Below are 111,646 nucleotides of genomic sequence, written 5' to 3' on the forward strand. Positions count from 1 at the left end.
CTATATGGTCTGGTTAGGACCATCGCTAGAGCGCCGCCGCCTGCGTTTCTCTTTCCAATTCAACGATGTCAAAGACCAAATCCGGCTTCCGCCGAACCCACTGTTTAGCGCCGGTGGCCGGCGGAGGCGGCTATCTAGTGGCCGACCTCTTTCGTGTCAATCGCTCGTTTCGAGCAATTTCGCCGCGCCCCGTTTGACCGGAATTTGGCAAAATCGAAGCCTTGGGCCGCCGAGGGGCTTCCCTCATCAGTCCGTAGCGATTCGATTGAGGAACGGGAACTTAGCGTCGAAGGCGAAAAAATCAAGGAGTTTTTAAATCCTTGTCTCTGCCCCGACGACGCCTCGGCCCCGAACGGAGCGCGCTTATGGTCGGGGCCGTCCGACTCGTCAACCGTCCAAAACCGCAAATCGCCCGCCCCTCGTCCAAGCCTGTGGGCGACTTGTGGAGGAGCCCCCCGCCCCCTAAGGGATGAAGGCGCGAGAAAACAGGAGGATGGCCCCGGCATGTTGTCTCAGAAGGCCCGTTACGGACTGAGAGCCCTGGTCGAACTCGCGCGCGCCGACGGCGTCCAACTCACCTCGGGTGAACTCGCCCTGCGCGCGGACGCCCCGCGCAAGTTCCTGGAAGCGATTCTGCTGGAGCTGGCGCGCAACCGTGTCGTGGTCAGTCGGCGCGGCAAGTTCGGCGGCTACACGCTCGCCCGCCCGGCTCCGGACATCACCTTCGCCGAGATCATCCGCATCATAGATGGGCCGCTGGCGCTGGCGCCCTGCGTGAGTCGCACCGCCTTCCGCAAATGCGACGACTGCCCGGACCTGGCGACCTGCTCCCTGAGAGAGGCGCTCCTTCGCGCCCGCGACGCGACCGCCGAGGTCCTGGAGGGCTACAGCCTCGCCGACGCCGCCGCCGGTGAGGGCGCGGAAGTGTTCAAGAGCGCCTGAGGCGAAGCCGCCGCCGTCAGCCTGTGGCGATATAGGCCTTCAGACCATCGGCCTCGGCCTCGACCTCGGAGATCTTGCTCTTCACCAGGTCGCCGATCGAGACGATGCCGAGCAGCCGCGCACCCTCGACAACCGGCAGGTGGCGAATGCGCCGGTCGGTCATCTTGGTCAGCAGGGAATCGACCGTCTCGCCCGGTTTGGCGAACTGGACCTCGCGGGTCATGAACTTCGATATGGGCTGGGTCAGCGCCTCGGCGCCGCCTTCCGCCACCGCGCGGACGACATCGCGCTCCGAGACGATGCCGGCGACCGCATCGCCGTCCATCACCACCATGGCCCCGACCCTGCGCGCATAGAGCAAGGCGCAGATGGCCCCCACCGTCTCGTTTGGCGTGGCCGTGAAGACCAGGTCGCCCTTGGTCCTCAGGATCTGAGATACAAGCATACGCTACCTCCCTTATCCCCTAGGAGGAGAGCGTCGCTCAGCCGGAACTTTAAATCAATCAGAGATATCCCGCCGCGCCAGCCAGGCGAACGGACCGGCCAGCAGGGCGCCGGCCGCAAAGCCGAACAGGTGCGCCTCCCAGGCCACCGGCGCGTCGCCCATGCCGGGCGCGAATCCGAGCACGGCGACCAGCAGGTTCACCACCAGCCAGGCGATCCCCATGCCGATCACAGGGGGGCTGAGAATCGGGCCGACCCGCCCTCCCCCCGCGATGATCCGCGACGCGGCCGCCATCAGGGCCGACACCGCGCCGGACGCGCCAACCAGCAGGCCGGCCGATCCCGGGTGGACCAGGCCAAATCCCAGGTTCCCCAGCGCCCCGCAGACCAGGCAGAAGAGGAAGAAGGCCGAGGCCCCGGCGAACCGCCCTCCGAACAGCCGGGCGAGCGGAGTCCCGAAGGCCAGGGCGCCGGCGCTGTTGGCGAAGGCGTGCGGCCAGCTCCCGGACAGGAACAGCGCCGTGATCAGGGTCTCATATCTCCCCTGGTCCAGAGCCTGGGCGGAGAAGGCCCAACGCGGCAGGATTTGCTCAGGCGGCAGGAATGACTGCACGCCATAGGCCGCCAGGATCACCACGGCGATCAGCACCGCCGGCCAGGGCGCATTGAAGATGGGCTGTCTCTCGCCGTCCAAGCCGTCGAATCCTCAATCTGGGCGGCGAAACATCAGGCCGCGACGCCCGTCTTAACCAAAAAGCCAGGGTCTTTAACGTTTAGTGCGCCCTGAAGTGATTTGGCACGCCGGTTGCGTGCCGACCCTCGCCTATTCGCCCGCGCGGAGTTTGAGAAGTTCCCATGGCCGCCGTCCCCCCCGCCGCGCCGCGTCTGTTCGTGCTGACCCTCGGCCTTCTCGCCTGCGCCGCGCCGGCAGGCGCCCAGACCATGAACGCCAACTCGGCCTCCTATAATGCCGGCTACGGCCGCACGGCAGGATCGGAGAACCAGCCGGTCAATGTTTCGACCCGCGACGCCAACGGCAACCGGGTCATCGTCGACGGCCTGATCCTCACCGGCGAGGACCAGTCGAGCTTCTCCAGCGCCTCCGGCGCGATCGATTCCTTCGCCGGCGTCGGCGCCTCGTCCGGAGGCTCCACCGCGATCGGCAACAGCCTCGTGGTCGTGACCCAGGGCAACTACAACACCGTCATCATCAACTCGACCCAGACTAACACCGGGGCGGTGACCGCCACCACCAAGGTGAACAGCGGAGGGGTCGGCAATGGGCAATAGACCGCGCCTGATGCGCGCCGCGGCCGTGCTCGCCATCGCCTCCGTGGCTTTGGCCGGCTGCGCGACGCCGGTGGCGGGACCCAGCGGCAACTACGCCCGCTCCATCGGCACCGCGCCGGTGACCGCCAACCCGACCCCCTATTCCGCCGCCCTGGTCTGCATGGCCGGCTACGCCCGCTCGACCCACCTGGTCGCGCCGCGCATCGCCGTGGGCCGGATCGCCGACTATACCGGCAAGTCCGAATCCGACGGCTCGGGGCGGAAGATCACCCAGGGCGCCTCGCTGATGGCCATGTCGGCCTTCGCCAAGGCCGGCATGCCGCTGGTCGAGCGCTTCGACACCTCGGTCTCCGAGCTCGAGCTGAAATACGCCAACAACAAGCTGATCTCCGACGCGCCCAATCCGGCGCCGGACCAGGCGGCGGAGTACCGCAAGATCCTGGCGGGCCAGGTGCCCGGCTCCGACTTCTATGTCGCCGGCGGTATCACCGAGCTCAACTTCAACATCCGCTCCTCCGGCGTCGACGGCGCGGTCGGCGGCCAGAACACCGACGACCTGAAGGGCACCTTCCGCGGCCGCATGTTCATCATGAACATCGGCATGGACCTGCGGCTCATCAACACCCGCACGCTGGAGGTGGTCGACGTCATCTCCTACCAGAAGCAGGTGGTCGGCCGGGAAGTCGGCGCGGGCCTGTTTGACATTCTCGGCGGCAATATCTTCGACGTCTCGGCCGGGGCCGGCGCGCTGGAGCCGATGCAGCTGGCCGTCCGCTCGCTGGTCGAGCGCGCCGTGGTCGAAATGACCGCCAATCTCTACGGCATGCCCGGCCCCCGGGCCTGTCTGGCCACCGACCCCCTGGGCGACGGCACGGTGGGGATCACCGGCGGTTATGTGCCCGCCTACAACAATCTGGGGACCAACAATGGGCAAACGCGGGCTGATCCTTCTCGCTGGAACGCTCGCCGGGATTCTGCCGTGCGGGGCCGCTACTAGCCAGACGGCCCCCAGCTCGGTTCTGAACACCCAGATCCAGCTCGGCGACGTCTTCGCCACCCAGACCCTGAACGTCGAGACCGTCAGCGACCAGACGGCCGCCGCCAGCGGCGCCACGGCCAACAGCTACGAGGCCGCCAGCACCGGCAAACGCGTTGACATGCGCTCGAACCAGACGGCGGGCGGCGGGGTCACGTCCCAGACCCAGGTGAATGTGGGCGCCAATTCCGGCGCCAAGACCGCCGCGACCGCCGTCGCCACCGGCAATTCCGGATATGCGGGCGTCACGGGCGCGACCATGACCGGCGTCTACACCCAGACGACCAACGCCGTGCCCATCGCCGCCATCAACAAGATCGAAGCCCCCAACGCCCAGGCCGGCGACGTCTCGGCCTCCAGCCAGGCGCTCGGGAACACGCAGTCGCTCTCGGTCAGCGGCGGCACGGCGGGGCTCAGGGTCAATCAGGCCAACGCGGCCCAGGTGACCTCGGACGGCGGCGGGGTCTATGGCCTGGTCACCGGCCAGGCGCGCTTCGACGCCGCCACCATTTCCAACAATGTCAGCTACAGCGGCGATTCCGGCTCCGGAACCGCCATGGCGGTCTGGCAGAACAACACGGCCGACCTGACCCAGGCAGCCCAGTTCACCAATTACGGCCAGGTCCAGGACGCCAAGACCACCGCCCAGGCCACAGGCAACAATGTCAGCGCGGTCAACAACGGCTTCGTGCTCGACGCCAATGTCCAGCAGCACAACCAGTCCTATGTCCGCGCCCAGGCCGAAAGCACCGCCGCCTATTTCGGCGCGGTGTCATCGACCGCCTCCGGGGTCGGCAACAACGCCCTTCTGGGCGATGTCGGCGGCGAGGTGCTGATCGACAACAGCCAGCTCAATGACGGCGGCGGCATCGAAGCGGTGGCCTCGACCACGGCCCAGGACGGCTATGACGCCAGCGCGACGGCGTCGGCCACCGGCAACTCGGTCACCGGCTACGCCTGCGGCAGCTGCGACGGGCGGATGACCGTCAATAACAGCCAGACCAACAACAGCGAGGTCGGCGCGACGGGAACGGTGACGACCACCGGCTCAGTGCGCTCGGCCTCCGGGGTCTCGACCGCCACTGGCAACAGCGCCACCTATTATGTGAGCCGCCCCAGCGGCCAATAGGGTTCACCCTCAACTCCGCCATGATCGCGCCTTGCGTCGGTCATCAGCGGCGGCGCATGTTGCCCGCCACGTTCAATCAGATCGGAAATCTGGATGCACCGACCGTTGCGTACGGCGCTCGCCCTGGCCGCGTCCCTCTCGCTCTCCGCCTGCGCCGTTCCGCATCTGTCGCTTCCCAAGCTGCCCCGGTTCGAAGCTGGCCCGCCCAAGCCGCGCCCGGTTACGCCCCGGCCCGCCAAGACCGAGAGCCACGAGGCGCCCAAGCCCGCCAAGTCCGGCTTCGCCTTCAAGCTCCCGAACCTCTTCGCCAAGCTTGAGCCGCATGGCGGCGCGACGGTCGCGCGCAAGGCGGGCGAATGGCCCCAGGTCCGCTCCGACGTCGCGCCCGATCCTGACTTCCGGTTCGGATCCCTGCCCAACGGCATGCGCTATGCGATCCGCAAGCAGTCGATTCCCCCCGGCCAGGCGGCCCTCCGCCTCCGGTTCGACGCCGGCTCCCTGATGGAGACGGACGCCCAGTCGGGTCTCGCCCACTTCCTCGAGCACATGGCGTTTAACGGCTCCAAGTCGGTGCCGGAGGGCGACATGATCAAGATCCTGGAGCGCCTGGGCCTGGCCTTCGGGGCCGACACCAACGCCTCCACCGATTTCAACGAGACGGTCTACAAGCTCGACCTGCCGCGCACCGACGCCGACACGGTCGACACCTCGCTGATGCTGCTCCGGGAGACCGCGGGGAACCTGACCATCGACCCGGCCGCCGTCGACCGCGAGCGCGGGGTCGTGCTGTCGGAGGAACGCGCCCGGGATGCGCCGGCCTATCGGGTCTACAAGGACCGCCTGGCCTTCTGGCTGAAAGGCCAGTTGCCGCCCCGGCGGCTGCCCATCGGCAAGGTCGAGGTGCTGCAGTCGGCGCCGGCGTCGCTGATCGCCGACTTCTATCACACCTGGTACCGCCCCGATCGCGCCACCCTGGTGGCGATCGGCGACTTCGATCCCGCCGAGATGGAGGCCAAGATCAAGGCCCGGTTCGGCGACTGGTCGCCGGCCGCTCCCCCGCCCTCCCCGCCCGACCTCGGCGCGGTCGCCCCTCGGAGCCCTGAAGCCAGGCTGGTGGTGGAAAGCGGCGCGCCCCTGTCCCTGCAGATCGCCTGGATGGCGCCGCCGGACATCGCGCCGGACACCGCGGCGAAACGGCGGGAGGATCTGGTCGAACGGCTGGGCTTCGCGGTGCTCAACCGCCGCCTGTCGAGCATCGCCCGCGCGCCCCAGCCGCCGTTCCTCGGCGCCGGCGCCTTCAAGAGCCAGCAGTATCACGCCGCCCAGGTCACCCTGCTGACCGTCAACGCCGAGCCGGCCCGCTGGCGCGAGGCCCTGACCGCCGCCGCCCAGGAACAGCGCCGCGTGGTGCAATATGGCGTCCGCCAGGACGAACTGGATCGCGAGATTGACGAGATGCGGGCCAGCCTCAAGGCTGACGCCGCCGGAACCGCGACCCGCACGCCGTCAGAAATGGCGGCCGAGGTCATCGATTCCCTCGACGACGACCAGGTGGTCACCAGCCCGGCCCAGGACCTGCAATCCTTCGAATCCGCCGTGAAGGGCCTCAAGGCCGATCAGGTCTCGGCCGCCCTGAAGACCGCCTTCAAGGGCGACGGGCCGCTGGTGTTCATGACCTCGCCCAAGCCGATCGAGGGCGGGGAAAGCGCCCTGATGGCCGCCTACCAGGCCGCGGACAAGACCGCGGTGGCGGCGCCCAGCGCGCCCACCCAGGTCGTCTGGCCCTATGCGAGCTTCGGCGCGCCCGGCAAGGTCGTCGAGACCCGTGACGTCGCCGACCTCGACACCACCTTCGTCCGCTTCGCCAACGGCGTCCGCCTGACCGTCAAGCCGACCCACTTCCAGGATGACGAGGTTCTGGTGCGGGTGAATGTCGGCGGCGGGCGAATCGACCTGCCCAAGGACCGCCCCAGCATGGCCTGGGCGTCCGGCGCCTTCATCGAGGGCGGGCTGAAGCAGATCAGCGCCGAAGACATGGAGCGGGTCCTGGCCAGCCGGGTCTATGGCGCGCGATTCACCATCGCCGACGACGCCTTCGTCCTGACCGGCGAGACCCGCCCCGATCATCTGGACACCCAGCTGCAGGTGCTCACCGCCTATGTCGCCGAGCCGGGCTGGCGTCCGGAGGCCTTCGAACAGCTGAAGGGCCGCGGAAAGACTATCCACGACCAGTTCGAGGCGACCGATTCCGGCGTCCTGTCCCGGGACGTGGCGGCCCTGATGCACGGAGGCGACCCGCGCTGGGCCTTCCCCACGCGCGACCAGATCGCCAGCGCCAAGCTGGCGGACTTCCGCAGCGAGATCGCGCCGGACCTGGCGACCGGGCCGCTGGAAGTGGTCATCGTCGGCGACATCACCGTCGACAAGGCCGTAGACCTGGTGGCCGCCACCTTCGGCGCCCTGCCCCAACGCCCCGAACCCGTCGCGCCGCCGGAGAGCCAGAAGCAGGTCGGGTTCCCGGCCGGCGTCTCCCAGCCGGTCGTCCTGACCCACAAGGGCCGGGCCGACCAGTCCATGGGCTATCTCGCCTGGCCGACCACAGACTTCTATGCCGACCCCCAGGGCGCCCGCGACGCCGCGGTGATGGGCGAGGTCCTGGGCCTGAGGCTGATCGACGATCTGCGCGAGAGCCAGGGGGCCACCTATTCGCCCCAGGTCGCCTACAACCACAGCTTCGTCTGGCCGAGCTGGGGCTATGTCTCCGCCAATGTCGAGATCGCGCCGGACAAGCTGCCGATCTTCTTCAACGATGTCCGCAAGATCGCCGCCGACCTTCGCGAGAAGCCGCCGACCGCTGACGAGCTGGAACGGGCCAAGAAGCCCCGTCTGGACCAGATCGAAAAGGCCCGGGCGACCAACGGCTACTGGCTGGGCGAACTCTCCGGCGCCCAGGCCGATCCGCGCCGGCTCGACGTCATCCGCGCGATCATTCCGGGCACCGAACGGGTCACCGCCCAGGACGTGCAACGGGCGGCGCAGCGCATCCTGAAGGATGACCGCATGTGGATGCTGGAGGTTCTGCCCGAGACGAAGTGAGCCCGCGGCGCGGCGGTCAGGCCGCCGCGCCCGACGCGCTCACGGACGGCGGGATGGCGTCGAGATCGAAGCCTTCCTGGCGAAGGTGCTGCAGCAACTGGCCAAAGTGATGGACCACCAAGGCTCCGCTTTGCAGCACGTTCGGCTTCTGCATGTGCTCCAGCGTGGTGAGATAGCCGCCCGGCGCCGCGACACAGCGGCCGAGGTCGAGCATGCGGCTGATCCGGCGGCGCATCGTCTCTCTCGGAATGAACAGTTTCGCCGCCAGCTCGGCTATGGTCACGGGCCGTCGAAGATTGTCAGGCGGCGGGGTGTCCGCGCCCGCATATCGCCAGGCCATGGTCGGGTCTTGGGTGATGGGCTCGGCGTTCGCGTGCATCAAGGCTGTGAACACCAAGGCGTCGAGCATTGAGCCGTGCGGCGCCACGCCGCTTTCGAGAACCCGCAGGATGAAATCGTCCAAGAGGTTGCGAACGGTCGATTCGCTGGGCGGATCGCCCTTGGCCCCGCGAACCGCGCCTTCGGGCAGCATCAGGCTGACATCGTAACCCAGGGCCTTGAGGTCAGCCACGACAGCCTCAACTGCCTGGCTTGCGCTTCGCCCCTCTGACGGCGCGAGCGGCGACGGCGTCGCCGCGACCCGCTGGGCGCTGACGCGTCGACAAAAGCCCGCGGCCTCTAATTCCAGAACTTTCCGCCGGGTCGTTTCATACGGCAGCGCAAGAGACTGGGAGATGGCTCGGACGCTGATGGAGCGTTCCGCATCATCGGGGCCGACACGACTGGCCTGGGTGATCGCCAGATGGATGACGGCTCGGACGAAGTCGCGATCATGGGCGGCGACAAGTCGGGCGGCGTCATTGATCAGGAATTCGCAGACGCACCGAAAGACCAGCCTCTGCGTGCGTCGCCGAATATCTTCCGCACTCGGCTCCACAGTTCCGCCCCTCGCCATTCGCAGTGGATTTGCGGGAACCGGGGCTTTGAAATCAAGGCCCGCGACGCCGGCGGATTATGGTTTTCTACATTGCCTGGCTTGAACTCTAGTAAACAGTGCCGCCGACGCCGCCATCAAGACTCATGGTTGTAGCGATCGAGGACGATTCCGAGCGTTCTTCGTCCTCACGGTAGGCTGTGTAGGTCTCGGTCAGGGTCATGGTCAGGATCTTGATTCCCGCGCCGAAGCGCCGCAGCAGCGAGCGCTCGTTGCAATCGCGCGCGGGCTTCTGGGGCCGGCATTCCACCTTGCCGCCGGGGGCGTGATAGAGCGCGTCGCCCTTGTGGCAGGTGAGCGTCTGGCCCCCGGAGAAGTCGGTTTCCCCCTTGTATTCGGCGATGGTCGCCTGCAGCCAGGTCCCGGCGATGCAGCGATAGAGTTCGCCGTCATAGGCGTCTTCGATGTCGCGGTCGGGCGTCACCTGCGACGCCGGATGGGGAATGGTGCGGTCGTCGATGCAGACCGACTGGATCACGACGCGCTTGGTGCGGGTCCGGGTCGCCTGATAGGCGGTGCGCTTCAAGCGCTTGCCGGTGTCGACGTTCAGGCCCTGGATCACCCCGCTGGCCATGGGCGGCGCATAGCCGCCCCCGCCGCCGCCGCCGCCGTAATAGACCGTGCTGCCCGAGCCGGAGCCCGAGCCTGCGCCGGCCGACGAGCCTGCGCTGGACGCCGCATTGGCGATCGCGATGCTGACCGTCGAGACGTTCACATTGATATTGCTGCGGAAATTATTGGTCGTGTCGCAGCAGGTGACGGGCGGCGTGGGGGTGGTGCAGCACGGCGGCGTGGGCGTCGTGCAGCAAGGCGGGGTCGGCGTCGTGCAACAGGGCGGCGTAGGCGTGCAGTTGCAGTCGCCCGCGATCGCGGCCACCGGCGCGGCGCCGGAAAAGATCAGAAGGGCCAGTCCCAGCAGGAAACCCAGAAGGCTCGTTCGCGTCGTCATGGGACGGCCCCTCCTTCGCAAGGCCCCGCCGTTAAGCATGCAAGAAGCGCGCCGCCCGAGCGGCTCGCCTCGATCCGTCTCCCCCCGCCTGTCCCGATCCGGGACGTTTGGCGGCTGGCCCGTTTCTGCCTGCAAGCCCCATGCGGCCGCCTTTGGCCGCGTCCGGAGCTTGCTTCGAGATGTCGGTGTTCCATTCAAATACGGAACGGTTGATAGACTATTGGCGTAGCCGCGGCGGCGAAGGCCGTTTGCCCACGCGCATGGCCGTCAACCCCGCGGATTTCTCCGATCTGATCGCGCAAGTCTTCATCGTGGGACGCGTGGCGACCGGCATCTATCCGATCCGCCTGGCCGGCGCCTTCCTGGGTGAGCTGCACCACCGCGACCTGCGCCAGCAGAACGCGCTCAGCCTCTTCCGCGAACGCGACAAGCTGGAGATCAAGGCCGCACTTGAGGCCGCCCGCCGCCGTCCCGAGCCCGTGGTCGTCACCGTCGAGGCGCCGACCGAAGGGGCGTCGATCAATATGGAAGTGCTGTTCGCCCCCCTGGCCACCGCCGAGGGCTCGCCGGAACGCTATCTGGGCCTCTATCAGCCGCTGAACATGGTCTCGCGCCTGCGCGGCCTGCCGGTCCAGGAATTCGCGGTGCGGTCCATCCGCAGCCTGGGCCCGGCCAATGAGGAAACGCCTCGCCTGCGGCTGGCCACCCTGGACGGCCGCCGCATCGCCTGACGCGCGCCGTCGGCGCAGCTAAGCTAGACTTCGATTCCGGCGTTCGCCGGCGCAGGAGGTCCGCTTGGCCGGCAGTCAGGATTTCGCTCTCGATCCCCGCAACGCGACGGCGCTGGTCTGGCTGAACGGCCAGCTCGTGCCGAAGTCCGAGGCCCGCGTCTCGATCTTCGACGCAGGCTTCGTGCTGGGCGACGGGGTCTGGGAGGGCTTGCGCCTTCACAAGGGCCGCCTGCTGTTCCTCGACACCCACCTCGACCGCCTGTTCGAGGGCGCGGCGGCGATCGAGCTCGACATCGGCCTGACCCGGCAGGGCGTGATTGACGCCCTCCACGCGCTGTTCGCCGCCAATGACATGACCGATGGCGTCCATATCCGCCTGATGGTCACCCGCGGCGAGAAGTCGGCCGCCAATCAGGACCCGCGCAATGCGCTCGGCCGGCCGACCGTCGTCATTGTCGCCGAGTGGAAGACGCCCAGCCCCGCCATCGCCACCCGCGGCCTGTCGCTGGCCACCGTCTCGGTGCGCTGCACGCCGCGCGAAATGTTCGACATGCGGCTCAATTCCCATAGCCGGCTGAACCTGATCCTCGCCCTGCAGGAAGGCATTCGGGCCGGCGCAGACGAGGCCCTAATGCTGGACCCGGCGGGCAATATCGCCAGTTGCAACGCCACCAACTTCTTCTGGGTGCGCGACGGCCAGCTGCGCACCTCCCGCGACGACTTCTGCTTCAACGGGGTGACGCGGGCCAATGTGATGGATCTGGCCCGCGCCAACGCCATCCCCTTCGTTCAGGGCGACTTCCCGCCCGAGGACGCCCGCCTGGCCGACGAGGCCTTCGTCACCGGCACCTTCGGGGGCCTGACGCCGGTGCGCGAGATCGACGGCCGCCCGCTGCCCGCCGCCCTGCCCGGTCCGCTCACCACGCGACTGCGCGCGCTCTATGAAGCGCTCAAGGACGCCGAGGCGGCCCGGTGAGCGCGCCTGAGCCCGTCCGGATCGCCATGTGGTCGGGACCGCGCAACATCTCCACGGCCATGATGCGGTCCTTTGAGAACCGAGCCGACACCGCTGTGGTCGACGAGCCCTTCTATGCCGCCTATCTGGCGACCACCGGCCTGGATCATCCGATGCGGGATGAGGTGCTGGCCTCGCAGCCCACCGACTGGCGGGCGGTCGCCCGGGCCATGGCCGGTCCCGCCCCCGGCGGCGCGGCGGTCTTCTACCAGAAGCACATGACCCACCACATGACCCCGGAGGTCGACCTCGGCTGGACGGCCGCCTGCCGCAACGCCTTCCTGATCCGGGCGCCAGAGCCGGTGCTCGCCAGCTACACCGCCAAGCGCGAGCAGGTCACCCTGGCCGACATCGGCTTCGAGCGGCAGAGAGCGCTCTTCGAACGCGAAGCCGACCGGCTGGGCGCCGCGCCGCCGGTGGTCGAGGGCCGCGATGTGCTGGCCGCCCCGCGCGCGACCCTGACCGCCCTGTGCCAGGCTCTGGGGCTCGGGTTCGACGACGCCATGCTGGCCTGGCCCGCCGGCCCCCGGGATACGGACGGGGTCTGGGCGCCGGCCTGGTACGACGCCGTCAATCGCTCGACCGGCTTCGAACCGCCGCCCGCCGTCGCCCCCACCCTGAACCTGAGCGACGATCTGCGCCGGATCGCTGAGGCCGCGCGCCCCCATTACGAGCGCCTGGCCGCCTTCAGGATTCGCCCTGCAACCCAGGCGGATTGACCGCGCCCCCGTCAGGCGGGAGGATCGGCGTGGTCTGGGGCGGGGTTTGGCGATGACATATGCAATCAAGTGGGCCTCGGCCCTCACCGCGCTGGCCCTGCTCGCCGCGCCGGCAGCCCAGGCCGCGCCGAGCGCGATGCTGAGCACCGCGGAGAAGCTGACCCTCAAGGGCAAGAAGGGCGAGAGCCTGTTCCGGCCGGGCTATGTGCTGGGCGAGTACACCGGCGCTTCGGGAGGCGTCGCGTCCTCGACCCGGGCGGCGGGCGTCTACGCCAAGGACAAGCTGAAGGCCGACTTCACGGTCATGCGCCCTGGCTGGTCCGCCCCGGTGACCGTCACCTGCTCAGGCGGCCAGAGCCGGCTCGGTCTCGGTTGGATCACTTTCAAGCGCGACACCCTCGACTATATCTGCGAGTTCGGCGGCACTGCGCCGGCGGGCGCGACCTTTGCGCTCGCCATGACCAAGGGCGGTTTCCTGCAGGAAATGGCTCAGCCCCAGCGGGCCGGCGAGCTGCAGTACGGCGGAGTGACCCTTCGCGCTCAGACCAAGTTCCTGGGCGGGCTGCCGATGGGCGGCGGGGGCGCCACCAGCTATGTCTTCAGCAAGGGCGAGCAGGAGATCGGCGGGCTGCAGCTCAACGCCTTCCCGCCGGCCTTTTATCTGCCGCCGCAAGGCTCGGCGGATCGCGACGCCGCCGCGATCCTGTCCCTGATCCTGTTCTATTTCCGCGACCCGGGTCGCCAGGACCACTAGGCGAGTTCGGTCGAGCTCGCCCAGTCGAGCCGCGCCAGGTCCTGCTCGGTCAGCTTCAGGCGGGCCGAGCCCATCAACTCGGTCAGCTGCTCGACGCTGGTCGCTGAGGCGATCGGGCCGGTCAGGCCCGGCTGGGCCATGACCCAGGCGAGCGCCACCTGAGCCGGGGTGGCGCTGTGGATCGCCGAAACCTCGTCCAGCACCGCCAGGATCCGCAGGCCGCGCTCGTCGAGATAGCGCTTCACGCCGCGACCGCGCGGGCTCTTGGCCAGATCGGTCTCAGAGCGGTACTTGCCGGTCAGGAAGCCGGAGGCCAGGCCGTAATAGGGGATCACCCCGACCTCGTTCTCGATGCAGAGCTGCTGCATCCCGGCCTCGAAGCCCGCGCGGTCGTAGAGATTGTAGAGCGGCTGTTCGCTCTGGTACCGGGCCAGGCCCTTGGCGGCGCTGATGTCCAGGGCCGACTTCAGCCGCGCGGGCTCGAAGTTCGAGGCGCCAATGGCGCGGACCTTCCCGGCCTTGACCAGGCGGTCATAGGCCTCGGCCGTCTCTTCCTGACGGGTCTCGGGATCGTCGCGGTGCGACTGGTAGAGATCGATGACGTCGGTCTGCAGGCGCTTGAGCGAGGCCTCCACGGCCTCGACCATGTACTTGGCCGACAGCCCCTTCATCCCCTCGCCCATCTCCGAGCCGAGCTTGGTCATCAGCACGACCTTGTCGCGCTTGCCGCTGGCCTTGAACCAGTTCCCGATGACCGTCTCCGACGCCCCGCCGCCGCAGGGCGCCCAGCGGGAATAGACGTCGGCGGTGTCGACGGCGTTGAACCCGCCGTCGACAAAGGCGTCGAGGATGGCGAACGAGGTGGGCTCGTCCGCCGTCCAGCCGAAGACATTGCCGCCCAGGACGAGCGGCGCGATCTTCAGGTCCGATTTCCCTAGGCGGCGCAGCTCCATCCCATCTCTCCCTGGCGCGTGGCGGGTCTAGGCCGCCTTCTGACCGTCGTCATACACCGGCGCGTCGTCGGCGGGCAGAGGCGCCTTGCCACGAAGCAGATCGGAGGCCTTCTCGGCGATCATGATGGTCGGTGCATTGGTGTTGCCGCCGACCAGGGTCGGCATGACCGAGGCGTCGATGACCCGCAGGCCCTCGATGCCCTGGACCTTCAGCTCCTCGTCGACCACCGCCATGGGATCGCCCTTGGGGCCCATGCGGCAGGTGCCGACCGGATGATAGATGGTCTCGGCCGCGGTCTTGATCCAGGCGTCCAGCTCCTCGTCGGTCTGGACCGACTTGCCGGGGAACAGCTCCTGGGAGCGATAGGGATCCAAAGCCGACTGCTCGGCGACCTTGCGCATCATCTTGACGCCTTCGCGCAGCGCCCGGCGGTCTTCCTCGGTCGAGAGGTAGTTGGCGAAGATCGCCGGATCGTCGAACGGATCGGCCGAGCGCAGGCCCACCCGGCCGCGGCTCTCGGGGCGCAGCTGACAGACGTGGAAGGTGAAGCCGTCCTTCGGCACGGCGACCTTGCCGTGGTCCTGCATGACCGCCAGCACGACGTGCACCTGCAGGTCGGGACGGTCGAGGTCGGGGCGCGACTTCAGGAAGGCGCCCGACTCCAGGGCGTTCTGGCGGCCAAGGCCCTTCTTGAACAGCAGGTAGTTCAGGCCGACGAACAGGGTCTTGATGCCCTTGCGCATCGAATAGATCGTGATCGGCTTGGGGCATTCCCAGGACAGGCAGCAGTCCAGGTGGTCCTGCAGGTTCTGGCCGACGCCCTTCAGGGCCTTGACCACCGGGATGCCGTGCTTGCCGAGCTCCTCGGGATCGCCGATGCCCGACAGCTGGAGGATCTGCGGCGACTGCACCGCGCCGGCGCAGAGCAGCACCTCACGGCCGGCATGCACGACCTTCTTTTCCTTGGTCTTCTCGTCGGCGTACTCGACGCCCACGGCCTTGCCGTTCTCGATGATGATCCGGGTCGTCCGCGCGCCGGTCAGGCAGGTCAGGTTCGGGCGGTTCAGCACCGGGTGGAGATAGCCCCGGGCCGCGCTCCAGCGCTCGCCGTCCTTGATGGTCAGCTGGTAGGGCCCCCAACCTTCCTGCTGGAAGCCATTGAAATCGTTGGTGACCAGATGGCCGGCCTGCTTGCCGGCGTCGATGGCGGCCTTGTAGATCGGGTTGGGCGTCGAGGCCCGCGAGACCGACAGGGGCCCCTCCCCGCCATGATAGGCGTCGCCGCCGCCCTCGATGCTTTCCGAGCGCTTGAAGTAGGGCAGCACGTCCTTGTAGGACCAGCCGTTCAGGCCCATCTGGCGCCACTGGTCGTAGTCGCGGGCGTGGCCGCGGATGTAGATCATGCCGTTGATCGAGGACGACCCGCCCCAGCCCTTGCCGCGCGGCCACCAGAGCTTGCGGTTGTTCAGCTGCGGCTCCGGCTCGGTCCAGAAGCCCCAGTTGTAGGTGTTCTTGGTCGGCAGCAGCGAGCCCACGCCGGCGGGCATGCGCACCAGCAGGGAATTGTCCTTCACCCCGGCTTCCAGCAGCAGGACCTTGACGTCCGCATCCTCGGTCAGACGGTTGGCCAGAACGCAGCCGGCCGAGCCCGCCCCGATGATGATGTAGTCGTAGCGGTCCATGCGCGGTCCTGCCCTGAACAGTGTTTAGTTGGCCGGAACTTACAAGCCTCGCCGGAGGTGGCAAGACGCGACGCGGGGTCAGGATGGAGAAAGTTGACGCCCGCGTCACGCTTGGCCGAGGGGAAGGCTCGCGCCGGGCGGGGAAATCCCGCTAAACAGGACCCACAGCCAGGAGCCCGCCCATGTCCCGTCGCCCCCTCCTCTCGATCCTCGTCGCCGGCCTGGGCCTGGCCTGCGCCACCTCGGCCGGCGCCTGGGGGACCCGCGGGCATGAGTGGATCACCGGCCTGGCGATCGAGCGTCTGCCGCCCGCCTTGCCCGGCTTCCTGCGCACGCCCCAGGCGGTCGAGGACCTGGCCGTGCTCAGCCGCGAACCGGACCGCTGGCGCAGTTCCGGCCAGACCCACGACGCCGACCGCGACCCGGGCCACTATGTCCACGCCGACGACGCCGGCCTGGTGATGGGGGTCATGCCCTATTCCGCCCTGCCCGGCACGCGGGAGGCCTTCGACACCGCCCTGCGCGCCAAGGGTTCGGACCAGTACCAGTCGGGCTACCTGCCCTATCAGATCATCGACGGCTGGCAGCAGCTGGTGCGCGACTTCGCCATGTGGCGGGTGGAGCGGATCGGCGCCAAAACCGCCAAGAGCCCCGCCGACCGGGCCTGGTTCGTCCAGGATCTGAAGCGTCGCGAGCAGCTGACGCTCCGCGATCTCGGCGTCTGGAGCCACTATGTCGGCGACGCCAGCAATCCCATGCACGCCAGCACCCATATCGCCGTCTGGGGCGCCGGGGGGCCGGCCGGCTATTCCAATGACGGGACCCTGCACTGGCGGTTCGAGGGCTCGTTCGTGAAGGCCAATCTCCAGCGCGACCAGGTCAAGCCGGACCTGAAGCCCTACCGCGACTGCGGCTGCGCCATCGCCGCGCGCACCGCCGCCTATCTGGAGACCTCGCGCAAGCTGATCGTTCCGCTCTACGACCTCGACGCCCAGGGCGGCTTCGCCAAGTCCCCGACCGCGGAAAGCCGCGCCTTCGTCCTGGCCCGCCTCGCCGCCGGCTCTGACGAGCTGCGCGACATGATCACCGACGCCTGGACCGCCAGCGCCACGGCCGAGGCCGCGACGGGCGTGAAGGTGGCCGACGTCGAGTCCGGCAAGCTGATCGTCACCCGGGCGCAGTTCGGGGATGAGTAGAGGCCGGCGTCCGACCCGTTGGGGACAGTCAGCGGGGCCGCTGTAGGGACAGCCTAATCTATCCCCAGAACCCGCGCGGCGTTGCCCGACATCCATTTGGCCCGAACCGAATCGGACAGCGGCAGGCTGTCGGTCTCGCGGACCAGCTGCGCCAGCGGGATCATGCTGGTGCCCCAGCCGCTGCCGAAGATGATCTTGTCCTGCAGGACCCGGGTTCCGTAATAGAGCAGCGCTTCGTAGCCGGAGCCGGGCGCCAGGATCTGCTTCACCCGCCGGCAGGCGATGTCGATGTAGAGGTTGGGGTGGCGCATGGCGATGGCGACCAGGTCGCCGATCCACGGCCAGCCGCCCAGACCCGCGACGATCCGCAAGGTCGGAAACCGGATCGCCAGTTCGTCCAGAAATTTCGGATGCGCATAGTCGTAGGGCCGATCGGACAACAGGTGGACGCCGGCGGTGATCCTCACGGGGATGTCCAGTTCCACGCACTTGGCCAGAAACGGGAAATAGACGGGATCGTTGATGTAGCGCTCCTCGCGATAGCTGGAGATCTCGAAGCCCCGGCAGCCGAGCTCGCGCACGCCGTGGTCCAGTTTGGCGACGCCCGCCTCGCCCTCGTCGCCCCAGATGCGGAACCAGGGGATCAGGCGGTCCGGATACTCAGCTGCGAACCTGGCCACGTCCTCGTTCGCGGCGCGGCGTCCGGCATTGCCGATGCAGGCGTGGGAGACGCCGGCCGTGTCGAGCATCGCGATGATGTCGGCATGGCTCATGGCGTTTTCCATGTCCTTTTCGCAGAGCTTCAGAGCCAGGCCGGTCAGGCCGATCGTGGCCTTCGCCGCGTTGAACTCCTTCAAGCTCATGCCGATCTGGGCGGCCCAGCCCGGCGCCATAAGTTGCGCATAGCCCTCCTTGTCGAAGCCCCGACCGGACTTGATCAGCCGGATGGTGTCCTCGACCGCTTCCTTGGTCGGGGTGTCACATTCGAAGTCGATAACGCTCATGGAAGTCCCTGCGGAGGTTTCAGCTACTGGGGACTCCAACACGATTCAGCGCAACGGGGGGACTTGACTGCAGCCCAGCGTGGCCTCGCTCGAAGCGCCTCGTGGATCCGATTTCTGAGGTCCGGAGGGGCTGTCTTGCACCGCGCTCGGGCCTGTGCAGAGCTTGACATTTGCTCCACGGAGCTCGCCGATCGAGCTGCAGCTTAGGGGCCCGATGTCAGACCGAAATTTCAACGAGAGGCTGCAATCCGCCCTCGGGCTAGGGTGCGGGTTGGCGGCCTCGTCACCGGTTCTCATCGTTACGCGGGGAATGGAGGGCCGAACGGTCAGCGAAGGTTGGATACTGGCGATAGGCGCCGCGGTGGGATTGAGCTTCTGCGTGGCCCTGCGGAAATCTATCCCCAACGGCCTGCGGATTGGAGTCTTCTCCGGCGTCACATTGTTTGGAGCGCTCGGTCTAGGACTCTCCCTTGAGGCGGTGAATCGCCTCACCGAAACACGGCCGGCAAAGGCTTTTCTCGCCAATGTGGTTGACCGGCGAACGGGCCAATCCCGTGACGGCTCGACCTACCACACGGTCAGCTTCGCTCCGGTCGAGTGGTCGCAGGCTCCCCAGTCGATCAACGATGAAGAGCTCCACGAACGGCTCAAAATTGGCGATCCGGTCTGCGGGGAGCTTCACACTGGAATGCTGGGCTGGCGTTGGTGGGTGCTGACGCCATGCCGCGACGAAGTGCCTGCCCCATGATCGAGAAGTGGGCTTGAGCGTAAGATGCCCTCTCTGGCCGGGCCATCGTGTTAATTTGATGGTTCGCGTCCGATCAACTCGCTAAAGGCCTCAAAATCTGGAGCGACCCGCTGCGCCGAGCCTCCACCCGCCACCATGTCGATTGAGACTATGGGCCATGGCGCAGCGCCTCGAATGTCGAACGCCAAATATTCCCCGCCACCGTTTCCCCCGAATATCAGGAACCCCGCTAGGTCGGCCTGTCCGTAATTGCCAGACCGGATTGTCTCGACAACCTGCTCGGCAGCGTCCAGGCACAAATTGAATGGGTTCACGGACAGCGGCCCTTCACCGCCGTTGCTCTCGGCGAGCAGGGCGAAATAGCAGTCCGGCAAATCGACAGGGGCGGCACGGCCTAGCTCTTCCAAGACGCCCAGTTTAGCGCCGGGCAAGGCAAGCCATTCGCGGTGTTCGAGCATGGCGAGATTATACCCTAGTGCGAGACTTCCAGGGGCGACAAACCTCAGCTGAAACTCCAGCGCCGACGCAGCGTCATCGGCGGCCGCCATCCAACCATTCCGCCCTGTTCCACATCGCCCGCCGCGCACCCAGGTTGTCGGCGACGAAGTGCGCCTCATCGGTCTGGACGAGGACGATCAAACGCCGGCCGGCCGCCAGGTGGTTTCGGGCCTGATATTCAATGACGTCCAGGACGCCATGAGCGAATTCGGCGTCTTGCGCCACGAGGCGATGATAGCCTTCGAACGCGAGGGCCAGGCAGAGTGAGGGTGGAAAAGCCACCGTGGCGGCCCCTTCGGCGAGGGCGTTGAGATTGCCCGACCATGGCGAATATCCGAATTGCTGCTCCCACCCGAGGGCGCCGCCGAGGTCCGCCGCGAACTGTTCGACCGAGATGCATTCAATGGAGGCAAGGGCATAGCTCAGCGACGTCAGGCTGGCTTTCGCTTGCTCAAACAGCGACGTCCTCCAGAACAGCGTGACCGCCCCATCTTTCAGAAGGGGCCAGTCGGCACGGCGGTCCGCGTCGTCTTCGATCATCTGGATCTCACTCGATCACGGCAGGACGCTCATCAATCCGGCGTCCGCAATACATCCATGTCGGAGCCTGCCGTGTTCGGCTAGGCTACGCGCGGGGGTAGCAACGATGCCTTACTTCATTATCGTTCCGATATGGCTGCTCGTCTGCCTGGCCGGGCTGATCATGCTCGCATTTCGACCTACGCGGCTGGTCGGCGCGCTGGCCCTGACGACCTCGACGGCCGCCACGATCCTCTCGTTCCTGTTGTCACTCGCCGGTCTGCTGTGCCTCGGGAGTTTGGCCAAGGCCGTCGGCTTCCCGGATCTTGCCGGGCTCGCGGCCATAGCCGGCTACATCGGGGGCATGGTGGTGGGGGCCTTGCCGGCGCGGCTTCAGCCGCCGCCGCGACCGTCGTCTTATGGCATAGATCGCGGATGAGGCGCGCCTCACTGCCCCCGCGCTAGGGTCGACCCTTCCCCATCCCCGCCGCCCCCCCCAAAGCCCGCGAGCGCCAATTAGTTGAAGCCTCGTTTACGGGCGAAAGCCTAAGCCCCATTGCGGACGATCCGCCCACACCGCTACGGTCCCGCTCCGATACCGGTGGGGACGCATGGATATTCACAAGCCTAAGCCGGTGCACAGCTGGCCAGAGTTCTTCTCCGAGATCCTGGTGATCGTGGTCGGCATCAGCATCGCCCTATCGGGCGAACAGACCCTGGAATGGTTCCATTGGCGGCACGAGGTCGCCGAGACGCGCTCGGCCCTGCGCAACGAGATCGCGCGGGATCTCGACAGTCTGGATTTCATCATCGCCGAGGAGCCCTGCATCGACCGTCGTCTGGTCGAGGTCGGGGGCGCCTTGGGCGTGCCGGGCGCGCCGCCGCTGAAACGGCCTCTTGGGCAGCCGCAGTTCCCCAACATGCCCTCCGCGGCCTGGGACGTGGCCCGCGCGACTGGCGTCGTGTCCCACCTGCCGCAGGAGGAGGCGAGCCACTATCGGGCCATCTATACGGAGCTGGAGTGGACCAAGGCCCGCATTGACGAGCAGCGGTCCGACTGGGCCACCCTGTCGGCCCTGGATCTTGGCGCGCCGATCTCACCGATCCTGCAGGCCGAACTCCTCCCGACGCTCGCCCACGCCAAGGTGGTGGCGAACAAGTTCGCGCAGAACTATCCCCTGATCCCCGGCGGCCAGAGCGCGAATTTCGGGTTCATGGGACGGCATGCGGCGCAGGTCGGGGTCGACCACCGGCGAAAGCAGAACCTGAACCTCTCACAGGCCACGATCGCCTCGCGCGGCGTCTTTTGCGAGACGACCTGAAGCCCGGGCGCGGCGAAGGGCGCGCCGCCAGCGTGGTACGCGATCAGCGCGAACCGGAAGGTCTTGCCGCGCTCAGGCTTGAGCCTAATATTTCGCCCAAGCACAGAGGACGGAAGCCATGAGCGACGCGGTCGGGCCTGGTGACTTGGTCATTTGCGTAAATGTGGCGCCGAACCATGCGACGGGCAGGCCTGTGCCGCTCGTCGCTGGGGAGACCTATCGGGTCCTGGGCGTCATGGAGTTCGGGTGCCCCTGCGGGCGGGCCGATTCCCTGATCGACATCGGCATCGACTTCGCCTGGTGCCAGACGCGCTTCCGCCTGCTGCCCAAGCCCAAGGCCCAGACCCGCAAGCGCGAGGTGACGGCGCCGAAGGAGCTGGAGCCGGTCTGAGTTTCGCGCAGGACGGCGCGTTTCGGTGATGCGCGCGCCCCTACCCCGCCTCGTTCAGCACCCGGGCCAGGAAGTCGCCCCCCCAGCGCAGACCGGCCTGGTCGATGCTGTGGCCGAGGCCGCGCGAGGCGTGGGTGGAGATGTCGAAGTCCAGGGCCTTGAGCTCGGCCTCGGCCTGACCCAGGGCGGCGAAGGGCACCACCGGGTCGGCGTCGCCGTGGACTAGCACCATGGGCGGCCGGGTCTTCACCTCGGCCTGCAGGGCCTCGGCGTCGGCCAGCATGCCCGAATAGCCGACGACGCCGGCCAAGACCTCAGGCCGGCGCGGGGCCACGTGCAGGGCCATCATGGTCCCCTGGCTGAACCCGACGATAGCCACCTTGCGGTTCGGCAGGTTGTAGGCGGCCCGGTGCATGTCGATGAAGGCGTTCACCAGCGGCGCGGCCTGGCGCACGCCGGCGGCGCGGCTTTCGCGGCCGAGGTCGGTCAGGGCCCACCACTGATAGCCGCCGGGCGCACCGGGGCAGATCTGCGGCGCATTGGGCGCCAGGAACACCGTGTCAGGCAGGCTGGCGCGCCAATAGGGCGCAAGCCCGATCAGGTCGGCGCCATTGGAGCCATAGCCGTGCAGCAGCACCACCATCGACTGAGGATCTCGGCCGCTGGCCGGGGCGGCCATGGGGCCCTTGAGGCGGGTCGGTTCGGTCATGGCTTTGGGATGCGGCAAACAGATGGATCGGTCAACGACGGGCGGCCGAGGTCGCGCGTCCAACCCCAGATTGGCGCGCCCAGCTGGAATATTCAGGCTGACGCGGCTATATGACCAACGAGATGGTCAGGAGGCCTGCATGGATGCCATCAATCTCGCCGACGCCAAAGCGCATCTGAGCGAACTGGTCGATCGGGTGGAAGCCGGAGACTCCATCGAGATCACCCGGCGCGGCAAGCGCGTGGCGCGGCTCACCGCCGTCGCCGCCCCTCGCAAGGCGATCGATCTGGCGGCATTGCAGGCCCTGACCCAGGCTCTGCCCCATCCTCCACAGACCGCCGCCGATCTTGTCCGATCCATGCGGGACGACGATCGCTACTGATGCAGTATCTCGACACCTCGCTGATCGTCTCGGCCCTGTCGAACGAGGCCGCGACTGCTCGGGCTCAAGCCTGGTTGGCGGCGCAGGATCCCGCCGATCTGCTGATCAGCGACTGGACGATCACCGAGTTCTCCTCGGCCCTGTCGATCAAGATCCGGACCGGGCAGATCACCCTCGAACAACGCGCCGCGACGCTGGCCATGTTCAACAGGCTGTTGGCGGAGACCTTCACGGTCACGCCGATCGGCCCCGCGCACTACCGGGCCGCCGCGCGGTTCGTCGATCAGCATAGTCTGGGGTTGCGCGCCGGCGACGCCCTACATCTCGCGGCGGCGGCCGAGCGTGGCGCCATTCTGCACACGCTGGATCAACGCCTAGCCGACGCCGGACCGGCGCTTGGGGTTCAGACCCGCCTGCTAGCCTAGGCTTTCTTGAGCGCCCAGCCGTCGCGCTGGGCGATGACGCGGGCGACCTCGACCATGTTCTCCGTGCCCCAGACACAGAGCGGCTCGAGCGCCTGGGCCAGGCTCTGGCCCCGGGGCGTCAGGCTGTAGTCCACCGCGGGGGACCTCCTTGTAGTCGGTGCGCTTCACCAGACCATCGGCCTCCAGCTCCTTCAGCTGCTGGATCAGCATCTTGTCGCTGACATCGCGCACGGCGCGGCGCAGCTCGCCATAGCGGGTCGGGCCGCCCTGGACGAGGAAGTAGAGGATCAGCGGCTTCCACTTGCCGGAGATCACCCGCAGCGTGGCGTCCAGGCCGCAGGTGAACCCGGGTGGGGTCTGAGGCGGGGTCGGGGCGGAGGCCGTATTGGTCATCGACATTTTTGGGCACTTACCAAAAGGTGCATACTTGAGAATAGGTATGTGGCCCGCCAGCTGAGTGCAACCTCAAACAAGGAGCACATCATGAGCAGGCTGACAGGCAAGACCGCGGTGGTGACCGGCGGCGGCACGGGCATAGGATTGGGCGCCGCCAAGCGGTTCATCGACGAAGGCGCCTTCGTCTATATTTTCGGCCGGCGGCAGGCGGCGCTGGATGCGGCGGTCGCCCAGCTCGGGCCCTCCAGCCGGGCCGTGGCGGGTTCAGTGACCGATCTCGCCGACCTCGACCGGCTGTATGCGGCGGTGAAGGCCGAACGCGGCGGGATCGACATCCTGTTCGCCAACGCCGGCACGGGGACCCTGGCGCCGCTGGGCGAGATCACGCCCGAGCAATATGCCGAGACCTTCGACGCCAATGTGAAGGGCACGGTGTTCACGGTGCAGAAGGCCCTGCCGCTGATGTCGGCGGGCGGCTCGATCATCCTGACCGGCTCCACCACCGGCGAGATGGGGACGCCCGCCTTCAGCATCTACAGCGCCTCGAAGGCCGCGGTGCGCAACCTGGCCCGCAGCTGGGCCATGGACCTGCGCGGCACGGGCATTCGGGTCAATGTGCTGTCGCCCGGCCCGACCCGGACGGAGCTGGCGCTCGAGGTGGTGGGCGAGGACGCCATGGGCGCCCTGGGCGCCGCCACGCCGCTGGGCCGCATGGGCGATCCGAGCGAGACCGGGGCGGTGGCGGCCTTCCTGGCCTCGTCGGACAGCAGCTTCATGACCGGCGGCGAGGTCTTCGTCGACGGCGGCCTGGCCCAGGTCTGACACCGACCGCGGCGAGCCGAGAGGTTCGTCACGCGCCGCCGCCCCGGAATCGGGCGCGGCGGCGCGGACGGGTCAGTCGGTCAGCGGCCCTTCCATTGCGGGGCGCGCTTCTGGGCGAAGGCCATGGGGCCTTCCTTGAAGTCTTCGGAGCGGAACAGCGCGCCGATGGCCGGGTACTTCATCTGGCCGGTGATCGCGGCTTCCAGGCTGGGTTCGTCCAGGCCCTTGTAGACGGCCTCCTTGGAGGCGCGGATCGACATGGGCGACAGCTCGCAGATCTGGGCGGCCCAGCGCTTGGCGGCGGCCAAGAGGTCGGCGGCCGGAACCACCTCGTTGACGAAGCCCAGGGTCTGGCCCTCGGCGGCGGTGATGCGGCGGCCGGTCAGGATCATGCCCATGGCCTGCTTCTGGCCGATCATGCGCGGCAGGCGGTGCAGACCGCCGGCCAGGGCGGCCAGGCCCACGCGCGGTTCCGGCAGGGCGAAGACCGCGCCCTCGGCGGCGACGATCAGATCGCAGGCCAGAGCGATCTCGAAGCCGCCGCCCATGGCGATGCCGTTCACCGCGGCGATCAGCGGCTTGTTGAGGTCGAAGCGCGAGGTGAGCCCTGCGAACCCCGAAGGCGGGCTGGACATGCCGCCGCCGCCGGCCTGGTGCTTCAGATCGTTGCCGGCCGAGAAGGCGCGATCGCCGGCCCCGGTGACGATGCCCACCCACTGCTCCGGATCGGCGGCGAAGGCGTTGAAGGCCTCATGCAGCTCGAAGTGGGCGGGGGAATGCAGCGCGTTCATCACCTCCGGCCGGTTGAGAGTGAAGATCGTGACCGGTCCCTCGCGGTCGACTTGATGAATTCGTACGCCATCGGCGGAGCTCCCTGGGTTTTTGTGTGTGCGAGCCTCACGGGGCGCCGTTGCGTCCGTCAAGCGCCACGCTTGATCCAGGTCACGGCCGCAGGCCCGGCGAGGGCCGAGGCTGGAAGCCCAGTTCCCGGAGCCCGCCATGGCCGACGCCTCCCGCATCATCGCCCGGATTGTGGGCCCGAGCCTCATTGCCCTGGCGGGCACCGAGGCGATGAATATGCAGATCTACGCCGCCCAGATCGCCCCGGTGGTCTATCTGAACGGCACGCTGACCTTCATCGCCGGGATCGCCATTCTGCAGGCCCACCCCGTCTGGGCCTGGGGCTGGCGGCTGCTCGTCACCCTGTCGGGCCTGATGCTGACGGCTGTGGGACTGTTTCGGATGATCTGGCCTCAGGCCCCCCAGGCGAGCGAGGGGCCCGCCATCAACGGGGTCTTCGCCCTGCTGATCCTGGCGGGCGCGATCCTGACCTTCCAGGGCTATCGGCCAAAGCCCCGCGCCGACTAGGTCAGGTCAGCCGGGCCTCCAGCTCATCCATGGTGGCGAGGAAGCTCGCCTCCAGATCGACCTCGTGCAGGCGGGCGAGCGTCATCAGGCTCCAGAGACAGTCGGCGAGCTCGTGGGCCAGCTTGGCCTTGGCGTCGGGGATCGCCCTCACCTCTTCCGCCGCGAGCGCCAGCTTGGCCAGATCGCCGACATCGCCCACGAAGCCCAGCATGATCTCTTCCCGGGTCCAGGGGCGGCCATAGCGCTCGGTCTCGAGCCGGACATAGAGGTCGCGGACCTGGGCGGCCCGCGCCGAAAGGTCCGCGAACTGCATCAGACCGCCCTCAGGCCCGCGCGATAGCGCTTCCAGTTCTCCACATAGTGATGGGCGCCCACGGCCATCATCCTGGCCTGGTCCTCGGAAAGCTCGCGCACCACCTTGCCCGGGGCGCCCATGACGAGGGAATTGTCGGGGATCTCCTTGCCCTCGGTGATCAGGCAGTTGGCGCCGATCAGGCAGTTCTTCCCGATCTTGGCCCCGTTCAGCACGATGGAGCCGATCCCGACCAGGCTGTTGTCGCCGATCGTGCAGCCATGCAGCATCACCATGTGGCCGATGGTCACATTCGCCCCGATGGTAAGGGGAAATCCGGTGTCGGTGTGAAGTACAGATCCGTCCTGAACATTGGAATTTTCACCAACCGTGATCGGATCATTGTCGCCGCGGAGAGTCGCGCCGAACCAAACGGATGCATTCTTCTTCAGAATCACATTGCCCAGCACGGCCGCGTTCGGGGCGATCCAGTATTCATCCTCACCCGGAAGAATGGGACCCACATCGCCCAAGTTATAGACACCCATCCGAACTCCCCATTTCTTGCCGGAACCGGCTTGCTTAAACCGGCATTAACCTCGTTAGGATGATCTTAGTCGGGCGATTCGAGAGGGCCATCCCCTCCCGATCCGGCCGCGGCCGATTTTCGGCGCGCGGCGTCCCGCAGGACGGAGACGAGGGTGTCGCGTACTTTGCTTCGGCGGGGTCCCCCGCCAGGTTTGCGATCTGCAGGCGAGCCGCCAGGCGCTGCGCGACGCCGCTCCGATTCATCCAACTCTGTCGACCTCGAAGGGCGATCCATTGCGGATACGCCCTTTTTTCATGCCCATGTGGAGGCCCCGATGACCAAGCGAGCCATGAAGCGGCAACTGCGCGAAGGCGCGTTCGACGCGAGCCAGTTCGAGGATGACGGAAAAATCCGGCGTCTGCCGGTCGACCGGGCCTGGTCGCCGATGTCGCACGGCGCGGCCAATTTCAACGACGACCGCGAGCAGGGCTATCTGAAGACCATCAAGGCCAAGTCCCCCGGCCAGGAAGCCCTGATGGCGGCGATCGACCAGAAGAATCTGGTCATGGCGCTGGGCCCGGCCGGGACCGGCAAGACCTATCTGGCCATCGCCAAGGCCGTGGAGGCCCTGGAATCGGGCCGGGTCGGGCGTATCGTCCTGTCGCGACCGGCGGTCGAGGCCGGCGAATCCATCGGCTTCCTGCCCGGCGAGATGGAGGACAAGCTCGCCCCCTATCTGCGCCCGCTCTATGACGCGCTGTCCGACCGGCTGTCGATGAAGCGGGTCCGCGCCCTGATGGCCGAGGGCGCCATCGAGATCGCCCCGGTCGGCTTCATGCGCGGCCGCACGCTCAACAACGCCTTCGTGGTGATCGACGAGGCGCAGAACTGCACCTATGTCCAACTCAAGATGCTGCTGACCCGGCTGGGCTGGCACTCGACCATGGTGGTGACCGGCGACCCCAACCAGTCCGACCTCTTGCCCGAACTGTCGGGCCTGGGGCCAGTGGCCGAGAAGCTGGAGGCGGTGGGCAATATCGCCGTGGTCCGGCTGGCCGACCGCGACATCGTCCGCCATCCGCTGGTCGCGGAGATGCTGGGCGTGCTCTGACTTAGAGGCGAGCCCCCTGCCCTGCCTGGGCGGGTCAGGGGGTGAACCCGATCAGTCGTGGGCGGCGGCCGCGGCCATGGGCGGGGCGCCGCTCTGCAGCGGCGGCAAGGGCGGCGGGGTCTTCAGGAACAGGATCAAGGGCGCCAGGATCAGGGTGCCGAGCGCCAGCCAGGCGAAGACCGTGTCATAGGCGGCCATGCTGCCCTGGCGCGTCACCTCGCCGTTCAGGGCGGCGAGCCCCGCATAGGTGTCGAGGTTCATGCCCGGCGGTAGCGCGGCGCGGACGACGGGATCGGCCGCGGAGATGCGCTCGGCGATATGGGCGTGGCCCACGGCGGCGCGGTTGATCAGGGCGGCCTGGACCAGAGAGATGCCGGCGCTGGAGCCCATGCTGCGCATCATGGTCGCCACGATGGTGCCCTCCACCCGGTGGGTGGGGGCGAGCGTCGCATAGGCAAGCGTGTTCAAGGGCGCGAACAGGAGCCCCGTGCCGACCCCCTGCAGGAAGCCGGACTGCATCACCGGCAGGGCGGTCATGGACAGATCAAAGGTCGACATCTGACCAAGCGCGAGCGCGCTCAAGATGATGCCGACGATCAGCACCGGCTTGGGCCCGAACCGGCGGATCAGGAAGGGCACAGCCAGGAAGGCGATCAGCGAGCCGACGCCCCGCGTCATGCTGGCGGTCCCGGCCTGCAGCGCCGAATAGCCCAGCAGGTTCTGCATGAAGGACGGAATGAGCGCGCTGGTCGAAAACAGCAGTACGCCGACGCCCAGGCTGAAGATGGTGGTCGAGACGAAGTTGCCGTCCTTGGCCAGGTCGCGGTGGAAGAACGGGTGCTCCGCCGTGATGGTCTGCATCAGGAAGACCCACAGGCCCGACAGGGCCAGGCCCGCCTCGATCCAGATCTCCGGAGAATCGAACCAGTCGTGACCGGGTCCTCGGTCGATGGTCAGCTGGAAGGCGGCGATGAACAGCACCAGCCCGCCGAAGCCTATGAAATCGAAGGGTCTTTGCCGCCCCCCCTCATCATGATCCATGAACAGCTGGATGCCGGCGAAGGCCAGGATGCCGATCGGCAGATTGATGAAGAACACCCACCGCCAGGACAGGCTCTCGGTCAGCCAGCCGCCGAGGGTGGGGCCGGCGATGGGACCGAGGATCACGGCTGCGCTCCACAGGCTCATGACCCGGGGCACCATCTGGGGCGGATAGAGATCCAGCATCACCGTCTGGGACAGCGGCATCAGGGAGGCGCCGGCGATGCCCTGCAGCAGGCGGAAGATCACGATCTCCGGCAGGCTGGTGGCCATGCCGCACAGCACGGAGGTCAGGGTGAAGCCGCCGATCGAGAGCAGGAACATCTGCTTGCGGCCGATCTTCTGCGACAGCCAGCCCGAGAGCGGCGTCATGATCGCGGCGGCGATGATGTAGGAGGTCAGGACCCAGGTGATCTGGTCCTGGGCGGCCGAGACGCTGCCCTGAATGTGGGGCAAGGCGACATTGGCGATGGTGGAGTCCAGCGTATTCATCAGGGTGGCCAGCATCAGGGCCCCCGTGATGGGTATGCGGTTCGCGATGTCCTGCTTCGAGGCCATGTCTGCGCCGCCCCCCACGGCCTGTTACAGACCGTCTAGCCTCCAAACCCCGCCTTCGCCAAGCCAGGGATGTGTCTGGAGGGAATTACCGCCGCCGGCGCCGCCCCTGAAGGGAGGCCCCGGCGGTCGCGGGATCAGGGCAGATCTTCGCTGAGAATGGCCATTTCGAACATGAAGGAGCCGTCCTCGTCCTCGTCCTCGAAGACCACGCCGATGAATTCCTCGCCGACATAGACCTCGGCGGAATCCTTCTGCTTGGGGCGAGGCACCAGGGTGATCCGCGCATTGGCGAAGGTCCCGCGCAGGTGACCCTCGATCTTGCGGATGGTTCTCTCGTCCACGTGCACGCTCCTCGGCGATTCAACAGGGCCGGACCCTACATCGCTTCCGGTGCGAACAAAACCTTGCAGCCCCTAAAGCTGGGGACGGCCGGGCCTCAGATCACGTAGTCGTAGACCGCGTCGATCAGGCTGTGGTCCATGCTGCGCGCCGGCTCTTCGCAGGTCGGGCAGTTCATCAGCCGGGCCGGCACGCCCGCCGCGGTGCAACCCGCCGGGACCGGCTTCAGCACCACCGAGCTCGCGGCGATCTTGGCGTAGTCGCCGATGTGGATGTTGCCCAGCACGGTCGCGCCCGCGCTCAGAAGCACGCCCTTGCCGATCTTCGGGTGGCGGTCCCCGCGCTCGGCGCCCGTGCCGCCCAGGGTCACGCCCTGCAGCAGGGAGCAGTCGTCGCCGATCACCGCGGTCTCGCCGATGACGATGCCGGTGCCGTGGTCGATGAACACGCCCTTGCCGATCTTGGTGGCGGGGTGGATGTCGACCTGGAAGACCTCTGACACCCGGCTCTGCAGATAGAAGGCCATGGTCTCGCGGCCCTCGTGCCACAGCCAGTGGGCGACACGTTGGGTCTGGAGGGCCAGGAAGCCCTTGAAGAACAGGAAGGGCTGGACATAGCCCTTGCAGGCGGGGTCGCGCTCGAACACCGCGCGCAAGTCGGCCTCGGCGATCTCCACCAGGTTCGGATCGGCGCGATAGGCCTGGTCGGCGATCTCGCGCAGGCTCATGGCCCGCAGCTCCTGATCGCCCAGCTTGCGGGCCAGCTGATAGGAGAGCGCCGCGCCCAGGTTCTCGTGCGCCAGGATGACGGCGTTCAGCAGCGAGCCGAGGCCCGGCTCGGTCTTGGCGGCGCGCTCGGCCTCGTTGCGCAGGGCCGCCCACACCGGCGGCGGCGCAGCGGGGTCGATGACTTCCAGGCGCTGGCTCACAAGCTCCTCCCGTCCCATGACGTCTCCCCTTATCCTAGCATGGCCTCAGCCAATCCGCGCGGCAAAGACCCTTCCCTGGCCATATGGTAGCCCCGAAGCAGCATCGCCACTGTCAGGGCGTCGAGAATCCATCCCGCCATGGCGGCGTCCAGAGCCTCGCGGAAGGGCACGCGCGCGATGGCGATGTCCTCGGTGCCGTCGCCTTCCGGCGTCAGGTCCGCCTGGCTAAGGCCTGTGGCGAGGTAGCAGACCGCCAGTTCGTTGGTGACGGAATTGGACAGCTGCAGGCGCATGACCTCGCGCCAGTCGGCGGCGACCAGGCCGGTCTCCTCGCGCAGCTCCCGCTGGGCTGCGACCAGCAGATCCTCCTCCAGCGGGCCGCCGCCCTCCGGAATCTCCCAGCTGTAGTCGGCGAAGGCGAAGCGATTCTGGCCGACCAGGGTCACGGTCCCGTCCTCATGAATGGGCAGGATCGCCATCGCATGGTTCTTGAACCCGACCAGCCCATAGAGCGCCGGTCGGCCGGTGGGCGCCGTCGCGTCGAACTCGGTGACCGAGATCCAGGGATTGTCATAGACCGTGCGCCCGGGCCCGCGGACCCAGGGCGCGCCGTGCGGCCTCAACCAGTCAGGTTTCGTCCCCATATCCCGTCCCCGCCTTGCGAAAGCGCCGGGCGAACCCCTACACAAGCCGCCTGACGGCTTTGCTAACGAGGCGCCCGCCCCATGTCCCCTTCCCTACCCGCATCGCCCGCCTTCGGCGCGCCTGTCGAGCAGACGCCGCACCCCGACGTCCTGGCCTTTCTGGCGACCCGCAGGTCGGCCTCCGCCCTGGCGCTCGCCGAGCCCGCGCCGAACGCAGACGAGCTCGCCGACCTGATCCGGCTGGCGGCCCGGGTCCCTGACCATGGCAAGCTTGCGCCCTGGCGGTTCATCATCCTGGAGGGCGAGGACAAGGCGGCGTTCGCAGCCCGGCTCGAGGCCCTGGCCCAGGCGCGCGGCGACGGGCGCGCGGCGGCCAAGCTCGGCAAGCTCAAGGCTCCGCCCCTGGGCGTGGCCGTGGTCTCCAGCCCGGTCGGCGGGGACATTCCGGAGTGGGAGCAATTGCTGTCGGCCGGCGCGGTCTGCACCACCCTGCTCTATGCGGCCCAGGCGGCGGGCTTTGGCGCCAACTGGATCACCGATTGGTACGCCTATGACGCCGAGGCGACCGCGATCCTGGGTCTGACGCCTGGGGAACGGGTCGCAGGCTACGTGTTCCTGGGGACCGTGAAGGACGCCCCTCTTGAGCGGGAACGTCCGGATCCGGCGGCCCTGACCCAACGCTGGCGGCCGTGACCGGGGCCGGAAACACAACGGCCGGACAGCGTTTCCGCCATCCGGCCTGAAGTGTGACACGCCCGAGGAGAGATGGGCGTTACCTTCATACCGCATTTCGATGAAGACGGCTAGTCAAGACAGCTCAAGCCGTCCTTTGGCGGCCGCCCCTTCGGAAATGCGGGTATGGTCCGCCACTGACCGACGGGCGCGGTGCGACTTGTGAATAAAGCTCAGCCCGCATCTGCACCTGAGCGCCCGCAGTCGAATGGCGGATTTATACTTGGTCAGCCGCGTCCGCGATAAGGTGCGACACCCTGATCGGGGACCCACAAACCTTCCGGCGCGGCCCCGGTTTGCCAGAAGACGTCGATGGGAATGCCGCCCCGCGGGAACCAATAGCCCCCGATCCTCAGCCAACGGGGCTGGGCCACCTCGACCATGCGGCGGCCGATGGCCACGGTGCAGTCCTCGTGGAAGGCCCCGTGATTGCGGAAGGCGCCCAGATAGAGCTTGAGCGACTTCGACTCGATCAGCCACTCGCCGGGGGCGTAGTCGATAACCAGGTGCGCGAAATCGGGCTGGCCGGTGACGGGGCACAGGGAGGTGAACTCCGGCGCCGTGAACCGCGCGAGATAGAGCGTGTCCTTCTGCGGATTGGGCACGCGCTCGAGAACCGCTTCCTCGGGGCTCGCGAAGCCGCGGACCTCGCGGCCGAGTTGGGTGAGATGGGTTTCGTCCATGGCGCGCTTTACCGCCAGGGGCGGCGCCGGGCAACCGCGGGGCGCGCGCCGGGGCCTTCCGAAGGCGGCGATATGGGGCTAGGTCGAAGGCGACAATGGATGTCTCAGGGAGGGACCGGTGATGCGCGGCGGAGATTTCGAGGGTTTCGTGGTGCTGGTGACCGGCGCCTCGACGGGACTGGGGCGCGCCATCGCCGTGGAGGTCGCCGACCGCGGGGCTGAGGCCGTCATCATCAACTATGCCCGCAGCGCCGAAGAGGCCCAGGAGACCGCGCGCCTCGTCGAGGCCAAGGGCGCCGCCGCGGTGCTGGTTCAGGGCGACGTGGCGAACGACGCCGACTGCCGGAAGATCGCGGCGGCCGCGGAGCCGTTCGGCCGCATCGACGCCCTCTTCAACAATGCGGGCGTCACCAAGTTCGCCCCCAATCACGGAGACCTCGACGCCGTCTCGGCGGAGGACTTCCAGAACCTGTACGCCGTCAATGTGATCGGCGCCTTCCAGATGATCCGGGCCGCCCGCGCCCTGCTCGAGGCGGGGCCTCGTCCGGGGGCGGTGGTCAACACCTCCTCGATCGCCGGCGTGATGGGGATCGGCTCCTCGGTGCCCTACGCCGCCTCCAAGGGCGCGCTCACCACCATGACCCTGTCGCTCGCCCGCGGCCTCGCCCCCAAGATCCGGGTCAACGCCGTCTGTCCGGGCTTCATCGACACGCCCTGGTTCGGCAAGGGCATGCCCCAGGAGCGCGTGGACCGGATGCGCGAGGCGACCGCGGCCTCGACCCCGCTGAAGGCCGCCTCGACCGCCGAGGACGTCGCGGCGTCGGCCGTGTTCCTGGCTTCGCCCACCTCGCGGCACATCACCGGCGAGACGCTGCTTGTGGATGCCGGGACACACCTGGGCTACGCCCCGCTCGGCATGCGTTAGGTTTTAACGCGCCATTTATCCTCCGCGACACATTTGCGAATGGCGCACGGCGACCATTCTGCAGATGCTGCGCGCCCATTAATCAGGCGCCTTAACCATGCAGCGCCTGTTTTTTGGCCAGCCGAGGGCTGTTGGGACCCATGCGCCGCCCGCGCATTGCTCGACTCCGTCTCGATTGGCGATGGTTTCAGCCGACTGGGCTAAGCTTGGTCGGAGACAAGGGGATAAAACGAAATGAAAACTCTCAAGATCGCACTGCTCGCCGCCGCGGCTACCGTGGCCATGGGCGGCGCCGCTCTGGCTGACGACAGCCCGACCGTCGCCTTCAACATTGGCGCGGCCTCGGACTACGTGTTCCGCGGCATCAGCCAAACCGACGAGGGCGGCCAAGTGTTTGGCGGCGCCGACCTGACCGCCGGCAAGCTCTATGCGGGCACCTGGCTGTCGAACGTCGACTTCAACAACGGCACCACCATGGAGTACGACCTGTACGCCGGCTACAAGCCGACCGTCGGGCCGGTCGCCCTGGACCTGGGCGTCATCTATTACGGCTACGCCAACAAGCCCTCGGGCTCGGGCGACGAAGCCTATACCGAGATCAAGGTCGCCGGCTCGGTGCCGGTCGGCAAGGGCACGATCGGCGCGGCGGTGTATTATTCGCCGGAATTCCCGTTCAAGTCCGGCGCGGCCACCTATGTCGAACTGAACGGCTCCGTGCCGGTTGACGACAAGTGGTCCCTGAGCGGCGCGGTCGGCCACCAGGACGTTGATTACAATGGCGACTACAACACCTGGAACCTGGGCGTCAGCTACGCCCTGACCAGCCATGTCGGCCTGGACCTGCGCTACTGGGACACCGACGAGCACAGCTTCGGCAAGATCTATGACGGCCGCGTCGCCGCCAGCATCAAGGCCACCTTCTAAGATCTTTTAAGTACTCGCTTTTTAGGAGAGCCGCCTTCCAGATCGGAAGGCGGCTTTTCTGTTTTCACGACCGCGTGACTGGACTAGGGTCGCCCGTCATCGGGCTTTTGGCGTGCAGCGCCGGAGCGAACGGACCTCGGCGTGTAACCCAGGGTTCGGAGTTTCATTGGGCGGTCTCGGTGTGGGTCTATGACCGCCGCCGGGTGTCCTGCGGGGAGCGCGTTTCATGGAGCAGATGGCCAACCGCGCGCAGACGGTGCTCGCCGATACTCTGATCGCCGCCGGGGCTTTCCTGCTCGCCTACATGCTGTCGGCCACCCGCGCTCTGGGGCTGGATTCCAGCGGCCTGTCGAGCCTCAGCCTGCTGCAGCTCACCGCCATCTACGCCGGCCTGGCCGCCCTCTTCTCCTCCATGTTCCGCCGCGAGCTCTCGCCGTGGCGCTATGTGTCCATTCCCGACGCCCTGGTCCTGGCCCGCACCGCCATGCTGACCGCCGGCGTCTTCCTGCTGGCGGTGTTCGTGATCGACCGGGCCAGCGGCCTGGCCCGTTCGGTCCTGGCGCTGTCGCCGATTTTCCAGATGGTCGGATCCATGGGCGCGCGCATCACCCGCCGCGCCCTGCATGAGCACGCCCTCGACAGCTTCGCGCCGCTGAAATCGATCCGCGATCGCGCCGCGCAGGCCCCGTCCCTGCTGCTGATCGGGCCGACGGCTTTGGCCGACACCTATCTGCGCGACGTCGCGCGGCGCCATGACCACGCCTGGACCACGGTCGGCATCGTCAGTCCGGACGCGCGGGATCTGGGCCAGCAGGTTCGCGGCGCCTGCGTGATCGAGAGCATCGACAACCTGGACGCCGCCCTGACCGATCTGCGCCGCTGGAACCGCTATCCCCGCGCCATCCTGTTCCTGGACGAGCCCGGTCGCCTGAAGGGTCTCACCGCCGACCAGCTGGGCCGCCTGAAGAATGACGGGATCCGTCTGCTGCGCCTGCCCTCCATTGTTGAGCTTTCGCAGCACGAGAGCGTGTCTCTGCTCCCCATGCGCGACATCAGCGTCGAGGAGCTCCTGGCCCGCGAGCCAATCGAGCTCGACCGCGCCGCGGTCCAGGCCCTGATCCGCGGTCGCCGCGTCCTGATCACCGGCGCGGGCGGCTCCATCGGGGCCGAACTCTGCCGGCAGGTGGCCGCCTTCCAGGCCGCCCACGTGACCATGCTGGATTTCTCCGAGACCTCGCTGTTCGAGATCGATCGCGAGATGGGCGAGACGAGCCCCGGCCTGTCGCGCAAGGCCGCCCTGGTGGATGTCCGCAACGCCGCGCGGGTCACGGCCTGCTTCCAGGCCGAGAAGCCGGACCTCGTATTCCACGCCGCGGCCCTGAAGCATGTCTCGATGGTCGAGCGCCATCCGAGCGAGGGCGTGCTGACCAATGTGATCGGCACCTGGAACGTGGCCGAGGCCGCGCGCGCCTGCGGCGCCGCCCAGATGGTGCTGATCTCGACCGACAAGGCCGTGGATCCGTCCAATGTCATGGGGGCCACCAAGCGGCTGGCGGAATCGGTGATCCAGGCCCAGCAGACCGGCCAGGGCACGCGGTTCTCCGCCGTGCGGTTCGGCAATGTCCTGGGCTCGGCCGGCTCGGTGGTGCCGATCTTCAAGTCGCAGATCGATCGGGGCGGCCCGGTCACCGTGACCCATGAGGACATGGCCCGCTTCTTCATGACCATTCCTGAGGCGACCCAGCTCGTGCTGCACGCCACGGCGACCTGCGCGGAGGGGGCCGACAGCCACCACGCCCGGCTGTTCCTGCTGGAGATGGGAGAACCCGTCCGGATCATGGACCTGGCCCGCCAGATGATCGCCCTGTCCGGTCTCACGCCCGGCAAGGACATCGAGATCGAGATCACCGGCCTGCGTCCGGGCGAGAAGCTCACCGAGGCCCTGCTCGACGAAACCGAGCGCTCGATCCCCTGCGCGCCTAAGGTGATGGAGGTCGTGTCCTCCTCCGCCCTGCGGGTCACCGCCAACCATCTGCTCAATCTGGAAGTCCTCGCCGACAAGGGCGATGTCGAGGAGGTGCGCCGCGCGCTCTTCGACCTGGTCGCCCAGATCCGCGGCGAACGTCCGGGCGCCGCCCCGGCCCTGCGCGTGGTCGCCAACGGCTGAGTCGGCCGTTAGGCTGCAGCCATCATGACCGTCATCCTCGTCACCGGCTCGGCCGGCTTCATCGGTTCGCACCTGTCCCACCGCCTGCTGGCGCGGGGCGACCAGGTCATAGGCCTCGACAACCTCAATCCCTATTACGACCCGAGCCTGAAGCAGGCCCGGCTCGCCCGGCTGGAGGCCCTGCCCGGCTATCGCCACGCCAAGATCAATCTGGAGGACCGCGACGCCGTCGCCGCCCTGTTCGCCGAGGTGAAGCCCGAGCGGGTGGTCAATCTCGCCGCCCAGGCCGGGGTTCGCTACAGCCTTGAGAACCCGGCGGCCTATGTGGACTCAAACCTGGTCGGGTTCGGCAACATCCTGGAAGGGTGCCGGGCCGTGCAGACCGGCCATCTGGTCTATGCCTCGACCAGCTCGGTCTATGGCGCCAACGGCAATATGCCCTTCTCGGCCCACTCGCCGGTGCACCACCCGATCACGCTCTACGCGGCCACCAAGCTCGCCAACGAGTCCATGGCCCATTCCTACGCCCACCTGTTCGGCTTTCCCTGCACGGGCCTGCGCTTCTTCACGGTCTACGGCCCCTGGGCGGCCCGACATGGCGCTGTTCAAGTTCACAGACGCGATCCTCAAGGACCAGCCGATCGACGTCTATGGCCAGGGTAAGATGCAGCGCGACTTCACCTTCGTCGACGACATCGTCGAGGGCGTGATCGCCGCCCTGGATCGCCCGGCCCAGGTCAATCCGGACTGGGACCCGCAGACGCCCGATCCGGCCACCAGCGGTGTCGCCCCCTGGCGGATCTTCAACATCGGCAACAGCCACAAGGTCGAGCTGATGCGCTATATCGAGGTGCTGGAGGCCAAGCTCGGCCGCAAGGCCAAGCTCAACCTCATGCCCATGCAGCCCGGCGACGTCGCCCGCACCGAGGCCGACATCACCGACACCCGCGCCGCCCTCGGCTACGCTCCCAAGGTCCTGGTCGAGGAAGGCGTCAGCCGCTTCATCGACTGGTATCTCGACTACTACAAGGCGGGCTGAGACGATGGCGGCGACCCGACGGGGCGTTCTGGCCGGCGGCCTGATGGCGCCTGGCGCGGCCATGGCGGCAGGGAGGGACACCGTGGACGCGGAGCGCGTGAAGGCCGATCTCGAACATTATGTGGGCCTGGGATCCAAGGTCTCCGGCAGCCCCGGCGACACGGCGGCCGGCGCCTGGATGGAAGCGCGCCTGCAGGCGCTGGGCTTCGCGACCACGCGCCAGACCATCCAGACGCCCTATTTCGACCTGACGCGGGCCGAGCTCGCGGTCGGCGAGACCACCAAGCCGGTCCTGCCCCTGGCCATTGTCACCCCCACGCCGCCAGAGGGCGTGGCCGGCCGGCTGGCGGTCGGCGAGCCCTGGTCCAAGCCCCAGGATCTGACGGGCGCCATCGCCCTGATCCCCCTGACCCACGCCCGCTGGTCCAGCGCCAAGGTCGAGGCGGTGCGCCGCCCGACCGCCGCCGCCCTGGCCGCGGGGGCCGCCGCGGTGATCCTGATCACCACCGGTCCGACCGGCGAGGCGATCCAGCTCAACGCCGATGGCGACAAGCCGATGTTCGATCGCCCGGTGGCGGTGCTGAGCCCCAAGGACGCCGCGGCCTTTCTGGCGGCGGCCGGATCGACCGCCCGCCTGACCGTGACGGGCGCCGGCGGCTTTCGCCCGGCCTTCAACCTGATGGGTCGCCGGGACAAGGGCCATGGCCGATGGCTGGTGGTCTCGACCCCGCGCTCAGGCTGGACGGCCTGCGCGGGCGAGCGTGGACCGGGCGTCGCGGTCTGGATGGGCCTGGCCGACTGGGCCAGCCGCGCCGACCTGCCGGTCGATCTCGCCTTCGTCTGCAACAGTGGCCACGAATACGAAAACTTGGGCGCCGCGCGCATGCTGGAGGAGATCGCGCCCCGCCCGACGGAGACGGCCATGTGGCTGCATCTCGGCGCCAATGTCGCCGCCCGCGACTGGCACGAGCTGGGCGGCCAGCTGGCGCCCTTGCCCAGCCCTGATCCCCAACGGATCCTGATGGCGACGCCGGACCTGCTGGCCCCCTGCCGGGAGGCGTTCGCGGGCCAGCCAGGCCTTGAGGCGCCCTATGCGGCCGGCGCCGGCGCGGCCGGCGAGCTCACCCACATTCTGGCCTCGGGCTATCCCAAGGTGGCGGGCGTGTTCGGCGTGCACCGCTTCCACCACGTGGCCGGCGACGATCTGCGCTGCGTCGATGCGCGTTTCACTGCCGCCGCCCTTGAGGGCTTCAAGCGCCTGATCCGCGCCGCCCTGGCCTGACCGGATGACCGAGCGCCCCGGCACGGCGGTGGTGATCGGGGCGACCGGCGGGATCGGTTCGGCCCTGCTCGCCCGGCTGCGGGCGGAGGACCGGTTCGAGTCCGTGCTGGGCGCCTCGCGGCGCCCGCCCGCGGACGATCCCCTGTCGCTCACGCTCGACCTGGAGAACGAAGCCTCGATCGCGGCGGCCGCGGCGCGCCTGCAGAGCCATCCCCCCCTGGACCTGGTGATCGTCGCAACCGGCGTCTTGCATGGCTCTGGGTTGAGGCCCGAGAAGTCCTACCGCGCCCTCGACCCCACGGCCCTGGCCCGGGTCTTCGCGATCAACACGATCGGCCCGGCCCTGGTCGCCAAACACCTTCTGCCGCTGATGGCCCGGGACGGCCGATCGGTGTTCGCGGCGCTGTCAGCGCGGGTGGGGTCGATCTCCGACAATCGCCTGGGCGGCTGGCACGCCTATCGGGCGTCCAAGGCGGCGCTCAACATGATGATCCGCAACCTGGCGATCGAGCAGGCCCGCACCCGCCCCCACTCGATCTGCGTCGCCCTGCATCCTGGCACGGTCGACACCGGCCTGAGCGACCCCTTCCAAAAGGGGGTGCCGACCGAGCGCCTGTTTACGCCCGACCAGTCGGCGGCCTGTCTGCTGGAGGTGATCGCGGGGCTTGGTCCTCAGGACAGCGGCGGGTTCTTCGCCTGGGACGGTTCGGCGATTCCGTTCTGACGGCGGCGTTGCCTCGCACGCGCCGTCCGGCCATGTTGCCCCTTCCACCTGTCCGGAGTTGTCCCATGGATCTGATCACCTCTTCGAAGTTCTGGGTGGAGGCCGGCGACGACCTTCTGGACGAGATGATCAATCTGCGCCGGGCGATCCACGAGGAGCCCGAGCTGGGGCTGCACCTGCCCAAGACCACCGCCAAGGCCAAGGCGGCGCTGGAGGGGTTGCCGCTCGAGATCTATGAGGGCCCATCGACCTCCGGCTTCGTGGCGGTGCTACGCGGGCCCGCCAATGGCCGCACCGTGCTGCTGCGCGGCGACATGGACGCCCTGCCCCTGCAGGAGGACACCGGCCTCGACTTCGCCTCGCGCACCGACGGGGCGATGCACGCCTGCGGCCACGACACCCACGTCGCCATGCTGGTCGGCGCGGCGCGCGCGCTCTGCGCCCGGCGCGACCAGCTGGCCGGCACGGTGATGTTCATGTTCCAGCCGGGTGAGGAAGGCTTTCACGGCGCCCGCTGGATGCTGGACGACGGCCTGATCGACCCGTTGCCCGACGCCGCCTTCGCCCTACACATCTCGCCCAATATTCCGACCGGCGTGTTCGCAGGCCGCGCAGGTCCCCTGCTGGCGGCGGCCGATGTCTTCCACATCACGGTGAAGGGCCGGGGCGGCCACGCCTCGGCGCCCCACGACGCCCTGGACCCGATCCCGGTGGCCTGCGAGATCGTCACCGCCATCCAGGCCATGGTCACCCGCCGCATCCCCGCCTTCGATCCCGTCGTGATCACGGTGGGCAAGATCCAGGCCGGTACGACCAACAACGTCATCCCGGAATCGGCGGTGATCGAAGGGACCATCCGGTCCTTCTCCGAGCGCTCGCGGGAGCTCGCCCACGAGGGCCTGCGCCGGCTGGCCCCGCACATCGCCCAGGCCCACACCGCCGACGCCAGCGTCGAGATCATTCCGGGCTTCCCGGTCACGGTCTGCACCAGCGAGGCCGCCGCCCTGTTCGAGCGGACCGCCGAAGCGCTGTTCGGCCCCGGCGCCTGGCGCACCATGCCCTCGCCCGCCATGGGCGCTGAGGACTTCGCCTATGTCCTGCAGAAGGTTCCGGGCGCCATGGCCTTCCTGGGCGCGACGCCGGAAGGCGGCGACTGGCGATCCTGCTGCGCCCTGCACTCCAACCGCATGGTGCTGGACGAGCGGGTGATGGCCCGCGGCGTCGCCATGCACTGCGCCATGGCCGAGACCTACCTCTCCAAGGGTTTCGACCTCGAGCCCTGACAGGGGTCCGTACCGATTGCTCGAAAAACTTCTGGCCTCCCCCGCCGGTCCCGCTAGGTTGCGGGCCGGGTCGGGGCGAGGCCGATCCCGCATTTTCAGGAGACGTTATTTTGAAAAATCTGTTCAGCGTCGAGGGCAAGGTGGCCGTGGTCACCGGCGGCAGCCGCGGCATCGGCGAGATGATCGCCCGCGGGTTCGTGGAGAACGGCGCGAAGGTCTATATTTCGTCGCGCAAGGCCTCGGTCTGCGACGGCCTGGCCGAGGAGCTGTCCAAGTACGGGACCTGCATCTCGCTCCCCTTCGACCTGTCGAACATGGCCGGCATCGAGGGTCTGGCTGCGGCGGTGGCCGAGCGCGAGCCCAAGCTCGATATCCTGGTCAATAACGCCGGCGCCACCTGGGGCGCGCCGATCGACGAGTATCCCGAGGACGGCTGGGACAAGACCGTCGACCTGAACGTGAAGTCGATCTTCTTCCTGACCCAAAAGCTCCTGCCCCAGCTTCGCGCCGCCGCCACGCACGAGCATCCGTCGCGGGTGATCAACATCGCCTCGGTGAACGGCATCGAGCCTCCGGGCCTGGAGACCTACGCCTATTCGACCTCCAAGGCCGGCTGCATCATGCTGACCCGCCACCTGGCCAAGCGGCTGGCGAGCGAGAACATCCTGGTCAATGCGATCGCACCGGGCCCCTTCCAGAGCCACATGATGGCCGCGACCCTGGCCCGGGCCGGCGACGCCATCGCCAAGTCGAACCCCCGCGGCCGCATCGGCACGCCAGAGGACATCGCTGGCGTGGCCATCTTCCTGTCCAGCCGCGCTAGCGCCTACACCACAGGCGCTGTCGTGCCCTGCGACGGCGGTTCGGCGGAAGTCTGAGGCCCAAGGGGCGGGCCGCCCGGCCCGTCCCGATCTGCCCCTAGAGCCGGAAGTCGGTCTCGTCCTTCGGGAACATGGCCTTGAGGTCCTGGATGACCACGCCCGGCTTGCCGAGCGCGCGGATCGCCTCCAGGCCCATGGCGTGGAAGGCCCCGTGGGCGACGGCGACGACCACCCCGTCATAGGCGCCGGGCTCGGGATGCTCGACCGGCGTGACGCCGTATTCGTGCTGGGCCTCGGCGGCGTCGACCCAGGGGTCGTGGACGTCGACGGCGACCTCGTAGTCCTGAAGCGCGCTGACGATGTCGATGACCCGGGTGTTACGCAGGTCCGGGCAGTTCTCCTTGAAAGCCAGCCCCATGACCAGGACGCGGGCGCCGCGCACCTTCACGTCACGGCGGATGAGCGCCTTGACCATGGCCTCGGCGACATAGGCGCCCATGCCGTCATTGATCCGCCGTCCGGCCAGGATGACCTGCGGATGGTGCCCCACCGCCTCGGCCTTGAAGGTCAGGTAATAGGGATCGACCCCGATGCAGTGGCCGCCGACCAGGCCGGGCTGGAATTTCAAGAAGTTCCACTTGGTGCCGGCGGCCGCCAGAACCTCCTGAGTATCTATGCCCAGGCGATTGAAAATCATCGAGAATTCATTGATCAGCGCAATGTTGAGATCGCGCTGGGTGTTCTCGATCACCTTGGCGCCTCGGCCACCCGGATCGAACTGGCGAGATGGGTGCCGGCGGTCACCACCGCCCCATAGAGGGCGTCGACGAAGGCGGCCGCTTCCGGCGTTGAGCCGGCCGTGACCTTGATGATGGTGGACAGGCGATGGGCCCGGTCGCCGGGGTTGGCGCGCTCGGGGCTGTAGCCGGCGAAGAAGTCACGGTTGAACTTGAGGCCCGAGACCTGCTCGATCACCGGGACGCAGTCCTCTTCGGTCGCGCCGGGATAGACGGTAGATTCATAGACCACCACCGCGCCCTTGGAGATCACCCGCCCGACCGTGCGGCTGGCCGAGATCAGGGCGCCGAGGTCCGGGCGCTTATGGGCGTCGATGGGGGTCGGCACGGTGACGATGAAGACGTTGCAGGTCGCAAGGTCGGCCTCGTCGCGCGACAGGGTCAACCGGCTGGCGGCCTTCAGCTCGTTCGGATCGACCTCAAGCGTGCGGTCATGGCCGGACTTCAGCTCGGCGATGCGGGCCTCGCTGATGTCGAACCCCACCACGTCGTAGGCTTCCGCCAGGGCCACAGCCAGGGGCAGACCGACATAGCCCAGGCCGATGACGCCAAGCTTGGCGGGGGTCTGGGTGAAGGGGTTCAGAAGCATCGTGATCTCGCGAACCGCGCCAAGGACCGGCGCGCCGGGCCTGACTAGCATCATTTGGGCCATCCGCGTCAGGGGGGGCCGGGATCAGGCGGCCGGGCGGACATCCGGCTGGGCCTCGAAATAGATCTTGGCCTCCTCCAGCAGGGCGGCCGCCAGCCGGTTCATGGGGGCGAGGGCCGAGGTCATGAAGGCGTATTCGTGCAGGATCTGCGGCTGGAACAGCCGGGTCACCAGGCCCGGGCGAATGAAGTCGCGGGCCATCATGGCGTTGACGATGGCGACGCCTACGCCTTGGGCGGCGAAGGCGCAGGCCGAGCCCACGGTGTGGGTCTCCAGCTTCACGTCTGGCAGCACGCCGCGGGACCGGAAGGCGTCGTCGATCTGGCGGCGCGTCCAGGCGCCGGAGCCCAGCTGGACCAGGGGCTCGTTGCGCAACAGCTCCGGCGTGAGGATCTCATGGGCCGCCAAGCGGTGGTCGTGGGGCAGGACGCAGACCGTCTCGCTGGTCGAGAGCACCACGGTGGAGATGTCGCCGCGATTGATCGGCAGCTTCACGAACCCGCAGTCGGCGGTGCGGTTGGCGACCATGGCCCGCGCCGTCTCGGTGCTGCGGGAATCGATACTGACGCGCACCTTGGGAAAGCGCGCCAGGAAGCGGGTGAGGATGATCGACAGGGCGCCTTCCGACAGGCTGGGCGGGGCCACGATCTTCAGAAGGCCCGCATTGAACATGGCGATGTCGCGGACCAGGGCGTCGATCCGGTCCAGGCCGCCGAAGGCCAGGTCGACCTCCTCATAGATCAGCAGCGCCTCGGGTGTCGGATTCAGACGCCCCTTCTCCCGATAGAACAGGCGAAAGCCCGCCTCCTGCTCCAACTGGGCGATCAGCCGGCTGACCGCGGGCTGGGTCAGGCCCATGCGGGCGGCCGCGGCCGTGGCCGAGCCGCTCATCATCGTCTCCCGGAACGCCTCCAGGCTGCGCAGGTTGAGCTTCATGGCCCCCTCCCCGCCCGCGTCGCCCTAGTCCGCCATGACCGGCAGGATCAGGCGCGAGGGCCGTGTCTGATCGACATAGACCCGATTTCGCGCGGTTCGGGGAGTGCGCCCGTAGCCTTCGGGCTCGCCCGAGTTCGGATTGACGTCGAAGTGCGGGAAGTTGCTTGAGGCGACGTCCAGGCGGATGCGGTGGCCCTTGAGGAACCGGTTGGCGGTCGGGAAGGCCTCCACGACGATCCGGTAGACCTCGCCCGGAACCAGCCGGACCTCCTGGTCGAAGCCCTCCCGGTAGCGGGCCCGCAGGATCCCGTGGGTGAGGTTCATGGCGAAGCCCTCGGGATAGTCCGCGGAGGCCGGATGCACATCGACCAGCTTGACCGTGAAATCGGTGTCGACGCAGGACGAGGCGATGAACAGCTCGGCCCGCACCGGCCCGATCACCTCGATATCCGCCTCCAGGGGGGCGGTCTGGAACACCAGCACGTCGTCGCGCGCGGCCAGCGCGCGATAGGGCGGCGCGCAGCCGAAGACCCCGGGCCTCTCGCGCTGGTCGAAGGCGCCCGCCTCCATGACCGGGGCGCCCGAGGCGATGGCCCCGCCGATGGTCGGGACCGGGTTCAGGGGATCGTGCAGATAGTCCTGATAGGCCTCGACCTCGTCCGGCGCGGCCGGGGTGAGGCCGCCGTCGGCGCGCAGGAAGAAGTCGGTCGGCCGCGCGGCCGCCGGCGGCCATTGGGTCTCGTCGCGCCAGCGCCCCCCGTGGTCCAGGCGGCCCTCCGGCGTTCTGCGCCCGGAGCCGCCGCCCATGACGAACAGCTTCACCGGCGGCAGGGGATCGGGGCCCGGCTCCGGCTTCAGCCAGGCGTCGAACCAGGCCAGCCGCAGGGCCACATAGGTCTCGGCCAGGGCGCCGTCGAGGGTCGCCTCCGGCCCGAAGTCGACGTCACCGGCATAGGTCACCGACCTCTGGCCGTGGGTCCAGGGGCCGAGCACCAGCTTGACCGGCGAGGTCTTTCGCCCCGACAGGCCCAGATAGTTCTCGGTGGCGGTGAGCGCATAGGGGTCGAACCAGCTTGACATGTGCACCATGGGCACGTCGGCGTAGGCGTCATAGGCGCCGCGCGCATAGACGCCGTTCTGGCGCCAATAGGGGCCGAACAGACCTTCGCGCCATTGCTCCAGCAGATACTTCTCATAGTCGGGCGCGGCGCTGAGCGGCGAGTCCCCCTCGCTCCAGGGCATGCGTTTGAACCAGGCCTTGAGGTCCTGGGCCTTGAGCGCCGCCAGGCGCTGGGGATCGTTCCGGACCGCCGGGCTCAGCAGGGCGTGCTTGTAGGCCCAGGTCGCCTGCTTCAGCTCAAAGGCGCCGCCCTGGCGGATGCCCGAGTGATAGGCGCTGGAGAAGCCGCCGGAATCCAGGAACATGGCGGCGAGCGCCGGCGGATTGAGGCAGGCCAGCGCGCTCTGCACGTGAGCGCCATAGGACAGGCCCAGCGTCGCCACCCGTCCGTCGCACCAGGCCTGGTCGGCGAGCCAGCCCACGGTGTCGTAGCCGTCGGCGCCCTCGCTGAGATACTTCTCGAACACCCCTTCGGAGCCATAGCGCCCGCGGCAGTCCTGCAGGGCCACCACATAGCCGCCGCGCACGAACTCCACCGCCAGCTCCGGCTTGGAGCGCGGGACAGGATCACGGCGGGTGCGGTCGCCGTGATTGACCCCGCGCTTGTCATAGGGCGTCCGCTCCAGGAGCACCGGCAAGGGCGCGTCCAAGGGCCGACCGCCCTGCGCCGGACGGTAGATGTCGGTGGCCAGCCGCACCCCGTCGCGCATCACCACCATGACATCGCGCGTGACATGGACGTCGGCCGGCGGGGTGAAGACGGGGGCATCGTCTTCCTGGGCGCCGCTCATAGATGCACGCTGGCCAGGGCCAGGATCACGCCGGCCAGGGCCACCAGGACCAGCCAGAGCGGGGCGATGAACCGGACCCATTCGAGATAGCCCACCCGCGAGGTCGCCAGATAGGCCAGCAGCATGCCCGAGGTGGGGGTGAGCATATTCATCAGGCCGCTGCCCAGCAGGAAGGCGATGACCAGGGGCTCGCCGCCGATGCCGGAGGCCTGGGCGATCGGCGCCAGGATCGGGATGCTGAGCGTCGCCTTGCCCGAGACGCTGGGGATGACCACGTCGAGCGCCATCTCGATGCCCATCAGGGCGTTGGCCACGACGGGCGGGGAATGGCCCTGGGCCGCGCGGGTGGCGGCGTTGATGATGGTGTCCAACACCTGGCTGTCGCGCAGGATGACCTCCACGGCCGCCGCCAGGCCGACCAGCAGGCCCGCCAGCGTCATGGACTTCATGCCGTCCACGAAGGCGTCGGCGGTGGCGGAGGCGGACAGCCCGCCCACCGCGGCGATCACCACGCTCATGGCGATATAGACGGCCGCCAGCTCCGGATTGCCCCAGTCCCATTGGCGGGTGCCGATGATCAGGGCGACGCTGCCGCCTAGCAGGGCCAGGAGGACCCCGGTCTGGCGCAGGGTCAGGCGGGCGGTGTCGATCTCGGTCTCGGCCGGAGGGTGACGTTCGGCGCGGCGGACAAAGGCCAGGACGAAGGCGATGCCGAGCGCCAGGAACAGGGCGAAGATCGCGAACCTGGGCCCCATGCCGCTGAACACCGGCACGCCCGCCAGCGGCTGGGCGACGGCCAGCGCCACCGGGTTGGTGACCGAGGCCGCATAGCCGATCTTGGCCGCCACGCCGACCACCGCCATGGCGAACAGATTGGGCATGCCGAGCCTTTGTCCGATCACCGCCACGATCGGGATGATGACCAGATACTCCGAGATGAAGCCCAGGAAGGTGCTGCCCAACGCCAGCACGATCATCAGGATCGGGGTCAGGACATAGAGATTGCTGGAGGTCAGGTGCAGTAGCCGGTTCACCCCGGCGTCCACCGCGCCCGTGGCGCGCATCACCCCGAACATGCCACCGATGAACATGACCATGAAGATCAGGGCGGCGCTCTTGGACATGCCGGCCGGGATGGCGGTGAACAGCGAGACCACGCTGGCCGCCCGCGCCGGCTTCTCCTTGGCGTCCGGGGCGGTGGGCGAAAACAGGGCCGGCGGGCCGTTGATCTTGGCCACCACGTGATAGGTGCCCGGCACGACGAGCTTGCCCTCCCGCTTGAACTTGCCCGCGTCCACCAGGTGGGTGAGCAGGGCCGCGAAGACGATGACAGCGATCATCACCAGCACCGGATGCAGGCGGAATCCGGCGGGCCGGCCGTGATCGTCAGGCGCAGGGCGCATGGGCATACCTCAAGACTGTCGCGCCGGAAGCCGGCGGGGGGCGTCTGCGGCCGCCCCCCGAACCGATCCTAGAACTGCGCGCTGACCCGGACGTACATGTACCGGCCGCGGGCGTCATAGGTGTAGATGTCGTAGTTGATCGGCGCATTGGCGTAGGAGGCCGGTGGCGCCTGGTTGAACAGGTTGCTGACCCCCACGCTGACCGAGGTGTCGTACTTGTCGAAGGCGTAGCCGCCCTCCAGGTCATTGTAGAAGATCGCCTTGGTGGTCGCGTCCTTGACCGTGTTCACGACGTCGGTGCTGTCGCCGATATAGCGGCCGCGCCAGAGCGCGTTCCACGGGCCGTTGTCCCAGCGCAGCGAGGCCTGGCCCTTCCAGTGCGGATAGGTCGAGCGGGGCTGATCGCCCTTCCCGGCCCGCTCGTCGACGATCGGGGCGCCGCCGGTGGGATTGGGGCTCGTGGTCTTGAAGCTCTCCAGATAGGAGGCGTCCACCACCGCGGCGAACCGGCCGAGGTCGGTGCTGAACTCATAGCGGATGGTCGTGTCGACGCCCGAGGTCTCGATCTGGGCCAGGTTCAGCGAGCCCTGCAGCAGGTTGGTGATCGCGCCTGTGCCGCTGTCGCGGGTGACCAGGCCGCAGAACACGCCTGCCTGCTGGGCGCAGAGGCTGAGGATCTGGGTCGCCGACTGCGAGGCGATCGCGTCGTGGACGGTGATCTTGTACCAGTCGACGGTGGCGGTCAGGCCCGGCGCGATGCGGGGCTTCAGGGCCACGCCGAAGCTGTAGGTGTCGGCGGTCTCCGGCTTCAGCTGGCTGTTGCCCGAGATGGTGCCGGGGATCAGGCCGTTCAGATTGTAGTTGGCCTGGTTGTAGCCGGTGGGCACGCCGGCGCAGCCCGGCAGGTCCGGATGGGCCGAGGCGCCGCCATTGCAGGGGTCCGTGCCCTGGAAGCTTGTCTGGCGAGCCCCTTGATAAAGCTCGAGGATCGAGGGCGCGCGGAAGCCCTGGGCATAGGTGCCGCGGACCAGGATGTCCTCGATCGGCCGCCAGCCGATCCCGACCTTGGCGGTGGTGTCGCCGCCGACGGTGTCATAGTCGGAATAGCGCAGCGCCAGGCTGACATCGAGATTGCGGGCGAGCGGCGCGTCCTTCAGCACCGGGATCGCGGCCTCGGCATAGACCTCGTTCAGGCTGTAGTGGCCCTTGGTCGGAACCCGCGTCTGGGCGGTGGTGGTCGTGTTGCTGGCGAAGGCCGACCCGCTGGCCGCCGAGGGGATATAGGTCGGCGTCGCATTGACGAAGGCGTCGGGGTGGTCGTCGGCGGCGTTGCGGCGATGCTCCACGCCCGCGGCGATCGACAGGGGCCCGGCCGGCAGCTGGATGAGCTCCCCGGTGATATTGGCCGAGATGTCGTAGATCTCGGTGCTGTTGGATTCCCGCGCCGTGTAGCGGATGTAGTCGGCCATGGCGAGGTCATCGGCGAGAACAGGTTGATCGGCACGCAGCCCGCGGTCGTCGCGCAGGCCGAGCTCAGCCCCAGGGCCAGACGGTCATAGTTGACGCTGTTGAGCGCCTTGGAGTCGATCTTGTTCTTGGAATAGAGGGCGTAGACGTCCCACTTCCAGTCGCGGTCGAACAGCTTCACCTCGCCGTCCAGGCCGCCGGCCAGGCGCCAGGTCACCACGTCCTGGACGTTGTCGCGGTTGCCGACCTCGGTCATCACCTTGCGGATCCGCCAGGCCTGGTTGGCGGCGAAGCCCACGGCGTTGGCGGTCGGCACGCCATTGGCCGTCCCGAAGGGGTTGTAGGCTTGGCTATTGGAGATGGCGAAGCCGCGGATGGTGCCCGCCGAGCCGCCGATGTCCAGCAGGACCGGGGAGAACAGCTGGTCGGACTTGCGCTCGTTATAGAGCCCCTCGACCTTCAGCCGCACCTTGTCGGTCAGGTCGGTGGTGAACCGGCTGTAGATCCCGTAGCGCTCGCTGGGCCCGGTCGAATAGATGCCCTGGGCCTGGGTGTTATAGGCGTCGCCCGGCAGGGTGGCGGTGTGGAAGCTGTTGTCGGCGAGCGACCCGGCCCCGATCGTGGAGCCCGCATTGAAGGCGACCGGCGAGGTCGACGATGCGAAGCCGCTGGCCGTGCCGAAATAGGCGTTATTGGACAGGCCCGGCAGGATGTAGAGGCCGTTCGGGCTGGTCCCGACCGCGGTCTGCGGGACCAGGGTCACGCGGGTCAGGTCGCGGTCGGCGGTGAGGATCGGCTCGTCCTTCACATAGCTCAGCGACACCAGCAGGGCGCCGGCCTCGAAGCGCTTGCCGAAATTGACGACGCCCGAATATTCCTGGCCGTCGCCCTCGGAGGTCACCCCGTACTTGGCCTGGGCCTTGATCCCGTCGAAGTCGCGGCCGGTCTTGATATTGACCACCCCGGCGATGGCGTCGGCGCCGTAGATGGCCGAGGCGCCGTCCTTCAGGACCTCCACGCCCTCGATCATGCCGAGCGGCATGGTGTTGAGATCGACGAAGTCGCGGAAGCCGCGCTGGCCCACGCCGTCGACCCAGCGGTGGCCGTCGACCAGGACCAGCACCCGGTTGCCGCTGCCTTCCGCCCCGCCGAGATAGCGCAGATTGATCGAGCTGGCGCCGTAGGAGGTGCCCTGGGTGCCATTGCTGGAGAGGCTGACGCCCGCGGCGGGCAGCTTCTGCAGCAGTTCGCCCACCGAGCCCGCGCCGGAGTTCTTGATGTCGGTTTCGGTGATGGTGGTGACCACCCCCACCGTGTCGGCGTCCTTGTGCTGGATGCGCGAGCCGGTGACGATCACTTCCTCGACGGTGTCGGGCGTGGCGGTTTGAGCCAGGACCGGCGTCGCCGCCCCGGCCATCACGCTGCCGGCCAGCAGCGCGGCGAAGGCGGTTCCAGCGCGCAGGGCGCGCAGGTTCAAGGATTGCATAGACAGACCCCTCAGTTGGTCGACCCCGCCCTGCGCCGACCGCGCATGGGCCCCCTGCCGACGCTCGACCCTAGGCGGGGCGGAAAATTCGGCGCAACGCCATTGGCGAAGCTGATCAGGTCATGCGCAGACGGCATGACATGACCAATTCCGCGAAGCCTGCTTATGGTCGCTACGGATCGGAGAGCCGCACCATGACGCCGACACGCCGCGCTGCGCTGACCGCCCTGGGCGCCCTCGCCTTGCCGCGCGCCGCCCTGGCGACCCCGCGCGCGCTGCGCCTGACCCTGCTCGGCCAGGCCCTGATCCAGCACGACCTGCGCCATGAGCCCTGGCCGGGCCGGGCCGCCATCACGCGCCGGCTGCACGCCGCCGATGTCGTCTTCACCAATCTGGAGACCGTGATCCGCGGCGAGCTGACCGGCGATCCGACCCGCGAGGCGCTGACCCTGCACACGGCGGACGCCGCCGTGATCGACGATCTGAAGGCGCTCGGGGTCGGCCTGGTCGCCACGGCGAACAACCACGCCTTCGACCTGGGGACCGGCGGCGTCTTGTCCACGCTCGGGGCCTTGAAGGCCGCCAACCTCGCCTTCGCGGGCACGGGCGCGGACCTCGCCCAGGCGGCGGCGCCTGGCGTCACGGCGGACGGCCGGGTCGCCCTGGTGGCCTTCGCCACAGGCAAGGTGCGGCCCGGCGGGGCGGCGGGGCCGGACCATCCCGGCGTCAATGAGGTGCGGGAAGATCGGCCGGGTGTGCTGAACGAGGCCGACCTGGCCCGGGTGTTCGACGCCTTGGCGGCCGCGCGGACGCAGGGCGCGACCGTCATCGCCTATCACCATAACCATTTGTGGGGCGACGACATGGAGGTCACCCCCGACTGGCAGAGGGCGCTCGCCCATCGCTGTGTCGCGGCCGGGGCCGGCGTCTATGTCAGCCACGGCGCGCCGGTGCTGCACGGGATCGAGATCCTGCAGGGGGCGCCGGCCTTCTATGGCCTGGGGAATTTCATCTTCCAGACCCGCACCCCGCCTGGGACCTATCCGGCCAGGGCCTGGGACAGCGTGATCGCCGCCTGTCGCTTCGACGAGGGGCGATTGAGCGGCCTGGACCTGACGCCGATCACGCTCAACCCCGAAAGTCCCAAGGGGCCCGAGGACCTGGCCGCGCGCGGCGTCCCGTCATTGGCCCAGGTCGCCGACGCGGCGCGAATTCTGAAGGATATCAAGGCGAGATCGGCGGCCTTTGGCGCCACGCTCGAGATTGGCGAGCACAGCGCGCGCCTGATCCTCTAGGCGGACCGGCCTGCCCCCCGCCGCGGGAGAGCAGGCCTGAAGTCTCTAGCCGGCGACGGCCAGCTCGGGATTGCGCGCCTTGGCCAGACGGGCGACCAGGGCCTCGTACTGGGCCCACAGCGCCTTGGGCAGGTGATCGCCGAACTTCTCATAGGCCGGCGGGATCAGGGCCGCTTCTTCCGCCCAGACCGCCGGGTCGACGGTGAGCAGCAGCTCCAGCTGGGCGTCGGTCAGGTCGAGGCCCGAGGTGTCCAGGACGCCCGGCGCCGGCAGGCGGCCGATCGGGGTGTCCTTGGCTTCGGCCTCGCCTTCCAGGCGCTCGACGATCCACTTCAGCACGCGGCTGTTCTCGCCATAGCCCGGCCAGACGAACTTGCCGTTCTCGTCCTTGCGGAACCAGTTGACGAAATAGATGCGCGGCAGCTTGGACGGGTCGGCCGCCTGAGCGCCCATCTTCAGCCAGTGACCGAAGTAATCGCCCATGTTGTAGCCGCAGAAGGGCAGCATGGCGAAGGGATCGCGGCGCAGCTCGCCGATCTTGTTCTCGGCCGCCGCGGTGCCTTCCGAGGCGACGTTGGAGGCCAGGAACACGCCGTGCGCCCAATCAAAGGCCTCGGTGACCAGCGGCACGGCGCTGGCCCGGCGGCCGCCGAACAGGATGGCCGAGATCGGCACGCCCTTGGGGTCTTCCCATTCCGGCGCGATGACCGGGCACTGGGCGGCCGGCACGGTGAAGCGGGCGTTGGGGTGAGCGGCGGGCTCGCCGGATTCGGGCGTCCAGGGACGGCCCTTCCAATCGGTGAGATTGGCCGGCGGGGTCTTGGTCAGGCCTTCCCACCAGACATCGCCGTCGGGGGTCAGGGCCACATTGGTGAAGACGCTGTTGGAATGCAGCGAGGCGATGGCGTTCTTGTTCGTCTCTTCGCCGGTGCCCGGCGCGACGCCGAAGAAGCCGGCTTCCGGATTGATGGCGTAGAGCTGGCCGTCGTCGCCGAAGCGCATCCAGCAGATGTCGTCGCCGATGGTCTCGGCCTTCCAGCCCGGCAGGGTCGGCTGCAGCATGGCCATGTTGGTCTTGCCGCAGGCGCTCGGGAAGGCGGCGGCCACATAGCGGACCTGGCCCTGGGGCGAGGTGAGCTTGAGGATCAGCATGTGCTCGGCGAACCAGCCCTCATCGCGGGCCATGACCGAGGCGATGCGGAGCGCAAAGCACTTCTTGCCCAAGAGAGCGTTGCCGCCATAGCCCGAGCCGTAGGACCAGATCTCCCGGCTTTCCGGGAAGTGGACGATGTACTTGATCTCGTTGCAGGGCCAGGGAACGTCCTTCTGGCCGTCAGCCAGCGGCATGCCCACCGAGTGGACGGCCGGGACGAAGAAGCCGTCCTCGCCGATCTCGTCCAGAGCGCCCTTCCCCATGCGGGTCATGACGCGCATCGAGATGGCCACATAGGCGCTGTCGGTGATCTCGACGCCCAGCTGGCTGATCTTGGAGCCGAGCGGGCCCATGCTGAACGGCACGACATACATCGTGCGGCCTTTCATACAGCCCTTGAACAGGTCCTGCAGGTCGGCGCGCATCTCGGTCGGGTCGAGCCAATTATTGGTCGGACCGGCGTCCTCCGGGTTTTCGGAGCAGATGAAGGTGCGGCTTTCTACTCGGGCCACGTCGCGCGGGTCGGAGGCGGCGAAGAACGAGTTCGGGCGCTTTTCGGGATTCAGGGGCTTCAGCGTGCCGCCGGTCACCAGCTCCTTGGTGAGCGCGTCCCATTCCGCATCCGAGCCGTCACACCAGTAGACCTTGTCCGGCTGCGTCAGAGCGGCGATGCCTTCCACCCACTCGACCAGCTTGGCGTGTTTGGTCGGCGCGGGACGAAGACCCGGAATCGACGTGGCCTGGGACAAGCTCGGAACTCCTTGGTGACGCCGGACACCGCCGGACCCGGAGCCCCACCGAATAGTCACCCACGTGGAAAATGGCGAGCCCGCCCAAGGAAAAAAGCGTTAGGAAACCGGTTACCTTCCGGAATTTTCTCCCATGGGCTGCAGCATCCGGCCAAGTTGCAGACAGTATATGGTGAATTTACGAGGTCCAGCCGACTCTCGATTAACGTTACGGCGCCCGCGAAGCTTGTTGGCTGCCCCTAGGGACAGGAACGCAGCCTCGCAAGGCTTTCCGCCAATTGTGCGACGCACTGTCGCCACAGCGCCCGGCCCGGGGGGCGACCGCCGCCCCAGCCCCGAGGCGGCCGGCGCCTCAGGACGCCCGGCGCAAGGCCGGACGGCCGCTCGCGGCGACCGCGCCGCTGAGGCGGAACTGGGCGGTGGCGCGGGCCAGGGCGTCGGCCTCGTTGGCGACGGACTGGGTGGCCGCCGTCGATTCCTCGACCATGGCGGCGTTCTGCTGCGTCGCCTGGTCCATCTGATTGATGGCGCCGTTGATCTGGGCCAGGCCTAAGGACTGCTCCTGAGCGGAGGCGGCGATATTGGCGACCAGCTCGTCGATCTCGGCGACCTGACCGGCGATGATGCGCAGGGCCTCACCGGTGCGGCCGACCAGTTGCACGCCCGATCCCACCTGGGCGGTCGATGTGGAGATCAGGGCCTTGATCTCCTTGGCGGCCTCGGCGGAGCGCTGGGCCAGGGCGCGGACTTCCGAGGCGACGACGGCGAAGCCCTTGCCCGCCTCGCCGGCCCGCGCCGCCTCGACCCCGGCGTTGAGGGCCAGCAGATTGGTCTGGAAGGCGATCTCGTCGATGACCCCGATGATCTGGCCGATCTGGCTGGACGAGGCCTCGATCTCGCTCATGGCGGCGACGGCGTCGGTCACCACCTGGTTGCTCTCCTGGGCGCCCTGGCGGGTGGTGACCACAACTTGCGCCGCGCGCTTGGCGTTGGCCGCCGACTGGCTGATCGTGGCGGTGATCTGGTCGAGCGCTGCGGCGGTTTCCTCAAGACTGGCGGCCTGGTTCTCCGTGCGCCGCGACAGGGCCGAAGCGGCCTGGTTCAGTTCGCCGATGGCGCCGTGCATGCCGTCGGTCGAGCCCTTGATGGCGCCGATGGTCTCTTCGAGCTTGCCGATGGCGTTGTTGTAGTCGCGGCGCAGCTTCTCAAACTGCGGGGCGAAGGCCTGGGTCAGGCGATGGGACAGGTCCCCGCCCGCAAGGCGCTCCAGGCCCTGGGCCAGGGTTTCGGTGACCAGGGCGCGTTCCTCGTCGACGCTCGCCTGCAGGCGCGCGCGGGCCAGGGAGGCTTCTTCTTCCGCCGCATGGGCGGCCTCGACCTTGACCATGGAGTCCTTGGCCAGCGCCAGCGCTTCCTCGGCGCGATGCACGGCGCTGTCGGACAGGGCGAACATGCCGACGATGCTTTGCGAGATCCACATCAGGACGGCCGCCTCGGCGATCAGGATCACCGCATGGACCAGGACCCGGCCGAGCCCAGCCGCGCCCGGAAACACCGCCGCCGGCAAGAGGAAGCTCAAGGTCAGGTGGTGAACCGCCACCACGGCCGCGCCGGCCAGGATCACCCGCCAGTCGCAATAGATCACCAGGGCCGCCAGGGCGGCGAAATAGGCCATGTGCATGTCGATCTGCCAGCCATGCCCGCGGAAGGCGGCCACCAGCAATGAGACATTGCCCATCATCGCCGCGGCCACCGCCATGCGGCCCGCGGCCCCCTGCTGGTCGCCCGCGCAGATCAGGGTGGCCCCGCCGGCAAGCACGGCCGCGCCGATCCCGAGGCCAAGCCATGGGCCCTTCAGGACGAGGGCCGCGACCACCGTCGCCGCCGCCAGCGCCCACAGGACGACACCCAACACGCGGTTTCCGAACCGACGCTGATCATCAATGGTCTTGAACATGGGAACCTCACCAGGCCGCGCGCCACGGTCGCACCCAACCCACAATAGGGCCCAGCGCACTCAAGGATCAGAAGTCCGCTGATATGGTTTCCGATAGGTTGACGCACTCAAAATGAGGCAACCCAAAATCGTCGCATACCCAGGGTGAAGCATAGACCCCGAGTACGACTTCAGGTCGCCTTAACGAGCCCACTCGGCGTGGCGACGCGGCGCCGTCTGTCATGATCGCCCCGATCATCTGGATGCCCGTAAGCGCAAAGATCGATCGACACGCCACAAGGCCGCACCTCCGCGCCACGGACGCGACCGAGCGATTGTCCGCAGGCCTAAAATGAAGACGGCAGGATCCGACGGGCGGCACGCGAGCTCAATGGGATCGGTCGAATTCGGCCGGGTCTTTCGAAGCCCTCGCGACTTGAGGCCCCCGGGAGCGTCTTTCGTTTATTTCGATAATTGCGTTTATTTCGAATATGGGCTATATAGCCCATCTAACCGGGAGCCATCTCAATGACCCTTCCATCGTTCGCCGAGGCGTTCGGCGATCGGTTGCCCTCCGCCGATGAACGGGCCGCGGCCAATCAACTGCGTCAAATTCTAGCCGCGCAATGCGCCCCGGCTACCGACCAACGGCTCCGCATCTTGGATGAAGAAAATAGGTCTGCGGAGATCGTTCTCACACCGGGCCTTTCTCATCTTCTGATGGAGTTATTGCGCCACGTCGGTCGGGGCGACGCGGTAACTCTCGTGCCTGTGAGCCAGATGCTCACAACGCAACAAGCGGCTGATATATTGAATGTTTCTCGCCCCCACCTCGTTTCCTTATTGGATCGAGGGCAAATCCAGCACGATCTGGTCGGGCGACATAGACGCATAAAGGCCGAGCATCTCTTCGATTATAAGAGAAGGCGGGACGCTCAGCGAGCCAAGTCCCTCGCCGACCTGGCGGAGTTGGACGCGGAGCATCTTTGAGGCGTGTTCGCGAACAGATTTACAGCCATCGTTGATGCTTGTTCGCTGGCGAACGCTCTGAGGCGGAACTTGCTTCTAACTTTAGCGGAGGCGGAATTCTTTCGCCTTCGCTGGTCTGCCCCCATCCTCGCGGAGACTGAACTCGCGATCGAGAAAATTCTCGCCAAGAAGGGCGTACTGGACGCCCCCGAACGCGCCAAGAAAGCCCGGGCGAGCATGGAGTCGGCATTCGAAGAGGCTTGCGTTGCTGACTTTGGCGCATTGCTCTCAATCTGCGTCGATCTACCCGACCCCAAAGATGCTCATGTCGTCGCAGCAGCTCTTAAAACGCAGGCCGCGTTGATCGTCACGGAAAACCTGAAGGACTTCCCCCAAAACCTGCTTAGTCCACTCAATATTGAGGCAAAGTCGGCGGATGCTTTCATTGCCGATACGCTGGCGCTCGACATCGGCCGCGGCGTCGCCGCCGTCAGGCGAATGCGGGAACGTTTTAAGAGACCTGAAATCACCGCCGAAAGCCTTCTCCTAGACATGGAGGCTCAGGGTTTGACCGCAACGGTCGATATTTTGCGACCCCACGTCCAATCGCTTTAGCCCCAAGCGCATGGACATGTCGGGTGACACCACAGGCGCAGCTGTGGCGAGCAAGCCCACCCGCCGATGCGCCTGTGACGCCTCGGGCCGCAACCTGCTTCTGTAACGCCCCTCGCGATACGAGATCACCTCGGGGGAGTTACGGTGACCACGGTGACCGAACTGGCCGGCAGGACCAACTCTCCGGTCCATCGATCAAGCCTACGGCGTTCCGGCGGCAGATCCCGCCCGGGATGGCTGGCGACCCCGTCGGAGATCCAGCTGTACTGGGCCGGCGAATACTGGACGACCTGCGCGGCGCCGTGGAGGGGCGCGGACGCGGCGGATCCCGGTCGGACGGCGCCGAGCGCGACCTGGGCGGGGGCTTCGGCGTCGCGATTGACGAGCAGCAGGCTCACCTTGCCGTCCGGCCGCACCAAGCCATAGGCGGTGACCGCCCCCTCCCCGCCCACGACCGTCGTGGCGTAGAGCCGATGGGGCCGCGCGCCCGCCTGCATCCAGTCGCCCGACAGCATGCGCGCGGTGAAGTAGGAGGGCATGGGGTCCTTGGCCTGACCGTCCGGATCGGCCTGGAACAGCATCATGTTGCCGAAGCCGGCGCAGGCCTGATGCTGGTTCATCGGCACATTGGGCGGATAGCCGAAGAGGTAGGCCGTCTGGCCGCCTTCGCTGAGGAATTGACCGACGATATCGGCCATCAGCAGCGCGCTGGGCATTTCCGACATCGCCCGACCGGAAAAGGCCGAGAAGCCGTATTCCGCGATCACCAGCGGCGGCTTGGCCGGGGCGGCGTCGGCGCGGAGCTGGGCGATCACCCGGCGCATCAGCCGGCTCTGGTCCCTAAGCTTGGCGGGGATGTCGCCGCAGATGTCGTCGAAGGGATAGTGCTCGAAGGACAGGAACTGCAGATCGTCCAGCCGGGCGCGGCTGCGCAGATAGGTCACGAACCGCCGTGTCCAGGAGGGCGTCTCGCCGGGCAGCATATAGGCCTCAGTGAAGCCGCTCTGCAGGCTGGGGCCGCCCAGCTCCAGGGCCGGATCAATGGCCCGGATCGCCTTGGCGACCTGCAGATAGAGGGCGCCATAGTCGCGCGGGTCGCCGTACTGGCCGTCCGGCTCCTCGCCCAGCTCGATCTGGCGGATGGGATAGCCGCGGCGCTTCAGGTAGCGGATCTCGGCGGCGGCGTTCTCGGGATTGTCGAACAGCACGCTGACCGGCGTCAGCATCGGCAGGCCGTTGGTCAGGCCGCTTGAGAACATGCGGTCGAAGCCGGTCTCTTCCAGGTCGACATCGCGGTCGATGGCCCGGTGCCAGGGATCGGTGGAGGACACGTGGGTCTGGGTCTGGCCGGTGTGGGACGGCGCGTGCCGGACAAGGTCGTGGAATTGGCCGTCGGCGCCCCACCGGCCCACGCCGACCTCCCGCACGGCATAGCCTAGGCGGTCGCGCACGTCGGTCGCCCCCGCCGGGGCGGTTCCCGAGGCCGCCTCCAGCAGCACGCGGACATAACGAACGGGCATGGTCGCCGGGCCCAGCTTCAGCCGCACGGTCCCGCCATGGCCATCGGTCACCGTCCCGTGCGGAAAGGTCACCCAGCGGCCGGTCGGGTCGTAGTCGTTGGCCCCGGTCCAGTACTGAACCTGGTAGCGCGTGGCATAGGGCTCGCCCCAGGCGATCTCAATCCCGTCGACGGGGGTCGTATCGTCGAGGGTGACCACGAGCCACTGCGGCCGGGCCTCGGCCTCGCCGGTATAGCTCAGATCCAGATAGGGATTGGATTTCCAGAAGGTCGCGAGGTCCCCGTCCGTCAGGCGGGAATAGTCATTGTTGTTGGCGTTATCGATCGTGTCGCCGCGCCGGGGCAGTTTGTAGCCCCAGGAGGTCAGGATCGGCTGGGTCTGGCGGTCGTCGCCCACCCAGTAGCCCTGGGCGTGGGCGGGATCGCTCCAGGTCCCCTCACCGCCCCAATGCCAGGCCTCGATGCCCAGCTCGGTCCTCAGTCGGTAGGTCAGGGGCTTGAGCCCGGCCGAGCGCATGCGGGCGACGTTGTGACCCGAAAACAGCCGGTCGATGTCGCCCCGCTGGGCGCCGTCGATCCCCGCCCCCATCGCCTTGTCCGGCGAGGTGGTGTTGCGCAGCGCCGCGGGGCGCAGGTCAATCGTCACCTTAACTGGCGTCTGCGCCGCCGCGGCGCCCGCCAGGCCTAGGGCCAGCAGCGGCGCGATCCACACCGCCGGGCGCTTGGACATGCATCGATCTGGGAGGGTCGTCATGCGGAAGGGTCCTCGGCGAGCCCGTGATCCGACCAGTCCCCTCTCAGGTCAAGGCGGCGCCGGCGCTCGACGCCTCGAAATACGCCGTCCATGAGGTCCCAGATGGTCTGGGATTTACCCGTGCTGGGCCGGAGGCTTCGGTCGATGAGCGTGGCGTTTTCGATTTGTGGCAAAGCGCACGGTTGGCGGCTCCGCCTGGAAGGCTTCATCCAGGAGCCAATCGATGGTCATGATCCGGCTCATGCCCCGCTTCTATCCGATCGCCGGAGCGCAAAAGCCACGGCCGACACCAAGTCATTCTCAGGGTGGAAGCCAACGTCATGGAGGTCGTGCAGGATGGCCTCGAAGTCGCGGTGACTGACCGGCACGGTTTCGCTCAATTGCGCCAGGCCTTCAATCTTCGCTGCTAGGTTCTCGATGGCGTGCTGGCGGTCGGCGACCTCCTCAGGACTCGGCATCTGAGCGCCTTCCCAGGCGGGTATGGCGGAATGGGCGCGCGTGTAAGCGCTAACTGCGCGTAGCGCATCGGCAGGTGCGACGATGAGTGAATAGCTCGTGCTGCGCCCCCCGCCAGCATCTTTGACGAAGATGCGTCGCCGAACGAGATCGTCAATGTCGCGCAGCGCGGTGTCGGTGGAGGTCTTTGCAATCTTGGCCCATTTCGACGTCGTCATCTTGCCCTCGAAACCGTCAAGGAGGCGGTTGATCACGACCGTCTGGCGTTCATTTAGGGGCTGGCCGGCCATGGCCTTCCAGAAGCGGGCTTTTCGCAGGACATTGGCGAGAAGCGCTTCGGCGCCATCGAAGGCGCGCTCTAAACATTCCAGGAACCATAGAAGCCACTTGGTGATATCGAGATCGCCCTTTTGGGTGGCTTCCAGCATGTCGTAATAGGCGTTCCGTTCGATCCGGATTTGACCCGACATGCTGTAAAACCGCTGTGAGCTTTGCTCCGAGCGGGCCAAGGCCAGGTCGGCGATGGCACGCGCGATCCGCCCGTTGCCATCATCGAACGGATGAATGGTGACGAACCACAGATGTGCGATCGCTGCCCGCATGATGGGGTCGATTGGCGTATCCCCAGCAAACCAGTCCAGGAAGGCGCGCATCTCATTAGCAAGCCGATCTGCGCTCGGCGCTTCATAGTGGACGCGCTCGCGGCCAATTGGGCCCGACACCACCTGCATGGGTCCTGAGGACGCGTCTCGCCAGGCGCCGACAATGATTTTCGACATCCCGCTGCGCCCGGTTGGAAACAGGGCTGCGTGCCAGGCGAAAAGCCTCTCATCCGTGAGGGGCGCTCGATAATTCTGCGTGGCGTCCAGCATCATTTCGACAACGCCTTCGACGTTGCGATCAGCAGGTGCGAGCGCGCCGATATCCATGCCGAGGCGGCGAGCGATTGAGGATCGAACCTGCTCCTTATCGAGGAGCTCGCCTTCAATCTCACTGGACTTGAGGACGTCCTCGGTGAGGGTTGCAAGAACGGCCTCTGCACGCTGTTGGAACCCGAGGGCTTCCATGCGGCCAAGCAGCTTACCTTGGCGCAAACGAACTCTGGCGAGGGGCTCTTGCAGGCGCTTCTGATCCCACCTCAGATTGGGCCAACCCTCTTGTTGGTAAATGTAGATCGTCACAATCGCCGCTCCTGATGCGGCGATTGTGACGAATATTCACCGCAAGGGCAAGGATATTTACCGCAATAAATGCGGTGAATAATCGCTCCATTCACCGCAGATCCCAAATCTCGCGACAGGACGCCGAGGGCTAGAGACGCCATGCGCCAAAGGCGAAGGTTCGGCAGAAATAGCCCGAGCCGGGCGTATCCAACGTCTCTCTCGACATTCCGACCCTACGTGCGCCCTCTAGTGGCGATCCGTCACGGGTAGGATCACGGCGCGTCCGAAACTGGGCTCATTGAACGCGGGTCCCGCGCGCGCCCTTACCTACCGCGGGATGTCCAACGCATTCAGGGAATTGTCCCACATCGAAGGGATTCGTGACTTTACGGGGCAATCGATCTGCCCGCGCGCCGTGTGCGGCTCAGCGCCGCAGCAGGTCCTGGGCGGCGGCGAAACTGTCCGGGACGCCGATGTCGATGAAGTCGCCGGCGAACACCTCACCCCCCAACCGCCCCCCCGCCGCGGCCTGCGGCAGGAGGTCGGCCTCCAGCGACCAGGCGCCGGTCCGGTCCGGCAGGGCCGCCTTTTCGATGCGATAGACCCCGCCATTGATCAGGCCGGGCGTCGCGGCGCCGGTGCGGGATTTAAAGGCCAGGACACGCCCCGCCTCCAGCACGGCCGTCTCATAACGGTCGGCGTGCGTGATCTGGCGCAGGGCCATGACGACGGGGGTGTCGGCGCGATCGGCCAGAGCCCGCCAGTCGAAGTCGAACCAGGTGTCGCCATTGGCGAGCAGGAAGGCGTCGTCCAGCCGGTCAAGGGCCTGGATCAGGGCGCCGCCCGTTCCCAGGGGTTGGGGCTCGACGATCACCTCGATCGAGAGGCCAAGCCGCTCGGCGACGCGGTCACGGGCGAGCCAGGTCTCCAGCACCTCGGCGCGGAACCCCGCCAGCAGCAGCACCTGGCGAAAGCCGTGCCCGGCGGCCTTGGCCAGCAGGTGTTCGAGGAACGGCTTGCCGGCGACCTCCAGCATCGGCTTCGGCGTCTGGGCGGTCAGGTCGCCGAGCCGGGTTCCGAGGCCGCCGACCAGCAGCACGCACTGGGTGACGCTCACCGGGGAACCGTCCAGGCCTCGGCGCCGTCGAAGGTGAGCTTGACCGAACTGGCCTGGCCGCCCTCGGCGTTCAGGGCCTGGATCAGCCGATAGCGGTTTTCGGGATCGGTGCAGAACATCAGGAAGCCGCCGCCGCCGGCGCCGGACACCTTGCCGCCCCAGGCGCCCTTGGCCATGGCGATCTCGAACAGGCGGTCGACGCAGTCGGTGGCGATGCCCTTGGCGGTCTTCTTCTTGGCGACCCAGGAGCGCTGCAGGATCTCCGCCACCTCGCGGGTGCGCCCGCGCAGAATGGCTTCCTTCATGGCCCCGGCGTCCGCCTTGAGGCGGTGCATGTTTTCGACCGTCTCTGGGTTCATGGTCACCAGACCGTCGATCTGTTCCTGGATGATGGTGTCCGACCGGCGCGACTGGCCGGAGAAGCAGATCACCAGCGAACTCTCGAACTCGTTGAGATGGGCCCGAGGCGCGCGAAGGGGGTTCACCAGGGCCCGCTCACCGGGCAGGAATTCGATATAGTTGAAGCCCCCGAAGGCGGCCGCGTACTGATCCTGACGCCCGCCGGCCAGGCCCAGGGTGACGCGCTCGATCTCAAAGGCGAGGCGAGCCACCTCGTAGGGACCCAGAGGCAGGTCGAGCGCCACGCGGAAGGCCTCGATCAGAGCCACGACCAGGGCCGAGGACGAGCCCAGACCGGAGCCCGCGGGCGCATCGATGGTGGTCGAGACGATCAGCGGCGGCGCCTGGCCGTCGAGATAGGTCTCCACCACATGGCGATAGACCGCCTTGTGCAGGATCAGCCCCGCATCGAGGCGCACCTCGTCGAACCGGTCATAGGTCTCCTCGCCGCCGATATCGCTGGCGCGGAAACCGATCCGCCCCTGCGGATGGCGTACAAGGTGGGCGAACGCGAAGCGGTCGATGGTGGCGTTGAGCACGGCGCCGCCGAACTGGTCGCAATAGGGCGACAGGTCGGTGCCGCCGCCGGCCAGGCCCAGGCGCAACGGCGCGCGGGCGCGAACGTCGAACTGGCGGGCGTCGAGCAGTCGGGCGTCGGGACCGGGGCTCATCAGGGTGCTCACAGGAACATCGTGCTGGAGATGCGCACGCCGGAGATCAGGGCGAAGACGCCGACCACGACCATGCCGGCCAGCAAGACAGGCGCCCCATCGCCGCGGGGATGATCGCGGCGACGGCGCACCTGGTCGAACACCAGGACGAACAGACCGGCGACGGCTACGCCTGCCGCGACATCCGCGACCGTGTGGGTGTGCAGCGTGACCCGGGTGACCAGCACGGCCGCCAGAGCCAGGACCGAGAAGAGCACGCCCGCGATCGCCGCGACGCCCCGGCACGTCCCCGCAAACAGGACGATCGCCGCGCCATAGACCATGGTCGCCAGGGCCGCGTGTCCGCTGGGCGCGCCGCTCGACAACTGGAACAGCGACAGCCCGTCCGGATAGGGAAACATCTGGGCGGCGCCGAACTTCAGCACGGTGTCGACAACAACCGCGCCCATGAAGCAGACCGCAAAGCTCATCGCCATGAGCCGGTCGAGCTTGGCCCAGCACCAGCCGAAGACCACGGCGGCGACCGCCGTGGCGGGAAAGAGATCGCCGAGATCGGTGATCAGGCGGGCGGGGCTCATGCGGCGGTCATCATCTCGGTCCGCGCGCCCAGGACCTGGGCCCCGGCGCGGTCGATCCGGTAGTTGAGCCGGGGCATGTTCTGGCTGGCCATATAGGCCTCGAGCTTCGTCCCGTCGCTGGGGTCGAACAGCATCAGGAAGCCGCCGCCGCCGGCGCCGATCACCTTGCCGCCCAGGACGCCGTAGTTGGCGCGCACATGATCATAGAGCTGGTCGATGTGCGGCCAGCTGATCTTGGACGACATCTTCTTCTTCGAGACCCAGTGCTCGTGGAGCATATGGCCCCAGCCCTCCAGGTCGCCGGCCACCCAGGCGTCACGGATCCGGTAGCCCAGGGTCTTGATCGCCCCCAGGCTTTCGGCGACCGCGTCGCGCGATCCGGACGGATCCGACAGCATGGCGCTGTTCTGGTCGTTGAGGATCACGGCGGCGTCCCGGCGCAGGCCGGTGTAGTAGATGTGGGTGTGGCGGACGAAGGCGGCCTCGAGGTCAGGGGCGAGCTTCACCGCCTCGACCTTGACCGTGCCGTCCGGCGCGATGTCGAGGGTCGTCAGACCGCCGAAGGCGGCCATGTACTGGTCCTGCTTGCCGATGCCCTTGGCCAACGTCTCGATCTCGATGCGGCAGGCTTCTTCGGCCAGGGCCTGGCGGTCCGGTGTCTGGCCCTTGAGCGCGTGCAGCGCGTTGAGGAACCCCACCAGGAAGCAGCTCGACGAGCCCAGGCCCGTGCCGCCGGCGATGTCGCCGATGGAGGCGGCCTCGAAGCGGTCCTCGAAGCCGTGCGCCAGAAGCGCGGCGCGGACCAGCTCATGCTTCAGGTCGGCCGCGCGCTCGCACGTCTCGGCCTCGGGGCCGTGCAGCACCACCCCGCTCTGGAAGGCCGGCCGGTGGGCGGCGATGTGGATATACTTGTCCAGGCCCATGGCGAAGATGAAGCCGCCGCCATGGCGGTAATAGCTTTCCAGATCCGTGCCGCCCCCGCCCAGGGTCACGCGCAGCGGGGTGCGGGTGGAGATCATGGGCCCCTACTCCGCCGCGACCGATGCGGCAGGATCGCCGGGCGCCGTCTTGGTCCCGGCGGCCAGCTGTTCCCAGTGGCCCTTGTTCATGGCGAGCTTCGGGTGCGAGACCAGGCCGTGCCAGACCACCGCCGCCAGGCCCTCGACCAGGGGAGTGATCAGTTCGGCGTCGACGGTGGGAATGACCACACAGGCGTCAGCGGCCTCGGCCGTATAGCCGCCGCTGCGGCCGACGATGCCGGTGACCGTGGCGCCGCGGCCTTGGCGAGCTGGATGGCGCGGACGATATTGGCCGAGACCGGCGGCGAGACGCTGCCGCCGCCCACCGAGAAGATCAAGAGGCCGTCGGCGGCGCGCAGGCGGCTGCCTTCCAGCCAGGCCGAGAAGCTGCCTTCCCACCCCTCGTCATTGATCCGGGCGGTGAGCTCGGAGACATTGTCGGTCGGGCAATAGGCCTCGAAGCCGCAGATCTTGCGGAAATCATTGGTCGCGTGGCTGGCGTGGCCGGCGCTGCCGCCGACCCCGATCAGGAACAGCCGGCCTTCGCGATCGCGCACCTTGGCGAGCGCCTCGGCCATGGCCTCGACGGCGTTGGGGTCGATAGCGGCCAGGGCGCGCTGGGCGGCGTCGAAGAAGTGTTCAGTAAACACGGGCGGTGTCCATTCGTGAGGCTGGGGCGCAGGTCTTGGCGATAGCAGGGATTGCTTGCGACAAGCTTTCGAGGGTGCAGGTCGCGCCGGCGCGGGCGCCGGAATTGTAGGGTCGGGCGATGAGGACGGTGGCGCAGCCGGCCGCCTGTCCGCAGGCGATGTCGCGATCCTGGTCGCCGATCATCCAGGAGCGCGACAGGTCGATCCCGTGCCGGGCGGCGAGATCCAGGAGGAGGCCCGGCCGGGGCTTGCGACAGGCGCAGGCGTCGGCGTTGTCGTGCCGGCAGGCGGCGACCTCGTCCACGGCGAGGGTGGCGGTCAGCTTGGCGTGAATGGCGTCGAGCGCGGCGTCGGTCATCAGGCCGCGGCGGACATCCGGCTGATTGGTGACCACGAACAGGGAAAAGCCCATCTCGCGGAAGGCGGCGAGCGCGGCCGGGGCGTCGGCGACGATCACCAGCTCGTTCGGTGTGCGCGGCGAGGCCGGCTTGCCATCGCGCGTGACAATCTCGTTCAGGACCCCGTCGCGGTCCAGGAAGATGGCGGGGCGCAGGCTCATGCCGCGGCCAGCCGGCCTTCGGCCAAGAGCTTCTGGCCGGCGGCGTAGCTCTCGGGCGTATCGAGGCCCAGGCAATAGCCCTGAGCGTCCAGCACATGGCCGCGCAAGGGGCGATGTCCGGCCAGCATGGCGGGGAACACGTCGCGGCCAAAATCGGCGAAGGCGCCTTGGGGGATCAGGTCCAGAATCGCGGGCTCAACGGCATAGACCCCGGCATTGACCAGGCTGGAGAGCGCGCCGGCGTTGACGCCCTCCACGAACTCGGTGATGGCGCCCTCAGCGTCGATGCGAACCCGACCGCCGGCGATCCCGGTGTTGAAGTGCCGCTCCTGGTCGAACAGGGCGACGGTCGCCTCCGCGCCCGCGCCGCGGTGGGCGGCCAGCAGGGCGGCGAGGTCGAAGCGCACGACGCTGTCGCCATAGACGACCAGCATGGTCTCGGTGAGCGCCTCGGCGATATTGCCAAGCGCGCCGGCGGTGCCCAGCAGCTCCGGCTCATAGACATAGCGGATGCGCAGGCGGAACGCCGCGCCGTCGCCGATCTCCTCGCGGATCATCTGGGCGCCGTAGTGCAGATTGATCCACACCTCGGTGACGCCCGACGCCGCCAGCCAGCGCAGATTATGCGCCAGGATCGATCGGTCGCCGAACCGCAGCAGGGGCTTGGGCTTGTCGCCCGCCACGCCGCGGATCCGGCTCCCGAGGCCGGCGGCCAGGACCAGAGCTTTCATCTTGCGCGCCGATCCGTCTTACAGGCTGTAGCCGGCCGCCTTGGCGTCCGTGTCGAACATCGCCACGGTCTCCAGAGAGAGCTCGGCCAGGTCCTTACCGGCCAGATCCAGCTTCTTCAGAATATCCGAGGTCGCGGTGATGATCTGGCAGCCGCACTCGCGGGCCTGATGGACGTTGAGCACTTCGCGGGTCGAGGCCCAGAGCACTTCCGCCAGCGGACGGCGGGCGGCCATGGCGACGGCGGCGCGCATGATCGGCATCGGGTCGATCCCGGTGTCGGCGATGCGGCCGGCGAAGATCGAGATGACCGCGGGGGTCTTGGGGTCGAGCGCCTCGACCGTGCCGGCCACCTGCTCCAGGGTCAGGATCGCGGTGACGTTCAGCTTCACGCCCTTGCGCGACAGCGTCTTCACCAGGGGCAGGCTCGACTGGCCGCGCGTATTGGTGATCGGGATCTTGATATAGACGTTCGGGCCCCAGGCGGCGATCCGCTCGGCCTGGCGCTGCATTTCCGGAACTCGTCGGCGATAACCTCGAAGGAGATCGGCATGTCCGGAACCATGGCGATCAGTTCGCGGGCGTAGGACTCATAGTCCGTCACGCCTGCCCGACGCATCAGGCTGGGATTGGTCGTGAAGCCGGACACCACGCCGTCCGCATAGAGCTTGGCGAAGTCCGACAGCGCCGCGCCGTCGCCATAGAGTTTGATTTCGCCCCGGGCCGGGACGGGTGTCGCGTCGTTCGCGATTTCTAGCCGTTGGAACATCTTAACCCCGATTAACTTAGCTTCATGCTATGTCATTCGAGTGTAGCAATGCTTACGCCAACAGTAGTTTCAGCAAAAATCAAAGTTATCAAAGTATTACTTTGCCTACCAGAACGCGAAAATATGGCGTTCAGGCGGGATTGCTCGGCTCCTGGATGTAGCCCACGGGATTTTTCCACGAAAGCTTGCCAAGGCCATGGGCCATAGTGAGACGGCCCCGCGCCCGGGTGGTTGACCCAAATTCGCACAGGAGGGTGGCGAGGACGGCGCCGGCCACGACCTGGACCAGACCCTTGGCGGTCAGGATCGCCCAGGCCAGCCGCTTGTGCCGGGCGCCGTCGATATAGATGCTGACATAGTGCTGGGTCTCGCGCCGGGTGCGGATCAGCCGGTAGGCGACCTCGGTGCGATGGACGGGCACGGTTTCGGTGACGCGCGCCCTGGCCGCCCAGACGATACGGCGACCCTCCCGGTGCAGGCGGACGAACAGTTCGGCGTCCTCGCCGCCGGCGTCGCCGAACTCGACGCGCATGGGCGCCTCGCCGTTCGGGAAGCAGAGATCCATGTCGAACAGCGAATTGCCGGTGCCGAGCCCGTAGCGCGGCTTGCCCGAGGGCGCGACGAGGTCGATCAGGGCGTGGTCGGGCAGGTGCAGGTCGCGCGCGAACTGGGCGCCCTGCGGATCATAGGCCGGCGGATGGCCCGCCTCGAAGATCGCCAGCCGGGGGCCGACCGCGATCTCGGCGTCGCGGGCGCGGGCCGCGCCGACCAGTTCGTCGAGCCAGTCGGGGTCGGCGACCTCGTCATCGTCGATGAAGGCCACGAACCGCCCCTTAGCTTCCGCAAAGCCGCGATTGCGCAGGGTGGACATGTTGCGCGTGCCCTCGGGCGCATAGCGCACGGGAAACGGCGCCGTCGCCGCCAGCTCCGCCACCACCGGCTCGCCGTTCAGGGACGGGTGGTTGTCGATCACCACCAGCTCCAGCGACAGGCCGAGCGCGTTACGCTGGCTCAGGCAGGAGACCAGCGTCTCCCGCAGCAGGGCCGGGCGATTATAAGTGGCGACGACGATTGAGACGTCGGGCCGGCTCACGCCGCCTTCTCCTCGATGAAGCCGATCGGAGCGCGATAGGTCAGCTTGCCCAGGCCCTTGGCCATGCCGATGCGGTGATCGAAACGGCGGCGGCCCAGGAACTCGCCGCTCAGCAGGAACAGGCCGGCATGGACGCTGAACTGCGCCAGGCCGAGCGCCGCGACCTTCAGTTGGGTGACCTTCGGCGTGTCGGAGGTGTTGATCCGCGAGGCGGCGTAGTGCTGGGAGCCGCGCTTCATGCGCGTGACCATATAGTTGGGATTGGTCCGCTCGGTCTCGATGAACTCGCGGACGATGGCGGTGGGGCACCAGACGAACTTGCGGTCCGCCAGGGCCAGGCGGAACAGCAGCTGGGTGTCCTCGCCATTGGCGTCGCCAAAGGCCACCGAGAAGGGTTCGGGCGTATTGAAGCAGGTGGCGACCCGGAAGGCGGCGTTGCCGCTGCCGAGGCCCTTGCCCTTGCGCCGCAGCCTGCCGAACATCTGGATCGGCGCGTCGGCCGGCATCCGGAAGTCGAGGGTATAGAGCCAGGCCTCCGGGTCCCAGTCGGGCGCCTTGCCGGATTCGAACAGCGGCAGCTTGGGGCCGAAGGCGACATCGGCGCCCGTGCGCTCCAGACAGGCGTGCAGTTCATAGAGCCAGCGGTCGTCCGGCGCCTCGTCGTCGTCGAAGAAGGCGACATAAGTCCCCTTGGCCGCCGCGATCCCCTTGTTGCGCACCACCGAGATATTGCGGCGCGGATCGCTGAGATAGGTGAGCGGCACAAGGCTCGTCGCCGCCAGCCGGGTGACCAGCCCCTCGGCCAGGCGGTCCGGGTGATTGTCGACCACAATGAATTCGAAGCCGCCGCCCGCGGGGGCTTCCTGCGCCAGGCCCGCGGTCAGGGCGCGTTCCAGAAGGTGCACGCGGTCATAGCTCAGCACCACGACGCTGATCACGATGGGCGCGCTCATACGCCGGTCCCCTTGGCGACGACCAAGGCGGTCTTGGCCAGGATCTGCAGGTCGAGCCACAGGCTCCAGCGGCGGATATAGTCGAGGTCCATCTCCACCCAGCGGTCATAGTCGCTGATCCGATGGCGGCCCTCGACCTGCCACAGGCAGGTGATGCCGGGCTTCACCGACAGCTTCTGCTTCTGGAACTCGGTGAACTGCGCATATTCGTGCTCCCGCGGCGCGCGGGGGCCGACCAGGCTGATGTCGCCGATCAGCACGTTCCACAGCTGGGGCAATTCATCGAGGCTGTAGCGGCGCAGGACCCGGCCAAGCGGGGTCACCCGCGGGTCATTGGTCATCTTGAAGGCCGGGCCGTTCATCTCGTTCTGGGCGGCCAGCTGGGCCTCGAGCGCATCGGCGTTGGGGACCATGGTGCGGAACTTCAGGCCCGAAAACCGCCGTTCCCCCTGCCCCACCCAATGACAGACATAGAAGAGGGGACCGGGCGAGGTGGTGACCACCAGGAGCGCGATCAGGGCCAGCAGCGGCGACAGCACGATCAGCAGCAGGCCGGAGACGGCGACGTCGAGGACGCGCTTGCCGGCGAGCTCAAGACGCACGTCGCGCCCCCCGCCGAGAACCGGACGTAAACTGATGCTGTGGCTCATGGGGAACGTGTCCGCGGCTTTCCAAGGACGCAGGCTATATTGGAGAACCTGTTGACAAGCGGTTCAATCGATCGCGCGGCCGCCTGGCCCGAGGTCCGGTTCGCCGGCCTGCGCTTCACGCCGTTGAGCGTCGAGGAGACCGTGGCGGCGCTGGCGGCGCGTCCCGCGACTGCGCCCTTTGTCGCCTTCGTCACCCCCAACGCCGAGCACGCCTTCCTGCGCCGGAAGGACACGCTGTTCCGCGATTGCGGCGACACCTGCTGGATCAGCACCAATGACAGCCGGATCATCGGCCGCGCCGCGCTGCTGGCCGGGATCGATCTGAAGTTCGCGCCCGGCGCCTATGTGGTCGACCGGATGTTCAAGGACCTGATCGGCCCCGACGACGCCATCTCGATCGTGGGCGCGACGCCTGAGGTGGTCGACAAGCTCAAGGTCCAGTTCGGCCTGAGAAACGTCGCCCATCACATCCCGCCCATGGGCTTCATCCATATGCCGGAGGCCGTGAAGGCCGCCGTCGAGTTCGTCGCCGCCCATCCCGCGCGCTTCGTGTTCGTCGCCATGGGCCCGCCCCAGTCGGAGAAGTTCTGCCAGCACGTCATCGCCGACGGCCGCAGCACGGGCATCGGCCTGTGTATCGGCAGCTCGATCAATGTCATCACCGGCGGATCGGATCCGGCGCCGGACTGGATGGAGCATTCCGGCCTCGTCTGGCTCTATCGCCTGGTCAAGGAGCCCAAGCGCCTGTGGCGGCGCTATCTGGTCCACGGCATGGTCGGGCTGGGCCTCGGCCTGAGGGATGTCGTGGCCATACGCCTCGGTTTGCGCCCCCGTGGCGTCTGACCTGGCCTCGCCCAGCGGTCGGCTGGCGGCCTGGTCTCGCCTGGACGCCGAGCGCCGGGCCGAACGCGACGCCTTTTCCGAGCGCTGGATCGGCCGGCTGGGCGGATTGGCGCTCATGGCCACCCTGCTCTACCTGTTCATCGGCTCGACTCCTTATGTCCACGAGGCGGTGATCGACGCCAACACCGGCGGCCGGGTGATGAATTCGGTCAACCGCTATTCCTGGATCGTGCTGGCCGCCCTGTCGGCGCCGATCCTGTGGCTGCGCCGCCAGGCCCTGCCCCAGGCGCTGATCACGCTGGCGCCGGTCATCGCCCTCTATGGGTGGTTCGCCGCCACCAGCCTGTGGGCCTTAGATCCCAGCGCCTCGCAGCGGCGCCTGTTCATCTATGTCATCGAGCTGATCATCTGCCTGGCGGTGAGCCTCAGCCAGCCGGACGGTCGGCGGCTGCACACGGTGATGGCCTGGACCTGCGCCATCATGATCGGGATCGACCTGTTCTCCTGGATCTTCCGCTACAAGGTCTCGATGAGCGAGCTGGGGCTGGCCGCCATCCATAACCACAAGAATACGCTCGGCGCGGTCATGCTGATCTGCGGCCTGATCTGCTGGCCCTATCTGGCGACCCAGAAGTCCTGGTCCGGCCGCGCCTTCTGGCTGGCGGTCCTGGCCGGCGGCTTCGCCCTGCTGGTCGCCTCGCTCTCCAAGACCAGCCTGGGCATCTATGTGGGCGTGTTCGCCTTCACCCCGGTGTTCCTGTGGGTGATGAGCCGGGGCCCGCGCACTTTCCGCAGCCTGATCGCGGCGGGGATCGGCCTCGTGATCGGGACGGTGTTCTTCTATCTGGCCTGGTGCGGGGTCGAGGCCCTGGATCCGCTGGCCCCCATTCGCGGCGTGACCTTCACCCAGCGCACCGACGTGTGGCGGTTCGTGATCGGCGAATGGCGCCACCATCCCTGGCGCGGCCTGGGCTATGGCTCCTTCTGGGACATCGATCCGATGATCCAGCCCAGCCTGCAGACCGACGAGTGGTTCGCCCAGCCGGACAGCCCGACCAATGAGGCGCACAACGGCTATCTCGACATCCTGGTGACCACCGGCGCCATCGGCCTGGCCGGCGCGCTGGCGCTGCTCTTCCGCTGGGTGTTTGGGGCGCTGGCCGCGCTGCGCCAGGCGCTCACCGCCACCGACCCTGGGCTGCAGGCGCGCCGGCCCTATGCGGTCTACCAGGCCCTGCTGCCGCTGATCCTGATCGGCCACAATGTCACCGAGAGCAGCTATTTCGCCGGCAACTCGGTGTTCGGCTTCCTGATCCTGCTGCTCGGCGTCGAGCTCGACCTGCGCCGACGCCAGGCCGAGGCCTGACGCCGGCTGCAGCTCTATTGCCGTGACAGGGCCGCGTTGACTTCCGCCTGATCGGCGATCCGCCCCAGCTCCGGCGGCACGGGCGGCAGGTCGAAGACCACGCTGTGAATGGTCCCCGGATAGACGAAGGGCGGCGCGTAGTCGGAGCATACCGGACGCGGGCTGCGGCCGAAATCCATGCCCAGGCTGGAAATCATGATCAGCAGGCGCGGGATGACGCCCGACCCGATGTCCTGGCCGTCGAGGCGCAGGGTCACCACGCCCGACCCGTTCGCCTGGCGGGCCACCTCGACCTCCAGCTGATGACGTCCGGGCCCGACCGCGCGGTCGCCGCGGACGATGGTGTGGTCATGGAAGGCGTTGTGGTCGAACACCGGCCGGCCGTCCTGGAGATAGAGGACATAGCCGCTGTTCAGGCTGCCCCGCGAGATCAGGGCGCCATCGCAAGGTCCCGCCTGCTCCAGGTCCACCGTCATGCGCCAGCCGCGGAAGACGGGCGGACAGGCGTCGGAGACGATGTGGGAGATCGGCGGGTGATAGACGAACTGCCGGCGGCTGGTGGGCATGCCGGGCCGGCGCGAGGCGCGGAACAGTTCGAAGGCGCCGCGGTCGTCGATTGGCAGGACCCCGTTCTTCTCGGCCTCAGTCCACCATTCGGCCACCAGGGCCTTCAGGCGCTCCGGCTCGGCGGCGGCCAGGTTGTTGGTCTCCGAGAAATCCTGGTCGAGGTGGTAAAGTTCCCAGTCGTCCTGATCCAGGGGCACGCCGGAGGTGTGGTGGGTCACGGCCTTCCAGCCGTCCTTCCAGAGCCCCCGGTGGCCGCCCATCTCGAAATACTGGACGCTGCGGGCGACCGGCGCGGCCGCATCGACGAAGGTCGGCGCCAGGCTCGCTCCATGCATCGGAATCTGGGCGACGCCGCCCACTTCGGCGGGCGGCTTGAGGCCGACGGCCTCGAGGATCGTGGGGGCGATATCGACGGCGTGACAGAACTGGGTGCGGGTCTCGCCCGCCCCCTTCACCCCCTTGGGCCAGCGGACGATCAGCGGATCGCGCACGCCGCCGCCGTGGGTGTTCTGCTTGTACCATTTGAGCGGGGTATTGCCGGCCTGGGCCCACCCCCAGGGGATGTTGCAGTGGCTGTTGGGGCCGCCGATGTCGTCCAGGCGCTCGACCGCCTCATCAAGGTTTTCGGCCATCATGTTGAAATATTTCATTTCATCGAGGACGCCGAGCGGTCCGCCTTCCTGGCTGGCGCCATTGTCGGAGACCAGCAGGAACAGGGTGTCGTCCAGCCGGCCAATCTCCTCCAGATAGGCCGCGAGCCGGCCGATCTGGTCGTCGGTGTGATCCAGCATGGCGGCGAAGGCCTCCTGCAGGCGGGCGGCGAACCGCTGCTGCTTGTCGTTCAGGGCGTCCCAGGGCTCGACCCCGGGATTGCGCGGCGCGAGCTGGGTGTCGGCCGGGATCACGCCCATCGCCTTCTGGCGCGCGAACCAGGCCTCGCGGGCCACGTCCCAGCCGGCGTCGAACTTGCCGCGGTACTTGTCGAGATAGGCCTGGGGCGCCTGGTGCGGCGCATGCATCGCGCCGAAGGCCAGATAGAGGAAGAAGGGGCGCTCGGGCACCAGCGAGGTCTGGTCGCGGACCCAGGCGATCGACTGGTCCACCAGGTCCTCGGAGACGTGATAGCCCTCCTCCGGGGTCTTGGGCTGGTCGATGAAGTGGTTGTCGCAGGTGAGCTCGGGGTGGAACTGATCGGTCTCGCCCTGCAGGAAGCCGTAGAACCGGTCGAAGCCCTTCTGCAGGGGCCAGTTCTTGAACGGGCCGGCGGCCGTCGCCTCCGCCATGGGCGCCAGGTGCCACTTGCCCGCCGCGAAGGTGCCGAAGCCATTGTCGCGCAGCACCTCGGCGATGGTCGCCGCCGCCGGCGTGATCGCGCCGCGCATGTTCGGATAGCCGGTGTCCATGTTCGACACCGCCCGCACGCCCACCGCATGGTGGTTGCGCCCGGTCAGCAGGCAGGCGCGGGACGACGAGCAGAGGGCCGTGGTGTGGAAGCCCGTATAGCGCAGCCCCTCGGCCGCCAGCCGGTCGATGTTCGGCGTCTCGATGGTCGAGCCATAGCAGCCCAGATGGGCGAAGCCGGTGTCGTCCAGCACGATCAGCACCACGTTGGGCGCGCCCTTCGGCGCCCGACCATCCGGCCAGAACGGCTGGGACTCGGCGACCGTGCGGCCGATCTTGCCGGGGAACTGGGGTTCGGAGGGCGAGGTGAAGGACATGACGCGGGCTCCCGAGCGGTCGGTCGAGCCCGACATCTTATGGCACTAACTCTGCCAATAAATGCCCCAATCACGCGGAGGTCAAGCTGCTGCCGATCGTTTGACGCCGGTCATCGCCGAACTTGCCCAGCCCCGCCCTTTGGCGATCCAGAAAAGGCGCAAAGGCCCTCGACGCGCGACGCTCAATCGTCCTCTTCGTCTTCCGCCATCAGGTCATTGAAGACGTCGATCATCTGGTCCAGCTGCTCGGCGGAGCTGGAAAACTCGGTGACCTCGCCGTTGTCATCGGTCAGCCGCAACACGAAATCCGTCTCGCGGATCTCAATTCCAAATTTGGCCAATTGCCTCATGCGGCGCACCTCCGGGCTTCCTAATGCACGGACCCTGCCCCCATCTCAAGACAGGCTTCGGACGCGGGCCGCGGCGCGCCGCGAGGCGTCCTCAGTCGTCGCGCTCCGCCCGCTCCATCCGCAGGCGACGCATCAAGAGGCCGGTCATGAGCGCAACCTCGACCCCCTGCCCCACCGCCGCTCCGCCGATCGCCCCAGCGACGCCAAAGCGGTGCAGGAAGAGCAGCACGCCGCCCGCCGCCGCAAGGGCGGCGATGGTGTTGGCGAGCGCCAGATCGCGATAGGCGCGCAGGATCTGCAGGCCGGTGGAGGCCACCACCTGGCTGAGGCTGAGCGCCGAGGCGACGCCCCAGAGCAGGACCAGTTCGCCGTCACCGGCGTATTTGCCCTTGAACATCAGGCCGCAGATCCAGTCCCAGCTCTCGGACACCAGGAACGACCAGCCGAGCGCGATGACCAGGCCGGGGACGATGGCGATCATCAGGATGCGGCCAAAGCCCGAAATGTCGCCGGCCTCGCGTCGGCGCACCAGGTCGCCGCGCGCGACCAGGCTCCAGGACGAGGCCAGCAGCGGCAGGGGCCGCAGCAGCAGCTGGCTCGCCGACAGTGAGGCGAGCGCGGCCGCGCCCAGCGCGCCGGCCACCGCGAAGGCCGAGAACCGGGCCAGGAGCTCGGTGGTGGTCACGCCCAGGAACAGCCAGCCGGAATTGGCCGCATAGCCGCGATAGGGTTTCAGGGCCGGCCAGCTGACCTTCACCCCCTGGCCGCGGGTCGCGAGCCCCGCCCCGACCAGACCGACCAGCCCATAGGCGAGCGCCAGCATGACCAGGATCTCGTCGGCCGAAGGCTTTCGCTCCAGCAGCGCCGCGCCGCCGACAAGGGCGACGCCCAACACCAACACCCAGGCGGTCTGGATGAGCGCCGTGCGCGGGAAGCCCCGCGAGAAGGCGAGCAGCCGCACATATTGCTGCAACAGGAAGGCCGGCACGAACAGGGCCGCGGCCGGGGCGCCATAGTCGGAGCCCTTGGCCCGGAACACCAGGGCTGCGGCCAGGACGCCCGCGGCCACAAGACCCAGGAACACCACCGTCACCGCATGCATGAGGCGTTCGACCGCCAGGCGCTCGGGCGAGGTTCCCGGTCCCGGCGCCAGCACCTGGATATGGGGCACGGTCAGAGCGTTCTGCAGGCTGGCCAGGACGAAGCCGATATTGGCCCAGAACGAGAAGGCCCCATACTGGTCCGGCGCCGCCACCCGGATCAGCAGCAGATTGACCCCGAGATTGAGCAGCGACCACAGGGCCTGCTCGACCGCCGAGGTCAGATATCGCGACACGGCGACCTATTCCCCCGAAGCGACCTCAATAGGTCCGTCCGCGGTTGATGCTGTAGCCGAAGCTCGGGCTGAACGGCAGCACGCCCTTGATGTACTGCTCCACGAACAGGTCGACCTCGGAGATCTTGCTGCGCGGCACGAAGACCAGATCGCCCGGTAGGACGGCGAAGCCGTCGCCCGTGGCGCCGCCGCCGGCCAGATAGGCCTTGAGATCAATGTCCTTCATCAGGATGCGGCCGCCGGGGCGCTGGCGGATCACCACGACGCGGCCGGTGCGGGCGGTGGACAGCGCGCCGCCAGCGGTCATCACCGCCTGGGCCGGGGTGAGCTGGCCCTTGACCGGCTTGACGCCGGGCTCCTTGACCTCGCCGCCCACGAACACCTGGGCCGAGCCATAGCTGTTGACCAGCACCTCGACCTGGGGCGCGCGCAGCACCTGGGCATAGGCCTCGGTGAGCACCTGATTGGCCTGTTCGACCGTGAGGTCGGCGACCTTGACCCCGCTGACCAACGGGAAGATGCCGCGCCCGTCCGGGCCGATGATCACCTGGCCGTTGAGGTCCGGATTGATCAGGAAGCGCAGGGCGAGCTCGTCTCCGGGACCCAGGCGATAGCGATAGTCGTCCGCCGTCCAGTCGGCATAGGTCCCGCCCCACCGGGTCTGGGCGGCAGGCGGCGCGTAGACCGGCTGAGGCTGAGCCTGGGGCTGGGGCGCGTAGACGCCCGACGGATAGGGCGCGGGGGCCTGGGGATAGGCCGGCTGGATCTGCGGCGAATAAGGTTGGGCGGCCTGAGGCGCGGTCTGGGGCGCATATTGCGGGGCGCCCTGAGGCGCGTATTGCGGGGCGTACTGGCGCGGGTAGGCCGATTGCGCGACCGGCGGATAGACCGGCGCAGGAGCCTGGCCGCGCGGCTGGTAATAGACCTGGGCTGGGCCGGCGGGCGCGGCCTGAGCGGCATAGGCGGCCGGAGGCGCCGTCTCGCGGCGGCGGCTTTCGTGATGGCCGCTCCCGAACAGGCCTGGCTGGGGATAGGAGCGCGGCAGGTCGGGATCGCCGGCGCAGGCGCCGAGCGTCAGGGCGAGCAGGACTGGGAATAATCGCCCAGCGGGCATGCCGGTCTCCGAGAGGACCCGCGCGCCGAGAATTCGGGCGCGAGCTTCCCGAACGTCTTGCCAGCCTAGGGTTAGCAAAGGGTTGGCGTGGGCCCCTTCAGGCATTTGTTAAGGACAAATCCTTAGACTTCCAACCTACTTCAGCCCCTGGCGCCCCGGCGCTGTTAACCGGCCGCCCTGCGCACCCGATGAGTACCGCTGTCATCGACCAGACGCCTGTTGCGACGGAGGCGCCGCGCCGGCGCATCCAGTCGCCGCTGACGCTGCGCGATCTCCTGACGCCGGTCTTCTACTATCGCCGCCAGGCCATGCTGGCCCTGATGATCCCGGTCATCCTGGCCTTCGTGGCCGCCCTGATGGCGCACCCGGTCTATGTGGCCCAGTCGCGCCTCTTGATCCTGCTGGGCGGTGACTATGTCTTCAAGGGCTCGGCCAGCGATCCCGGCTCCAGCCAGAGCTTTGACCGCGCCCAGATCGTCCACGCCGAGATGGAGATCCTGTCGGCCCGCAGCCTGCACATCGAGGCGATCAAGGAGATCGGTCTCGCCCGCGCCTATCCAGGCTTCGCCGCCGCGCCCAACGGACTGGAACAGGCCGCCGACCGCCTGGAGAAGGACCTGACGATCGACAATATTCCGCAGTCGAACGTCATCGAGATGAGCCTGCGCAACGCCGACCGCCAGGTCTCGGCCGATCTGCTGAATAGGCTGGTCGCCCTCTATGTCGATCGCCGCCGCGAGGTGTTCAAGCGCGCCGACGCCTCCTCGGTCAGCGCCCAGCGCGACGGGCTGAGCCAGCGTCTCGACCAGCTAGAGAGCCAGCTCACCGCCTTCGCGACCGAGCACAATTTCGGCGACTACAACGCCGAATTCGCCGCCGTGCAGGGCCAGCAGGCCGCGCTTCAGGCCCAGCTCCAGGCCACCGACCAGCAGATCGCCGCCCGGGCGGGCCGCACCTCCCAACTCAGCCGCCGGCTGGAGACCACGCCCTCGGTCGTGCCGCTGTCGACCGACACCGCCCGCTCGGCCCAGCTCGATGCGCTGACCACCAGCCTGATCGCCCTCCAGGCCCAACGGCGGGAGGCGGCGGCGAAGTTCCGCGACGGCTATCCGCTGATCGCCGACCTTGACGCCAAGATCGCCGCCCTGCAGGCCCAGATCCGCCAGGCGCCGACTTCCCAGACCGCGGCCGAGCACCATGGCCTGAACCCCGTGCGCCAACAGCTCGACAGCGCCTATGCCGATTCCGAGGGCGAACTCGCCGGCCTACGCAGCGGGCGGCGCGCCCTGCAGGCCTCGCTGGCGGCGACCAACGCCCGCCTCGACGAACTGGTCCGCATCGGGCCGGAATATCGCGAACTGCAGCGGGCCCGCGACGTGGTCGAAGGCGTCTATCAGGACCTCGCCAAGACCGCCGAGAACGCCAGCCTCGAGAACGCCATGTCGCGCAGCCGCGCCAATGTGCGGGTGATCCAGTCGGCCGATCCGCCGCTGAAGGGCAAGAGCGGCCGGATGATCCTGCTGGCCGCGGGCCTGGGCCTCGGCCTGGCGGCGGCCTTCGCCACGGTGATCATCTCCCAGGCGCTCGCCGAAATCATGGTGACGACCCATGACGTCGAGGAGAAGCTCTCCATCCCCGCCCTGCTGGCTGTGAACTGGAGCGCCAACCGCGATCCGCCGGCCCGGCTCAAGGGCGGCCGGCTGTCGCCGCGGTTCCTGACGCCTGACGACGCGCGCCTGATTCTGCGGCTGTTGTGGACCACCCGCCCAGCCGGCGGCCGGGTCCTGCAGCTGATCGGCTCCTCCAGCGGCGAAGGCGTCTCCAGCCTCACCCTGGACATCGCCGCCATCGCCGCGAGCCACGAGGCCCGCAAGGTGCTCCTGATCGACGTCGAACCGCAGCTGAACGAAGGCGCGGCCAATGTCCTGGCCTATCGGGGCCACGCCGTGCTGGGCGTCGGCGCCGAGGCCCGCACCTTCCAGGTCGACAATTCCAGCCTCTATGTCTCGGCCCCGATCGGGCGGCGGCATGATGGTGTCGGAGGACCGCTGGGGTCAGGTGATCGAGAACGCCCGGGCCAATTTCGACCTGGTGCTGATCGACTCCCCGCCCCTGCAACGCTCCTCGGCCGGCATCGAGCTGGCGGGTCTGGCCGATATGAGCCTGCTGGTCGTCGAGGCCGAGGTCACCCGCGCCTCCGTGGCGCGCCGCCTGATCGAGCGCACCGAAAGCGCCGGCGGCGAGATCATCGGCGCGATCCTCAACAAGCGCGTCTTCCACATCCCGCGCTTCATCTATTCCAGGCTTTAGTCCGGTCGCCCTTCGCCGGCGGATCGGTGATGCGCCTTGCAGATCTCCGCCGCACCGCCCGCTTTCCGGCCCTCGCCGAGCAAACTAAGTTAGATGGACCAAGTCGGCTGGAGGCACCATGCGCACCATCGATCTCCAGGAGGCCAAGACCCACCTGTCGAAGCTGGTGGAAGAGGCCGCGCGGGGCGAGCCGTTCATCGTGGCCAAGGCCGGCAAGCCCCTGGTGAAGGTGGTCGCCCTCAATGCGCCGGAGCCCACCCAAGTGCGCCGCCTGGGCTTCCTCGGCGGCCAAATCTCAGCGCCCGCAGACTTTGACCGCATGGGCGCCGATGAGATCGATCCCTTGTTCGGGACAGATCCGGGCCGTTTGACATGACCCGTTCGAGGCCGGGAGCCCAGACGCCCCTCACCCGCCGCGCTGTCGCCGCCGGCCTGCCGTTGGCACTGGCGACGCCGGCCCTGGCCCAGCCCCTGCGGCTAGCGGCCTTGGCCCAGCGCGCCGGCCTGCGCTACGGGACGGCGATCGAGCCTCAGACCGTCGAGTCCGATCCCGCCTTCGCGTCCCTGGTGCTGGATCAGTGCGACCTGATCACCGCGGAGAATGCGCTGAAGTGGAATGCGTTGCGGCCCGACCGCGACCATTTCGATTTCGCCGCCGCCGACCGGGTCGCCGCCTTCGCGCGTCGGGCGCGGGCCCCCATGCACGGCCATACGCTCGTTTGGCACGAGGCGATCCCCGACTGGGCGATCCATCAGCTGAGGAGCGGCGATCCTCGCGCCCTGCTGGTCGACCACATCACGACCGTCGTGCGGCGCTATGCCGGGCGCGTCGTGTCCTGGGACGTGATCAATGAGCCGGTGGAGCGCAACGACCGCCGCCCGGACGGCCTGCGCAAGTCGCCCTGGTTCGAGGCGCTGGGCCCCGGCTATCTGGAGATCGCGCTCCGCGCCGCCCACGCCGCCGATCCCAACGCCCGCCTGGCCATCGCCGACTATGGGCTGGAATATGACGACATCGGCTGGATGGTCGAAAAGCGCGGCACGATGCTGGACCTGCTGAGGGGTTTAAAGGCCCGCGGCGTCCCCCTGCATGCGTTGGCGCTGCAGGGCCACCTGCTTGGCGACCATCCGCCGGCCTTCGGGGCGGGGCTGGCGGCGTTTCTGCGCGAGGTCGCGAGCCTGGGCCTGGCCATCTATGTCACCGAGCTGGACGTCAACGACCAGAATATCCTGGGCGACATCGCCCAGCGCGATCGGGTGGTCGCCGACATCTATGCCCGGTTCCTGCGCACAGTGCTGGCCGAGCCCGCGACCCAGATCGTGGTCACCTGGGGGCTGTCAGACCGCTACACCTCCAAGACGGACTTCGCGCCCCGGCCCGACCATGCGCCGGTCCGCCCCCTGCCCTTCGACGCGGACCTGCGGCCGAAACCCGCCGCCCGGTCCCTGGCCGCCGCCTTCTCAGGCCGGACCGCCCGCGGATAGGCGGCCGCGATCAGGCCTGGAAGAACGCCGCCAGTTCCGCGAGCGCGGTCTTGCGGCTGAAGCGTCGCGCCAGGCTGTGATCGAGCCCCTGGCGGATGCTCAAGGTGAGCCCTTCGTGGGCGCGCCAGTCCCGGCCGGCGGGGCCGAAATAGGTCACCACCTCGTCGAGGGAGGGATCTTCCACCCCCATCAGCAGGTGGGCCCGCCCGCCCCGGGCGGCGAAGGCGGCCATGTCGGCGCGCAATTGCTCGGCCTCGGGATTGGCGCGCTTACGCCACCGCGAGGCCAGGCGGCTGAGCAGGGTCCTGGCGACCGCGACCACATCCACCTGACCGCGCAGCAGTCTGAGCCAGGTTTCGGGACGCCCGACCCCCTGCTTATAGGCCTCCGTCGACTTTCCCTGATCGCGCTTGTCGATGGCCAGCGAGTCGCCGGGCCGCCAGATCATCTTGGCGGCGTTGATCACGAACATGCCGCCGACCCGGGGATCGCGGCAGGCGTAATGCAGGGCATGATAGCCGCCCGCGCAGGCCCCGATCAGGATGATCTCTTCGGCGCCTTGCGCCTGCATCAGAATGATCGCGGCGTCGAGGTCGGCCGTGCGCGAGGTCTCGTAGACATGCACGGGACCGACGGAGGGACTGTCGCCCAGGCCCGCGAAATCAAAGCGCAGGGTGGCGACGCCCTGGCCCGCCAGCAGACGCGCCGCGGCGGCGGAAAACCCGCCGATCCCGGCGCGCGGGTCGCCGCCCGTATTGCAGATGATCGCGGCGCGCCGCGAGGGTTCAACCGCCGTCGGCCTGCAGATCACCCCGGCAAGGTCGGGGCCGAAGCGCACCGCCTCTTCCCGGAAGTCCGTCCCGACCAGGGCCGCCGGGGCGGCGGGCGCCGCCGATGGCTTCGCCTTGAGGTCCGGATAGTTCGCGTCCAGCCAGGCGGCGACGCGCCCAAACACCTCCGCCGGCGGCAGATTGCTGTGGGCGTCTTCGAACAGGGCTTCATAGCCGGGGAAGTCGGAGCGTGTGACCTCCGCGCCGAGCGCCTTCAAGTGTTCGCCCAGCAGGTCTGACGCCTCGGTCTGGGCGACCATCAGAACCTTTGGCGCCGTCGCATTCACCGCGGTCAGGTCGATGGCGGAGATCCGCGCCTGGGTGTCGGCCGCGAGACTGAGCCCCTCGGCCTCGAAGGCGTCCGCCGGGTCAAGGCTTGAGGTCCGACCGACGGCCGCGGCCACCTTCAGTTCACGAAGCCAGCGGCGGCCCAGGATGACGGGCGCCAGGAGGACGAGGCCCCGCGCCTCGGCCTGGGCCAGGGCCGCCAAGGTCGCGCCGAACCTGAGGCCCACCAAGACGACCTCGTCGACGCCGGAGGCGTCCCGCAAGACCTTGGCCGCCGAAGCCACGCCCTGGGTCCAGGCCGCCAGGGCTTCATCGCCCTCGCCCAGCGGCAGACTATCGCCCTCGCCCAGGTGATCATACCGCAGGACGGGGAAGCCGAGATCGGCCAGGCTTTCGGCCAAGAGCCGCAGGGGCTTGTGTCCGCAGCGCGCGTCGCGGCCCAGGCCCGGGACGATGACCACGCCCACCTTGCGCATCAGCCCCTGGGTCGCGGGGTGAAACCAGCCGAATGAGCCGGCGAAGCTCAAGGCGCGCGCGGCGTCGGCCGGCGCATCTGTCGCAATCTGGGGCGAGATCATGAACATGCCCTCGAGGCTGCAACCCTCATGCCCTGGATCGGGCGCAGCGGACCGCCCCAAGGGGCCCGGAAGCGGCGGCGAAGGGCGAGGCTGAGCGGCATCAGGCGCAGAGGGGGTCGATCTCGTGAGAGGACATCGGGCGGAGACCTGCCCTACAGCCTTAGCTTTACAGGATCACGCTTCTGAGTTGCAGGTCCGCCTCAAACTGGGGAGGCGCGCCGTCCGCAACCTGGTTTTCGAGCGAAACCCTCACCAGTCCAGGCTCGCAAATCGGCTTAACCCATGATTTACTAATGATTGTCCGAGCCCTGAGGGAACGCGGGCTGGCTTGGGGGAGCCAATAACCGCAAAATGCGACCATTGTTCTACGAAAATCCGGTGGCGCTGCATCCGCAGGCCCACGGTCAGGCCGGCCTAAGCGAACAGCTCGACTACGGATTCGCCGCGCAGACCAACGCGGTGCCCATCACCCTGTCCGAGATTCCGCTCGCGGCGCTGAGCTATCCCATCGCCTTTACGATCGAAGGCGGGGTGCGGCCCGTGGCGATCGTCGGGCTGCGCGACGATGAGAACCTGTTCGTCGATCGCAAGGGCGACTGGATGCCCGGCGCCTATATCCCCGCCTATGTGCGTCGCTATCCCTTCATCCTGTCCGAATATGGCGACGGCGAAGGCGTGCAGCTTTGCATCGACGACCATCCCCGGGTGCTGGTGCCCGAAGGCGGCCTGCCGCTGTTTCGCGGCGAAGAGCCCACCCCGATGCTGGAAAAGGCCTTCAACTTCTGCCGCTCGGTGCATGCGGCGGATCTGGCGACCTCGCCCTTTATCGAGGTCCTGATCGCCTGCGGGGTGCTGGATGCGCGCGCCGCCGAGGTGGCGATGCCCGATGGCGGGTCCATCAAGATGGCGGGCTTCGCCTCGATCGATGAGGCGAAGTTCCGCGCCCTGCCCGATGAAGTGATCTTGACCCTGCGCCGTCAGGGCTGGCTGGCGGCCATCTATGCGCAACTGCATTCGACCCTGAACTGGACGCGCCTAGGCGATCTCCTGGTCACCCGCCACGGCTAGACCCGGCGGCGCCAAGGCGGCGCCAGATCGGGACAAGCCGCCTTGGGGATCTGGCCAAGGTCTTGCACGGGCTGGTTGATGTTGAAGAGCCCGTTCCGAAAGAAGTCGAAGCGTCGCCAACGCGAAGAAGCCCGTGCGCGCGCCAAATGGTGGGATCGGTATGGCGAGAAAATTCGCCTGAGCCTGATCGCTGGCGGCGTGGTGACGGCGGCGGCGGCGATCGCCCAGGCGACGATCCGCTAGGCGCGCCCGCGGCGACAAGGTTTGACAGGGTCCGACGGACCAGGGCATCGAGGGCGCTTGGGATGCGTCGATGAGGATCTGGTCATGGCGAGCGACAAGCGCGCTCGGGACCTTGAGGCCGCTCCGGCGCGCGGGGCTCCGGACGCGTGGGCGAGACCAAGCCTCATGGACTGGGCCCGCGCTTTGCGGCTGCACCAGTGGGTCAAGAACAGCCTGATCTTCGTGCCGGCGGTGCTGGGCGGCGCCAGTCATTCCCCGTCGGCCTGGATCCATGGGCTCCTGGGCTTTTTCGGCCTGGGTCTCGTGGCCTCGGCCACCTATGTGATCAACGACCTGTGCGATCTCGCCGATGATCGCGCGCACTGGGCCAAGCGCCACCGACCCTTCGCGAGCGGCCGGATTCCCATCGCCGCCGGCGTGGCGGTCTCAGGGGTCGGCCTGGTCTTGGGCCTGGGCCTGGCCTGGATGGCCCAGGGTTTGGCGGCCCTGGGCGTGGTGGGCGCCTATCTGGGCCTGACGCTGAGCTATTCCCTGGCCATGAAGCGGACGCCGATCCTGGATGTCGCGATCCTGGCGACGCTCTTCACCTTGCGCCTGGCGCTGGGGGTGGTCTGCGCCCAGGTGGTCTGGTCGGCTTGGCTGCTCGTGTTTTCGATGTTCCTCTTCAGCTCGCTGTCCTTCGCCAAGCGCCTGACGGAGATCTTGCGGCTGAAGGCACAGGGCGGAGATCGCTTGCCCGGCCGCGGCTATGAGGCGGCCGATGCGCCCTTCGTCCAAGCGATGGGCGTGTCGCTCTCGGCGGCCGCGGTCCTCGTCATGGTCATGTATCTGATCGAGGAGGCGTTCGGGACCGGGCTCTATCGGACCCCGCAACTGCTTTGGACCCTGCCCCTGCTTCTGGCCCTTTGGCTGGGGCGGATCTGGCTTTTGTGTGGTCGCGGGGTCTTAGACGATGATCCGGTGATCTTCGCCCTGCGCGATCGCGCCAGCCTGGCCCTGGGCGGGCTGGTGGCGCTCAGCGTCCTGGCGGCGGCCCTCCTGTGACCCTGACCTTCCAGCGCCATCTGGAGCCCCTGTCCTGGGGGCGCGCGCACCGCGGGCCGCAAAGCCTCGCCCAGCCGCCCAGCGTCACCGCCTTGAAGGCCTGGGCCGAGCAGAACACTGGGCCCCGCCTGGGTCGGGGCCTTGGACGGGCCTATGGCGATAGCGGGCTCTTTGGCCGCGGCCGCCTGATCGACATGACCGGGCTCGACCGCTTCTGCAGCTTTGACGCAACGACCGGCCTGGTGCGGGCCCAGGCCGGGCTGTCGCTCGACGCGCTCTTGCAGGTGACCGCGCCACAGGGCTGGTTCGTGTCGGTCACGCCGGGCACGCGCTTTGTGACCCTGGGCGGCGCGATCGCCAATGATGTGCATGGCAAGAACCACACCCGCGCCGGAACCTTCGGCCGCGCCGTGCGGGCCCTGACCCTGCTGCGCAGCGACCGGGGCTTGGTTGAGGTCACCCCGGCTTCGGATCCCGACCTGTTCGCCGCCACGGTGGGCGGCATGGGGCTAACCGGGCTGATCCTGGACGTGACCTTGCAGCTTGAGCCGATCGCCTCGACCGATCTTGAGGTGGAGACCCTGCCGCTCGGCGATCTGGGCGACTTCTTCGATCTCAACGCCGACAGTCTGGGCGGGTTCGAGCAGACCGTCGCCTGGATCGATTGCACCCGGCGCGGCGCCAAGCTGGGCCTTGGCGTCTACACCCGCGCCAATTGGGCGGCGTCCGGTCCCCTGGCGGCGCATGAGGTCGGCCCGCGCCTGACCCTCCCCGTCGAGACCCCCGGCGTTCTCATCAACCGCTTCACCCTGGCGGGGTTCAACCGCGTCTACCGAGCCGCGCAACTCAGCCGTCCCAGGCAGGCGCGGGCGCCCTATGCGCAGGTCTTCTATCCGCTGGATGCGGTGGGCGGCTGGAACAAGCTCTATGGCCCGGCGGGCTTCTATCAATATCAGTGCGTCATCCCGCAGGACGCTGGGCGCGCAGGCATCGCCGACCTCCTGGCCGAGATTGCGCGATCCGGCGAGGGCTCGCCCCTGGTGGTGCTGAAGACCTTTGGCGACCTCCCCTCCCCGGGCCTGCTGAGCTTTCCGCGGCCCGGCTACAGCTTGGCCTTGGATTTCCGCAATCGCGGTCCGGCCACCCTCGACCTTTTGGCCAGGCTGGATCGGATCGTGGACGCCTGCGGCGGCGCGCTCTATCCGGCCAAGGATGGGCGCATGCCGCGCCACATGTTCGAGCTGAGCTTTCCGCATCTGGAGCGGTTCTGGGCGTCGCGGGATCCGGCCTGCGGCTCGGATTTCCTGACGCGACTGGGGATCTGACCATGACCAAGCGGGTGATCATCTTGGGCGCGCTCTCGGCGGTGGCCGTGGCGACCGCCCGCCTCTACGCCGCCCAGGGCGCGGCCCTGACCCTGGTCGCGCGAGACGCGGGCGAGCTCGCGCTCCTGGCCGCCGATCTGAAGGTGCGCGGCGCGAGTGCGGTGACGCCGGAGGTCCTCGATCTGGCGCAAGCCGATCCGAGCCTCCTGAAACGCTGGGTCGAAGCGCGCGGCGGCTGCGACCTCGTCCTGATCGCCTATGGAACCCTGACCGACCAGGCGCGGGCCGAGACCGATCTCGCCTATGGGCGCGAACAGCTCGCGACCAATTTCGGGTCCGCCGCGGGTTGGGCCATGGCGGCGGCCGCGGCGCTTGAGGCCCAGGGTCATGGCGCCTTGGTCGTCCTGGGCTCCGTGGCCGGCGATCGGGGGCGAGGCTCCAACTATGTCTATGGCGCAGCCAAGGCGGGGCTGGGGGTCCTGGTGCAAGGCCTGGCGCATCGGCTGGCGGGAAGCGGCGCGCGCGCCGTGCTGATCAAGCCGGGCTTCATCGACACGCCGATGACCGCGCATCTGGCCAAGTCCGGACCCTTGTGGTCGAAGCCCGAGGCGATCGCGCGGGTCATCGCCAAGGCGGCCGTCTCCGGCGGGCCGATCGTCTATGCCCCGGCCTATTGGCGGCTGATTTTATGGGTGATCCGCGCCCTGCCCGCCGCCCTCGTCCATCGCACCCGCCTGTGAGCGCCTGGCCCGACGCCGAGCAACGCGCGGCCCTGGCCCGGGTGGGGCGCTATCTGGCGCTCGGCGGATTGGCGGCGGCGGTCAATTGGGGCTCGCGGTTCGGCTGGAGCCTCATCCTGCCGTTTCCGCTCGCCGTGGTCTGCGCCTATGCCTGCGGCATGGCGGTGGCCTTTGGGCTGTTTCGCCGGTTCGTCTTTCCGGGCTCCACGGCGCCCCTGGCCCAACAGGCGCGAAACTTCGTCCTGGTGAACCTGGTCGGCATGGGGCTGACCTGGATCGTGGCGGTGAGTTTGGTCGACGGGGTCTTTCCCGCGCTCGGCATGCGGTTTCACCCCGAGGCGATCGGCCATGGCCTGGCCGTGGCCGCGCCTGTGGCGTCGAGCTGGTTCGGGCACCGCCGGTTCAGCTTCCCCAAGACGTCCGCCCCAAGCTGAGGGGCGCGAGGCTCGACGGAGGCTGGCCGGTTGTGCAAAATGGTGCGGGTGAGGACGCGCGTTTGAAAACTCCGTTTCAGAAGAAGTCCAAGCGGCGTCTGCGCTTGGAGGCCCGCCAGCGTGCAAAATGGTGGGATCAGCATGGCGAAGCCATTCGTTTGACCCTGATCGGCGGCGGCATCGTGTTTGCGGCGGCAGCCGTGGCCAAGTTCGCCGTGCGCTAGAGGGCCGCGCAGGGGCTAAGGCGAGGTCGGCGTCGGACGCGCAGGCGCCCCGGCCCGCCGCCCAGGATCAAATATGACCTCCAACTGGTCAGCCGCCGCCGGCGGATCCAGAATCGCAAAATTGAATGCGCGCGCCGCCTGAGCGGGCACCAGGCTCTGCGCCGGCGTCACGCGCTTGGACCACACCCGCCGCCCTTGGCTGTTGAGCAGGCTTACTCGGAGCGCGGGCGCGGTCTGCGGGGACGGCGCGAGATTGCGGATCACGCCGGAAACCGACAGGGCCGCGTGACCGTCTTGCACGACAGGCTGCGCGCTCACCCCTTCGATCACCAAGGTCGCAGCTTGGGCGACCGTGGCGGCCCGCCCCCCCAGCGCCCAGTCGTGAACCTTGCGCCAAACTGCGCCCAAGGCCTCCTCAAGGGTCGGCCGCGGCGGCGCGGGAGTTGGCCTGGGGGGCTGAGTGGCGGCGCACGGTTGACCGGCCACCGGACAGTCCGCGCCGACCGCTTTTCCGTTCAAGCCCAGGGCTGGTCGAACCGCCGGCGTCGCGGCGTCGTCCTGTGCGGGGTCGGCTGCGGACGGCTGTGCGGCGAAGGCGGCAGATCCCGTCAGGACCGCGACGAGCAGCCCGATGAGACCGGCCCGCCCACGGCGCCGAAGCCCTTGAGCCTGGCTTGGGCCGGCGATCCCGATCCGCATCACGCGACCATATCGGGGCGGCGCGGGGATGGGCTGACCCGAGCGCGTTCCGATTGCGGGGGATGCCAGACGGTCAGCTTCGAGAGGTTGGCCATGGGCCTGTCGCATCGAACCGCTTCGTCTCCCTATGCGTCCCGCCCCTTCAATCCCGAGGCGATCGAAACCGTCTGCGCCCCCTTGAGTCGGGCCAGCGACCATAGCCTGAGGCCGCGCGCGCGCCGCCTCAAAAAGCCCAGGCGCGTGCGTGGCGTGGCCTGCGCCTCGACCGCGGCGCGCCGCCGGCGCCCCGTCCCCAGCGCCGAACCCGCCCGACGGGACACGCAGGCCCGGACACGACGACTTGCCCCTGGGAGAGGCCGCCTAGCTAAGCTATGGATGGAAGGCCTCTCCCCCCGGCCTGAGCTCGTCCCCATGCCCTTTACCGCCATCTTTCTCGACGCGGACGGTGCGCCCTATGCCGGTCACGGCGCGCATAGGGTGACGGCCGGCGACCCCGCCCAAGCGCGCGAGATCGCAGAGAAAATGCTCTCGACCTCGCTGCGCGAGACTGAGGTCCGGGGCTTTCGGATTTTGGACGGCGCGGGCCTGGTGGTCTTTGAAGGGCCGACCGGGCCCTCGTCGGGCCCATCCGCCAAGATCTAGAGGTGAAGGGGCAATCCGACCCTGGCCTGCGCCCTCCTCATTTTGGCGCCTTGAGGGTCCGCCGCGACGCACGCCAAGCTTAAGCTTGGACGGGCGCCACCGCCTTTGTCGATCAAGGGCTATGCGATGACGCTTCCGACCTTAAGTCAGATCACCAGCGCCCTCTTGGCGCCCAATGATTATTGGACCGGAGGGGTGATCACCTATTCGGTTCCGGGCTCAGGCAGTGTTTGGCCCGGCTATAGCGCCCAGGAGGAGCCTTTCAGCAGCGGCTATGGGGTGGCGAGCGCCGCCCAGGCGTTGCGCATCGCCGCGGCGTTTCAGGTATGGGACAGCGAGCTCAATATCGTCCTGTCGCCGACCGATGACGTGGCCCACACCGGCGCCATTCGGGTGGCCTTCACCGACGTGGCGGCCTTGGCCCACGACCCCACCACCTTGGCCTACACCTATTCCCCCCCGACCAAGGGGGTGAACATCCAGACCTGGGATGGCGATGTCTGGCTGACCGCTGACTACAAGACCTCAAGTTTCGCAGACCATAGCGAAGCCTATCTCACCCTGCTGCATGAGATCGGCCACGCCTTGGGCCTGAAGCATCCCTTTGAGGGATCGTCGGTCTTGCCCGACGACTACGACACGACCCGCTACACGGTGATGTCCTACACCGACTACGCCGACGGCAATTGGATCGATGTCGAAAAGGTGGGTGGGGTCGACAGATTGGTGTCGAGCTTCATCCACCCCCAAACCCCCATGGTGTTTGATATCGCCGCGCTGCAGGCCCGCTATGGGGCTGATCTGCAGACCAACGCCACCAATACGACCTATGCGCCTTCCAGCGATCCGGCCATGCGCACGATCTGGGACGGAGGCGGCGTCGATACGATCGATCTTTCGAGCCATGCCCGAAGCGCGATGATCGATCTGACGCCGGGGGCCTATTCCTCGATCGACATCTGGTCGGCGGCCGATCAGGCCAGGTGGTGGACCGCGCTCTATCCCAATTTGAGCGGCGCCATCGCCAAGGCCTTCGCCGACCCGGGCGTCTATACCTGGACCAATAATTTCGCGATCGCCTATGGGACGGTGATTGAGAACGTCAAAGGCGGTTCAGGCGCCGATACGGTGATGGGCAATGACGCCGACAACCTGATCGAGGGCAATGGCGGCCAGGATTATCTGCGCGGCGGCGCGGGCAACGACACGCTGCGCGGCGGCGATGCGTTCGACGACCTCAACGGCAATCAAGGAAATGACACCGAGTTCGGCGGCGAGGGCGACGACTGGGTGGTGGGCGGCAAGGACAATGACGTCCTCTATGGCGAGGCCGGAAACGACATCGTCTACGGCAATCTCGGCGACGATACGATCTCGGGCGGCGACGGCGCCGACTGGGTGCGCGGCGGCCAGGGCAATGACAGTGTCTCCGGTGGGGCCGGCGACGACCTCCTCTATGGCGACCGCGGCGATGACACCTTGAGCGGCGGGGCGGGCGCCGACACGTTCCGCAGCTTTGGCGATGCGGGCCTCGATCGGGTGATCGACTTCAGCCGCACGGAAGGCGACCGCGTCGTGCTAGATCCCGGAACGAGCTACACGGTCGCCCAATCCGGCGCCGACGTGGTGATTTCGATGACGGGGGGCGGCCAGATGGTGCTGGTCGGGACCCCTCTTTCCAGCCTCTCAGACGGCTGGATCAGCGTCGGCTAGGCTCAGGCCGGAAGGCGGACGCCGCCCAGGCGGCCCCGCCCTAGTCCGGTTGGACCATGCTGTCGACAGCGGCGGCCTGGGCGTCGCGCAAGGCCGAGCCGGCCACGGCGATGACGCCCGACAGCACACCGCCCATGGTCGTGTATTCGATCGTGGTCAGTCCGGATTCATCTCGCAGTAAGGATGAAATCTCCGCACCGACGGCCTTAAGAGCCGCCTGCACCGACCAACGCTTATTGTCTTCTTGTCTCACTGGTTATGTCCCACCAGTCATCACCTGGGACAAACCTAGAGGTTCGCATCCTAATTCGACGCGAAGAGACGTGGTTTCAAGCGGTTAACTGTAGTTCTCCATGGCGTTAAGATTTTGGTGATTTCGCCACCTCGGCCGTCTTGTCGGCCTCATCGGTGTCACTCGTCTCGTCGCTGCTCGCCTCGTCGGAACTGTCGGTCGCCTCGTCCTTGTCGGCCGGCGTCTCGGCGGCCGTGGTCGTGGCGGCGGCCTTGTCGCTGGCGGCATTGGCCTGGATCTGTCGGTAAAGCGCGCCGATCAGATTGGTGTAGTCATCGGTCCAGGGGCGAACGACCTTGGGCGGGGTGGGGCTCCAACCGGCGTCGGGCGCGTACTTGGCCAAGACCGCAGGGTGCTTGGCGACCAGCACCATGGTCTCCCCGGTGTCGAGGAAGTTGTTGGCGTCCTCTGGGGCGTCATAATCGTTGAGCACGGCTACGGCGCCGGCGGCCTTGGCGACGGCGAGCGCGGGGCTGCCGAGCTCCAGATTGCGATTGGAGATGTGGATCAGCAGAACCCCGTCATCCTTCAGCTTGGCCAGATAGATGCGCATCGCCTCGACGGTGAGCAGGTGGGCCGGAATGGCGTCGGAGGAGAAGGCGTCGATCATCAGGAAATCGAACTTGGCGTTCGGCTGCTGCTGCACGGTGAAGCGGGCGTCGCCCATCACGATCCCGACGTGGCCCTTGGCGCAGTTCGAGAGGAAGGTGAAGTGCTTGGGATCGGTCGCCAGGTCTCGGACCAGAGGATTGATCTCGAAATAGGTCATCTCATCGCCGGGCCGGGTGATGGTCGAGGTGACCCCGGCGCCCAGGCCCACGACGCCCAGTTGAAGCGGATGAGGTTCGGCCTGCAGGCGGGCGAACAATTTGCCCATCGACGTGGCGTGACCGTAATAGAGCAAGGGCTCGCAGGCCTTGGCCTTATCGGCCAACTGAGCGCCGTGCACCGTGCTGCCGTGCCAGATGATCTTGATGTCCCCGAGATCGTCATTCTCCTCCGTGGTCTCTGAAAGGACCCCGAAGAAGTTGCGATAGGTGCGCCCGTCGTTCACGCGGTCGCCGACATATTCGGCGCTGACGGAGATCACCGCGATCAGGGCGACAAACATCGGCATGATGTTGCGCACCGGCAGGGTGAGGATGGCGGCGCCCAACAGCAGGCCGTGCCGGATCGCCTCGACGCTGTCTTCGCCATAGCCATAGAGCTCGGCGGTCAGGGGCGCACTGACGGCCAAGGCGACGGCGGTGGCGCAGGCGCCCCAGCGCCAAAGTTCGATCTTCTCCCGCGCCCAGGGCCGGGCAAGGCCGGCGAGCAAGAGGACGATGGGATATTCCCAGACATTGTCGAACAGGATCGGGGCCAAGAAGGCGTTGAAGCTGCCGCCCACCACCCCGCCGGCGGACATCCAAAGATAGAATTCCGTCAAATGGTCGGCGGCGGGCCGCTTGGAGACGAGGACCAGGTGGCAGACCAGAGCCACGGCGAAGAAGGTCGCCAGGTGGAGCAGGATCTGAAAGCCGATCGGACCGGCGGTGTAGGGGGCGAAGGCGGCGCAGAGCGGCACAAAGATCGCCTGCAGCAGCAAGGCGACCTTCAAGGGGATCGGCGGCTTGTCAGCGAAAGCGATGACGAAGGTGATCAGATAGAGCGCGAGCGGGGCGACCCAGAGGAAGGGCGCGGATGCGACATCCATCGAAAGATGGTTGGTGACCCCCATCATCAGGCTGGAGGGCGCCGCAGCCAGCAGCAGCCATGTGATCCGGGTCCGCCAGGTGGGCGCGGGCGTCCGCTCGATGGCCGTCTCGGTCTGAGCGGCGCCGGCCCCCGACGAGGCCCGCCAGGCCAGATAGATGAGCAGACCGGCGAAGACGAGATAGAGGCCGCTCCAGATCGTGGTTTGGTCGTGCACCGCCATCAGGGGTTCGACCACGGTCGGATAGGCCAGGAGCGCCAGCAGGCTGCCCAGATTGGACGCCGCATAGAGCGAATAGGGCCCGCCGCCATCGGCGCTGGGATAGACGCGGGCGTGCCAGGCCTGGACCAGCGGCGCGGTGGCCGAAAGTGCGGCGAAGGGCGCACCTATCGACAAGGTCAAGGCCCCGAGCAGCCAAATCGCGGGATGGTCGGTCTGCGGCGGGCCGATCAGGCTGGTCACTCTGAGCGGCAGGGTGGCGGCGGCCAGAATCAGCACGCCGGCGTGAATCACCGCTTGGAGGCGGGCGTTCTTGAGGCGTTGCAGACCGTGGGCGTAGGCGTAGCCGGCCAAGAGGGCGACCTGAAAGAAGGCCAGGCTGGTGTTCCAGACCGCGGGCGTGCCGCCCAGAAGCGGCAGCATGAGCTTGGCCAGCAGCGGCTCGACCAGAAAGACAAGGCCCGCGCTGATGAACGTGGCCAATACGAATAGCGCTGCTCTGGGGGGCGCAATTTGGGTATTGATCTTGGTCTCAATGCTCAAATCACGCCCTCCGGTGGAAATTACAGGCCCATCGACAGCTATTCGCAATCCAGGCCAGCATCTCTGTTTACCAAATTCCGAACTTTCACCGGCGTTCGATAACCAAATTCCAGATCGAATTACACGACCTCTCCCTTATGCCTTAAGGGGCGACCCGCTCAAATTGAGCGGGTTAATGTTTGACTAAGCCTGTCGGTTCGGGACACTCATTAACACCGAGCAAGGGTGCTCAAGGGATAACTGGGGAGCGGGCGAAATGCTGCGTGAATTCATCAATCAAATGTCGGCTCTGCTTCAAGACGAAGCGGGCCTGACCTCGACCGAATACTCGACCATGGGCGGCGCGATGGCCGGCGGCGTGTTCTCGATGTCCGACGCTCTGACGTCGGCCTCCGGCACCGCCTTTGACAACGTGATCAACGCCGTCGCCGGCGACGACGCCGACGTCTAATCTGGCGCGTCAGGCGTTCGTCGATCACGACGACGGACGCCTGACGGTCTGATCTACGATGGAATTTATAGTGCACGGGACCCTGCTGGCTTTGCTTGCGGGGTGTATTTTTTCAGACGTACGGACGCGGCGGATACCGAACTTCGCCTGCGCAGGCATCGCTTTGCTTGGCACCGCCGAATGCCTGCTGGATGAACCGAGAGACCTGCCGATCAGGTTGGCCATCGCCGGGGGGGCGATGTTCGCCGGTCTAGTGTTACACCGCAAGAAAGTCCTGGGCGGCGGAGATATCAAGTTGGTGGCGAGCCTCGTCATCTGGCTCACGCCGATCGAACTGAGACTGTTCGTCCTTGTGATATTGATCGCGGGCGGCTTCGTCGGGATCTTCTACATGGGGATGGGGCTTTTGAAGCGCCTGTTCGACCCAAAGGCGCCCGTTGTTTCCAATGTTCCCTACGCCCTTGCGATCGTCGTTGGATTTCTGTTCCTGCGCCCAAGACTGGTGACGGAACTGTTCTGGATCGGTCGCGGCTAGTCACCGGTCCAAGGGGGGAAGATGGAGAGCGGGCAGAACTCGAAGAAAGCGCACGGCGCCATGACGGTGCTGAAGAATGTCGCTGCGTTCGTTCTGATGGCTTTTGTGGCGCTCGTGATTGTCGAGGTCCTGAAGCTGAAGGTCATTCCCCACTTCTTGCATTGATGCGCTGACGCAGGAGACCTCGTCATGGCCGGCACCGATCCGTTCAATATCCGCTCCGCCCCGAAGTCAGGGCCGCGCGGGATTATCGACACCCTTAAGAATATCGGGTTCTTCGCGGTCGCCCTGATCGCCACCGTTGCGATGGTGACGCTGTTCAAGGCCGCCACCGCCTCAGCGACCACCGATCATGGCGGCGGCAGATATTTCCTGGAAGCGACCCAGACCCTGAAGGTCGGCGATGTGCTGTCGCCTGAGAACGCCGTGTGGCGCTCGGGCGTCGGCAAGAATACGCATGCCTATCTGACCGACGACACCAAGTCGTCGGATCGCTATTGGGGCTGGCGGGTCTTGGCCCCCATCCGGGCTGGCAAGCCGGTCACCAACACCAGCGTGGTGGAAGTCAATCAAGCCGCCAATGTGGTCAGCCTGCCGCCGGGCATGGTGGGCTTTGTGCTGAGCGGCGATGAACTCGCCTCGACAACCGAGCTCCTGCGACCGGGCAGCGACGTCAATGTGATCGCGGTCGCCGGCGGCACCCGCAAGCTCGCCAGCATGACGCCTTCGGTGGCGACCTTGGTCGAAAGCGCGAAGGTCTTGTACGTCCGCCCCGGCCTGAAGCGTGGCGGCCGCGGCGTTGACGCCACGGTGACCATCGCCGTCGCCCCGGACGTGGCTGAAGATCTGGCCGCTTGGCGCCAGAACGGCTCTCTGGTTCTCACCCTGGCCGGCTCCACCCCGCCTGGCGTGTCGCGCGTCGGCGAATGGCGCGAGCTCTTGGAAGACGAGACCAGCGACGATACGGCTGACGAGGCCACGGACGACACCGAAGCCGCCCCCGCGGCGGCCCCGGTGCAGATCGCCGGCGAATACAAGCAGCGCGGTGTGACCATCATCACGCCGACGGGCTCGGCCAAGCAGGATATCGCCGCGGGCGTGACCCAAAAGGTCGCCCAGTGATCGGTCGCGCCTGGATCCTCGGGATCGCCGCGGCCGGCGCCGCCAGCGTCGCCAGCGCGGCGGCGGCTCAGGGAGGGCCGACCCTCGTGCCGCAGGGCGGGGTCGTGATGCTGACCCCCGCCTCCGATGTCGATTCCGTGGTGGTCTCCAACGACACCGCCTTGGGCGTGGAGGTGCAGGACACCCGCCACATCGTGGTGTTCGGCAAGCAGGAGGGGTCTGGCGAGATCATCCTGTTGGACGCGCGCAAACGGCCCATCGACCGTCGGCAAGTCAGCGTGGTGGCCGATGTCTCCGGCATCCAGGCCCTGATCGACCAATCGACGCCGGGCTCGCACATCAAGGTCGCCAAGTCGTCGAGCGTGATCGTGCTGTCGGGCACGGCAGAGAACTCCGCCCAGGTGAAACTGGCCGCCGACATCGCCGCCAGCGCCTTCCCGACCAGCAGCATCAAGGTGCTGAACCTGATCCGCAGCGCCGCCAATGATCAGCTGGCCGTCTCGGTGCGGGTGATGGAGGTTCGCCAGACGCGCCTGCGCGAACTCGGCATCAAATGGACGGCGCAGAACCGCTACAATCAGGGCACCGGCCAGATCGGGAACCTGTTCAATTCGGCTCTGGGCACGACCGGCGCGCAGGATCTGTTTGCGACGGCGAAATTCACCATCGATCGCCTGACGCTGGACGCCTACATCAACTTCCTGCGCTCCGAGGGCGCAGCGACCATGCTGGCGGAGCCCACCATTGTGGCCACCAGCGGCCAGAAGGCGAAGTTCCTGGCGGGCGGCGAATTGCCGGTGCCGGTGCCGACGGTGTTTTCCGGGTCCAATCAGGTGGTCAATAGCTACACCTATAAGCCCTACGGCATCTCGCTGGAGTTCACCGCCCAGATCCTGGACGCCAATTCGCTCACCCTGCAGCTGCAGCCGGAAGTCTCAGCCATCGATGACAGCCATGTGGTCGACCTGAATGGGTCGAAGGTCCCGGGCCTGGTCACGCGCAAGACCGAAACCACGGTCGATCTGAACTTCGGTGAGAGCGTGGCGATCGCGGGCTTACGCGCGCGTGAGGAAAATCGCGACCGACGCGGCCTGCCCTTCTCCACGCCGTTTGGCATTGGCGATGCGCTGGCCGGCGCCAACAACTCCAAGCGGTCCGACACCGAGCTCGTGATCATTGTCACGCCGGAGCGGGTGAGCGACAGCCAGCAGGCCGCCATGCCTGCGCCGGACATGACGGCGGCCCAGCCCAAGCCGGCCAAACCTGCCGCCGCGCCCAAGCCCACGCCGCGGCCCACGACCAAGCCCCAGGCGTCGGCCTCCGCGCCTAAGACCCCGACCAAGCCCGGTCCGGTCTTGGCGGCCAAGGGCAAGGGCCCGGTCTTGGCGCCCCATGGACTTGAGCCGCCCAGCGCGCCGACGCGCCTAGCCAAATGACCGAAGAGGCGCGTCAAGGCCTGCTGTCGGCCCTCATCGATGAGGCCGCCCGGGCCTATCCTTCGGCGGGCCCTGGCGAGCTCGATGTGGATGAGGCGACCCTGCGCGGGTTTCTCGCCGATCTGGTGCGGCGCGGGCCCCGTCTCGACGCCGCCCAGCAACAGGCGCTCGTCTCCGCGGCCATCGCGGAGATCTTGGGTTACGGCCCGATCGACCCCTTGATGAAGACCAAAGGGGTCACGGACATCCTGATCAATGGCTGGCGCCACATCGTCTATGAACAGGATGGCCGCCTGCAGCCCTTCGAGGGCGCCTTTTTCAGTCCCGAGCATTTGAGGGCCTTCGTCCACCGCCACGTCGCCCGCGCCGAGCGCGCGGTCAATCGCGCAAATCCGTGGGTCGATGTTGAACTGCGCGACGGCTCGCGCATGCACGTGGTCTCCGATCCCGTCGCGCAAGGCGGGCCCTTTGTCTCCATCCGCCGGTTCGCGGAGACGGCCTATAGCTTGGAGGACCTGCAGGCGTTCGGCGCGATCACGCCCGAGCAGAAGCTTTGGTTCGAGAGCGCGGTCTGCCGCCGCCTCAATCTGATCATCGCCGGCGCCCCGGGCGTCGGCAAGACGACCTTGATGGGCGCCCTCCTCGGCCGCGCCGCGCCGCATGAGCGAATCATACTGATCGAGGATGTGAGCGAACTGAAGGTCGACCATCCTCACTGCATTAAGCTGCAGACCCGTCGCCTGACCTATGGCGACGGGGAACAAGCCAATATTCGCAAGCTGGTGCGGGAGACCTTGCGCATGCGGCCCGACCGACTGGTGGTGGGGGAAGTGCGCGGGGAAGAAGTGTTCGACATGGTCTCGGCCATGTCGATTGGTCTGTCCGGGTCGCTGACGACCTTGCACGCGGGCTCTGTGACGGGCGCGATCCACCGCCTGGAAAGCCTCTATTCGGCGGCCACGACCGGGCAAGCCGGGATTGAGCCCAGTCGGGCGTTGCGCGAGGCGATCGATGCGATCGTCTATCTCAATCGCGACAGCGAGGGACGCCGGCGGATCTCCGACATCCACATGCTGGGCGCTGAGCGTTGAATTCGATCCTCAGCCGCCTGGACCTCGAGCTGCATCCGTTCGCGCTGCTGGGCGGGGCGTTGGGTGGCGTGGCCCTGGGGTTTTGGAGCCAAGCGCCCTTCCTGGGCCTGATCTTTGGTCTTGGCGCCTTCGTGCTGATCGCCCAGATCCTGCAACAGCGGCGGAGCGCCCAGTTGGGCGATGAGCGCACCAATGTTCGCCAATTGCTGGAACAGGCCACCCCCTTGGCGCGGTCTGGCGTACCGCTCGAGACGGCGCTGGGTCAGGCGGCGGCGCGGTTGGAATACCCGGGCGGCGCCGCCCTGACCGCGGCCTTGGCGGCCAATGCGGCCGGGCGTTTCGGCGGACGCATTGAAGAGGCCCTGCGGCGCTGGCCTTTGAGTGAACTCGTCTTCCAACTCTATCTGGTCCACCGCGAGAACGGGGGCGATCCGACCCGGTTCATGGACGCCTTCCGCAGCTCCCTCGGCATGGCCGATGACCTGGCGAAGAAGAAGCAGCTGGCCCTGCTGCAGATCCGTTGGCAGGCCAATATGATCACCCTGTTCTTCTTCCTGGTGCTGGGTCTGTCGATCGTCAACGCCGGGGTGTTTTACGCCGCCCTGCTTGGCACCGAAGAGGGCCGCACCTTGACCTCGATCTCGGCTTGCCTGGTGACCTGGGGCCGGGTGGTGCTCAATGTCTTGGCGAGGACCATGGAATGAGTTCGGGCCGCGTCACCCGCATTCGCGACGAAGAGGCCTGCGAGCTGGCCGCGGTCGCAGCCTTGGCGGCGGCGGAAGCGGGCGCACCACCCGCCTCCTCGATCGGCTTAGCGCTGAATTTGGCCGGCGCGCACTATGACGATGTGATCTTGCGCCTCCAGAGCCTATGGCGGCGGATGCAGTTCGCGCCCAATCCGGGTCACGTGACGTCGGACGCCAATACAAGCCCCGCTGGGGTTGAATTGCTGAGACTTGCAAAAGACGCCGAAGCCAATGGTGATGATCTTCGAGAACGCCTGAGGATTTACCTCGAAAATAGCTTCGAGCGAAGAGACTTCGAGTTGAGGCGACGTATTGAGGTAATTCCAGTCTATATGATCATAGTCTTGGTGATCTTTTTTATGCCAGCGATTCTTATCGTACTGGTTGGACCATCGTTCCAAGCCTTGCTGCGTGCTTTGTACGAGGTCTAGAATGCGCGCTCAAACTGAGCAGGTCCAATCTGGAGCACCGCTTCCCAACCGCCTATGATGAACAGAGTATTGCACTGCTCGTGCTGGAAAGGGATTGGGGGGCTTAATGATTAAGCTAATACGCGCAGCGGTCTTCGCTCTTGTGGCGATGTTCGCGTTTTCGACCATTGTCCCGGAAGGGTCCGTTGCTTCGGCGCAGACCACGACCGGCACGACCACGCCGAAAGTGAAGAAGACTCTTAAGAAGAAGACGGTCAACAAGACCAAGAAGAATCTTAAGAAGAAGAAGGGCAGCAAGACCGGTAAGAAGCTCAACAAGAAGAAGGGCAAGAAGACCGGTAAGAAGCTGAACAAAAAGAAGGCCGCGAAGAACAAGAAGAATCTGAAGAAGAAGGCCACCAACAAGACCAAGAAGAAGCTGAAGAAGAAGGTCGCCACCAAGAAGGCGACACCTCCTCCCGCTTAAGTTTCTGAATTAATTGAGAAAGCCCTCGCAATGAACCACAATCTCCTGAGAGATATCGGTGTGTCGTTGCGGGGGCTTTTGCATGACACCCGTGGCCTCGCGTCCGTCGAGGCCACGATTCTTCTGGCGACCCTTGGGATCGCCGCAGCAGGCGCGGGCGTCGTCGCCGGCCCCGTGATCAAGCAATATTCCGATCATCTATCCGCCTCCGTGCAGACCGCTCGATGCTTGGCGGCTGGCGAAGCTGGCGCCCCCTTCCCGAACTGCCCCTAGGCGTCTGGCATGCTGGGCGTTCAGGTCCTCTTTCTCTGCGTTGTGGCGTTCATTGTCGGCGCCGAACAGGCTGCGCCCGGTGTGCTGAAGTCCACGATCACGGCCGCCGCCCAAGTCTATGAAAGCACCCACGAGCATACGCTGACCCGGCTGTGCGCCCGCATCGAGGCCCATGGCGGAACCTGTCCGGGCCATGCGCCGCCCGCATCCCCACCGACGCCTCCCCCGACCTGAGCCGCTCACGGGCCCGACACGTCGATAACCCCAAATCCGGGAATTACCCAAATTCGGTGAACGTCGATATTTGTCTCTTGGAGGCAATGTGTCCGGCATGTTTCAACTGTCTCTACGCCACCGGGGGACGCGTGATAATTGCTCAACACAACCAGTGATAAGGGCGGTGTAGCCCTGCAGAAGAACTTGAATTTAGTTCAAACTCGTCTGCACCTCGCCTCAAAGATATTTCGCTTCTTTACCAATCTACGCGGACGCAAGGGCGTGGACGCGGAAGGGTTTCAGATCCTTTCGGCGTTTATCCTTGCCGGCCTTGCAGAGCTTCAACGCCAACAGACCAAGCAATTCTCGCAGGATACTTTTGTGGCCTCTCTGACGGCCACGGCCCTGTCGGAGATGACCGGGATCCCGCGTCAGACCGTGCGGCGTAAGCTTGAGCGTATGGAGAAATTGGGACTGGTGGCCCGCCAGGAGGACAGCGGCTACGTCATGACGACCTATCATCCGGACCTGGATCTGATCCATGTCATCCAGACCTCGCTTGAGGCGTCGTCTGGATTGTCGGCTGTGGCTCTGACAGCTTAGCTGACGCCCCGTCTCACCTTCCCCAGGAGCAGATCTCGATGACGCGTGCGGCCCTTCTGCCCTGCCCGTTCTGTGGCGAACGCCAGACTTCGACCATCGCCAGCGATGTCGATTGTTATTTCGTCCGGTGTGAGGATTGCCTCGCCGAGGGCCCGCCGGAGGATACTTTGGATGAGGCCATGGTCGCCTGGAATGCGCGCGCCGAAATCGCCACGACGCCCAGGCGCTAGTGGACGCCATTCCCGGTCGACGACGGTCCAGTCAAGTCTGGGGCTCGCTCTGAAGGGTCGGGCGGAGGTTCGCGCCAGCTTCGCCCGGCAGGCCGGCGGCGAAGCGGCCCTCACCTCGCCTCTTAGGGCGACGCTCAGGCGCGCCTGCCGCCGGACCAAGCTCGGTCGGCGGGGGGAAGCGCCCGCCTTCCTCGCCTATTGAAGCGGTTGGATGCTGGCGTCACGCGCGATCGCCGCGGCGTCTGAGATGCGACCTCGCCCAGGCGTTCCGACAATCGCGGAGGCCGGGGTCCCGGCGGCTTCCGCTGATCGGATGGTGGACGCGGCGGGCCGAGAGATCAGCGCGGCTTCCGCCATTTGCAGGTCAATATAGGCCAGACGTGAGGTCGCCTCGTCAGCGAGGTTGAAGCGGACAAGGCGATGGGTGTGGTCGGCGTCGACCGGCGCGCTCGTCACCCGCTTGGCCCAACCGTCGGTCTGGACGCTGCGATAGAGCGGCGCGGCCTCCGCCAGCCGGCCGGTCGCCTGATAGGTGGCGGCCAGATTGAAGCGGTCGACTACGCTCATTCCCGGCGCATTAGCGCGCTCGAAGAGATTGGCGGCGGTCCATTTGTCGCCCCAATAGGCCGATCGCACCGCGGCGACTTCCGCGCGGCGCACGTTTGCGGGATCGGAAAGGGCGCCGCGAGACTCCAGCCGCGCCGTCTGGTGGGTGGCGCAAGCGGCGGACATCAGGCAAAGGGCCAGCGCCCCGCAAGTCGAGGTGATCTTGTTCATGTGCTCTCCAGGTCAGGTGGTCCGGCCTGGAGGACAAAGCGCTCCGTCAGGTCTCGGCAGTCCGTAAGTCAATGCCGCCCTTCGCGCTTGGTTCGCTGGTAAACAAATTATATATTTTCCTAAAAGTAGCGCTTGTTCAAAGCGTTACTGTAGAGAAATCATCCGCCAGGCGAGCTATTGCGCCTACAGAGCCGCACCAAGGGCCAAGCCTGAAGCCCTGATCCGACGATGTTCGCCTCCCCTGGCGCGGCCCCTTTGCCCAACAGCGCAAGTCTGTTCTCGGACTGACCGAAACCGTTCCACAGCCTCCCCCGGGTTGAAGCCGTGACCATGATCTGAGAGGGCTTCACTTGTCGCTGAAAGCCCCGGTCTTAGGAGCCTCTGCACAAGGTCCGAGTTGAAGTTTTGTTGACCAAATCTCTCTCAATTGCTGGGCTGAGGGAGGAAGGGTTCCATGATCGCCATCGACCGCCAGATCGCCCCTGTTCCGGCTCTACTCGGCCAGAATTCGGCGCACCCAGAGGCGACGTCAGTCGTTCAGGACCCAGGCTCATACCCCTTGCCTGAGCCCGTGAGTACGCCAGGCCCGCAGAGCGTAGCCTTGTCGAGGTTCACCCCGGCCACATGGAACGCCTTGCTCGAACTTCAGGCTGCGCCGTCTTCGCACGACGAACTGAGCCGTGCTGCCAATGAAGCTTGGGAGGTTGAGGCCGACATCGCGGAGCCGGAAGAAGACGGAGAGGCGTCAGACCAGGAGATTGAAGCCGAGGCCTCGGACGGCGCTGTAGCGGACAATACGCCCCAAGCGCTGCCGAGTTCGGATGAGGCCGATGGCGCAGTCGAGGGCCCCACAGACGGGGATGATCAGGCCGCCAAGGGCCTTGAGCCGTTCGCCGAAGACGAGCCAACAGCCTCGAGACCCCGTTAGGTCGATGAGGCGCGCTTAGGGCCACCCGCAGCCTAGAGACTTCAGGCGCCAAAGAGGTTGGCCACGATCCGGTCTCCTGGACTTTCAGCCATATCTTAGCGCCGTCCCCCTGGCGGGACGCACTTGCGCATAACGGCGGTATATCTGGTGTTCCTGGCGCGCGCATCACCCTTGCGGGGAATTTGTCACCCGAACCGGGTTTCAATGTGCGCGCGGAAAAATAGTGTCCCAATAAGCCATTCACCCTCGTCGGGTCTAAGGCGAGTTGCGGCCCCAAGAATTGCCCTGTCACAGCACAAGGACATTGCGCGGCGAGGCCTCGCCTCCTGCCCGAGACGTCCTGCCTATCGGATCGCGGCGAGTAGAGGCGCGACGACCAGGGCCAACCCTGCCCAAAACACACCATTGAAAACCAATATGAAGGCCAGAGAACGCCTCGCCGACCACTTATGCTCTAGAGGTGCCTCAGACCACGACTGCGCCAATTGCGCTTGCAGAGCGGCGGCGGGACTTTCGTGAGCCGCATCGGTGGGACGCATAGCGCGAGGTCGCATGCGGCGGCGAACGCGCGTCGCCTCAGCGCCAACCTCAGCCGTCTTCGCCATGCCGTGAGCCGCCATTGGAGTTTCCCGCGCCTTTGTTGTTCTTATGGCTACACGAGCGCCGCTAATGGAGTGTCACGCGACATGGCGAAGAATTGGTTGACGGCGCCGCTTCGTCAAAACGGCAGGGTGTCGCAGGCTCGCCCCACTCAACCTTGGCTGAGTTGGTGGTTTGTCAGCTCCTGAACAGCGCAGATGATATGATAGAACGAACTCGCCGGCGCGGGCTCATCCACGAAAGTCCCATCAGCGCGAAGTTTATCGTACCAGACGCCTGAGACTGGGGTCTGGAGGTAGAGCTTCAGGCCGTTGGCAGCGGCCAAAGCATCAACCTCTTCGCCCAAGATCAGGGCCGCCTTCAAATATTCGGTCTGTGGCCATAGACGGGATTCGGTCTCCCAGACGGTCAAGTCGTCCCAGAGCGCGTTGCAGGCGACGCCACGAGCATCTACGCCACGCTTTCCATGCTCAAAGAGCCTCCGCGCCACGAACATGGCGTCTTCTCGGCCTCGTAGCTTTCCCCAGCGCGCCAAGAGCCAGGCCCATTCGAACTGGTGGCCGGGTTCTACGCGGCGGCCATCGTCACCGGGCGCAGGATTCCAATCAGCGTCAAAGAATTCCCGCAGGAATCCACCCTTAGAATCAATGAACGTCGAGAGTGATAACTCGGCGATCTCATCGGCGAGCTCGTTCCAAGTCGTATCACCCGCCTCCGCCCATGCCAGTGAGGCTTCAAGCACATGCATGTGGCAGTTGGACTGGAAGGGATGATCGTCGGTCTCGCGAAAGCCGCCCTTTTCGTAACGCATGGACTCCAAGCCCGCGCGGGTACGCCGGGCCTCGGCGACTAGGTCACGGCCACCACCTCCACCAGCCTGGTGCAACATCGCCATACCCAGCAGGGCGAAGGCTTGGTCATAGACAGCCGCCCGGTCATCCAGCGGCGCGCCATCAACCGACACAAGGCATCGGAATAAGCCATCGGGTCGTTGGAAATGGCGGAAGGCGTAGTCGAGGCCATATTGAGCAGCCTGTTTCCAGGGGCCAGCCCAGCCCATCTCACCCGCCGTCGTATAGACAAAGACTTGGCGACCTTGGACACGGCCACGCCTTGGGGCCGGACGGGGCTCACCGATAACACTCAGGGCTTCGATGAACCCGCCACGCTCGTGGTCAGCGCCGAGGCTCCACCACAGCGGCAGAGCACTGGTCTTGAGCCAACGGTCGTACCAAGCCTGGGCCTCAGCCAGGGTGGTGAAGGCCGACCGAACAGACCCCCGGATCTTGAACTGATCGACCGCCTTCTTAACGGTCTGGCTGTGAGCGAGATCGCAGACCAGGATGTCGTCGCCATCTGCGACGATCGCTAGGTCCGACACGCCGATGGCGGCGATTCTGCGTCCCGATGAGGCGCGAACGACGGAGTTGGCAGTATCGATCAGCAGCACATCACCGAAGGCGGCATTACCCTCAACGTCACGCGGCGAAGCATCGAGGACGGCGTCCCAGGCCCCCACATCCGACCAATCGAATGCGACCGGGAGCACTGATGCACGGTCGGTCTTCTCCATGACCGCGTAGTCGATTGAAATCTTGGGCGCCTTGCGGAACCCGTCGCCCAAAACCTGAACCACTCCATAGGTCTCGGCGCCGGCGAGCCCCGTCCGGGCCGCAGCAAGGACTTCTGGCGCGTGGGCCTCGAGTTCCGCCGCCAGGACTGAGGCCGCGACCACGAAGTTGCCGCTGTTCCACAGGTAGCCCTCGCTCAGATAAATCTCCGCGGTTGCTACGTCGGGCTTTTCGACAAACGCTAGAACAGCCTGCACGCCCTCCCCGCTCGACGGCCTAATATAGCCATAGGCGTTGGAGGGTGAGGTTGGGCGAACGCCGAGGGTCACGATCCGCCCGGCACGCGCACCGGCGACGGCCTGATTAACCGAGGCCCGGAAGGCGACGGCGTCCGGCACGTCATGATCTGCCGAAACCACGACAGCGACACCTTCAGGGTCACGGTCCTTGATCCAGACGGCCGCGGCAGCCATGGCAGCGGCGGAGTCGCGCGCCTCCGGCTCCAATAGCAGATCGGCCTCGACGCCAATCTCGGCGAGCTGGGAGAGGATCACGTCCCGATGGGCGACACCGGCAACGATCAATGGCCGGGCCGCGCAGTCGAGCCCCAGGACCCTTAGAACTGTATCCTGAAAGCTTGAACGCTCCCCGGTCAACGGCACGAATTGCTTAGGTCGCACAGGGCGAGACGCTGGCCAAAGGCGCGTTCCGGACCCGCCACACATCACCACTGGAATTACGGCCACGCTCGGAATCTCCTAGTCTGCGGCGCGGCCCATGCGGGCGGCCTCGGTCTGATGCCAACGCCAGGCGGTCTCGACGATGTCGGTCAACCCAAATCGCGGTGTCCACCCCAGGACCTCGCTTGCCTTGCGGTTGTCGGCGACTAGGACGGGCGCGTCGCCCGGCCTGCGCGGTGCCGCCTTCGCGTCGAAACTGCCGCCGGCGACCGCACGCACGGCCTCCAAGAGCTCACGAACTGTGGTTCCGGTTCCCGTCCCCAGATTGAAGACCTCGCTGCCGCCGCCGTTCAGCAAATGCTTGAGGGCCAGGACGTGAGCGTCGGCGAGATCGAGGACATGGATGTAGTCGCGCACGGCCGTGCCGTCGCGCGTATCGTAGTCGTCGCCGAAGATCTTGAATCCGTGGTTGGAGCCCATCGCCGCGCGAATGGCGAGGGGAATGGCGTGGGTCTCCGGCTCGTGCCACTCGCCGATCCGGCCGTCGGGATCGGCGCCCGCGGCATTGAAATAGCGCAGCACCACCGAGCGGAAGTCCGCGTAGCGATCCAGGTCGCGCAGGATCTGCTCGACCATCAATTTGGAATGTCCGTAGGGATTGAGCGGCGCCTGGGGATGGGTCTCATCCATGGGCAGCCTTTGGGGATCCCCATAGGTGGCGCAGGTCGAGGAAAACACGAAGGCCTTCACGCCAGCGCGCCGCGCCGCCTCGATCAGGTTGAGCGCCCCGGCGACGTTGTTCTCATAGAAGCGCGCCGGGACCTTGACCGATTCACCCACCTCAATCAGGGCCGCAAAGTGCAGGACCGCCACCGGCTGGTGCTTGGCGAACACCTCGTCCAGTCGCCGGGAGTCGGCGATGTCGCCGATCTCCAGCGGCCCCCATTGGGCGAATTCCGCGTGGCCGTTTGACAGGTTGTCATAGACGACCGGACGAAACCCCGCCTCGGACAGGCGAAGACAGGTGTGCGAGCCAACATAGCCCGCGCCCCCCGAGACCAGCACCGTTTGCATCCATCCCCCAGGACGAGGTTCTAAAAGGGCCGCGTCGGCGGCGAGGCGAATGCCCTAGAACAGCCGCTCTTCGATGCGGATCGTATCGCCGGGCGCGACCTGGGTGGTCGGGCCGAGGTCATAGGCCTCTTCCTTGTCGCTATCCTGACGCTTGATGAACACCCGCTTCTTGTTGGCGCGATAGGTGAACCCGCCCGCGGTTGCGACGGCGTTGAGGACGTTGAGGTCGGAGGTATAGGGGTAGGTGCCGGGCTTCTCGACCTCGCCCAGAATATAGAAGGGCCGGTAGTTCAAGATCTCGACGCTGACCTTCGGCTCCTTGAGATAGCCGTCCTTCAGGGCTTCCTCGAAGCTCGTCTGGAACTGGCGGGCGGTCAGACCGGCCGCCTGCAGTTCGCCGACCAGCGGCACCGAGATCTTGCCCGAGGCGCCCACGAAGAACTCACCGCTCAGGGATTGCTCGCCAAAGGTCGTGACCCTGACCTTATCGCCCGGCCCAAGACGATATTCCGGAATTGCGCGCGTGCCGCCAGACGGCGCGTCAGCGGCCCGCGCTTCCGCGGCCCCCAGCGTGAGGGCGAACATCAGACAGGCCGCAATCAGACCAAACCACTTCGTCATTAAACCTACTCGCTCCGAAAACGGGGCATCCCTCGCCCGCTTCTCTACCGCAATGCGGCGAAGGACGAAACAGCAAGAACCCTGCCAACTCGCCTATTTGTTGCGCACTGGGGAATTCAATGTCCCGCGCACTAGTTAATTTGTATGACCAATCCTGAACAATAGATGAAAGCCGAATTCATCCCCAATTAACAATAACATTCGGTCAACCATCTAAATTCACGCCAACTAAACCACATCAATACAGCGTTTATTGACAGGCGGCCTGTAGGAATACACCCAACAAAACCGAGAAGGTGAGTTGGGGTGTCTACTCGAAAGGCCCGCTTAGGGCGCATTCTCATACTTGGCCTGGCCGCTCCCACTGCGGCTTTCGCCGCGATGCCGGAGCCGTCGACTCCCATGCCCTTGGGCGCGCCCGTCGCCGCGCCTGACGGATGGGTCGCGTTCTGCCGCAAGGATCAGCTGGAATGCGAGCGCGGGACGGCGTCTAATGCCCCGCGCCTGGCCGACGCCACGGACCCCAGGATCCTGGCGGTCCAGGATATGATCAACGCCGCCCCGCAAGTCGGTCCCAACGCGGCCCCGACTGCGGCGATCGATCCGCCTCCGTTTCTGACGGCGCCCCCTGCGGCCGACGCGGCCCGGCCCAGCTGGCTCAATCTGGGACATCGCAACGTTCGCGTGCGCTATGCCTCGACCTACAGCCTGAGCCTCGCGCCGCCCGTGCCGCAAGATGTCGCCCTTCTCGCCCCCCCCGCCTCGTCGGTGGGCGGAAGCCGCGTCGGCGTCGGGGACGCCATGGCGCGCCTGAACGCCTTGCGCCAGGAAGGTCAGGTCACCGCGCGCGGCCCGGCCCAGATCGCCTCCGGGCCGATCATCCTGACCCCCGACCTCTGGAAAGAGGTGAAGTCGGTGAACGAACGGATCAATCGGGCCATCCTGAAGCGTTCCGACCTGGAGCTCTACGGGGTCGAGGAGGACTGGACCCTGCCGCTTGAGACCGGCGTCAATGCGGGCGACTGCGAAGACTTCGTCCTTGAGAAGCGTCGCGCCCTGTTGATCGCCGGCGTGCCAAGGTCGGCCCTCTCGATCGCGGTGGCGACAACCTTCCGAGGCGCCCGTCATGCGGTGCTGATTCTGTCGACTGACCGCGGCGACTATGTGCTCGACAGTCTAAGCCCCTGGATTCTCCCCTGGTCCAAGACCGGATATCATTGGGAGGAACGCCAAGTTGCTGGCTCCACGGAGAATTGGGCGTCGCTGAACCAGCCGCAAGTGGTCCGAAAGAGCACTGATGGCAAGGCGACGGTCTTGCTCATCGCTCTCTAATGGTATTGTTTGCCCGCGATCATTGATTTGGGTAGGCGACAAATGGCGACGCGGTCGCGACGATCCTCTGGCCGCGCTCAGTCTGAACCGACAGGTTTCCGCGCGCCCGAAGGAATTGGCGTAACGCTGTTAGGCCTCATACTTATCTATGGCGGGCATTACTTCTACGCCGGCCTGACCGCCAACAGCGCGCTATCCCTCTGCCTGGCCGCCTCGATCATCATGCTCGGCATGTTGGTCCATCCGGGTTTGCGCCGAGACTTCTCAAAATTGAGGGGCCTGGAGGTTCCGGCCGGGCTGTTCGCGGCCAGCATCATTGTCGCGGCGCTGTCCTTGACGCCCTACGGCCCCGGCGGACCCGCCCCGGTCTGGGACTATATCGGCGTCCACCCCGGGTCGACGACGGTCAACAAGACCCAGACTACGATCGAAATCATCAAGCTGTGCGGACTGGGCGCGATCTACGTCATCGGGGCGCTGACGGCGATGTCCGACAGTCGCGCCAAGACGGCCGTCAACGGTTTCGTGCTGGCCGGCGGGCTCTTCTCACTCTGGGCGTTCCTGCTGCATGTCTCCGGCGGCACCGGTCACGGCGGCCCGCGCCTTGAGGCCCATTTCCTGGCGCCCAATACGGCAGGCGGGTTTTTCGCCGTCCTGGCCGTCGTCGCCCTGGGTCCGATCACCTCGACATTCCGCGCCGGGCGCCGAAGCAAGTGGGTGGACGTCGCGCCCTACGGCGCGACACTGGCCGTGAGCCTGATCTGTCTGGTCATGTCCGGCTCCAGGGGTAGCGCGGCCGCGGCGGCGGCCGGCTTCACAGCCTTTCTTCTGCTGCAAGTCTTCGCCGGCCGCATCAAGTTCAGCCGTGCGTTGATCCTGAGCGGATTGGCTGGCGCGCTCGCCCTGGTCGTCGTGTTCGTGGCCGGCGATCTCTTTATAAATCGAGCGCTGGAGGGTGGCGCAACCGCCGCCGCCCGGGCGAGGATAGGGGCCATCCATTGGCAGGCGTTCCTCGCCGCGCCGTGGATGGGGTATGGGCTCGGCTCCTTCGACGCGGTGAACCGCAGCCTAAACACGGCCACCAACTTCGTGGATCTCTGGAATATCCGGGCCGTCCACAATGTCTATCTGCAATGGCTGGAAGAAGGTGGCGTCCTCGCAGCGCTTCCAATGTTCGCAAGCCTGGCGCTGATCCTCTTCACGGCGTTCCGGCGCACGCTGAACCGCACCCGGATGACCAGCCTTCTGTTCGCCCTGTTCGCGGCCCACGTCGTCGTCCTTGTCCACGGGGTGAGCGACTTCGACCTGCAGACCTATTCCTTCGCGATGAACTGGGCCTTTCTGCTCGGCCTGACCTTCGGCCTCTCCCAAGGCAGCAGCACGCGATGAGCAAGCTCCCCTCCCTGATCAGCGCCGTCGTCCTCGGGCTCGCCGGCACCACCGGAAGCGGCTTGGCGCTCTCCGAGATATCCCGCGAGACCGCGTCCGGGCGGGCGCCGATCGCGCTGAAATTCGACACCACCGAGGACGGCCAGGCCCGTCTCGCGGTCAATCGCGCGCTCCGGACCCACGACTATTCGCCCGCCAGGGCCCTCGCCCATTCCGCCCTGAGCCTGAACGCCTACAACACCAATGCCCGCCTGCGCCTGGCCTATATTGATTTCCGGGAGCACGGGCGTTTGACGGCCCAGGGCGAACGCGATTTGGCTCAGTCCTATGACCTCGCCCCCTATGACCCCTTCGCCGCATCCTGGCGGGTCAAGTTCGCCTTGGACCATTGGGGCGACCTGAGCCCGGCCACGCGAAAGGCGGCGCACGCCGAAGCCCTCGCCTTTCTGCAAGTTGGCAGTCAAGTTGCCAATATGCGCAATACCCTCTCCAGCATTCGGAGCGGCGAAGGCCAACTTATCGCGGCGCTGTGGCTGATCGAGGCGGGCTGAGATCTTTCGGAGTCTCAAGGCTCCGCATCCTTAACGCAATTCGCGCGGGCGCCGTCCATTCCTGACAAGTCGCCTAGCGTGAAATAGAGTCAATGCCCCCGCACACTTCCCACCCGTCAGTTGCGGGCAGACCCTTCCGGTGCAAAGCTTGCGCACGCCAAGAGCAAGAGCTGGCTAATTAATCCGCCCAATTGTCACCGAATGGTCACGCGATGAGCGCCGAATACTCAAATGCGCCAAAAAAATATCGCCAGACGGGAATCGACTTGAGCCACCAATCCGGGTATGACCCTTCATACAACCAATCTCAGGTGCGCAATGGGCGCGCCGATGTCCCTGGAGCGCGACACATGATTAAGAACGCCGTCCTGAGCGCTGCTGCTCGGGCCCTCATCGCGACCGCCGTCATTGGCGGCGTCGTGACCACCACCACCGTCGCAGCCGCCGCGACCCTTTCGCCCGAGGCCAAGACCAAGGCGCTCGCCGACCTGAAGGCCGAACTGGCCGCCGCCACCTCCAAGGCGCAAGTGATCGCGGCCCTGAACAAGGCGGCCGACGCTGGCCTTACCAAGGCCGATGTGCTCACGACCATGCAAACGGTTCAGGCCGAAGCTCAAAGCGCCGGCAACACCACCCTGACCACCGTGCTCGCCCCGATCGTGACGACGGTTCAAACCGCCTCGAACACGAGCGACTCGACCGTGCTGACCTTCACCCAGAACGCGTCGACCAACACCAACACCAACACCTCCACGGCTGACAACGGCCAACCGGGTTCGACCGGCGGCACGTCGACCGACACGGGCGGCAATACTACGGTCGTCGTCTACGTCGGCTAATCGCAGCCTGCGGCAATCTCCCGGGCGTCAGCCCG

General features: G+C 67.1%; 114 protein-coding genes and 3 pseudogenes. 63 read left to right on the plus strand and 54 right to left on the minus strand.

Annotation, left to right across the window (positions count from 1 at the left end; all coding sequences use genetic code 11):
* Positions 1–504: 504 nt before the first annotated feature.
* Positions 505–942 (plus strand): RrF2 family transcriptional regulator, encoded by a 438-nt coding sequence (locus MQH10_RS09800; protein WP_242563873.1) that lies wholly within the window; start codon positions 505–507, stop codon positions 940–942.
* 16 nt (positions 943–958) lie between these two features.
* On the opposite strand, the gene MQH10_RS09805 is transcribed toward MQH10_RS09800, so the two are convergent.
* Positions 959–1,387 (minus strand): CBS domain-containing protein, encoded by a 429-nt coding sequence (locus MQH10_RS09805; protein ID WP_242563874.1) that lies wholly within the window; start codon positions 1,385–1,387, stop codon positions 959–961.
* Between the two features lie 54 nt (positions 1,388–1,441).
* On the minus strand, positions 1,442–2,080 hold the full coding sequence (locus tag MQH10_RS09810; protein ID WP_242563875.1) for a rhomboid family intramembrane serine protease: 639 nt from the start codon (positions 2,078–2,080) through the stop codon (positions 1,442–1,444).
* A gap of 161 nt (positions 2,081–2,241) precedes the next feature.
* Between MQH10_RS09810 and hfaA the strand changes: the two genes are divergently transcribed.
* The 4 genes from hfaA to MQH10_RS09830 all read left to right on the plus strand — a co-directional run bounded on the left by hfaA (position 2,242) and on the right by MQH10_RS09830 (position 7,937).
* A complete protein-coding gene (gene hfaA, locus MQH10_RS09815; RefSeq protein WP_242563876.1) occupies positions 2,242–2,676 on the plus strand; it encodes a holdfast anchoring protein HfaA in 435 nt (144 codons plus the stop codon).
* Entirely contained in the window at positions 2,666–3,673 is a 1,008-nt protein-coding gene (gene hfaB, locus MQH10_RS09820) for a holdfast anchoring protein HfaB (protein WP_419720761.1), read from the plus strand. Before hfaA ends, hfaB begins: the two co-directional genes overlap by 11 nt.
* Positions 3,603–4,841, plus strand: coding sequence for a holdfast anchor protein HfaD (gene hfaD / locus MQH10_RS09825; protein WP_242563877.1), 1,239 nt, complete (start codon positions 3,603–3,605; stop codon positions 4,839–4,841). Before hfaB ends, hfaD begins: the two co-directional genes overlap by 71 nt.
* A gap of 93 nt (positions 4,842–4,934) precedes the next feature.
* Positions 4,935–7,937 carry a M16 family metallopeptidase gene (locus MQH10_RS09830; protein WP_242563878.1) on the plus strand — a complete coding sequence of 1,001 codons (3,003 nt, stop codon included), beginning with the start codon at positions 4,935–4,937 and terminating at the stop codon, positions 7,935–7,937.
* A gap of 16 nt (positions 7,938–7,953) precedes the next feature.
* On the opposite strand, the gene MQH10_RS09835 is transcribed toward MQH10_RS09830, so the two are convergent.
* A complete protein-coding gene (locus MQH10_RS09835) occupies positions 7,954–8,874 on the minus strand; it encodes a hypothetical protein (protein WP_242563879.1) in 921 nt (306 codons plus the stop codon).
* A 106-nt stretch (positions 8,875–8,980) separates the two neighbouring features.
* Positions 8,981–9,880: a hypothetical protein gene (locus MQH10_RS09840; RefSeq protein ID WP_242563880.1), complete on the minus strand. Its 900-nt coding sequence runs from the start codon at positions 9,878–9,880 to the stop codon at positions 8,981–8,983.
* 179 nt (positions 9,881–10,059) lie between these two features.
* Between MQH10_RS09840 and MQH10_RS09845 the strand changes: the two genes are divergently transcribed.
* The 4 genes from MQH10_RS09845 (at position 10,060) to MQH10_RS09860 (ending at position 13,099) form a co-directional block, all read left to right on the plus strand.
* On the plus strand, positions 10,060–10,611 hold the full coding sequence (locus MQH10_RS09845) for a PAS domain-containing protein (RefSeq protein ID WP_242563881.1): 552 nt from the start codon (positions 10,060–10,062) through the stop codon (positions 10,609–10,611).
* 64 nt (positions 10,612–10,675) lie between these two features.
* Positions 10,676–11,587 carry an aminotransferase class IV gene (locus MQH10_RS09850; RefSeq protein ID WP_242563882.1) on the plus strand — a complete coding sequence of 304 codons (912 nt, stop codon included), beginning with the start codon at positions 10,676–10,678 and terminating at the stop codon, positions 11,585–11,587.
* Positions 11,584–12,345, plus strand: coding sequence for a sulfotransferase-like domain-containing protein (locus MQH10_RS09855; RefSeq protein WP_242563883.1), 762 nt, complete (start codon positions 11,584–11,586; stop codon positions 12,343–12,345). The genes MQH10_RS09850 and MQH10_RS09855 overlap by 4 nt, the downstream gene beginning before the upstream one ends.
* A gap of 52 nt (positions 12,346–12,397) precedes the next feature.
* Positions 12,398–13,099: a hypothetical protein gene (locus MQH10_RS09860; protein ID WP_242563884.1), complete on the plus strand. Its 702-nt coding sequence runs from the start codon at positions 12,398–12,400 to the stop codon at positions 13,097–13,099.
* Here MQH10_RS09860 and MQH10_RS09865 read toward each other — a convergent pair.
* Together MQH10_RS09865 and MQH10_RS09870 are read right to left on the minus strand one after the other, a co-directional pair.
* A complete protein-coding gene (locus MQH10_RS09865; RefSeq protein ID WP_242563885.1) occupies positions 13,096–14,052 on the minus strand; it encodes an aldo/keto reductase in 957 nt (318 codons plus the stop codon). The genes MQH10_RS09860 and MQH10_RS09865 overlap by 4 nt on opposite strands.
* 27 nt (positions 14,053–14,079) lie before the next feature.
* The gene (locus MQH10_RS09870) at positions 14,080–15,735 is read right to left on the minus strand and encodes a choline dehydrogenase (protein WP_242563886.1); all 1,656 of its coding nucleotides are present in this window, start codon (positions 15,733–15,735) and stop codon (positions 14,080–14,082) included.
* 182 nt (positions 15,736–15,917) lie between these two features.
* On the opposite strand from MQH10_RS09870, the gene MQH10_RS09875 reads away from it, so the two are divergent.
* Positions 15,918–16,931, plus strand: coding sequence for a phospholipase C/P1 nuclease family protein (locus MQH10_RS09875; protein ID WP_242563887.1), 1,014 nt, complete (start codon positions 15,918–15,920; stop codon positions 16,929–16,931).
* A 53-nt stretch (positions 16,932–16,984) separates the two neighbouring features.
* Here the strand turns inward: MQH10_RS09875 and MQH10_RS09880 are convergent, their stop codons facing one another.
* Positions 16,985–17,935 carry an amidohydrolase family protein gene (locus tag MQH10_RS09880; protein ID WP_242563888.1) on the minus strand — a complete coding sequence of 317 codons (951 nt, stop codon included), beginning with the start codon at positions 17,933–17,935 and terminating at the stop codon, positions 16,985–16,987.
* 379 nt (positions 17,936–18,314) lie between these two features.
* Between MQH10_RS09880 and MQH10_RS09885 the strand changes: the two genes are divergently transcribed.
* Positions 18,315–18,683, plus strand: a complete 369-nt coding sequence (locus MQH10_RS09885) for a hypothetical protein (protein ID WP_242563889.1) — start codon at positions 18,315–18,317, stop codon at positions 18,681–18,683.
* A gap of 50 nt (positions 18,684–18,733) precedes the next feature.
* On the opposite strand, the gene MQH10_RS09890 is transcribed toward MQH10_RS09885, so the two are convergent.
* Positions 18,734–19,231 (minus strand): SMI1/KNR4 family protein, encoded by a 498-nt coding sequence (locus tag MQH10_RS09890; RefSeq protein ID WP_242563890.1) that lies wholly within the window; start codon positions 19,229–19,231, stop codon positions 18,734–18,736.
* Positions 19,215–19,721: a hypothetical protein gene (locus MQH10_RS09895; RefSeq protein WP_242563891.1), complete on the minus strand. Its 507-nt coding sequence runs from the start codon at positions 19,719–19,721 to the stop codon at positions 19,215–19,217. The genes MQH10_RS09890 and MQH10_RS09895 overlap by 17 nt, the downstream gene beginning before the upstream one ends.
* Positions 19,722–19,827: 106 nt before the next feature.
* Between MQH10_RS09895 and MQH10_RS09900 the strand changes: the two genes are divergently transcribed.
* The 3 genes from MQH10_RS09900 (at position 19,828) to MQH10_RS09910 (ending at position 21,413) form a co-directional block, all read left to right on the plus strand.
* Positions 19,828–20,139, plus strand: a complete 312-nt coding sequence (locus MQH10_RS09900; protein ID WP_242563892.1) for a hypothetical protein — start codon at positions 19,828–19,830, stop codon at positions 20,137–20,139.
* Between the two features lie 172 nt (positions 20,140–20,311).
* On the plus strand, positions 20,312–21,022 hold the full coding sequence (locus MQH10_RS09905; protein WP_242563893.1) for a hypothetical protein: 711 nt from the start codon (positions 20,312–20,314) through the stop codon (positions 21,020–21,022).
* Positions 21,023–21,215: 193 nt separating this feature from the next.
* Positions 21,216–21,413 carry a hypothetical protein gene (locus tag MQH10_RS09910; RefSeq protein ID WP_242563894.1) on the plus strand — a complete coding sequence of 66 codons (198 nt, stop codon included), beginning with the start codon at positions 21,216–21,218 and terminating at the stop codon, positions 21,411–21,413.
* A 40-nt stretch (positions 21,414–21,453) separates the two neighbouring features.
* On the opposite strand, the gene MQH10_RS09915 is transcribed toward MQH10_RS09910, so the two are convergent.
* Positions 21,454–22,122 (minus strand): alpha/beta hydrolase, encoded by a 669-nt coding sequence (locus MQH10_RS09915; RefSeq protein ID WP_242563895.1) that lies wholly within the window; start codon positions 22,120–22,122, stop codon positions 21,454–21,456.
* A 139-nt stretch (positions 22,123–22,261) separates the two neighbouring features.
* Here MQH10_RS09915 and MQH10_RS09920 point away from each other — a divergent pair, with 139 nt between their 5' ends.
* Entirely contained in the window at positions 22,262–22,504 is a 243-nt protein-coding gene (locus MQH10_RS09920) for a type II toxin-antitoxin system Phd/YefM family antitoxin (RefSeq protein WP_242563896.1), read from the plus strand.
* Positions 22,504–22,929, plus strand: a complete 426-nt coding sequence (locus tag MQH10_RS09925) for a type II toxin-antitoxin system VapC family toxin (protein ID WP_242563897.1) — start codon at positions 22,504–22,506, stop codon at positions 22,927–22,929. Before MQH10_RS09920 ends, MQH10_RS09925 begins: the two co-directional genes overlap by 1 nt.
* Here MQH10_RS09925 and MQH10_RS27060 read toward each other — a convergent pair.
* A pseudogene (locus MQH10_RS27060) lies at positions 22,926–23,328 on the minus strand (winged helix-turn-helix transcriptional regulator). The gene MQH10_RS09925 and the pseudogene MQH10_RS27060 overlap by 4 nt on opposite strands.
* Before the next feature lie 84 nt (positions 23,329–23,412).
* Here MQH10_RS27060 and MQH10_RS09935 point away from each other — a divergent pair.
* Positions 23,413–24,147, plus strand: a complete 735-nt coding sequence (locus MQH10_RS09935; RefSeq protein ID WP_242563899.1) for an SDR family NAD(P)-dependent oxidoreductase — start codon at positions 23,413–23,415, stop codon at positions 24,145–24,147.
* An 80-nt stretch (positions 24,148–24,227) separates the two neighbouring features.
* On the opposite strand, the gene MQH10_RS09940 is transcribed toward MQH10_RS09935, so the two are convergent.
* A complete protein-coding gene (locus tag MQH10_RS09940) occupies positions 24,228–24,938 on the minus strand; it encodes an enoyl-CoA hydratase-related protein (protein WP_242563900.1) in 711 nt (236 codons plus the stop codon).
* 208 nt (positions 24,939–25,146) lie between these two features.
* Between MQH10_RS09940 and MQH10_RS09945 the strand changes: the two genes are divergently transcribed.
* The gene (locus tag MQH10_RS09945) at positions 25,147–25,515 is read left to right on the plus strand and encodes a hypothetical protein (RefSeq protein ID WP_242563901.1); all 369 of its coding nucleotides are present in this window, start codon (positions 25,147–25,149) and stop codon (positions 25,513–25,515) included.
* Between the two features lies 1 nt (position 25,516).
* On the opposite strand, the gene MQH10_RS09950 is transcribed toward MQH10_RS09945, so the two are convergent.
* Both MQH10_RS09950 and MQH10_RS09955 read right to left on the minus strand, forming a co-directional pair.
* Complete coding sequence (locus tag MQH10_RS09950; RefSeq protein ID WP_242563902.1) at positions 25,517–25,828, minus strand: MazG nucleotide pyrophosphohydrolase domain-containing protein; 312 nt, start codon at positions 25,826–25,828, stop codon at positions 25,517–25,519.
* Positions 25,828–26,355, minus strand: coding sequence for a gamma carbonic anhydrase family protein (locus MQH10_RS09955; protein WP_242563903.1), 528 nt, complete (start codon positions 26,353–26,355; stop codon positions 25,828–25,830). Before MQH10_RS09955 ends, MQH10_RS09950 begins: the two co-directional genes overlap by 1 nt.
* Before the next feature lie 303 nt (positions 26,356–26,658).
* Between MQH10_RS09955 and MQH10_RS09960 the strand changes: the two genes are divergently transcribed.
* Positions 26,659–27,447: a PhoH family protein gene (locus tag MQH10_RS09960; protein WP_242563904.1), complete on the plus strand. Its 789-nt coding sequence runs from the start codon at positions 26,659–26,661 to the stop codon at positions 27,445–27,447.
* A gap of 51 nt (positions 27,448–27,498) precedes the next feature.
* Here MQH10_RS09960 and MQH10_RS09965 read toward each other — a convergent pair whose 3' ends face one another.
* The 4 genes from MQH10_RS09965 to MQH10_RS09980 all read right to left on the minus strand — a co-directional run bounded on the left by MQH10_RS09965 (position 27,499) and on the right by MQH10_RS09980 (position 30,957).
* Positions 27,499–29,046, minus strand: coding sequence for a DHA2 family efflux MFS transporter permease subunit (locus MQH10_RS09965; protein WP_242563905.1), 1,548 nt, complete (start codon positions 29,044–29,046; stop codon positions 27,499–27,501).
* Between the two features lie 134 nt (positions 29,047–29,180).
* The gene (locus MQH10_RS09970) at positions 29,181–29,387 is read right to left on the minus strand and encodes a DUF3126 family protein (protein ID WP_242563906.1); all 207 of its coding nucleotides are present in this window, start codon (positions 29,385–29,387) and stop codon (positions 29,181–29,183) included.
* A 95-nt stretch (positions 29,388–29,482) separates the two neighbouring features.
* Positions 29,483–30,313, minus strand: a complete 831-nt coding sequence (gene cysE, locus MQH10_RS09975; RefSeq protein WP_242563907.1) for a serine O-acetyltransferase — start codon at positions 30,311–30,313, stop codon at positions 29,483–29,485.
* 29 nt (positions 30,314–30,342) lie between these two features.
* On the minus strand, positions 30,343–30,957 hold the full coding sequence (locus MQH10_RS09980) for an NUDIX domain-containing protein (RefSeq protein ID WP_242563908.1): 615 nt from the start codon (positions 30,955–30,957) through the stop codon (positions 30,343–30,345).
* 81 nt (positions 30,958–31,038) lie between these two features.
* On the opposite strand from MQH10_RS09980, the gene MQH10_RS09985 reads away from it, so the two are divergent.
* Complete coding sequence (locus MQH10_RS09985; protein ID WP_242563909.1) at positions 31,039–31,650, plus strand: nitroreductase family protein; 612 nt, start codon at positions 31,039–31,041, stop codon at positions 31,648–31,650.
* Positions 31,651–31,916: 266 nt separating this feature from the next.
* Here MQH10_RS09985 and queF read toward each other — a convergent pair whose 3' ends face one another.
* Positions 31,917–32,372, minus strand: coding sequence for a preQ(1) synthase (gene queF / locus MQH10_RS09990; RefSeq protein WP_242563910.1), 456 nt, complete (start codon positions 32,370–32,372; stop codon positions 31,917–31,919).
* Positions 32,373–32,493: 121 nt separating this feature from the next.
* Here queF and MQH10_RS09995 point away from each other — a divergent pair, with 121 nt between their 5' ends.
* From MQH10_RS09995 to MQH10_RS10030, 9 genes and pseudogenes are all read left to right on the plus strand, one after another.
* A complete protein-coding gene (locus MQH10_RS09995) occupies positions 32,494–33,297 on the plus strand; it encodes an SDR family NAD(P)-dependent oxidoreductase (RefSeq protein WP_242563911.1) in 804 nt (267 codons plus the stop codon).
* Positions 33,298–33,531: 234 nt separating this feature from the next.
* Positions 33,532–34,221, plus strand: coding sequence for a TorF family putative porin (locus tag MQH10_RS10000; RefSeq protein ID WP_242563912.1), 690 nt, complete (start codon positions 33,532–33,534; stop codon positions 34,219–34,221).
* 226 nt (positions 34,222–34,447) lie between these two features.
* Positions 34,448–36,388 carry a nucleoside-diphosphate sugar epimerase/dehydratase gene (locus tag MQH10_RS10005; RefSeq protein WP_242563913.1) on the plus strand — a complete coding sequence of 647 codons (1,941 nt, stop codon included), beginning with the start codon at positions 34,448–34,450 and terminating at the stop codon, positions 36,386–36,388.
* A 24-nt stretch (positions 36,389–36,412) separates the two neighbouring features.
* A pseudogene (locus MQH10_RS26785) lies at positions 36,413–37,067 on the plus strand (NAD-dependent epimerase/dehydratase family protein); the annotation flags it as partial.
* Positions 37,053–37,427, plus strand: coding sequence for a Rossmann-fold NAD(P)-binding domain-containing protein (locus MQH10_RS26790; protein WP_336605076.1), 375 nt, complete (start codon positions 37,053–37,055; stop codon positions 37,425–37,427). The pseudogene MQH10_RS26785 and the gene MQH10_RS26790, both read left to right, overlap by 15 nt.
* An 82-nt stretch (positions 37,428–37,509) precedes the next feature.
* Positions 37,510–38,709, plus strand: coding sequence for a hypothetical protein (locus MQH10_RS10015; RefSeq protein WP_242563914.1), 1,200 nt, complete (start codon positions 37,510–37,512; stop codon positions 38,707–38,709).
* A 4-nt stretch (positions 38,710–38,713) separates the two neighbouring features.
* Positions 38,714–39,433 (plus strand): SDR family NAD(P)-dependent oxidoreductase, encoded by a 720-nt coding sequence (locus MQH10_RS10020; protein WP_242563915.1) that lies wholly within the window; start codon positions 38,714–38,716, stop codon positions 39,431–39,433.
* A gap of 65 nt (positions 39,434–39,498) precedes the next feature.
* A complete protein-coding gene (locus tag MQH10_RS10025; RefSeq protein ID WP_242563916.1) occupies positions 39,499–40,716 on the plus strand; it encodes a M20 metallopeptidase family protein in 1,218 nt (405 codons plus the stop codon).
* A 110-nt stretch (positions 40,717–40,826) separates the two neighbouring features.
* Complete coding sequence (locus tag MQH10_RS10030) at positions 40,827–41,594, plus strand: SDR family oxidoreductase (protein WP_242563917.1); 768 nt, start codon at positions 40,827–40,829, stop codon at positions 41,592–41,594.
* A 40-nt stretch (positions 41,595–41,634) separates the two neighbouring features.
* Here the strand turns inward: MQH10_RS10030 and MQH10_RS10035 are convergent, their stop codons facing one another.
* The 6 genes and pseudogenes from MQH10_RS10035 to MQH10_RS10060 form a co-directional block, all read right to left on the minus strand.
* Positions 41,635–42,288 (minus strand): nucleotide sugar dehydrogenase, encoded by a 654-nt coding sequence (locus MQH10_RS10035; RefSeq protein ID WP_242563918.1) that lies wholly within the window; start codon positions 42,286–42,288, stop codon positions 41,635–41,637.
* Positions 42,285–42,923: a nucleotide sugar dehydrogenase gene (locus tag MQH10_RS10040; protein ID WP_242563919.1), complete on the minus strand. Its 639-nt coding sequence runs from the start codon at positions 42,921–42,923 to the stop codon at positions 42,285–42,287. Before MQH10_RS10040 ends, MQH10_RS10035 begins: the two co-directional genes overlap by 4 nt.
* 84 nt (positions 42,924–43,007) lie before the next feature.
* Positions 43,008–43,919 (minus strand): LysR family transcriptional regulator, encoded by a 912-nt coding sequence (locus tag MQH10_RS10045; RefSeq protein WP_242563920.1) that lies wholly within the window; start codon positions 43,917–43,919, stop codon positions 43,008–43,010.
* A gap of 24 nt (positions 43,920–43,943) precedes the next feature.
* A complete protein-coding gene (locus MQH10_RS10050; protein WP_242563921.1) occupies positions 43,944–45,830 on the minus strand; it encodes a CocE/NonD family hydrolase in 1,887 nt (628 codons plus the stop codon).
* Positions 45,827–47,233 (minus strand): YfcC family protein, encoded by a 1,407-nt coding sequence (locus MQH10_RS10055; RefSeq protein ID WP_242563922.1) that lies wholly within the window; start codon positions 47,231–47,233, stop codon positions 45,827–45,829. The genes MQH10_RS10050 and MQH10_RS10055 overlap by 4 nt, the downstream gene beginning before the upstream one ends.
* 68 nt (positions 47,234–47,301) lie before the next feature.
* A pseudogene (locus MQH10_RS10060) lies at positions 47,302–50,186 on the minus strand (TonB-dependent receptor).
* A gap of 140 nt (positions 50,187–50,326) precedes the next feature.
* Here MQH10_RS10060 and MQH10_RS10065 point away from each other — a divergent pair.
* On the plus strand, positions 50,327–51,481 hold the full coding sequence (locus MQH10_RS10065; protein WP_242563923.1) for a CapA family protein: 1,155 nt from the start codon (positions 50,327–50,329) through the stop codon (positions 51,479–51,481).
* Positions 51,482–51,526: 45 nt separating this feature from the next.
* Here MQH10_RS10065 and MQH10_RS10070 read toward each other — a convergent pair whose 3' ends face one another.
* Positions 51,527–53,383, minus strand: coding sequence for a phosphoenolpyruvate carboxykinase (GTP) (locus MQH10_RS10070; protein ID WP_242563924.1), 1,857 nt, complete (start codon positions 53,381–53,383; stop codon positions 51,527–51,529).
* A gap of 352 nt (positions 53,384–53,735) precedes the next feature.
* On the minus strand, positions 53,736–55,340 hold the full coding sequence (locus MQH10_RS10075; RefSeq protein ID WP_242563925.1) for a methyl-accepting chemotaxis protein: 1,605 nt from the start codon (positions 55,338–55,340) through the stop codon (positions 53,736–53,738).
* 507 nt (positions 55,341–55,847) lie between these two features.
* Between MQH10_RS10075 and MQH10_RS10080 the strand changes: the two genes are divergently transcribed.
* Positions 55,848–56,309: a helix-turn-helix domain-containing protein gene (locus tag MQH10_RS10080; protein ID WP_242563926.1), complete on the plus strand. Its 462-nt coding sequence runs from the start codon at positions 55,848–55,850 to the stop codon at positions 56,307–56,309.
* A 3-nt stretch (positions 56,310–56,312) separates the two neighbouring features.
* Entirely contained in the window at positions 56,313–56,903 is a 591-nt protein-coding gene (locus MQH10_RS10085; RefSeq protein ID WP_242563927.1) for a PIN domain-containing protein, read from the plus strand.
* Positions 56,904–57,028: 125 nt separating this feature from the next.
* On the opposite strand, the gene MQH10_RS10090 is transcribed toward MQH10_RS10085, so the two are convergent.
* From MQH10_RS10090 to MQH10_RS10160, 15 genes are all read right to left on the minus strand, one after another.
* Positions 57,029–59,152, minus strand: a complete 2,124-nt coding sequence (locus tag MQH10_RS10090) for a discoidin domain-containing protein (protein WP_242563928.1) — start codon at positions 59,150–59,152, stop codon at positions 57,029–57,031.
* Positions 59,153–59,415: 263 nt separating this feature from the next.
* The gene (locus MQH10_RS10095) at positions 59,416–60,813 is read right to left on the minus strand and encodes a Fic family protein (protein WP_242563929.1); all 1,398 of its coding nucleotides are present in this window, start codon (positions 60,811–60,813) and stop codon (positions 59,416–59,418) included.
* 406 nt (positions 60,814–61,219) lie between these two features.
* Positions 61,220–61,912 (minus strand): sugar phosphate nucleotidyltransferase, encoded by a 693-nt coding sequence (locus MQH10_RS10100; protein WP_242563930.1) that lies wholly within the window; start codon positions 61,910–61,912, stop codon positions 61,220–61,222.
* Positions 61,909–62,982 (minus strand): GHMP family kinase ATP-binding protein, encoded by a 1,074-nt coding sequence (locus tag MQH10_RS10105; RefSeq protein ID WP_242563931.1) that lies wholly within the window; start codon positions 62,980–62,982, stop codon positions 61,909–61,911. Before MQH10_RS10105 ends, MQH10_RS10100 begins: the two co-directional genes overlap by 4 nt.
* An 8-nt stretch (positions 62,983–62,990) precedes the next feature.
* Positions 62,991–63,560, minus strand: coding sequence for a phosphatase PAP2 family protein (locus MQH10_RS10110; protein WP_242563932.1), 570 nt, complete (start codon positions 63,558–63,560; stop codon positions 62,991–62,993).
* Complete coding sequence (locus MQH10_RS10115) at positions 63,557–64,579, minus strand: GHMP family kinase ATP-binding protein (RefSeq protein ID WP_242563933.1); 1,023 nt, start codon at positions 64,577–64,579, stop codon at positions 63,557–63,559. Before MQH10_RS10115 ends, MQH10_RS10110 begins: the two co-directional genes overlap by 4 nt.
* Positions 64,580–64,585: 6 nt before the next feature.
* A complete protein-coding gene (locus tag MQH10_RS10120; RefSeq protein WP_242563934.1) occupies positions 64,586–64,768 on the minus strand; it encodes a hypothetical protein in 183 nt (60 codons plus the stop codon).
* Positions 64,738–65,229 carry a phosphoheptose isomerase family protein gene (locus MQH10_RS10125; RefSeq protein ID WP_242563935.1) on the minus strand — a complete coding sequence of 164 codons (492 nt, stop codon included), beginning with the start codon at positions 65,227–65,229 and terminating at the stop codon, positions 64,738–64,740. The genes MQH10_RS10120 and MQH10_RS10125 overlap by 31 nt, the downstream gene beginning before the upstream one ends.
* Entirely contained in the window at positions 65,219–65,788 is a 570-nt protein-coding gene (locus MQH10_RS10130) for a D-glycero-alpha-D-manno-heptose-1,7-bisphosphate 7-phosphatase (RefSeq protein ID WP_242563936.1), read from the minus strand. Before MQH10_RS10130 ends, MQH10_RS10125 begins: the two co-directional genes overlap by 11 nt.
* Entirely contained in the window at positions 65,785–66,519 is a 735-nt protein-coding gene (locus MQH10_RS10135) for a nucleotidyltransferase family protein (RefSeq protein ID WP_242563937.1), read from the minus strand. Before MQH10_RS10135 ends, MQH10_RS10130 begins: the two co-directional genes overlap by 4 nt.
* An 18-nt stretch (positions 66,520–66,537) precedes the next feature.
* Positions 66,538–67,029, minus strand: coding sequence for a transaldolase family protein (locus tag MQH10_RS10140; protein ID WP_242563938.1), 492 nt, complete (start codon positions 67,027–67,029; stop codon positions 66,538–66,540).
* The gene (locus tag MQH10_RS10145; protein ID WP_242563939.1) at positions 66,930–67,286 is read right to left on the minus strand and encodes a beta/alpha barrel domain-containing protein; all 357 of its coding nucleotides are present in this window, start codon (positions 67,284–67,286) and stop codon (positions 66,930–66,932) included. The genes MQH10_RS10140 and MQH10_RS10145 overlap by 100 nt, the downstream gene beginning before the upstream one ends.
* A 130-nt stretch (positions 67,287–67,416) precedes the next feature.
* Positions 67,417–68,379, minus strand: a complete 963-nt coding sequence (locus MQH10_RS10150; RefSeq protein ID WP_242563940.1) for a glycosyltransferase family 2 protein — start codon at positions 68,377–68,379, stop codon at positions 67,417–67,419.
* Entirely contained in the window at positions 68,376–69,332 is a 957-nt protein-coding gene (locus tag MQH10_RS10155; RefSeq protein ID WP_242563941.1) for a glycosyltransferase family 2 protein, read from the minus strand. Before MQH10_RS10155 ends, MQH10_RS10150 begins: the two co-directional genes overlap by 4 nt.
* A complete protein-coding gene (locus MQH10_RS10160) occupies positions 69,329–69,934 on the minus strand; it encodes a sugar transferase (protein ID WP_242563942.1) in 606 nt (201 codons plus the stop codon). The genes MQH10_RS10155 and MQH10_RS10160 overlap by 4 nt, the downstream gene beginning before the upstream one ends.
* A 99-nt stretch (positions 69,935–70,033) precedes the next feature.
* Between MQH10_RS10160 and MQH10_RS10165 the strand changes: the two genes are divergently transcribed.
* Positions 70,034–70,825 carry a WecB/TagA/CpsF family glycosyltransferase gene (locus tag MQH10_RS10165; RefSeq protein WP_242563943.1) on the plus strand — a complete coding sequence of 264 codons (792 nt, stop codon included), beginning with the start codon at positions 70,034–70,036 and terminating at the stop codon, positions 70,823–70,825.
* Complete coding sequence (locus MQH10_RS10170) at positions 70,815–72,191, plus strand: O-antigen ligase family protein (protein ID WP_242563944.1); 1,377 nt, start codon at positions 70,815–70,817, stop codon at positions 72,189–72,191. Before MQH10_RS10165 ends, MQH10_RS10170 begins: the two co-directional genes overlap by 11 nt.
* 14 nt (positions 72,192–72,205) lie before the next feature.
* On the opposite strand, the gene MQH10_RS10175 is transcribed toward MQH10_RS10170, so the two are convergent.
* From MQH10_RS10175 to MQH10_RS10190, 4 genes are all read right to left on the minus strand, one after another.
* Positions 72,206–74,476, minus strand: a complete 2,271-nt coding sequence (locus MQH10_RS10175) for an arylsulfatase (RefSeq protein ID WP_242563945.1) — start codon at positions 74,474–74,476, stop codon at positions 72,206–72,208.
* A gap of 182 nt (positions 74,477–74,658) precedes the next feature.
* Positions 74,659–74,835: a hypothetical protein gene (locus MQH10_RS10180; RefSeq protein ID WP_242563946.1), complete on the minus strand. Its 177-nt coding sequence runs from the start codon at positions 74,833–74,835 to the stop codon at positions 74,659–74,661.
* Between the two features lie 82 nt (positions 74,836–74,917).
* The gene (locus MQH10_RS10185; protein WP_242563947.1) at positions 74,918–76,162 is read right to left on the minus strand and encodes a hypothetical protein; all 1,245 of its coding nucleotides are present in this window, start codon (positions 76,160–76,162) and stop codon (positions 74,918–74,920) included.
* A gap of 25 nt (positions 76,163–76,187) precedes the next feature.
* Complete coding sequence (locus MQH10_RS10190) at positions 76,188–77,276, minus strand: polysaccharide biosynthesis/export family protein (RefSeq protein ID WP_242563948.1); 1,089 nt, start codon at positions 77,274–77,276, stop codon at positions 76,188–76,190.
* Positions 77,277–77,464: 188 nt separating this feature from the next.
* Here MQH10_RS10190 and MQH10_RS10195 point away from each other — a divergent pair, with 188 nt between their 5' ends.
* From MQH10_RS10195 to MQH10_RS10205, 3 genes are read left to right on the plus strand one after another with little or no spacing between them, the layout of a single operon-like run.
* Positions 77,465–79,813, plus strand: coding sequence for a GumC family protein (locus MQH10_RS10195; protein WP_242563949.1), 2,349 nt, complete (start codon positions 77,465–77,467; stop codon positions 79,811–79,813).
* On the plus strand, positions 79,705–79,962 hold the full coding sequence (locus MQH10_RS10200; RefSeq protein ID WP_242563950.1) for a type II toxin-antitoxin system Phd/YefM family antitoxin: 258 nt from the start codon (positions 79,705–79,707) through the stop codon (positions 79,960–79,962). Before MQH10_RS10195 ends, MQH10_RS10200 begins: the two co-directional genes overlap by 109 nt.
* Positions 79,959–81,071 (plus strand): endo-1,4-beta-xylanase, encoded by a 1,113-nt coding sequence (locus MQH10_RS10205; protein ID WP_242563951.1) that lies wholly within the window; start codon positions 79,959–79,961, stop codon positions 81,069–81,071. The genes MQH10_RS10200 and MQH10_RS10205 overlap by 4 nt, the downstream gene beginning before the upstream one ends.
* A gap of 10 nt (positions 81,072–81,081) precedes the next feature.
* Here MQH10_RS10205 and MQH10_RS10210 read toward each other — a convergent pair whose 3' ends face one another.
* Positions 81,082–82,767, minus strand: coding sequence for an alpha/beta fold hydrolase (locus tag MQH10_RS10210; RefSeq protein WP_242563952.1), 1,686 nt, complete (start codon positions 82,765–82,767; stop codon positions 81,082–81,084).
* A 360-nt stretch (positions 82,768–83,127) separates the two neighbouring features.
* On the opposite strand from MQH10_RS10210, the gene MQH10_RS10215 reads away from it, so the two are divergent.
* The 7 genes from MQH10_RS10215 (at position 83,128) to MQH10_RS10245 (ending at position 87,845) form a co-directional block, all read left to right on the plus strand.
* Entirely contained in the window at positions 83,128–83,835 is a 708-nt protein-coding gene (locus MQH10_RS10215) for a SapC family protein (protein ID WP_242563953.1), read from the plus strand.
* Positions 83,836–83,913: 78 nt separating this feature from the next.
* Positions 83,914–84,078, plus strand: a complete 165-nt coding sequence (locus MQH10_RS10220) for a hypothetical protein (RefSeq protein ID WP_242563954.1) — start codon at positions 83,914–83,916, stop codon at positions 84,076–84,078.
* An 84-nt stretch (positions 84,079–84,162) separates the two neighbouring features.
* Entirely contained in the window at positions 84,163–85,122 is a 960-nt protein-coding gene (locus MQH10_RS10225) for a UbiA family prenyltransferase (RefSeq protein WP_272886836.1), read from the plus strand.
* Positions 85,119–86,447 (plus strand): FAD-binding protein, encoded by a 1,329-nt coding sequence (locus tag MQH10_RS10230; protein WP_242563956.1) that lies wholly within the window; start codon positions 85,119–85,121, stop codon positions 86,445–86,447. Before MQH10_RS10225 ends, MQH10_RS10230 begins: the two co-directional genes overlap by 4 nt.
* A gap of 2 nt (positions 86,448–86,449) precedes the next feature.
* Positions 86,450–87,187, plus strand: coding sequence for an SDR family NAD(P)-dependent oxidoreductase (locus MQH10_RS10235; RefSeq protein WP_242563957.1), 738 nt, complete (start codon positions 86,450–86,452; stop codon positions 87,185–87,187).
* Complete coding sequence (locus MQH10_RS10240; protein WP_242563958.1) at positions 87,184–87,621, plus strand: GtrA family protein; 438 nt, start codon at positions 87,184–87,186, stop codon at positions 87,619–87,621. Before MQH10_RS10235 ends, MQH10_RS10240 begins: the two co-directional genes overlap by 4 nt.
* Before the next feature lie 32 nt (positions 87,622–87,653).
* Entirely contained in the window at positions 87,654–87,845 is a 192-nt protein-coding gene (locus MQH10_RS10245) for a hypothetical protein (RefSeq protein WP_242563959.1), read from the plus strand.
* Positions 87,846–87,860: 15 nt separating this feature from the next.
* Here the strand turns inward: MQH10_RS10245 and MQH10_RS10250 are convergent, their stop codons facing one another.
* On the minus strand, positions 87,861–88,742 hold the full coding sequence (locus MQH10_RS10250) for a DUF3426 domain-containing protein (RefSeq protein WP_336605075.1): 882 nt from the start codon (positions 88,740–88,742) through the stop codon (positions 87,861–87,863).
* 213 nt (positions 88,743–88,955) lie between these two features.
* Here MQH10_RS10250 and MQH10_RS10255 point away from each other — a divergent pair, with 213 nt between their 5' ends.
* Entirely contained in the window at positions 88,956–89,186 is a 231-nt protein-coding gene (locus MQH10_RS10255) for a hypothetical protein (RefSeq protein ID WP_242563961.1), read from the plus strand.
* Positions 89,187–89,312: 126 nt separating this feature from the next.
* The gene (locus MQH10_RS10260; protein WP_242563962.1) at positions 89,313–90,899 is read left to right on the plus strand and encodes a M10 family metallopeptidase C-terminal domain-containing protein; all 1,587 of its coding nucleotides are present in this window, start codon (positions 89,313–89,315) and stop codon (positions 90,897–90,899) included.
* A gap of 40 nt (positions 90,900–90,939) precedes the next feature.
* On the opposite strand, the gene MQH10_RS10265 is transcribed toward MQH10_RS10260, so the two are convergent.
* Positions 90,940–91,152: a Flp family type IVb pilin gene (locus MQH10_RS10265; RefSeq protein WP_242563963.1), complete on the minus strand. Its 213-nt coding sequence runs from the start codon at positions 91,150–91,152 to the stop codon at positions 90,940–90,942.
* A gap of 106 nt (positions 91,153–91,258) precedes the next feature.
* On the minus strand, positions 91,259–93,589 hold the full coding sequence (locus tag MQH10_RS10270) for a spermidine synthase (RefSeq protein WP_242563964.1): 2,331 nt from the start codon (positions 93,587–93,589) through the stop codon (positions 91,259–91,261).
* Positions 93,590–93,905: 316 nt separating this feature from the next.
* Between MQH10_RS10270 and MQH10_RS10275 the strand changes: the two genes are divergently transcribed.
* The 12 genes from MQH10_RS10275 (at position 93,906) to MQH10_RS27065 (ending at position 101,249) form a co-directional block, all read left to right on the plus strand.
* Positions 93,906–94,100, plus strand: coding sequence for a hypothetical protein (locus MQH10_RS10275; protein WP_242563965.1), 195 nt, complete (start codon positions 93,906–93,908; stop codon positions 94,098–94,100).
* A gap of 70 nt (positions 94,101–94,170) precedes the next feature.
* Positions 94,171–94,635 carry an A24 family peptidase gene (locus MQH10_RS10280; protein WP_242563966.1) on the plus strand — a complete coding sequence of 155 codons (465 nt, stop codon included), beginning with the start codon at positions 94,171–94,173 and terminating at the stop codon, positions 94,633–94,635.
* A 21-nt stretch (positions 94,636–94,656) separates the two neighbouring features.
* Positions 94,657–94,800 (plus strand): hypothetical protein, encoded by a 144-nt coding sequence (locus tag MQH10_RS10285; RefSeq protein WP_242563967.1) that lies wholly within the window; start codon positions 94,657–94,659, stop codon positions 94,798–94,800.
* A gap of 24 nt (positions 94,801–94,824) precedes the next feature.
* Complete coding sequence (locus tag MQH10_RS10290) at positions 94,825–95,757, plus strand: RcpC/CpaB family pilus assembly protein (RefSeq protein WP_242563968.1); 933 nt, start codon at positions 94,825–94,827, stop codon at positions 95,755–95,757.
* Positions 95,754–97,193: a type II and III secretion system protein family protein gene (locus tag MQH10_RS26795; RefSeq protein WP_242563969.1), complete on the plus strand. Its 1,440-nt coding sequence runs from the start codon at positions 95,754–95,756 to the stop codon at positions 97,191–97,193. The genes MQH10_RS10290 and MQH10_RS26795 overlap by 4 nt, the downstream gene beginning before the upstream one ends.
* Positions 97,190–98,284 carry a TadA family conjugal transfer-associated ATPase gene (locus tag MQH10_RS10300; RefSeq protein WP_242563970.1) on the plus strand — a complete coding sequence of 365 codons (1,095 nt, stop codon included), beginning with the start codon at positions 97,190–97,192 and terminating at the stop codon, positions 98,282–98,284. Before MQH10_RS26795 ends, MQH10_RS10300 begins: the two co-directional genes overlap by 4 nt.
* On the plus strand, positions 98,281–98,988 hold the full coding sequence (locus tag MQH10_RS10305; RefSeq protein WP_242563971.1) for a type II secretion system F family protein: 708 nt from the start codon (positions 98,281–98,283) through the stop codon (positions 98,986–98,988). The genes MQH10_RS10300 and MQH10_RS10305 overlap by 4 nt, the downstream gene beginning before the upstream one ends.
* Positions 98,985–99,461, plus strand: coding sequence for a hypothetical protein (locus MQH10_RS10310; RefSeq protein WP_242563972.1), 477 nt, complete (start codon positions 98,985–98,987; stop codon positions 99,459–99,461). The genes MQH10_RS10305 and MQH10_RS10310 overlap by 4 nt, the downstream gene beginning before the upstream one ends.
* Positions 99,462–99,567: 106 nt before the next feature.
* Entirely contained in the window at positions 99,568–99,927 is a 360-nt protein-coding gene (locus tag MQH10_RS10315) for a hypothetical protein (protein WP_242563973.1), read from the plus strand.
* A 282-nt stretch (positions 99,928–100,209) separates the two neighbouring features.
* Positions 100,210–100,434, plus strand: coding sequence for a hypothetical protein (locus MQH10_RS10320; RefSeq protein WP_242563974.1), 225 nt, complete (start codon positions 100,210–100,212; stop codon positions 100,432–100,434).
* Between the two features lie 138 nt (positions 100,435–100,572).
* A complete protein-coding gene (locus tag MQH10_RS10325; protein WP_242563975.1) occupies positions 100,573–101,019 on the plus strand; it encodes a MarR family transcriptional regulator in 447 nt (148 codons plus the stop codon).
* A gap of 38 nt (positions 101,020–101,057) precedes the next feature.
* The gene (locus tag MQH10_RS27065) at positions 101,058–101,249 is read left to right on the plus strand and encodes a Lar family restriction alleviation protein (RefSeq protein WP_419720762.1); all 192 of its coding nucleotides are present in this window, start codon (positions 101,058–101,060) and stop codon (positions 101,247–101,249) included.
* 195 nt (positions 101,250–101,444) lie between these two features.
* Here MQH10_RS27065 and MQH10_RS10330 read toward each other — a convergent pair whose 3' ends face one another.
* Positions 101,445–102,026: a hypothetical protein gene (locus tag MQH10_RS10330; protein ID WP_242563976.1), complete on the minus strand. Its 582-nt coding sequence runs from the start codon at positions 102,024–102,026 to the stop codon at positions 101,445–101,447.
* Between the two features lie 454 nt (positions 102,027–102,480).
* Here MQH10_RS10330 and MQH10_RS10335 point away from each other — a divergent pair, with 454 nt between their 5' ends.
* Positions 102,481–102,954 (plus strand): hypothetical protein, encoded by a 474-nt coding sequence (locus MQH10_RS10335; RefSeq protein ID WP_242563977.1) that lies wholly within the window; start codon positions 102,481–102,483, stop codon positions 102,952–102,954.
* A gap of 751 nt (positions 102,955–103,705) precedes the next feature.
* Here the strand turns inward: MQH10_RS10335 and MQH10_RS10340 are convergent.
* Genes MQH10_RS10340 through MQH10_RS10350 form a run of 3 tightly spaced genes read right to left on the minus strand, consistent with a single transcriptional unit; the run spans position 103,706 to position 107,500 of the window.
* Positions 103,706–105,850 carry an AGE family epimerase/isomerase gene (locus tag MQH10_RS10340; RefSeq protein ID WP_242563999.1) on the minus strand — a complete coding sequence of 715 codons (2,145 nt, stop codon included), beginning with the start codon at positions 105,848–105,850 and terminating at the stop codon, positions 103,706–103,708.
* A 33-nt stretch (positions 105,851–105,883) separates the two neighbouring features.
* The gene (gene galE, locus MQH10_RS10345; RefSeq protein WP_242563978.1) at positions 105,884–106,879 is read right to left on the minus strand and encodes a UDP-glucose 4-epimerase GalE; all 996 of its coding nucleotides are present in this window, start codon (positions 106,877–106,879) and stop codon (positions 105,884–105,886) included.
* 54 nt (positions 106,880–106,933) lie between these two features.
* On the minus strand, positions 106,934–107,500 hold the full coding sequence (locus tag MQH10_RS10350) for a polysaccharide biosynthesis/export family protein (RefSeq protein WP_242563979.1): 567 nt from the start codon (positions 107,498–107,500) through the stop codon (positions 106,934–106,936).
* Between the two features lie 402 nt (positions 107,501–107,902).
* Between MQH10_RS10350 and MQH10_RS10355 the strand changes: the two genes are divergently transcribed.
* The 4 genes from MQH10_RS10355 (at position 107,903) to MQH10_RS10370 (ending at position 111,611) form a co-directional block, all read left to right on the plus strand.
* Positions 107,903–108,832: a transglutaminase-like cysteine peptidase gene (locus tag MQH10_RS10355; protein ID WP_242563980.1), complete on the plus strand. Its 930-nt coding sequence runs from the start codon at positions 107,903–107,905 to the stop codon at positions 108,830–108,832.
* 42 nt (positions 108,833–108,874) lie between these two features.
* On the plus strand, positions 108,875–110,221 hold the full coding sequence (locus tag MQH10_RS10360; protein WP_242563981.1) for an O-antigen ligase family protein: 1,347 nt from the start codon (positions 108,875–108,877) through the stop codon (positions 110,219–110,221).
* A gap of 62 nt (positions 110,222–110,283) precedes the next feature.
* Complete coding sequence (locus MQH10_RS10365) at positions 110,284–110,772, plus strand: hypothetical protein (RefSeq protein ID WP_242563982.1); 489 nt, start codon at positions 110,284–110,286, stop codon at positions 110,770–110,772.
* Between the two features lie 350 nt (positions 110,773–111,122).
* Positions 111,123–111,611 carry a hypothetical protein gene (locus MQH10_RS10370; RefSeq protein WP_242563983.1) on the plus strand — a complete coding sequence of 163 codons (489 nt, stop codon included), beginning with the start codon at positions 111,123–111,125 and terminating at the stop codon, positions 111,609–111,611.
* Positions 111,612–111,646 lie beyond the last annotated feature (35 nt).

The sequence above is a fragment of the Phenylobacterium aquaticum genome, from assembly GCF_022695515.1.
In the GTDB taxonomy this organism is placed as follows: domain Bacteria; phylum Pseudomonadota; class Alphaproteobacteria; order Caulobacterales; family Caulobacteraceae; genus Phenylobacterium; species Phenylobacterium aquaticum.

What these genes read in the sequence shown, in the direction of transcription:
- MQH10_RS09800 (WP_242563873.1), top strand. Translation starts at nt 505, where the DNA reads ATGTTGTCTCAGAAGGCCCGTTACGGACTGAGAGCCCTGGTCGAACTC.
- MQH10_RS09805 (WP_242563874.1), bottom strand. Translation starts at nt 1,387, where the DNA reads ATGCTTGTATCTCAGATCCTGAGGACCAAGGGCGACCTGGTCTTCACG.
- hfaA (WP_242563876.1), top strand. Translation starts at nt 2,242, where the DNA reads ATGGCCGCCGTCCCCCCCGCCGCGCCGCGTCTGTTCGTGCTGACCCTC.
- hfaB (WP_419720761.1), top strand. Translation starts at nt 2,666, where the DNA reads ATGGGCAATAGACCGCGCCTGATGCGCGCCGCGGCCGTGCTCGCCATC.
- hfaD (WP_242563877.1), top strand. Translation starts at nt 3,603, where the DNA reads ATGGGCAAACGCGGGCTGATCCTTCTCGCTGGAACGCTCGCCGGGATT.
- MQH10_RS09830 (WP_242563878.1), top strand. Translation starts at nt 4,935, where the DNA reads ATGCACCGACCGTTGCGTACGGCGCTCGCCCTGGCCGCGTCCCTCTCG.
- MQH10_RS09840 (WP_242563880.1), bottom strand. Translation starts at nt 9,880, where the DNA reads ATGACGACGCGAACGAGCCTTCTGGGTTTCCTGCTGGGACTGGCCCTT.
- MQH10_RS09845 (WP_242563881.1), top strand. Translation starts at nt 10,060, where the DNA reads ATGTCGGTGTTCCATTCAAATACGGAACGGTTGATAGACTATTGGCGT.
- MQH10_RS09860 (WP_242563884.1), top strand. Translation starts at nt 12,398, where the DNA reads ATGACATATGCAATCAAGTGGGCCTCGGCCCTCACCGCGCTGGCCCTG.
- MQH10_RS09865 (WP_242563885.1), bottom strand. Translation starts at nt 14,052, where the DNA reads ATGGAGCTGCGCCGCCTAGGGAAATCGGACCTGAAGATCGCGCCGCTC.
- MQH10_RS09870 (WP_242563886.1), bottom strand. Translation starts at nt 15,735, where the DNA reads ATGGACCGCTACGACTACATCATCATCGGGGCGGGCTCGGCCGGCTGC.
- MQH10_RS09875 (WP_242563887.1), top strand. Translation starts at nt 15,918, where the DNA reads ATGTCCCGTCGCCCCCTCCTCTCGATCCTCGTCGCCGGCCTGGGCCTG.
- MQH10_RS09880 (WP_242563888.1), bottom strand. Translation starts at nt 17,935, where the DNA reads ATGAGCGTTATCGACTTCGAATGTGACACCCCGACCAAGGAAGCGGTC.
- MQH10_RS09890 (WP_242563890.1), bottom strand. Translation starts at nt 19,231, where the DNA reads ATGGCGGCCGCCGATGACGCTGCGTCGGCGCTGGAGTTTCAGCTGAGG.
- MQH10_RS09895 (WP_242563891.1), bottom strand. Translation starts at nt 19,721, where the DNA reads ATGATCGAAGACGACGCGGACCGCCGTGCCGACTGGCCCCTTCTGAAA.
- MQH10_RS09900 (WP_242563892.1), top strand. Translation starts at nt 19,828, where the DNA reads ATGCCTTACTTCATTATCGTTCCGATATGGCTGCTCGTCTGCCTGGCC.
- MQH10_RS09905 (WP_242563893.1), top strand. Translation starts at nt 20,312, where the DNA reads ATGGATATTCACAAGCCTAAGCCGGTGCACAGCTGGCCAGAGTTCTTC.
- MQH10_RS09915 (WP_242563895.1), bottom strand. Translation starts at nt 22,122, where the DNA reads ATGACCGAACCGACCCGCCTCAAGGGCCCCATGGCCGCCCCGGCCAGC.
- MQH10_RS09920 (WP_242563896.1), top strand. Translation starts at nt 22,262, where the DNA reads ATGGATGCCATCAATCTCGCCGACGCCAAAGCGCATCTGAGCGAACTG.
- MQH10_RS09925 (WP_242563897.1), top strand. Translation starts at nt 22,504, where the DNA reads ATGCAGTATCTCGACACCTCGCTGATCGTCTCGGCCCTGTCGAACGAG.
- MQH10_RS09935 (WP_242563899.1), top strand. Translation starts at nt 23,413, where the DNA reads ATGAGCAGGCTGACAGGCAAGACCGCGGTGGTGACCGGCGGCGGCACG.
- MQH10_RS09940 (WP_242563900.1), bottom strand. Translation starts at nt 24,938, where the DNA reads ATGAACGCGCTGCATTCCCCCGCCCACTTCGAGCTGCATGAGGCCTTC.
- MQH10_RS09945 (WP_242563901.1), top strand. Translation starts at nt 25,147, where the DNA reads ATGGCCGACGCCTCCCGCATCATCGCCCGGATTGTGGGCCCGAGCCTC.
- MQH10_RS09950 (WP_242563902.1), bottom strand. Translation starts at nt 25,828, where the DNA reads ATGCAGTTCGCGGACCTTTCGGCGCGGGCCGCCCAGGTCCGCGACCTC.
- MQH10_RS09955 (WP_242563903.1), bottom strand. Translation starts at nt 26,355, where the DNA reads ATGGGTGTCTATAACTTGGGCGATGTGGGTCCCATTCTTCCGGGTGAG.
- MQH10_RS09965 (WP_242563905.1), bottom strand. Translation starts at nt 29,046, where the DNA reads ATGGCCTCGAAGCAGGACATCGCGAACCGCATACCCATCACGGGGGCC.
- MQH10_RS09980 (WP_242563908.1), bottom strand. Translation starts at nt 30,957, where the DNA reads ATGGGGACGAAACCTGACTGGTTGAGGCCGCACGGCGCGCCCTGGGTC.
- MQH10_RS09985 (WP_242563909.1), top strand. Translation starts at nt 31,039, where the DNA reads ATGTCCCCTTCCCTACCCGCATCGCCCGCCTTCGGCGCGCCTGTCGAG.
- queF (WP_242563910.1), bottom strand. Translation starts at nt 32,372, where the DNA reads ATGGACGAAACCCATCTCACCCAACTCGGCCGCGAGGTCCGCGGCTTC.
- MQH10_RS09995 (WP_242563911.1), top strand. Translation starts at nt 32,494, where the DNA reads ATGCGCGGCGGAGATTTCGAGGGTTTCGTGGTGCTGGTGACCGGCGCC.
- MQH10_RS10000 (WP_242563912.1), top strand. Translation starts at nt 33,532, where the DNA reads ATGAAAACTCTCAAGATCGCACTGCTCGCCGCCGCGGCTACCGTGGCC.
- MQH10_RS10005 (WP_242563913.1), top strand. Translation starts at nt 34,448, where the DNA reads ATGGAGCAGATGGCCAACCGCGCGCAGACGGTGCTCGCCGATACTCTG.
- MQH10_RS26790 (WP_336605076.1), top strand. Translation starts at nt 37,053, where the DNA reads ATGCAGCGCGACTTCACCTTCGTCGACGACATCGTCGAGGGCGTGATC.
- MQH10_RS10020 (WP_242563915.1), top strand. Translation starts at nt 38,714, where the DNA reads ATGACCGAGCGCCCCGGCACGGCGGTGGTGATCGGGGCGACCGGCGGG.
- MQH10_RS10025 (WP_242563916.1), top strand. Translation starts at nt 39,499, where the DNA reads ATGGATCTGATCACCTCTTCGAAGTTCTGGGTGGAGGCCGGCGACGAC.
- MQH10_RS10040 (WP_242563919.1), bottom strand. Translation starts at nt 42,923, where the DNA reads ATGCTTCTGAACCCCTTCACCCAGACCCCCGCCAAGCTTGGCGTCATC.
- MQH10_RS10045 (WP_242563920.1), bottom strand. Translation starts at nt 43,919, where the DNA reads ATGAAGCTCAACCTGCGCAGCCTGGAGGCGTTCCGGGAGACGATGATG.
- MQH10_RS10050 (WP_242563921.1), bottom strand. Translation starts at nt 45,830, where the DNA reads ATGAGCGGCGCCCAGGAAGACGATGCCCCCGTCTTCACCCCGCCGGCC.
- MQH10_RS10055 (WP_242563922.1), bottom strand. Translation starts at nt 47,233, where the DNA reads ATGCGCCCTGCGCCTGACGATCACGGCCGGCCCGCCGGATTCCGCCTG.
- MQH10_RS10065 (WP_242563923.1), top strand. Translation starts at nt 50,327, where the DNA reads ATGACCAATTCCGCGAAGCCTGCTTATGGTCGCTACGGATCGGAGAGC.
- MQH10_RS10075 (WP_242563925.1), bottom strand. Translation starts at nt 55,340, where the DNA reads ATGTTCAAGACCATTGATGATCAGCGTCGGTTCGGAAACCGCGTGTTG.
- MQH10_RS10080 (WP_242563926.1), top strand. Translation starts at nt 55,848, where the DNA reads ATGACCCTTCCATCGTTCGCCGAGGCGTTCGGCGATCGGTTGCCCTCC.
- MQH10_RS10090 (WP_242563928.1), bottom strand. Translation starts at nt 59,152, where the DNA reads ATGTCCAAGCGCCCGGCGGTGTGGATCGCGCCGCTGCTGGCCCTAGGC.
- MQH10_RS10105 (WP_242563931.1), bottom strand. Translation starts at nt 62,982, where the DNA reads ATGAGCCCCGGTCCCGACGCCCGACTGCTCGACGCCCGCCAGTTCGAC.
- MQH10_RS10110 (WP_242563932.1), bottom strand. Translation starts at nt 63,560, where the DNA reads ATGAGCCCCGCCCGCCTGATCACCGATCTCGGCGATCTCTTTCCCGCC.
- MQH10_RS10115 (WP_242563933.1), bottom strand. Translation starts at nt 64,579, where the DNA reads ATGATCTCCACCCGCACCCCGCTGCGCGTGACCCTGGGCGGGGGCGGC.
- MQH10_RS10130 (WP_242563936.1), bottom strand. Translation starts at nt 65,788, where the DNA reads ATGAGCCTGCGCCCCGCCATCTTCCTGGACCGCGACGGGGTCCTGAAC.
- MQH10_RS10135 (WP_242563937.1), bottom strand. Translation starts at nt 66,519, where the DNA reads ATGAAAGCTCTGGTCCTGGCCGCCGGCCTCGGGAGCCGGATCCGCGGC.
- MQH10_RS10140 (WP_242563938.1), bottom strand. Translation starts at nt 67,029, where the DNA reads ATGCAGCGCCAGGCCGAGCGGATCGCCGCCTGGGGCCCGAACGTCTAT.
- MQH10_RS10145 (WP_242563939.1), bottom strand. Translation starts at nt 67,286, where the DNA reads ATGTTCCAACGGCTAGAAATCGCGAACGACGCGACACCCGTCCCGGCC.
- MQH10_RS10155 (WP_242563941.1), bottom strand. Translation starts at nt 69,332, where the DNA reads ATGAGCGCGCCCATCGTGATCAGCGTCGTGGTGCTGAGCTATGACCGC.
- MQH10_RS10175 (WP_242563945.1), bottom strand. Translation starts at nt 74,476, where the DNA reads ATGTCCTTCACCTCGCCCTCCGAACCCCAGTTCCCCGGCAAGATCGGC.
- MQH10_RS10190 (WP_242563948.1), bottom strand. Translation starts at nt 77,276, where the DNA reads ATGCCCGCTGGGCGATTATTCCCAGTCCTGCTCGCCCTGACGCTCGGC.
- MQH10_RS10195 (WP_242563949.1), top strand. Translation starts at nt 77,465, where the DNA reads ATGAGTACCGCTGTCATCGACCAGACGCCTGTTGCGACGGAGGCGCCG.
- MQH10_RS10200 (WP_242563950.1), top strand. Translation starts at nt 79,705, where the DNA reads ATGCGCACCATCGATCTCCAGGAGGCCAAGACCCACCTGTCGAAGCTG.
- MQH10_RS10205 (WP_242563951.1), top strand. Translation starts at nt 79,959, where the DNA reads ATGACCCGTTCGAGGCCGGGAGCCCAGACGCCCCTCACCCGCCGCGCT.
- MQH10_RS10210 (WP_242563952.1), bottom strand. Translation starts at nt 82,767, where the DNA reads ATGATCTCGCCCCAGATTGCGACAGATGCGCCGGCCGACGCCGCGCGC.
- MQH10_RS10220 (WP_242563954.1), top strand. Translation starts at nt 83,914, where the DNA reads ATGTTGAAGAGCCCGTTCCGAAAGAAGTCGAAGCGTCGCCAACGCGAA.
- MQH10_RS10225 (WP_272886836.1), top strand. Translation starts at nt 84,163, where the DNA reads ATGGCGAGCGACAAGCGCGCTCGGGACCTTGAGGCCGCTCCGGCGCGC.
- MQH10_RS10235 (WP_242563957.1), top strand. Translation starts at nt 86,450, where the DNA reads ATGACCAAGCGGGTGATCATCTTGGGCGCGCTCTCGGCGGTGGCCGTG.
- MQH10_RS10250 (WP_336605075.1), bottom strand. Translation starts at nt 88,742, where the DNA reads ATGGTCGCTGGCCCGACTCAAGGGGGCGCAGACGGTTTCGATCGCCTC.
- MQH10_RS10255 (WP_242563961.1), top strand. Translation starts at nt 88,956, where the DNA reads ATGCCCTTTACCGCCATCTTTCTCGACGCGGACGGTGCGCCCTATGCC.
- MQH10_RS10260 (WP_242563962.1), top strand. Translation starts at nt 89,313, where the DNA reads ATGACGCTTCCGACCTTAAGTCAGATCACCAGCGCCCTCTTGGCGCCC.
- MQH10_RS10275 (WP_242563965.1), top strand. Translation starts at nt 93,906, where the DNA reads ATGCTGCGTGAATTCATCAATCAAATGTCGGCTCTGCTTCAAGACGAA.
- MQH10_RS10285 (WP_242563967.1), top strand. Translation starts at nt 94,657, where the DNA reads ATGGAGAGCGGGCAGAACTCGAAGAAAGCGCACGGCGCCATGACGGTG.
- MQH10_RS10290 (WP_242563968.1), top strand. Translation starts at nt 94,825, where the DNA reads ATGGCCGGCACCGATCCGTTCAATATCCGCTCCGCCCCGAAGTCAGGG.
- MQH10_RS10300 (WP_242563970.1), top strand. Translation starts at nt 97,190, where the DNA reads ATGACCGAAGAGGCGCGTCAAGGCCTGCTGTCGGCCCTCATCGATGAG.
- MQH10_RS10310 (WP_242563972.1), top strand. Translation starts at nt 98,985, where the DNA reads ATGAGTTCGGGCCGCGTCACCCGCATTCGCGACGAAGAGGCCTGCGAG.
- MQH10_RS10315 (WP_242563973.1), top strand. Translation starts at nt 99,568, where the DNA reads ATGATTAAGCTAATACGCGCAGCGGTCTTCGCTCTTGTGGCGATGTTC.
- MQH10_RS10320 (WP_242563974.1), top strand. Translation starts at nt 100,210, where the DNA reads ATGCTGGGCGTTCAGGTCCTCTTTCTCTGCGTTGTGGCGTTCATTGTC.
- MQH10_RS27065 (WP_419720762.1), top strand. Translation starts at nt 101,058, where the DNA reads ATGACGCGTGCGGCCCTTCTGCCCTGCCCGTTCTGTGGCGAACGCCAG.
- MQH10_RS10330 (WP_242563976.1), bottom strand. Translation starts at nt 102,026, where the DNA reads ATGAACAAGATCACCTCGACTTGCGGGGCGCTGGCCCTTTGCCTGATG.
- MQH10_RS10335 (WP_242563977.1), top strand. Translation starts at nt 102,481, where the DNA reads ATGATCGCCATCGACCGCCAGATCGCCCCTGTTCCGGCTCTACTCGGC.
- MQH10_RS10340 (WP_242563999.1), bottom strand. Translation starts at nt 105,850, where the DNA reads ATGTGTGGCGGGTCCGGAACGCGCCTTTGGCCAGCGTCTCGCCCTGTG.
- galE (WP_242563978.1), bottom strand. Translation starts at nt 106,879, where the DNA reads ATGCAAACGGTGCTGGTCTCGGGGGGCGCGGGCTATGTTGGCTCGCAC.
- MQH10_RS10350 (WP_242563979.1), bottom strand. Translation starts at nt 107,500, where the DNA reads ATGACGAAGTGGTTTGGTCTGATTGCGGCCTGTCTGATGTTCGCCCTC.
- MQH10_RS10355 (WP_242563980.1), top strand. Translation starts at nt 107,903, where the DNA reads ATGCCCTTGGGCGCGCCCGTCGCCGCGCCTGACGGATGGGTCGCGTTC.
- MQH10_RS10360 (WP_242563981.1), top strand. Translation starts at nt 108,875, where the DNA reads ATGGCGACGCGGTCGCGACGATCCTCTGGCCGCGCTCAGTCTGAACCG.
- MQH10_RS10370 (WP_242563983.1), top strand. Translation starts at nt 111,123, where the DNA reads ATGATTAAGAACGCCGTCCTGAGCGCTGCTGCTCGGGCCCTCATCGCG.